Source organism: Ideonella aquatica, from assembly GCF_018069755.1.
GTDB classification, from domain to species: Bacteria; Pseudomonadota; Gammaproteobacteria; order Burkholderiales; family Burkholderiaceae_C; genus Ideonella; species Ideonella aquatica.
The window spans coordinates 1-115343 of sequence record NZ_JAGQDE010000004.1 but is presented as its reverse complement, the minus strand read 5'-3'; the positions used below and the strand labels follow the sequence as shown (position 1 = coordinate 115343).

The window sequence follows — 115343 nt, the reverse complement described above, 5'->3', positions numbered from 1 at the left end:
GCGATAGGGCTTGTTGGCACCGTCGCTGACCAGGTAGATGCCGAACTCGCCCTTCGGGTGCTCGACCGCGGCATAGGCCTCGCCCTCGGGGACGCGGAAACCTTCGGAGAAGAGCTTGAAATGGTGGATCAGCTCTTCCATGCTGGTCTTCATCGCCACGCGTGACGGCGGCGCCACCTTGTGGTTGTCGGTGATGACCGGGCCCGGGTTGGCGCGCAGCCAGGCCGCGCACTGCTGGATGATGCGGTTGGACTGGCGCAGCTCGGCCACGCGGACCAAGTAGCGGTCGTAGGTATCGCCGTTGACGCCCACTGGCACGTCGAAGTCCAGGTTGGCGTAAACGTCGTAGGGCTGCGTCTTGCGCAGGTCCCAGGCAATGCCGGAGCCGCGCAGCATCGGACCGGTCAGGCCCAGATTCAGCGCGCGCTCGGGGCTCATCACGCCGATGCCCACGGTGCGCTGCTTCCAGATGCGGTTCTCGGTCAGCAGGGTTTCGTAGTCGTCAACGTTCTTGGGGAAGCGGGCGCAGAAGTCATCGATGAAGTCCAGCAGAGAACCCTGACGGTTCTTGTTGAGCTGGTCGATGGCGCGCTGGTTCTTGATCTTGCTGACCTGGTACTGCGGCATGCTGTCAGGCAGGTCGCGGTAGACGCCGCCCGGGCGGAAGTAGGCCGCGTGCATGCGCGCACCCGACACCGCCTCGTACATGTCGAACAGGTCCTCACGCTCGCGGAAGCAGTAGATGAGGATGTTCATCGCCCCGCAGTCGATACCGTGCGCACCCAGCCACAGCAGGTGGTTCAGCAGCCGGGTGATCTCAGCGAACATCACACGGATGTACTGCGCGCGCAGCGGCACCTCGATGCCCAGCATCTTCTCGATGGCCAGGCAGTAGGCATGCTCGTTGGACATCATCGACACGTAGTCGAGGCGGTCCATGTAGGGCAGCGACTGGATGAAGGTCTTCTGCTCGGCGAGCTTCTCGGTGCCGCGGTGCAGCAGGCCGATGTGCGGGTCGGCGCGCTGGATGACCTCGCCATCGAGCTCAAGCACGAGGCGCAGCACGCCGTGCGCGGCCGGGTGCTGCGGGCCGAAGTTGAGGGTGTAGTTCTTGATTTCTGCCATGGCGTTCGTCCCGGGCTTACTGCAGGCCGCCGTAGTGGTCTTCGCGGATCACGCGCGGCGTGATCTCGCGCGGCTCGATCGTGACCGGCTGGTAGATCACGCGCTTGGTCTCGGCGTCGTAGCGCATCTCGACGTGGCCGCTGACCGGGAAGTCCTTGCGCATCGGGTGGCCGATGAAGCCGTAGTCGGTGAGGATGCGGCGCAGGTCCTGGTGACCTTCGTAGATGATCCCGTACATGTCGAAGGACTCGCGCTCGAACCAGCTGGCGGCGTTCCAGATCGGCGTGACCGAGGCCACCACCGGCAGCTCGTCATCGGGTGCAAAGACCTTGACGCGCAGGCGCCAGTTCTTGCCCACCGACAGCAGGTGCAGCACGGTCAGGTAGCGCGGGCCGTCCCAGGGCTGCTCCTTCCAGGTGGACATGTCCAGGCCGGCCAGATCGATCAGTTGCTCGAAGGCCAGTTCGGGGTGGTCGCGCAGCGTGGTGCAGACCGCGGCGTAGTCGGCTGCCTTGACGGTGATCGTGATCTCGCCGAGGGCGCGCTTGAAGTGGGCGATGCGATCGCCCAGCACGGATTCGAGCGCGGCCTGCAGGGTGTCGAGTTTCTGCGTCATGAGAGGTCCCGGCTCAGGCGCGGGCGATGGTGTTTTCGCGGCGGATCTTGGCCTGCAGCTGCAGGATGCCGTAGAGCAGCGCCTCGGCCGTGGGCGGGCAGCCCGGCACGTAGACGTCGACCGGCACGATGCGGTCGCAGCCGCGCACCACCGAGTAGCTGTAGTGGTAGTAGCCGCCGCCGTTGGCGCACGAGCCCATGCTCAGCACCCAGCGCGGCTCGGCCATCTGGTCGTAGACCTTGCGCAGGGCGGGTGCCATCTTGTTGCACAGCGTGCCGGCCACGATCATCAAATCGGACTGGCGCGGGCTGGGGCGAAACAGCATGCCGAAGCGGTCGATGTCGTAGCGTGCCGCGCCGGCGTGCATCATCTCGACGGCGCAGCAGGCCAGACCGAAGGTCATGGGCCACAGCGAGCCGGTCTTGGACCAGTTCATCAGCGAGTCCACCGAGGTGGTGATGAACCCTTCCTTGAAAACGCCTTCAATACCCATGTCTTGCCTCTAGATGTCTCGTGCAGTGAGGAACGTTGGCGGCCGGGATCACTCCCAATCCAGCGCGCCCTTCTTCCATTCGTAGGCGAAGCCCACCACGAGAATGGCCAGGAAAATCATCATCGCCCAGAAACCTGACGCCCCGATGTCTTTGAGCGCCACCGCCCAGGGGAACAAGAAGGCGATTTCCAGATCGAAGAGGATGAAGAGGATGGCGACCAGGTAGTAGCGCACATCGAACTTCATGCGCGCGTCTTCAAAGGCCTCGAAGCCGCACTCGTAGGGACTGTTCTTCTGGGCGTCGGGACGCTGGGGACCGATCAGGAAGCCGATCAGCTGGGGCGCCACGCCGACCGCGATGCCCACCAGGATGAACAGGATGACGGGGAGGTAGCCTTGAAGGTCCATGGTGCGCGCTCGTCGTTCTGGCTGACGACGCCCGTGCTCCGATCCGGCCACAAAAAAGGCGCGCTGTCCTTGGCCCATGTCTGGCCAGAACGGAGCGCGCCCCCTTTCGTTCCCTGGATCAGCTCAGGGCGCCCGGCCAGTCGCCTCTGGGCAGGCGCTGGCCGATGTGTTCATGGTGCCGACGGCGAGACTCGAACTCGCACAGCTTTCGCCACTACCCCCTCAAGATAGCGTGTCTACCAATTTCACCACGTCGGCTCGTCCGGCCCGCTTTGCGCCGGCCTTGTTGGCGCCGCGTGCCGGCGCTGCCCAAGGCCCGCGCGAAGCGGGCTTTTCAGCTGCTCGGCTCGCATGAGGATGGCTGGCCGAACAGCCTCGGATTCTAGCCCGAAATCAAGTGACTTCCTAGGGTTCCTGCTGATCTTTTCGGCGGTCCCCAGCGGCCCCCGAGGCGCTGCACATCAGCGGGTCCGCCCCGCTGTGCTCACTGGTTCGGGATGGCCGGGCCGGTGGGCGCGGCGGACGCGGCAACAGCAGCCGACGCCGGCGCAGCGCTGTCCAGCACACTGCCGCCGCTGCTGCGTGCGCCGCCCGGGTTGGCCCCGAAGGCCAGCGCCACGGTGGCGGCGAAGAAGATGGTGGCGCACACCGCGGTGGAGCGCGACAGGAAGTTGGCGCTGCCGGTGGCACCGAACAGGCTGCCCGAGGCACCGCTGCCGAACGAGGCGCCCATGTCGGCACCCTTGCCGTGCTGCACCAGCACCAGGCCGATCATCGCGATCGCGGCCAGCAGCTGCACCACGACGATGAGGTTCATGAAGACTTGCATGTAGAGAAGCTCCGCAAAGGATCAGGAGGCCGGCCGCGTCAACCCGCGGCTCGGCAGATGGCGACGAAATCAGCGGCCTTCAAGGCGGCGCCACCGATCAGGCCGCCGTCAATGTCGGGCTGGCTGAACAGCACCGCCGCGTTGTCCGGCTTGACACTGCCGCCATACAGCAGCGTCATCTGGTCAGCACGCGCGGTGGCGGCACGCAGCTGGGCGCGCAGCACTGCATGCACCGTCTGCGCCTGCTCGGGCGTGGCGACCTTGCCGGTGCCGATGGCCCAGACGGGCTCGTAGGCCACGACCATTTCGCCGGCACAGTGGCCCAGCGTATGGATCACGGCCGACAGCTGGCGCTTGACCACGGCTTCGGTCTCGCCGGCCTCGCGCTGGGCCAGCGTCTCGCCGACGCAGACGATGGGCGTGATGCCCTTGCCCAGCGCGGCCTTGGCCTTGTCGGCGACCAGTTGGTCGCTCTCGGCGTGGTACTGGCGGCGCTCGGAGTGGCCAACGATGACGTAGCGGCAGCCAAACTCGTGCAGCATGCCGGCCGACACCTCGCCGGTGTAGGCGCCCTGCTCGTGCATCGAGCAGTCCTGCGCCCCCCAGCGCACGTCGCTGCCCGCCAGCGCCACCGCCACCTCGGACAGGTAGGGGAACGGCACGCACACAGCCACATCGCAGCCGAAGGGGCGGGCACTGTGGATGCCGTCCAGCAACTCGGCGTTGGCCTTGTGGTTGCCGTGCATCTTCCAGTTGCCGGCCACGAGCTTGCGTCGCATGGTCTTGCTTCCTTCGAGTCTAAAAATCATGGGTCAGGTCAGGCCCAGCGCAGCGCGATCTTGCCGATGTGCTGGCTGGATTCCATCAGCGCATGGGCCAGGGCGGCCTTGTCGGCAGCGAAGATGCGCTCGATCACCGGACGCACCTGGCCCGAGGCCAGCAGCGGCCAGACGCGCTCGCGCAGGGCCGCGGCGATCGCCCCCTTGAAGGCCACCGGGCGCGGACGCAGTGTCGAGCCAGTGATCAGCAGGCGGCGGCGCAGCACCTCGCCCGCATTGAACTCGCTCTTCACGCCGCCCTGCACCGCGATGATCACGATGCGGCCGTCGTCGGCCAGGCAGCTCACTTCACGCGCCACGTAGTCGCCCGCCACCATGTCGAGCACGACATCAGCACCACGGCCGCCAGTCAGGCGTTTGACCTCGGCGGCGAAGTCGGCGCTGCGGTAGTTGATCGCGTGATCGGCGCCCAGACGCAGGCAGGCCGCGCACTTGTCGTCGCTACCAGCGGTGACGATGACGCTGGCGCCAAAGGCCTTGGCCAGCTGGATGGCGGTGACGCCAATGCCGCTGGCACCGCCTTGCACCAGCAGGGTCTCGCCCGGCTGCAGGCGGCCGCGGTCAAAGACGTTGGACCAGACGGTGAAGAAGGTCTCGGGCAGGCAGGCCGCCTCGACATCGGTGAGGCCGGCAGGCACCGGCAGCACCTGCGGGATCGGCGCCACGCACAGCTCGGCATAGCCGCCGCCAGCGACCAGCGCACAGACGCGGTCGCCCAGCGCCAGACCAGCCGCCGCCAGCTCGCCGGCGTCACCGCCCGCCACCACACCGGCCACCTCCAGACCGGGCAGGTCCGAGGCGCCCGGCGGTGGCGCATAGGCGCCCTTGCGCTGCAGCACGTCCGGACGGTTGACGCCCGAGGCGCTGACACGGATCAGCAGCTCGCCGGCACCGGGCACCGGGTCCGGTCGTTCGACCGGGACCAGCACCTCGGGGCCGCCGAATTCGCGGATCGCAATCGCTCGCATGGACGCCGACGCCGCCTTACTGCTGCTGTTGCTGCTGCTGCTCGGCCGCCTCGGCCGGGGCGTCAGCCGGAGCTTCGACCGGGCGCTGCTCGGCGCGCTCGCGGCGCGGGCCACGGTCACCGCGATCGCCACGGTCACCGCGATCACGGCCACCCCGGTCGTCACGGCGCGGGCGCTCGAAACGCGGCTCGTCTTCCATGCCCTCGGGGCGCTCCAGCAGGGCCTTCATCGACAGCTTGATGCGGCCCTTCTCGTCGGTCTCGAGCACCTTGACCTGCACGACCTGGCCTTCCTTGAGGAAGTCCTCGACGCGCTCGACGCGCTGGTGGGCGATCTGGCTGATGTGCAGCAGGCCGTCCTTGCCCGGCAGGATGTTGACCAGGGCACCGAAGTCCAGGATCTTGGTGACCGGGCCCTCGTAGACCTTGCCCACTTCGGCTTCGGCGGTGATCTCGGTGATGCGCTTCTTGGCGAACTCGGCCTTGTCGGCGTCGGTCGAGGCGATCGTGATAGTGCCGTCCTCGCCGATGTCGATCGTGCAGCCGGTTTCCTCGGTCAGCGCACGGATGGTGGCACCACCCTTGCCGATCACGTCGCGGATCTTCTCCGGATTGATCTTCATGGTGTAGAGGCGCGGTGCGAACTGCGAGACCTCGGTCTTGGCGCCGCCCATGGCCTCCACCATCTTGCCCAGGATGTGCATGCGGGCTTCCTTGGCCTGCGCCAGCGCGACCTGCATGATCTCCTTGGTGATGCCCTGGATCTTGATGTCCATCTGCAGCGCGGTGATGCCGCCGGTGGTGCCAGCCACCTTGAAGTCCATGTCACCCAGGTGATCTTCATCGCCCAGGATGTCGGTCAGCACGGCGAACTTGTTGCCGTCCTTGATCAGACCCATGGCGATGCCGGCCACGTGGGCCTTCATCGGCACGCCAGCGTCCATCAGCGCCAGGCAGCCGCCGCAGACCGAAGCCATCGACGAGGAGCCGTTCGACTCGGTGATCTCCGAGACGATGCGGATGGTGTACGGGAATTCGGTCACGTCCGGCAGGCAGGCCACCAGGGCGCGCTTGGCCAGACGGCCGTGGCCGATTTCGCGGCGCTTGGGGCTGCCCACGCGGCCGGTCTCGCCGGTGGCGAACGGGGGCATGTTGTAGTGCAGCATGAAGCGGTCGCTGTACTCGCCCGCCAGCGCGTCGATGGTCTGCGAGTCGCGCTCGGTGCCCAGCGTGGCGGCCACCAGGGCCTGGGTCTCACCCCGGGTGAACAGGGCCGAGCCGTGGGCGCGCGGCAGCACGCTGTTGCGGATCTCGATGGCGCGCACGGTGCGGGTGTCGCGGCCGTCGATGCGGGGCTCGCCAGCCAGGATCTGGCCGCGCACGATCTTGGCCTCGATCTCGAACAGCAGGCCATCGACCTCGACGCTGTCGAAGGCCAGGCCCTCAGCGGTCAGTGCGGCCTTGACGTTGGCGTAGGCGTCACGGCAAGCCTGCGTGCGGGCCTGCTTGGAGCGGATCTGGTAGGCAGCGCGCAGCGGCTCTTCGGCCAGCGCGGTGACCTTGGCGATGAAGGGCTCGTCCTTGGCCGGGGCCTTCCAGTCCCAGACCGGCTTGCCGGCGTCGCGCACCAGCTCATGGATGGCGTTGATGGCGATCTGGCTTTGCTCGTGGCCATAGACCACGGCGCCCAGCATGACCTCTTCGCTCAGCTGGTCAGCCTCGGACTCGACCATCAGCACGGCCGCTTCGGTGCCGGCAACGACCAGGTCCATCTTGGAGTCGGCCAGCTGGGTCTTGCCCGGGTTCAGCACGTACTCGCCGTTGACATAGCCCACGCGGGCGGCGCCGATCGGGCCGTTGAACGGGATGCCGGAAATGGACAGCGCGGCCGAGGTGGCGATCATCGCGGCGATATCGGCCTGGACCTCGGGGTTCAGGCTCAGCACGTGGACGACGACCTGGACCTCGTTGAAGAAGCCTTCAGGGAACAGCGGGCGGATCGGGCGGTCGATCAGGCGGCTGGTCAGGGTTTCCAGCTCGCTGGGGCGGCCTTCACGCTTGAAGAAGCTGCCGGGGATCTTGCCGGCGGCGTAGGTCTTCTCGATGTAGTCGACGGTCAGCGGAAAGAAGTCCTGGCCGGCCTTGGGGGCCGACTTGGCCACCACGGTGGCCAGCACCACGGTGTCTTCGATGTCGACGATGACGGCGCCGCTGGACTGGCGGGCGATCTCGCCGGTCTCCATGCGGACCTGGTGCGGGCCCCACTGGAAGCTCTTGGTGACCTTGTTGAACATGCTCATGGTTTGCTCCTTGCAGCAGTCAGGCGCCCGTTGCGGCGGCGCCGGATTCCGGGAGTTCACCTGGGCCGGGCGGTATGCCATTCCAGCGTGCGCGCCGCGCGCGAACGCTGGAATGACACGACAGTACCCCGGTGGCGGGTGGTCTCCTGCAGACGCGAGAAAGACAAAGAGCCTGTGCTGGCTTGGATTCCAGACAGGCTCCTGGTCATGGGCGTCTTGATTACTTGCGCAGGCCCAGCTTCTGGATCAGCGCGGTGTAGCGGTCGGCGTCCTTGGCCTTCAGGTAGGCCAGCAGGCGCTTGCGCGAGTTCACCATCTTCAGCAGGCCGCGGCGACCGTGGTGGTCCTTGGCGTGTTGCTTGAAGTGGGGGGTCAGCTCGTTGATGCGAGCGGTCAGCAGGGCCACCTGGACTTCGGGGGAGCCGGTATCGGCGGCACTGCGGGCGTTGGCCTTGACGATGTCGGCCTTGTTGATGTCAGCCACGGACATGGCGATTTCCTTGTGAATGGGAAGCCGCCCTCCCCCACCAGGCTGGCCGGGGCGCGGTTTCCGTTGTCGACTTGCGATCGCGGGTGAAACCGACCCGCGTCGTGCTGGTGCTGCGCCCCGCGTGGGGCACAAGCGCCGGATTATAGGGGCAAACAAGAGTTCGGGAAACTCCCAATGCCACCCCATCGCTTTGGGGATCGATTTACCCCGGCCGCTGCGGCCAGAATCCAGACTCCTGTACCCCCACGGAGAAGCGCCCATGCGCACCCTGACCCGCCTTGCCGCCGCCACCGCGGCCCTGCTCGTCCTGTCCGGCCCCACCCTGGCCGCCCGCGACGACCACCTGAGCCACCGCTGCTACACCGTCGCCCCCGAGCCGGAAGAGCGTGCTGCGATCGACCAGCGCCTGAACACCTTCCTGCTGGCCAAGCGGGCCAAGGGTGGCCAGACCCACCGCGCCCCGGGCTCGGTCACCATTCCCGTGTGGTTCCACGTGATCAACAAGGGCAGCGGCCTGGCCAACGGCGACCTCCCGCAGTCGCAGATCGACGACCAGATCGCCGTGCTGAACGCCGCTTACGCCAACACGCCGTTCCAGTTCCAGCTGGTTGGCGTGGACCGCACCACCAACAACAAGTGGTACACCATGGGCTACGGCAGCCGCCAGGAGAAGAAGGCCAAGGCGGCCCTGCGCAAAGGCGGCCCGGAAACCCTGAACCTGTACTCGGCCAACCTGGGTGGCGGCCTGCTGGGCTGGGCCACCTTCCCCTCCAGCTACGCCGCGCAGCCCAAGATGGACGGCGTGGTGATGCTGTATTCCAGCGTGCCTGGCGGCACCGCGGCACCCTACAACGAGGGCGACACCGGCACCCACGAGGTCGGCCACTGGCTGGGCCTGTACCACACCTTCCAGGGTGGTTGCACCGGGGCTGGCGACAGCGTGGACGACACCCCGGCCGAGGCCAGCGCGGCCTTTGGCTGCCCGGTGGGCCGCGACAGCTGCACCACCAAGGCCGGTCTGGACCCGATCACCAACTTCATGGACTACACCGACGACTCGTGCATGAACCAGTTCAGCGCGCTGCAAAGCACGCGCATGGACCAGATGCACCTGCAGTACCGCACGCCCTGAGGCGCGCCGATCCTGCCCACGAAAGCCGCCCCCGGGGCGGCTTTTTTCATGCGCAGATCAGGCGGCGGGCCGCGTCATTCGGCAGCTCAGGGCCGGCACCAGCTCGTCCACCTCGAAGCGCCGCACGGTGCGAAAGCCGAAACCCGAGCCCTCGACATCAAAGGCCAGGCCACCCGGCCCCGCGCGGTCCATCACGCTGACATACAGCGGCTGCAGGAACTGGTGGTCGGCGGCGCGCATCTCGCCACGGTGCGGCACGCCTAGGCCGCGGCCGTCGAACTTCAGGCCTTCCAGCGCCCGCGCCACCGCAGCGGCCTCGGTGCTGCGCGCCTTCTCGATGGCCTGCACCAGCATCTCGACCAGGACCTGCATGCGGGCGTGCAGGTAGTCTTCGCGCGGATCGGGAAAGCGCCGGCGGAAGGCCTGGACCATCGCCGCCGAGCCCGCGTCGCCCGCGTTCGGGTGCCATTCAGCCACCGCGACCACGGCACCCACGCCAGCCTCCGACAGCGTGGCCGGCACACCCAGCGCGTTGCCGTAGAACGTGTAGAAGCGCGGCGCCAGGCCCAGGTCGCGCACCGCCTTGACCAGCAGCGTCAAGTCATTGCCCCAGTTGCCAGTCAGCACCGCCTGGGCACCGCTGGCGCGGATCTTGGTGGCGTAGGGCAGGAAGTCCTTGACCCGGCCCATCGGATGCAGCTCCTCGCCGACGATCTCGATGTCGGGCCGCTTGCGCGCCAGCATCGCCCGGGCCTGCCGCACCACGTGCTGGCCAAAGCTGTAGTCCTGGCCGATCAGGTAGACCTTCTTCAGGCGCGCATCGGTGCGCATCACCTCGGTCAGCGCCTCCAGCCGCATGTCGGCATGGGCATCGAAGCGGAAGTGCCAGAAGCTGCACTTCTCCTGCGTCAGGGCCGGCTCAACCGCCGAGTAGTTCAGGAACAGCTGGCGCGCTGCCGGCTCGCGCTCGTTGCGCTTGTTGATGGCGTCGATCAGCGCTGCGGCCACCGCCGAGCTGTTGCCTTGCAGCACAAAGGCGATGCCCTGGTCGCTGGCCAGCTTCAGCTGCGACAGCGCCTCTTCGGTGTTGCCCTTGCTGTCCATGCGCAGCAGCTGCAGCGGCCGCGCGCCGCCGGGCAAGCGAGCCCCGCCGCGGGCATTGACCCGCTCCACCGCCCACAGCAGGTTGCGCCAGACCGCCTCGCCGGCATTGCCGAAGGCGCCGGAGAGCCCTTCAATCATGGCCAGGCGGATCGGCTCGCCCGCGCGCAGCGCCAGTACGGGCGCCGCCGCCAGCGCGAGGCCCGACCCCACCAGGGCGCGACGTCCACCGTCGACTTGATGCATCACATCCACCTCATCGGCCCGTGCAGGATGGGCCCTTGAAAACAAAAAAGCCGCTTCCAGATGAGCGGCATGGGCCGATGCACAGCGTCACCGCGATCGGTCCGTCACCCCAGATTGTAGGAGCTGCACCATGTTTCTCGTCCCCGTAGGCCGCCATTCCAGCGACTTCTCGCGGTCCATCGAACGCCTCTTCGATGAGCATTTCTTCGATCGCTTCACCACGCCCACCGCTGCCGACAGCAGCGCCCGCACGCCGGCACTGGACATCACCGAAACCGCCCAGGCCTACGTGGTCCAGGCCGACCTGCCGGGCGTCGCCCGTGAGGACGTGAAGGTGCAGATCGAGGGCCGCCGCATCAGCCTGTCGGCCGCGGTGCGCCAGGACAATGAGGCCCGGCCCAGTGAGCGCCGTCTGTACCGCGAGCGCGCCAGCGGCGCCTTTGCGCGCAGCTTCACGCTGCCGGTGGAGATCGACCAGTCGGCCTCGGAAGCCCGGCTGGACAACGGTGTGCTGACGCTCACGCTGGCCAAGCGCGGCGCTGCCACCGCCTCACAGCTTGAGGTGCACTGACCCCTCAGGCGCCGGCCAGCGCCCAGCGCGGCCGGACCTCGAAGCGGTAGTCGGCCGTGGCCTGCTCCAGACCGGCCTGCAGGCGCATGGCGGCGGCCAGCGCGATCATCGCGCCGTTGTCGGTGCACAGTGACAGCTCCGGGTAGTGCACCCGCCAGCCGCGGCGCGCCGCCTGCGCATCGAGCTGCGCACGCAGCGCCTGGTTGGCGCCGACTCCGCCGGCCACCACCAGGCGCCGCAGGCCGCTGGCCTGCACTGCCTTGATCGACTTGCGCACCAGCACCTCGACAATCGCCGCCTGGGTGCTGGCCGCCAGGTCGGCCTGCTGCTGCGCCGTGGGCTGCGGGCCCAGCTTGCGCAAGGCGGTGGCCACCGCCGTCTTAAGGCCGGCGAAGGAAAAGTCCAGGTTGGGCTGGTGCAACAGCGGGCGCGGCAGGTCGAAGGCCGCCGGATCGCCCTGCTCAGCCAGCCGGGACAGCGCCGGTCCGCCCGGATAGCCCAGGCCCAGCAGCTTGGCCGACTTGTCGAAGGCCTCGCCCGCCGCGTCGTCGATGGTCTCGCCCAGCAGCGCATAGCTGCCCACGCCGTCCACCCGCATCAGCTGCGTGTGGCCGCCCGACACCAGCAGGGCCACGAAGGGAAATTCGGGCGGGTCGGCCGACAGGAAGGGCGACAGCAGGTGCCCCTCCAGGTGGTGCACACCCAGCGTGGGCTTGCCCAGCGCCGCCGCCAGCGCGCAAGCGGTGCCCGCCCCCACCAGCAGGGCGCCGGCCAGGCCTGGGCCGCGCGTGTAGGCCAGCACGTCCACCTCGGCCAGCGACGCGGCGGCCTGCGCCAGCACCTGCCGGGTCAGCGGCAGCACCCGGCGGATGTGATCGCGCGAGGCGAGTTCAGGAACCACCCCGCCATAGGCCTGGTGCATGGACACCTGGCTGTGCAGTGCGTGGGCGCGCAGCCGCGGCACCGCACCGGGCTGGGCGTCCACCAGCGCCACGCCGGTCTCGTCGCACGAGGATTCGATGCCCAGCACCTGCCAGGTCGGGGTGTTCATGGGTTGATCGCTGTGGCGGCTTCCATACATGGTCTTCTCATTTTCATCAATTGGAAGTTGAACTGCGTCAACCTAGGGGGCGGGGACAGACAATATTCTTGTCCGTAACGGTGTAGTCGTTGCACCGCATGGTCCGCCACAACAGACACAGACAAGCGTTGGGAACATGAAGACCTACAAGCTCAAGGCCTGGCCAGACCTGCCACCGGCCTTCCGGCGGATGGGACATCGCCGCGTATTGAACCAGCTCTCCCAGCGTCATGTGGCCGAGCCCGAGTTGCTGCGCGAAAGCGGCCTGCCCGCCCAGGACCTGAAGCTCTTGCTGGGTCATCTGAGCGGTCACGGGCTGTTGGACGAGCGCGATGCCCCCGCTGAAGTGCGCCGCGGCCACGACAGCACCTGGGCCCGCTGGATCTGGCCGCTGCAGCAGTGGCGGACGCGCCGCGCCGGCTGAGCGCCCTGCTCCACACCCGCGCGGAACGGGTCACCTGAGCGCCGCAGCGCGGTCTCAGTGGTTCTCGCGGGCGTGATTGATCGTGTATTTCGGGATCTCGATCGTCAGGTCGGTCTGAGCCACGATCGCCTGGCAGGACAGACGCGACACCGGCGTCAGACCCCAGGCCTTGTCCAGCAGGTCTTCCTCAACCTCGTCCGGATCGCCCAGCGACGCATAGCCCTCGCGCACGACCACGTGGCAGGTGGTGCAGGCGCAGCTCATTTCGCAGGCGTGCTCGATCGCGATGCCGCTGTCCAGCAGCGCCTCGCAGACCGAGGTGCCGGCAGCCACCTCGATCACATCCCCCTCGGGACACAGCTCGGCGTGGGGCAGGACGGTGATGGTCGGCATGGTTCGGTTGTCGGGGTCAAAGGTTGTCGATGCGTTGACCGGTCAGCGCGGCCTGGATGCCGCGGTTCATGCGCGCGGCGGCAAAGGCTTCGGTGCCGGTGGCCAGGGCCTCGGTGGCGGCGGTCAGGGCCGCGGCGTCGCTGCCGCGGGCGGCCTCGGTCAGCTGTTGCAGCAGCCCGTTGATCGCGGTGCGTTCGTCGTCGCTCAGCAGTTCGCCGTCGGCGGCCAGCGCGGCGCGGGTGGCCAGCGTCATGCGCTCGGCCTCAACCTGGGCCTCGCGCAGGGTGCGGGCCTGCATGTCGGCCTCGGCGCTGGCAAAGCCGTCCTGCAGCATGCGGGCGATCTGCTCGTCGGCCAGGCCGTAGCTGGGCTTGACCTGCACCGCGGCCTCGACGCCACTGGTCTGCTCGCGCGCTGACACGCTGAGCAGCCCGTCGGCATCGACCTGGAAGGTCACGCGGATACGCGCCGCCCCCGCTGCCATCGGCGGAATGCCGCGCAGCTCGAAACGCGCCAGCGAGCGGCAATCGGCCACCAGCTCGCGCTCGCCCTGCACCACATGCACGGCCATCGCGGTCTGTCCGTCCTTGAAGGTGGTGAAATCCTGTGCCTTGGCCACCGGGATGGTGCTGTTGCGCTCGATCACGCGCTCGACCAGGCCGCCCATCATCTCCAGGCCCAGCGACAGCGGGATCACGTCCAGCAGCAGCAATTCGCCGTCCTGGGCATTGCCAGCCAGGGCGTTGGCCTGGATGGCGGCGCCCAGCGCCACCACCTCGTCGGGGTTCAGGTTGGTCAGCGGCTCGCGGGCGAAGAATTCGCCCACCGCGGTGCGCACCGCCGGCATGCGGGTGGAGCCACCCACCATCACCACGCCCTGCACCTCGTCGCGCTGCACCTTGGCATCGCGCAGCACCTTGCGCACCGCCGCCAGCGTGCGGTCGACCAGGGGCCGGGTCAGCGTGTCGAACTGCGTGCGGTTCAGCGGCAGGGCCAGGCGGCCGGTGGAGAGTTCAGCCACCAGCGCCGTCTGGTCCGCGGCCGTCAGGGCTTCCTTGGCGGCGCGCGCCGCCACCAGCAGCGCCCGCCGGTCGCCTGCCGTGCCAACGGCCAGGCCCGCCTGGTGCAGCGCCCAGTCGGCAATCGCCTGGTCGAAGTCGTCACCGCCCAGCGCGGCATCGCCGCCGGTGGCCACCACCTCAAAGACCCCGCGCGTCAGGCGCAGCAACGAGATGTCGAAGGTGCCGCCGCCCAGGTCGTAGACGGCGTACAGGCCCTCCAGCGCGTTGTCCAGGCCGTAGGCCACGGCCGCGGCGGTGGGCTCGTTGATCAGGCGCAGAACGTTCAAGCCGGCCAGTTGCGCCGCGTCCTTGGTGGCCTGGCGCTGGGCATCGTCAAAATAGGCCGGCACGGTGATCACCGCGCCGTACAGATCGTCGTTGAAGGTGTCCTCGGCGCGCTGGCGCAGCGTGGCCAGGATCTCGGCCGAGACCTCGACCGGCGACTTCACGCCCTCGCGGGTCTGCAGCGCCAGCATGCCGGGTTGGTCCATAAAGCGATACGGCAGCTTGGCCGCACCTGCGATGTCGGACAGGCCACGCCCCATGAAGCGCTTGACCGAGACGATGGTGTTCTCCGGGTCCTCGGCCTGGTGCGCCGCCGCCTCCCAGCCGAGCTGGCGCCGGCCCTCGCCCAGGTAGCGCACGATCGAGGGCAGCATCAGCCGGCCCTGGTCGTCGGGCAGGCATTCGGCCACGCCATGGCGCAGCGAGGCCACCAGCGAGTTGGTCGTGCCCAGGTCGATGCCCACCGCGATGCGGCGCTGGTGCGGGTCCGGCGCCTGGCCGGGTTCGGAGATCTGAAGCAGTGCCATCGGGAATCCGGGTCAGGGGTCCAGGGCCTCCAGCCGACGCGACAGGTCGGCCCGGAAACGCTGGACGAACATCAGGGCGCGCACCTGCTGCGCCGCGGCGGCGGCATCCCCCTGCTGATCGAGCAGGCGGGCCACCTCATCGAACAGGCTGCGCTCATGGCGGGCGACGTCGTCATCGAGAGCCTCGACCGCGGCCAGGTCGCCGGCCTCGTCCAGCGCCTCGCGCCACTGCATCTGCTGCATCAGGAAGGCCGTGGGCATGGCGGTGTTGCGCTCGGCGTCGATCGCCGCGCCGCGCAGCTCGCACAGGTACTGGGCGCGCGCCAGCGGATCCTTCAGGCGGGCATAGGCCTCATTCACCCGCACCGCCCACTGCATGGCCACGCGCTGGGCGGCGGCGCCTTCGGCGGCAAAGCGGTCCGGGTGAACCTGGGCCTGCAGCTGGCGCCAGCGCTCGTCGAGCTGGCTGCGCGTCTGCGCGAAGGTGGCGGGCACGCCGAAGAGGGTGAAATCGTCGTCCTGGAGTTTCATGACCGGCGTCGCGAATGGGGGTTCTCGAACAGGCCGGCGTCCTGCCACGGCGCACCAGCCCGGCTGCGCGGCAGGCGCGCAAGAAACGGGCCTTGGGGCGGCAACAGGGAGCAGGACAGGCGGGGACGCATCGGTGTCAGGCACGAAAAAGGGCGCGGCGACAGGCGCGGCGCCCCGGCGGACGGGCGGTGATTGTCGGTCAGACGCGGAACGATTCGCCGCAGCCGCAGCGGTCTTTCTCGCGCGGGTTGTGGAACTTGAAGCCCTCGTTCAGGCCCTCGCGGACAAAATCCAACTCGGTGCCATCGATGTAGGGCAGGCTCTTCGGGTCGACCAGCACCTTCACGCCATGGCCCTCGAAGATGATGTCCTCGGGGGCGATGTCGTCGGCGTACTCGAGCTTGTAGGCCAGGCCCGAGCAGCCGGTGGTCTTGACGCCCAGGCGCACGCCCACGCCCTTGCCCCGGCGGGCCAGGTAGCGGGTGACGTGGCGCGCAGCCGCCTCGGTCAGGGTGACGGCCATCGGCTCAGTCCGCCTTGGCGCCGTGGCGGGCGCGGTAGTCGTCCACCGCGGCCTTGATCGCGTCCTCGGCCAGGATCGAGCAATGGATCTTCACCGGCGGCAGCGCCAGTTCCTCGGCGATCTGGGTGTTCTTGATCGCCAGCGCCTGGTCGAGCGACTTGCCCTTGACCCACTCGGTGACCAGCGAGCTGCTGGCAATCGCCGAGCCGCAGCCATAGGTCTTGAACCGCGCGTCCTCGATCAGGCCGGTGTCGGCGTTGACCTTGATCTGCAGCTTCATCACGTCGCCGCAGGCCGGCGCGCCGACCATGCCGGTGCCGACATCCTCGTCGCCCTTGTCGAAGGCGCCGACGTTGCGGGGGTTTTCGTAGTGGTCAATGACCTTGTCGCTGTATGCCATTTGGTTTCTCCAGAGTGGTGGGCGCGTGTCAGTGCGCAGCCCACTGGATCGTGGACAGATCGATACCGTCCTTGTACATGTCCCACAGCGGCGAGAGCTCGCGCAGCTTGGCCACGCGGTCCTTCAGCACGGTCACCGCATAGTCGATCTCTTCCTCGGTGGTGAAGCGACCGATGGTCATGCGCAAGCTGCTGTGCGCCAGTTCGTCCGAGCGGCCCAGCGCGCGCAGCACATAGCTGGGTTCCAGGCTGGCCGAGGTGCAGGCCGAGCCCGAGGACACCGCCAGGCCCTTGACGCCCATGATCAGCGACTCGCCCTCGACGAAGTTGAAGGAGATGTTCAGGTTGTGCGGCACCCGCTGGGTGAGGTGGCCGTTGATGAAAGTCTGCTCGATGTCGGACAGGCCCTTGACCAGGCGTTCATGCAGCGCCTGGATGCGGGCGTGTTCGCCGGCCATTTCCTCGCGGGCGATGCGGAAGGCCTCGCCCATGCCGACGATCTGGTGCGTGGGCAGCGTGCCCGAGCGCAGGCCGCGCTCGTGGCCGCCGCCGTGCATCTGGGCTTCCAGGCGCACGCGCGGCTTGCGGCGCACGTACAGCGCGCCGATGCCCTTGGGACCGTAGGTCTTGTGCGAGGCCAGGCTCATCAGGTCGACCGGCAGCGACTTGACGTCAATCGCCACCTTGCCGGTGGCCTGGGCGGCGTCGACGTGCAGCAGCACACCGTGTTCGCGGCAGATGGCGCCGATCGCCGGGATGTCCTGGATCACGCCGATCTCGTTGTTGACCAGCATCACCGAGGCCAGCACGGTGTCGGGGCGGATGGCTGCCTTGAAGGCCTCCAGGTCCAGCAGACCGTCCGCCTGGACATCCAGGTAGGTGGCCTCGAAGCCCTGGCGCTCCAGCTCGCGCACCGTGTCCAGCACCGCCTTGTGCTCGGTCTTGACAGTGATGAGGTGCTTGCCCTTGGTGGCGCCATAGAAGTGCGCCGCGCCCTTGATCGCCAGGTTGTTCGACTCGGTGGCGCCACTGGTCCAGACGATCTCGCGCGGATCGGCGCCGATCAGGTCAGCGACCTGGGTGCGGGCCTTCTCAACGGCTTCCTCGGCCTCCCAGCCCCAGGCGTGCGAACGCGAGGCCGGGTTGCCGAAGTGCTCGCGCAGCCAGGGGATCATCGCGTCGACGACGCGCGGATCGACCGGCGTGGTCGCGCCGTAGTCCAGGTAGATCGGGAAGTGCGGGGTCATGTCCATGGCGAAGCGGCGGCTGGCCCGGCGGGCCGCAGCCGTCTCAAAGGGGAATCGGTTTACTTGGAGAAGGCGTTGCCGAGGGCGAACACCGAGTTCGGCGCCGTCACCTTGATCGGCTTGACCACCGGCGTGCTGCTGATCGCCCGCTTGATCGGTGCCTCTTCGATCGAGACGCCCTTGGCCAACTGGTCATCCACCAGCTTCTTCAGGCTGATCGAGTCGAGGTACTCGATCATCTTGGCGTTCAGGTTGGTCCACAACTCATGGGTCATGCAGCGACCGGAGTCGTCGCCCTGGCAGTTTTCCTTGCCGCCGCAGCCGGTGGCATCCAGGGCCTCGTCGACGGCGACGATGATGTCGGCCACGCTGATCTCGTCGGCCTTGCGACCCAGCGAGTAACCGCCGCCCGGGCCACGGGTGCTTTCCACCAGTTCGTGGCGGCGCAGCTTGCCAAACAGCTGCTCCAGATAGGACAGCGAGATCTGCTGTCGTTGGCTGATGGCCGCCAGGGCCACCGGCCCGTTGGTCGAGCGCAGCGCCAGGTCGATCATGGCGGTCACCGCAAAGCGGCCCTTGGTGGTCAGTCGCATGTCAATCTCCAGTCGGCCCGGGGTCACCGGGCGCCGCCCGATGAATCCGAGTGATTTGCTCAATTATAGAGGAACCCGAGTCTTTTTGTCGAGATTGACGCCAGAAAGTTCCGTGGCTGTCACGACATCAGCGCCGCCCCAGCTCGGCCAGGAAGCCGCGGCAGCCCTGCTCCACCAGATCCAGCACCTGCTCGAAGCCGGTGGCGCCGCCGTAGTACGGGTCGGGCACGTCGCGGCCGTCCAGCCCCGGCGCAAAGTCCAGCAGCAGGCGAATCCGGTCATGCACCAGCACCGGCGCGCGCTCGCGCAGTTCGCGCAGGTGGCCGCGGTCCATGGCCAGGATCCAGTCGAAGCGGCGGAAATCCTCGTCGGCCACCTGCCGCGCCCGCTGCGCCGACAGGTCGTAACCCCGGCGCAGCGCGTGCGCCTGGCTGCGCTCATCGGGCGGCTCACCCAGGTGGTAGCCGGTGGTGCCGGCCGAGTCCACCTCCAGGCGGCGGCCCCAACCGGCCTGCTGGGCCAGGTGGCGCAGCACCCCTTCGGCGGTGGGCGAGCGGCAGATGTTGCCCGTGCACACCATCAGCACACGCACCGGCGCGCTCATCGGCCGCCCCCCTTGGCCACCAGCGGCACGACATTGCTGTCATGCCCGCCGCCGCCACCCCAGGCCTGTTCACGCAACAAGGCCAGTTGGTCGCGGATGCGCGCGGCCTTCTCGAACTCCAGGTTGCGGGCGTGCTCCAGCATCTGCTTTTCCAGCGCCTTCATGCGCTTGCCCAAGTCCTTCTCGGACAGCGCCTCGACCTCGGCGGCCTGCTGGGCCAGGCGCAGGTCATCAGCGCCCGACTTGTCGGCCACCACGCCGTCGATCAGGTCGCGCACCTGCTTGCGGATGCCACGCGGGACGATGCCATTGGCCTCATTGAAGGCGATCTGCTTGGCGCGGCGACGCTCGGTCTCGTCGATCGCCCGGCGCATCGAGTCGGTGATGCGGTCTGCATAGAGGATCGCACGGCCGTTGACATTGCGGGCCGCCCGGCCGATGGTCTGGATCAGGCTGCGTTCGGCACGCAGAAAGCCTTCCTTGTCGGCGTCCAGGATGGCCACCAGCGAGACCTCGGGGATGTCCAGGCCTTCGCGCAGCAGGTTGATGCCCACCAGCACGTCGAAGTGGCCCAGGCGCAGGTCGCGCAGGATCTCGACCCGCTCCACGGTGTCCACATCCGAGTGCAGGTAGCGCACCTTGACGCCGTTCTCGGTCAGGTAGTCGGTCAGTTGCTCGGCCATGCGCTTGGTCAGCGTGGTCACCAGCACCCGCTCGCCGTTGTCGGTGGTCAGGCGGATCTCCTGCAGCAGGTCGTCGACCTGCGTGCCGGCCGGCCGCACCTCCACCAGCGGATCGACCAGGCCGGTGGGCCGCACCAGCTGCTCGACCACCTGGCCGGCGTGGGTCTTCTCGTAGTCGGCCGGCGTGGCCGAGACAAAGACGCACTGGCGCATGCGCTGCTCGAATTCGTCAAACTTCAGCGGCCGGTTGTCCATCGCGCTGGGCAGCCGGAAGCCGTACTCCACCAGCGTGCTCTTGCGCGCCCGGTCACCGTTGTACATGCCGCCGAACTGGCCGATCAGCACATGGCTCTCGTCCAGGAACATCAGCGCGTCCTTGGGCATGTAGTCGACCATGGTGGGCGGCGGATCGCCCGGCCGGGCGCCGCTGAGGTGGCGGGTGTAGTTCTCGATGCCCTTGCAATGGCCCACCTCCTGCAGCATCTCCAGGTCGAAGCGGGTGCGCTGCTCGATGCGCTGCGCCTCGACCAGCTTGCCCTCCTTGACGAAGAAGTCCACCCGCTCGCGCAGCTCGGCCTTGATGCCGTCGATCGCCGCCAGCACCTGCTCGCGCGGCGTCACGTAGTGGCTGGAGGGGTAGATCACGAAGCGCGGGATCTTCTGGCGCACGCGGCCGGTCAGCGGGTCCAGCAGGCTCAGCGACTCGATCTCGTCGTCGAACAGCTCCAGCCGCACCGCCAGCTCGGAGTGCTCGGCCGGGAACACGTCGATCGTGTCGCCGCGCACCCGGAAGCTGCCGCGCGAGAAGTCCACGTCATTGCGGGTGTACTGCATGCGCACCAGCTGGGCGATGGCGTCGCGCTGGCCGATCTTGTCGCCCACCCGCACGATGAAGCGCATCTGGGTGTAGTCCTCGGGCTTGCCGATGCCATAGATCGCGCTGACCGAGGCCACGACGATGGTGTCGCGCCGCTCCAGCACGCTCTTGGTGGCCGACAGGCGCATCTGTTCGATGTGCTCGTTGATCGCGCTGTCCTTCTCGATGAACAGGTCGCGCTGCGGCACATAGGCCTCGGGCTGGTAGTAGTCGTAGTAGCTGACGAAGTACTCCACCGCGTTCTTCGGGAAGAACTCGCGGAACTCGGCGTACAGCTGGGCCGCCAGCGTCTTGTTGGGCGCAAAGACGATGGCCGGGCGGCCCAGGCGGGCGATCACGTTGGCCATCGTGAAGGTCTTGCCGGAGCCGGTCACGCCCAGCAGCGTCTGCCAGGCCAGGCCGTCCTGCACCCCTTCCACCAGCTGGTCAATGGCCGTGGGCTGGTCGCCCGCCGGCGGGTAGGGCTGGAACAGCCGGAACGGCGAATCGGGGAAGCTGACGAACTGGCCTTCGGCCGTCGCTTCCACCTCGTGCACATCGGTCATGGGGGTATTCCCGGGGCTGCGGATAAAATGACGCCGCTCAAGGGCCTGCCGGCCCGCGAGCGAACCTGACAGCGTAGCGCATCCGGCCGCTCGATGCCGGGGCCGCTGTCGCCCGCCCGCTCCCGCACCTTCAGAGGCAACGCATGTCGCTCTTCGCCGCCGTCGAAATGGCCCCGCGTGACCCGATCCTGGGTCTGAACGAACAATTCAACGCCGATACCAACCCGGCCAAGGTCAACCTCGGCGTCGGGGTCTACACCGACGAGAACGGCAAACTGCCGCTGCTGGCCTGCGTCAAGGCCGCCGAGCAGCAGCTGATCGAGGCCGCCCGCGCCCGCGGCTACCTGCCGATCGATGGCATCGCCGCCTACGACAAGGCGGTGCAGGGCCTGGTCTTCGGCGAAGCCAGCCCGCTGCTGGCCGCCGGCCGCGTGGCCACGGTGCAGGCCCTGGGCGGCACCGGCGGCCTGAAGGTCGGCGCCGACTTCCTGAAGAAGGTCAACCCCGGTGCCAAGGTGCTGATCAGCGACCCGTCCTGGGAAAACCACCGCGCGCTGTTCACCAACGCCGGCTTCACGGTCGACACCTACCCGTACTACGACGCCGACAAGCGCGGCGTCAACTTCGACGGCATGCTGGCCTGCCTGAAGGGCTCGCCGGCCGGCACCATCGTCGTGCTGCATGCCTGCTGCCACAACCCCACCGGCTACGACATCACCCCGGCCCAGTGGGCCCAGGTGGTCGAGGTGGTCCAGGCCCAGGGCCTGGTCGCCTTCCTGGACATGGCCTACCAGGGCTTTGGCGACGGCATCGCCGAGGACGGCGCGGTGATCCAGCAGTTCGTCGACGCCGGCATCGACTTCTTCGTGTCCACCTCGTTCTCCAAGAGCTTCTCGCTCTACGGCGAGCGCGTCGGTGCGCTCAGCGTGGTCTGCGCCAACAAGGACGAGCAGGCCAAGGTGCTGAGCCAGTTGAAGATCGTCATCCGCACCAACTATTCCAACCCGCCCACCCACGGCGCCCAGGTGGTGGCCACGGTGCTGACCACGCCGGCGCTGCGCGCCCAGTGGGAGCAGGAACTGGCCGGCATGCGCAACCGCATCAAGGCGATGCGCGTGGCCCTGGTCGAGAAGCTCAAGGCGGCCGGCGTGCAGCAGGACATGTCCTTCATCGCCGGCCAGCGCGGCATGTTCAGCTACTCGGGCCTGAGCAAGCCGCAGATGGAGCGCCTGCGCGGCGAGTTCGGCGTCTATGGCGTCGATTCGGGCCGCATCTGCGTGGCGGCGCTGAACGACAAGAACATCGGCTACGTCGCTGAGTCGATCGCCAAGGTGCTCTGAGCACACTGGCCCTGATGGACGAAGGCCCCGCATGGCGGGGCCTTTGTCGTGGACGCCGGGATGCTCAGGACAGTCGGCTGCTGTCGAACCCCACCCGCACCGCGCCCCAGTGCCGGTCGGACAGGAAGATCGGCATCGACATGTCGTTGATCACCTCGCCGGTGTCGCGCAGGTAGGTCTGGAACAGGAAAGGCTTCTGGTTCGCCGCCAGCTTCTGGCCCACCGGATCATCGAAGATGCGCTTGTGGCGACTGCGCAGCAGATCCTGCGCGGGGTCGCCGGTAGGCGGGTTGGAGAACACCTTGTTGTGCGCAGGCGCATAGCCCTTGACATCCACGGCCAGCGCATAGACGCAACCGTTCAATGACCCCAGCACACTGTCGAACAGAGCCTGCAGCTCGGCCTCCACGGCCAGGTCGTAGCTGGTATGAAAGCGTGGCGGATTGGAGTTCTCGATGCGCTGATAGCCTTGGTCGAAGACGTTGTGGCCCTTCGATGCATGCCGGCGCAGCACATCGGCCACGTCGCGACGCAGTCGGGTGGTGGCCTGCACCAGTTCATCGAAGGTGGTGCCGCCGGTGCGGAACTCGGCCAGCACGCCCTGCATGTCCTCGGTGCCCAGGCGCAGCTCGTCCACGCGGTGGGCGGCGTCATCCATCAGGCGGTGCACCTGCTCGGCCGAGCCGGCCACCGCCTCGATGCGCTGGTTCATCTCGCGGTTCACCGCGCCCAGGTCCTGGATCGAGCCGGCGATCTGCTCGACGGTGCTGGTCATGGCCCGGAAGTCGCGCATGAAGTGACTGAAGCGGTCGGCGGTGCTGCCGACCTCACCCACCGAATGCTCCACGCCCTCGCGGATCTGCTGCGTGCCAACGGTGGTCGATTCGACCAGCTGGATCATGCGGGCGCTGCGCTCGCTGATCTCGCGGGTCTCGGCATTGACCCGCGCCGCCAGGCCGCGCACCTCCTGCGCCACGACCGAGAAGCCGCGGCCGGCCTCGCCGGCCCGGGCCGCTTCAATCGCCGCGTTCAGCGCCAGCAGATTGGTCTGCATGGCAATGCCCTGGATCACCCCACCGATGCTCTCGATCGCCTTGGCGCCTTCGGCCAGCTCGCGCACCGTGCCGGCGAAGGTGGCCACGGTGGCCTCGATCTCGCTCATGCGGGCGCGCACCCGCTCCAGCTCGTCCATCGACTGAATCGCCGCACTCAGGTTGCGGCCGGACATGTCGGCAATCTCCTGCGCACCGCATTCCACCAGCCCCGATAGCTCGGTGACGCGCTGCGCCGACGCCGACAGCGCCTGCGCGTCCTCGCGCTGCTGTCCGGCGCGCTGGGCGCTCAGGTCCACGTGCTTTTTCAGATGGGCGGCGTTGATCGCGGTGCGAATGCTGCCGCCGCGCGCGATCAGCACCAGTTCGCGGATCCGGGCCAGAAAGCGTCCCAGGGTGCGTCCCAGCGCGCTCAGTGGATTGACGGCGGTGTTCAAAGGCACCGCGCCCCGGATGATGGCGGCCATCTTGCCCCGGGAGGTGATCGGCCCCACGGGCCAGCGCCAAGAAATCTTCACGAACCGTCTCCTGCTGTGCCTTGATGCCACCTCGACGGGATCTGCGGGCAGCCTGGTTGCGTGCCGGATGGTGACCGATCAGGGCGCTTTGCAAACCTGGAAATGCGGCAACCCACCGGTCCAGTTCCGATCGGTCAGCGGCATCTGCACCATAACGAGACAGTTCAGGCGGTTTTTCTGCCAATCCTGGCCGCGATCGCGGCCGCAGGATGCGGGATGTCACTGTGCGGAGAGATACGTACACCACTGAATCATGTTGCAGTGCACAATAGCCCTTTGGATGTCAGCGTCCTCTCAGCGAGACGGGTGCATCATCCTGTCTGACGCTTGACGTCACTCAAGTCTTTCCAGGAGCCTGCGCGATGCTGTATCAACTCTACGAAACCCAGCGTGCCCTGATGGCGCCGTTCTCCGAGTTCGCCAGCGCCTCGGCCAAGCTGTACAGCCACCCGCTGTCGCCCTTCACCCACACGCCGATGGCCCAGCGCGTGGCCGCCAGCCTGGACCTGATGCACCGCCTGGCCAAGGAATACGAGAAGCCCGAGTTCGGCATCAAGACGGTCAAGGTCGACAACGTCGACGTGGCGGTGCAGGAGCAGGTGGTCATCGACAAGCCCTTCTGCCGCCTGATCCGCTTCAAGCGTTTCACCGACGACCCGACCGCCCTGGCCGACATGAAGCAGCACCCGCTGGTGCTGGTGGTGGCGCCATTGTCGGGTCACCACTCCACGCTGCTGCGCGACACCGTGCGCAGCCTGCTGCAGGACCACAAGGTGTTCATCACCGACTGGACCGACGCGCGCATGGTGCCGGCCGAGGTGGGGCCGTTCCACCTGAACGATTACGTGGCCTATGTGCAGGAATTCATCCGCCACATCGGCCCCGAGGTGAACGTGATCTCGGTCTGCCAGCCCACGGTGCCGGTGTTGGCCGCGGTGTCGCTGCTGGCCACCCATGGTGAGGCCACGCCGCGCACCATGACCATGATGGGCGGCCCGATCGACGCCCGCAAGTCGCCCACCGCGGTCAACAACCTGGCGATGAACAAGGCTCATTCCTGGTTCGAGAACAACGTCATCTACCGCGTGCCGCCGAACTTTCCTGGCGCCGGCCGCCGTGTCTATCCCGGCTTCCTGCAGCACACCGGCTTCGTGGCGATGAACCCCGATCGCCACCTGAACTCGCACTACGATTACTTCCTGGACCTGGTGCGTGGTGATGACGACTCGGTCGATTCCCACCGCCAGTTCTACGACGAGTACAACGCCGTGCTGGACATGCCGGCCGAGTACTACCTGGAAACCATCAAGACCGTGTTCCAGGACTTTGCCCTGGTCAACGGCACCTGGGTGGTCAAGGGCACAACGGTGCAGCCGGCCGACATCAGCACCACCGCGTTGATGACGGTGGAAGGCGAGCTCGATGACATCTCCGGCGCCGGCCAGACCAAGGCCGCACACGATCTGTGCACGGGCATTCCCAAGGAGCGCCAGTTCCACTACGACGTGGCCGGCGCAGGCCACTACGGCATCTTCTCGGGCCGCCGCTGGCGCGAGATGGTCTACCCGGAGATCCGCCAGTTCATCCGGCGCTTCAACCAGGACGCCAACAAGCTCGACCTGCCCGGGCGCAAGCCGGCCCAGGGGCTCGCGAAGGCCGCCCCGGCCGAGGCCCCCGCCCTACCCGCTGCCAAGGTGGCCCGTAAGCCGGCCAGCAAGGCGGTCAGCAAGGCCAGCGCGAAGGCCCCGACCAAGGCCGCACGCAAGACCGCACGCGCCTGAGTGGCGTCAAGCCCGGTATCCCGCCGCTCGCGGGATAATCCGGCGCGTGAACCTGCCAGACCCCCACGGGGCCGCGCCTGACGCGGCCCCGCCTGTTTCCGGCCTGCCTCCGGCCCCGATCGGCCGCGACCAGTTGCCCCCGCTCGATGACGCCGGCCAGGCCCTGGCCCAGCGCATCGACGCCGTCCTGCCGCAGACCCAGTGCACACGCTGCGGCTACCGCGACTGCGCCACCTACGGCCACGCGATCGCTGCTGGCGAGGCCGCGATCAACCAGTGCCCGCCCGGCGGCGCACAGGGCATTGCCCGGCTGTCCGAGGTGACCGGCCGGCCGGTGATCGCCCTGAACACCGAGCACGGCCCTGAGCGGCCGCGCGCGGTGGCCGTCATCGACGAGGCCTGGTGCATCGGCTGCACGCTGTGCATCAAGGCCTGCCCGGTGGACTGCATCGTCGGCGCGTCCAAGCGCATGCACACCATCGTCGAGCCCGACTGCACCGGCTGCGAGCTGTGCGTGCCAGCTTGCCCGGTCGACTGCATCGCCATGGAGCCGGTGACCACGCCGCGCACCGGCTGGGATGCCTGGAGCCCCGAACAGGCCCAGCAGGCACGCGAGCGCTATGCCTTCCGCCAGTTCCGCGTGGTGCGGGAGAAGCAGGAGAACGACGCCCGGCTGGCCGCCAAGGCGGCCCACAAGCTGGCCGACCTGGCCAACCAGTCGCTGCACACCGACCCCGAGGTGCTGGCCCGCAAACGCGCCGTCATCGAGGCCGCGATGGCCCGCGCCAAGGCCCGCCAGGAAGGCGCCGAGTGACCCGCTGGCAGGCCAACGGCCTCTTGCTGCTGGCCTCGGTGATCTGGGGCTCGGCCTTCGTCGCGCAGGTGCTGGGCATGGAAGGCGTCGGGCCGCTGGCCTTCACGGGCCTGCGCTTCCTGCTGGGCGCGGCCGTGGTGGCGCCGCTGGCCTGGCGCGAATGGGGCCATCTGCGCGCCAGCGACCGCGCCCCCGGCGCACGCGAATGGCGCCACGTGGGCCTGCTGGGCGGGCTGCTCACCGCCGGCGTGGTGATGCAGCAGATCGGCCTGACCGCCACCACCGTCACCAACGCCGGCTTTCTGACGGCGCTGTACGTGCCGCTGGTGCCCATCATCGCCTGGCTGCTGCACCGCGAGCGTCCCGACTGGACCGTCTGGCCCGCCGCGCTGGGCAGCCTGGTCGGGACCTGGCTGCTGGCCGGTGGCGCCTCGCTGGACATCGGCCGGGGCGATGCCTGGGTGATCGCCAGCAGCCTGCCCTGGGCCTGTCATGTGCTGTGGGTGGGCCGAGTGGCCAACCGCATGCGCGGCGCCTATGTGCTGGCCTGCGCGCAGTTCCTGGTCTGTGGCGGGGTGGCCACCGCTGTCGGCCTGGTGGTGGAGCCGCTCAGCTGGGACGGCATCCGCGTGGCCGCTGGCGCGATTGCGTACACCGGCGTGCTGTCAGTGGGCGTGGCCTTCACGCTGCAGGTGGTGGGCCAGCGCCATGCGCCGCCGGCCGATGCCGCCATCCTGCTGTCCTCTGAAACCCTGTTCGCTGCGATGTTCGGCGCCTGGCTGATGGGTGACCGCCTGGGTCCGGCCGGGCTGGCCGGCTGTGCCACCATCCTGGGCAGCATCCTGCTGGTCCAGCTCCACCCCCTGCTTGCCGCCCGCCGCCGATGATGACGCCCGCCCAGGTCGAGACCTTTTTTGCCACGCTGCAGCGGGCCAACCCGCACCCCGAAACCGAACTCGCCTTCACCAACGTGTTCGAGCTGCTGGCGGCGGTGCTGCTGTCGGCCCAGGCCACCGACGTCAGCGTCAACAAGGCCACACGTGCCCTCTTCGCCCGCGCGCCCACGCCGCAGAAGATGCTGGCACTGGGGGTGGAGCAGGTCGAGCAGCACATCAAGACGATCGGTCTGTTCCGCACCAAGGCCAAGAACCTGGTGGCCACCTGCCGCATCCTGGTCGAGCAACACGGCGGCTGCGTACCGCGCAGCCGCGAGGCCCTGGAGGCTCTGCCCGGCGTCGGCCGCAAGACCGCCAACGTGGTGCTCAATGTGGCCTTTGGCGAGCCCACCATGGCCGTGGACACGCACATCTTCCGGGTCTCCAACCGCACCGGCCTGGCACCGGGCAAGGACGTGCTGGCGGTCGAGCAGGCGCTGCTGTCCCGCGTGCCGGCAGCCTACCGGGTCGATGCCCACCACTGGCTGATCCTGCACGGCCGCTATGTCTGCACCGCCCGCTCGCCGCAGTGCGCGCGCTGCCAGGTCAGCGCCGTGTGCGAGCGCCGTGGTGTGTGACAGCCGCTTGAACTGACCGCCACCGGGCTGGCTTTTCGGGCCATCGCGGCGGCGATGGGCTGTCACGATGAGCCCATGTTCCGCCGTACCCCCTCCCCACCCGCGCCCGCAGGCCGTTGGCTGGCCCGCCTGATGGGCTGGCGCCAGGCCGCCGCGCCGTCCAGCACCCTGGCCCGGATGGAGGTGCGCCCGCCGGCCCGCTGGGGACAGGCCGACTCGGTGTGGCAATCGCTGTGGCAGTGGCTGCGCGAGGATGCCCAGACCGCGGAGCCGCATCCCGGACCCAAGCTGACGCTGGCCCGCCAGGACTTCTGCACCGCGCTCAACGGCCTGCTGACCCGCGACGCTCAGGACCTGCGCCAGCGCGCCGCCCATGCCCGCTCGCTGCGCGAGCTGTGGCATCTGCGTGCCGAACTCTACGGCCTGATCGCCCGCCACCTGGACCAGCGTGAGGCCGAGCGCCGCCTGGTCGCGGTGAACCGCCATTTCCCTGTCGACACCCGGGCCGTGGCCCACCGGAGCGCCCTTCCCCATGGACACGACCACGCTGCCTGACACCACCTCGGATGCGGCCATGGTTGCCGCAGCGCTGGCCGGCCTGCCCGGCGACCGCCTGGCCCGCCTGGCGGCCCGCCGCGCCTTTGTCGACCTGAAGACCATGTTCATGCGGGCCGTCGAGCCGCTGCAGGACCGCAAGGGCCAGTGGCTGCAGGAGAAGGTCCGCCTGGCCACCGACCCGATGGACCTGTGGCTGCTGCGCGGCCCGGTGCTGTCAGCCCAGTCCGGCAGCAGCGCCGAAGCACTGGCCCTGCGTGCCGAGCTCTACCGGGCCATTGACGGTGTCTTCCCGCAGGCCTTCGGCAGCTCGCACCTGGTGCCGGGCCTGCCCCCCGCTGGGCCGCCCATCCCCAGCCTGGACGCCGCGCGTAACACGCGTCAGATGCCGTTGCGCTGAGCGGCCCGTCCGCGTCCCCGGTGCACAATCGGGGACGTGAACATCATCATCCTCGACGACTACCAGGATGCGGTGCGCAAGCTGCGCTGCGCGACCAAGCTGAATGATCTGCAGGCCAAGGTGTTCACCAACACCGTCAAGGGCCTGGGCCAGCTGTCGGTGCGGCTGCGTGACGCCGAAGTCCTGGTCGCCATCCGCGAGCGCACCACCTTCAACCGCCAGCTGCTCGAGAAGCTGCCGCGCCTGCGCCTGATCGCCCAGACGGGACGCGTCGGGCCGCACATCGACGTCGACGCCTGCACTCGCCTGGGCATTGCCGTGGCCGAGGGCGTCGGCTCGCCGCACGCCCCCGCCGAGCTGACCTGGGCACTGATCATGGCCGCGATGCGCCGCTTGCCGCAGTACATCGGCAATCTCAAGCACGGCGCCTGGCAGCAGGCCGGGCTGAAGTCACAGTCGATGCCGCCCAATTTCGGTCTGGGCATGCTGCTGCGCGACAAGGTGCTGGGCATCTGGGGCTACGGCAAGATTGGCGCGCTGGTGGCGGGCTACGGCCGCGCCTTCGGCATGGAGGTGCGGGTCTGGGCCAGCGGCGACAGCCGCCAGCGCGCCCGGGACGATGGCTACGGTGTCTTTGAAACGCGCGAAGAGCTCTTCGAGCAGTCCGACGTGCTCAGCGTGCACCTGCGCCTGGCCGACACCACACGCCACCTGGTCACCTCGGCCGACCTGGCGCGCATGAAGCCCACCAGCCTGTTCGTCAACACCTCGCGCGCCGAGCTGGTGGAGGACAGCGCGCTGGTGGCGGCGCTGAACCGCGGCCGGCCCGGCATGGCCGCGGTCGATGTCTTCGAGACCGAGCCCATCCTGCAAGGCCATCCGCTGCTGCGTCTGGAAAACGCGATCTGCACGCCGCACATCGGCTATGTCGAGCAGGACAGCTACGAGCTGTACTTCGGCGCTGCGTTCGACAACGTCGTCAACTTCGTCAACGGCACGCCGACCAACATCGTCAACCCCGAGGCGCTGAAGGTCCTGCGGTGAGCGACACCGCGCTGCGGCGGGCCAGTTGGTCGCTGCTGGCCGGCAACTTCGCCATCGGCTGTGGCGTGATGGTGGTGGCCGGCTCGCTCAATGACCTGACGCGCTCGCTGCAGGTCAGTGTGGCGGCCGCCGGCCAGCTGATCACCGTGGCAGCGCTGGCGATGTCGCTGGGCGCGCCGCTGCTGGCCGCCCTGTGCGCCGGCTGGGATCGCCGCCGCCTGCTGGCGCTGGCGCTGATCTGGTACGGGCTGGGCCATGCCGCCAGCGCCCTGATGCCCGACTACGCCGCCCTGCTGCCCGTGCGCGCGCTGTCGGTGCTGGCCGCCGCCGTGTTCACGCCGCAGGCGGCTGCGGCCATTTCCTGGATGGCGCCACCCGAGCGCCGCGGCCGGGCGATCACCTTCGTGTTTCTGGGCTGGTCGGTGGCCTCGGTGCTGGGCATGCCGCTGCACAGCTTCATCGGCGAGACCTTTGGCTGGCGCTGGGCCTTCGGGCTGGTCACCCTGCTGTCGCTCCTGTCGGCCTGGGCCGTCTGGCGGGCCGTGCCCGACGGCGTGCGGCCACCCAGCCTGGGTCTGGACCAGTGGCGCGAGCTGCTGACCCATCCGGTGCTGATGGCCATGGTGGCGGTCACCGCGCTGTCCGGCTCGGGCCAGTTCACGCTGTTCGCCTACTTCGCGCCCTTCTACCGCCAGGTGCTGCAGGCTGACGCTGCACAGATCAGCTTCCTGTTCTTCTGGTTCGGCGGTTTCGGTCTGCTGGGCAATGTGCTGCTCAGCCGCCATGTTGACCGGGTCGGTGCCGGCCGAGCGGTGGCCTGGTCGCTGGCGGGCATGGCGCTGAGCATGGCACTGTGGCCGCTGGCCGGCCAGCTGTGGCTGATGCCGCTGGTGCTGCTGCCCTGGGCACTGACCGGCTTTGCCAGCAACTCGGCCCAGCAGGCCCGGCTGAGCCAGGCCGCGCCGGCCCTGGCACCGGCGCTGATGGCGCTGAACACCTCGGCCATCTACCTGGGCCAGGCCCTGGGCGCGGGTGGTGGTGGTGCGGTGGTGGCGGCCAACCTGTCCGCCGGCCAGCCCCCTTATGAGCGCCTGCACTGGATCGCGCTGGCCTGGATGCTGGCAGCGATGGCGCTGAGCCACTGGGTGTCACGCCGCATCGCGCGCGACCCGACCCATGTCTGAGGCCCGCGCCCAGCCGCGCGGCCTGCGCGACGTCTTCGTGGCCTTCACTCGGCTGTCGCTGATGGGCTTTGGTGGCGTGCTGCCGATCGCCCAGCGGGAACTGGTCGACCGCCTGGGCTGGCTCACGGCGGCCGAGTTCGCCGAGCTGCTGTCGGTGGGCCAGGTGCTGCCCGGGCCGAATGTGGTCAACCTGTCGCTGATGGTGGGCGACCGCTGGTTTGGCCTGCGCGGCGCACTGACCGCCGTGGCCGGCATGCTGGTGGTGCCCATGGCCCTGGTGCTGGCACTGGCCGCGCTCTACCAGGGCTTCGCAGACCAGCCCGCGGTGGTGGGCGCGGTGCGCGGCATGGGCGCGGTGTCGGCCGGTCTGATCGTTGCCATGGGCCTGAAGCTGCTGCCCACGCTGGCACGCAATCCGCTGGGCCGGGCGCTGTGGGTGCCGCTGGCGGCACTGACGCTGCTGCTGGTGGGCATGCTGCGCTGGCCGCTGGTGGCGGTGCTGCCGCTGGTGGGCGTGGTGGGCGTGGCGCTGGCCTGGTGGCGCCTGGGGCGGGGAGTTGGTCGGTGATCGACACCCTGCCCTGGCTGTTTCTGCACTGCCTGACGCTGTCGCTGCTGGCCATCGGCGGCGCGGTGGCCACGGTGCCCGAGCTGCACCGCCATGTGGTCATCGAGCACGGCTGGCTCAGCGATGCCGACTTCACCGGCTCGGTGGCCCTGGCCCAGGCCGCGCCCGGACCGAACCTGCTGTTCGTGGCCGTGGTGGGCTACAACGTGGCCGGGCTGGCCGGGGCGCTGGCCGCAATGAGCGGCATGCTGCTGCCCAGCACCGCGCTGACGCTGGTGGTGTCGCGCTGGGGCTCGCGCCGCCGCGACACCCGCGGCGTACGTGCCTTCGTGGCCGGCCTGGCGCCGGTGACGCTGGGCCTGGTGCTGGCCACCGGCTGGCTGCTGGCGCAGCCCACGCTGCAGCAACCCGCCGCCTGGGCGCTGGTGCTGGGCACGGTGCTGCTGGCCTGGCGCACCAGGCTCAACCCGCTGTGGCCGATTGCTGCGGGCGCGTTGGCGGGGGCGCTGGGCTGGGTCTGAGCCCGCAGCCCCGGCGCTCAGCGCGGGTTGTCGAAGAACACGTACTGGACGTAGTCACCCAGCTCGAAGTAGACGCGCTTCTCGCCCTCGTCGACCTGGCCGTTGAGGTTGGCGTCCAGCACGCCATAGCCGAAGCGGTAGTTGCGCGGCAGATTGTCGTCGGTGCCCAGCGCGGTGCTGAGCTTGTCGATCTTCAGGAAGCGCTTGACCACCTGGTTGCCGGCGTAGACCTCCAGCACGCCGTCGGTGCCGGTCCAGTTCTGGATCTCGCGCTTGATCTGGTTCTGCTTTTCCTGGGTGCAGCCGGCCAGCGCCAGCAGTGCAGCCAGGGCCAGCGGGGCGGCCTTGCTCATCGGGTGTCCTCGTCCTTGGTGCCAAAGATCTTGTCGCCGGCGTCGCCCAGGCCGGGGATGATGTAGCCGTGCTCATTGAGGTGGCTGTCGATCGACGCGGTCCAGCAGCGCACCTCCGGGTGAGCCTTCTCCAGGGCCGCCACGCCCTCGGGTGCTGCCACCAGCACCAGCGCGCGGATGTCCTGGCAGCCGCGGCGCTTGAGCAGGTCGATGGTGGCGATCATCGAGCCGGCGGTGGCCAGCATCGGGTCGATGATCAGCGCGGTGCGCTCGTCCAGATGGCCGACGAATTTCTCGAAGTAGTTGACCGGCTGCAGCGTCTCATGGTCGCGCGCCAGGCCCACCACGCTGACCTTGGCGTTGGGAATCATGTCCAGCACGCCGTCGAGCATGCCCAGGCCGGCACGCAGGATGGGCACCACGGTGACCTTGCGGCCGGCGATCTGGTCGACCTCGACCGGGCCGCTCCAGCAGTCGATGGTCACCTTGCCCAGCGGAAAGTCGGCCGTGGCCTCGTAGGCCAGCAGGCGCGCCAGCTCGCCGGTGAGCTCGCGGAACTTCTTGGTGGAGATGTCGGCTTCGCGCAGCAGTCCGACCTTGTGGCGGACCAGCGGGTGGGGAACGGCGATGACGGGCATGGCAGCGGGGATCGGAGGGCAGCGGCGGCCGGACCCGGCCACCTGCGTCCGATTGTGGCCCTAAAGTGCCCGCCGGATTGGCCGATGACCTCGATGAGCCGCACCAGATCGCGACCATGCCCCTGCCGACCGACGACCCCTCCCCGCCCGCCGCCAGCATCCTGCTGGTCGACGACGAGCCCTCGGTACTGAGCGCCTTGCGGCGCCTGCTGCGCCCGCATGGCTACCGCCTGCAGCAGGCCACCTCGGGGGCCGAGGCGCTGGCGCTGCTGCGCGAAGCCCCGGTCGATCTGATCATCTCGGACATGCGCATGCCCAGCATGGATGGCGCGCAGTTCCTCGAGGCCTCGCGCGAACCCGCGCCCGAGGCGGTGCGCATCCTGCTGACCGGCTACGCCGACATCTCATCCACCGTGCAGGCGATCAACCGCGGCGAGCTGCACCGCTACATCCAGAAGCCCTGGGATGACCAGGACATCCTGCTGATCGTGCGCCAGGCGCTGGAGCGCCAGGGCCTGGAGCGGCGCAACCGCCAGCTCTCGGCCGAAAACGCGCGCCGCAACGAGGAGCTGCGCCAGCTCAACGCCAGCCTCGAGGCCCGGGTCAAGGCCCGCACCGCCGAGATCGAGCAGATCAACGACATGCTCGAGAAGGCCTACGAGGAGCTCAACGAGAACTTCAAGCTCGCCGTCAACCTCTTCTCCGGCCTGATGGAAGCGCGCGAGGGCGGCATGGCCGGCCATGGTCGCCGGGTTGCGGACCTGTCGCGCCGCGTGGCCATCAAGCTGGGCCTGGCCGAGCGCGAGCGCGAGGACGTCTACCTGGCCGCGCTGTTGCACGACCTGGGCAAGATGGGCTTCCCGGATGGCATGCTGCGCCGCCCGGTGTCGGTCTACAGCCCCGAGGAGCTGGCGCGCTACCGCAAGCACCCGCTGGACGGTGAGGCCGCCCTGATGCCGCTGGCCAAGATGCACGGCGTGGCGCGCATCGTGCGCCAGCACCACGAACGCTTCGACGGCAAGGGTTTCCCGGACGGCGTGGTGGGCGACGAGATCGTTCTGGGCGCACGCATCGTCGCCGCAGCCAGCGACTACGACGGCCTGGTCACCGGCAGCCTGACCGAGAGCGCCTACAGTGCCGACACCGCGCTGCAGTCGCTGCGCGGCAGCGCCGGCAGCCGCTACGACCCGCGCGTGGTGGAAGCGCTGGAGCAGGCCCTGGCCGAACAGGCCCGCGAGATCAACACCGACCGCAAGGTCGATGTGCGGGAGCTGCAGCCCGGCATGGTGCTGGCGCGTGATCTGCTGTCGTCCAAGGGCGCGATCCTGTTGGCCGCCGGCTATGTGTTCGAGCCCCGGGTGATCCGCCAGGTCAACGAGTTCGCCCAGCGCGAGGGCCTGCGGCTGAGCCTGTTCATCCGCGCTGAATCGACCACCCCGCACTTCGTCCGACCGGCCCTGGCCGCTGCGGCCACCTCCTGATGAGCGACCTGCACCTGCCCTTTGCCGACGAACTGCTGGCGCGCAGCCTGATCGATGCGCTGCCGGTGCCGGCTGCGCTGCACCGCGGCGACACCCTGCTCGCGGCCAACACCGCGCTGCAGCGCCTGAGCGGCCTGGACGAGGACGCGCTGCGCGCCCTGCCGGCAGCGCGCCTGCTGGTCGAGTCCGACCGCGCCGCGCTGCAGGCCGCCGCCCAGGCCAGCCTGGCCGGCCAGGAGCCGCCGGTGCTGGCCAGCACCCTGCTGACCCGCGACGCCAGCGAACGCCAGGTCGAGATCACCCAGCGCCTGGTGGTGCTCGGCGGCCAGCCGACGGTGCTGATGACCTGCATCGACCATTCAGACATCCACCATGTGCAAAGCAGCCTGTTCGCCCTCAGCGACATGCTGCGCCAGATCGTCGACCACGCCCCGCTGGCCACTTTCGTGCTGGACATGAACCACCGGGTCACGCACTGGAACGCCGCCTGTGCCAGCCTGACGGGCCAGCCGGCTCACGAGATGATTGGCCGCACCGACACCTGGCGCGCCTTCTACCCCACCGAACGCGCGCTGATGGCCGATCTGGTGGTCGACGGCCTGAGTGGCGAGGCACTGATGGCGCGCTACGGCGAGGCTGCCCAACCCTCCAAGCTGGTGCCCGGATTCTGCGAGGTCGAGGCCTTCTTCGGCCACCTCGGCGAATTCGGACGCTGGATCTTCTTCACCGCCGCACCGCTGCGCAATGCCCAGGGCGAGATCATCGGTGCCGTGGGCTCGATGCAGGACATCACCACCCGCAAGCAGGCCGAGGAAGAGTTGATGTGCCACCGCAACCAGCTGGAGCTGCTGGTCGAGGCACGCTCGCAGGAGCTGGAAGCCAGCATGCAGGCGCTGGAGGCCTTCATCGACAACGCGCCCATCGGCGTGAGCTATGTGCGCGCCCACCGCATCGAGCGCTGCAACCGCGCCATGGAGCAGATGTTCGGCATGGCCGAAGGCAGCGCGGTCGGCCGCGACACGCCGTCGCTGTTCGACAGCCCGGCCGGGTTCAAGTCCTTCCTGGCCGTGGCCGGGCCCGAGCTGCTGGCCGGCCGGCCCACCCACCAGGAGCAGTGGTTGCGGCGGGTGGACGGCCAGCGCATCTGGGTGCAGATGAACGCCTTCATGCCCGACCCGAAGGACCCCCAATGGGGCTCCTGGTGGATGGTGCAGGACCGCACCGAGGTGCGCGCCGCCCAGGACGAGCTGCGCGAGCAGTTCGAGCACGTGCGCGACACCAACCGCAAGCTCGAGGAAGCGCAGAACCAGCTGCTGCAGTCCGAGAAGATGGCCTCGATCGGTCAACTGGCGGCGGGCGTGGCGCACGAGATCAACAACCCGATCGGCTTCGTCAGCTCCAACCTGAACACGCTGCGCCAGTACGTCAACGACATCCTGCGGCTGGTGGACACCGGCAAGACCGCGATCGACCAGCTGCCCAACGAGCCGCTGCTCGACCCGGTGCGCCAGATGCGCGAGGAGATCGAGATCGACTACCTGCGCGAGGACCTGCCACAGCTGCTGGACGAAAGCGCCGAGGGCCTGTCCAGGGTCAAGAAGATCGTCCAGGACCTGAAGGACTTCTCCCGCGTCGACCAGTCCGAATGGCAGGACGCCGACCTCAACGCCGGCCTGGAATCCACGCTGAACGTGGTGCGCAACGAGGTCAAGTACAAGGCTGACGTGGTCAAGGCCCTGGGCCCACTGCCGGCGGTGCGCTGCCTGGCCGGCCAGCTCAACCAGGTCTTCATGAACCTGATCGTCAACGCCTCGCACGCGATCAGCGGCCACGGCACGATCACGCTGTCCAGCGGCACCCAGGACGCCTGGGCCTGGATCCAGGTGGACGACACCGGCTGCGGCATGTCGGACGAGGTGCGCCGGCGCATTTTTGAACCCTTCTACACCACCAAGGAGGTCGGCAAGGGCACCGGCCTGGGACTGTCGCTGGCCTTCTCGATCGTGCAGCGCCATGGCGGAGCGATCCAGGTGCGCTCGACGCCGGGCGTGGGCAGCGCCTTCAGGGTCTGGGTGCCGATCGCCGGCCCGGAATCGCTGCCTGCGGGCAGCCAGCCACCCAGCTGGGGCTGACACCATGCTGCCCAACGCCCTTGCCCCCACCGAGCCGCTGGCCGAGATGCTGCGCCAGTGCGAGTCACTGTGCCAGGCGGGCAGCTTCGTCGTCAGCGGCCCCGACTGGCTGGTCCAGCCCTCGGCCGGTCTGCTGACCCTGCTGGGGCTGCCCGCCGATTCACCAGCCCAAGCGCTGGCGGCGCTGGCCTGGGTGCCCGAGCCCGAGCGCAAGCTGCTGGCGCACCTGTGGCGCCATGCCCAAGCCGGCACGGTCTTCGACCTGCGCCACACGGTCCTGACCGCCGACGGCCGGCGGCTGCAGGTGCTTCACCGCGGTTTGCTGCGCCATGCCGCCACCGAGCCGCAGGGGCCCTCGGGTTTCGCGGTGCTGCACGATGTCACGGCCCAGCGCGAGGCCGAAGAGCGCCTGCACGCGCTGTCCCACGCCAACGAGACCACTGGCCTGCCCAACCGCGCCTGGCTGCTGCAGAAGCTGGACATGGCGGTCAACGCCAGTGGCTGGGACCAGCGCGGCTTCAGCGTGCTGTCGGTCGAGGTGCCGCGCATCGCCGAGCTGGCCAGCTCGATGGGCTTTGGCGCTGCCGATGCATTGGCCGGCGCACTGGCTGCCCGCTTGCGCGCCTTTCGCTCACGCGACGAGTTCGTCGCCCAGATGGGCAGCAGCGAGTTCGCGCTGGTGATCCGCCACCCCAGCGGCCTGGTGCGCGCCGACATCGAGGCCCGCGCCCGCGCCCTGATCGATGCGCTGCAGCAGCCGGTCCGGCTGGGCCGCGTGGACGTGCATCCGCACTGCCGTGTCGGCGTGGCCGCCTACCCCGATGACGGCCCGGCCGGCCCGCGCGTGCTGGAAGCGGCCCAGGCCGCGCGCGCCGACGCCGGCACCGCCACACCCATCGCCTTCCACACCCTGGATGCGGACGAGCGCAACCTGCGTGCCCTGGCGCTGGAGAACGAGCTGCGCCAGGCCCTGGAGCACGGCGAATTCCGCCTGCACTACCAACCCCAGGTCAGCCTGCAAGGCGGCGAGATCTACGGTGTCGAGGCCCTGCTGCGCTGGTTCCGTGCCGATGGCAGCAGCGTGGCGCCGGGCGACTTCCTCCCGGTGGCCGAGCGCACCGGCCTGGTGGCGGCGATCGGTGACTGGGTGATCCGCGAGGCCAGCCAGCAGGCCGTGGCCTGGCGGCGCGCCGGCGTGCCGGCCACGCGCATCGCGATCAACCTCTCGCCGGTGCAGTTCCAGGTGGGCGATGTGGCGCGCAGCTTGCGCAGCGCGCTGGACGACAGCGGCGCCCAAGCCTCGGACCTGGGGCTGGAGCTGACCGAAAGCGCCCTGCTGCACGACGGCGACCGCGTGGCGGCCACGCTGGGCGCGCTGCAGGCCAGCGGGCTGGAGATTTCGCTGGACGACTTCGGTACGGGCTTCTCCAGCCTCAGCCGCCTGCGCCAGCTGCCGATCGATGTGCTCAAGATCGACCGCAGCTTCGTCCAGGACATCACCACCTCGGCGGAGGCGGCGTCGGTCGTGCGCTCGATCATCAACCTGGCGCACGGCCTGAAGGTTCGTGTGCTGGCCGAGGGCGTCGAGACCGAGGCGCAGCTGCGCCTGCTGGCCAGCGCCGGCTGCGACGCCATCCAGGGCTATTTCTTCAGCCCGCCAGTGGACGCCGACACGCTGGCCACGATGCTGCGCACGCGCCGCCAGCTGCCGGCCGAGCTGGCCGGCAGCCGCACGCGTTCGCGCACGCTGCTGCTGGTCGATGACGAGGAGAACATCCTGTCGTCGCTGCGCCGCCTGTTCCGCCGCGACGGCTACAAGCTGCTGACCGCCACCAGCGGCGAGCAAGCGCTGGCGCTGCTGGCCACCACCGAGGTCGACGTCATCGTCTCCGACCAGCGCATGCCCGGCATGGCGGGCGTGGACTTTCTGCGCCGCGCCAAGGAGCTCTGGCCCGACACGATCCGCATGACCCTCTCGGGCTTCACCGACCTGCAGACCATCATCGACGCGGTCAATGAAGGCGCCGTCTTCAAGTTCCTGACCAAGCCCTGGGACGACGACCGCCTGCGCGAGCACGTCGCCCAGGCCTTCCGCCAGAAGGAGCTGGCCGACGAGAACCGCCGGCTCACCCAGGCCCTGGCGCGTGCCAGCATCGAGCAGGCCAGCCTGAACCGCCGCATGTCCTCGCTGCTGGCCCAGCAGCGCGAGCAGGCCGAGCTGGTGGAGGCCGGTGCCGGCGGCGTGCGCGACCTGCTGGAGCTAATGCCCGCCGCGGTGCTGGGCATTGATCCGGAGGGCACGCTGGCCTATCTGAACGAGCGCGCCAGCGAGCTGTTCCCGCAGGCGCTGGGATCGCTGGGCCAACCGCCGGCCGCCGAGCTGGCGACCGTGTTGAACCAGTTGCGAACGGCCCAGGCCACCGGCCTGGTCACGCTGGGCGACCAGCAGTGGCGCGGCTGGCTGCGGCACATCGACGGCGCCGAGTTCAACCGCGGCGACCTGCTGGTGCTGCTGCCCTGCTGTAAGGATGCCGCATGAATGTCACCCTCGAGCTGCCGGACCTGAGCCGCCGCCTGGCCGACCTGCCACCGCTGCCGGCCGCGCTGGCCGAGGTGCTGCAGGCGCTGCGCCAGGGCGGGCTGACGATGGAGCGCTGCATCGCGCTGATCGAGCGTGATCCGTCGCTGGCGGCGCGCTGCCTGCGCCTGGCCAATTCGCCCTTCTATGGTCGGCCGGGCCGGATTGGGTCGGTCAGCGGCGCGGTCACGCTGCTGGGCCTGCGCACGGTGAACCACCTGCTGACCGCGGTCACGCTGCAGCAGGCGATCCGCCCCGAGCAATGCCCCGGCTTCGACCTCAACGGCTTCTGGCGCCACGCGATGAACGTGGCCATGGCAGCCTCGACGATCGGCCCGCGCCTGGACCTGGATCCGAGCGAGGCCTTCCTGGCCGGTCTGCTGCACGACCTGGGCGAGCTGATGCTGGTGCTGCTGGTGCCGGAGATCGTGGCCGAGGTCGAGCGCCGCACGGCCGCTGGCGAGCCGGTGCGGCAGGTCGAACGCGCGCTGCTGGGCACTGACCATGTCGAGGTCGGCTCGGCCGTGGCGCGGCGCTGGAACTTCCCGCCCGCGATCGTCGAGGCCATCGCCGACCACCACCGCGGCGGGCCCGCGCAGGCGCAGTCCCAGGCGCCCGGGCTGGCGATGCTGCTGTCGCAGATCCACCAGCTGACCGGTCCGCTCGAACGCGGCTGGACGCCCGAGCAGGCCATGGCCATGGTGCCCGAGAGCACCTGGCAGGCGCTGCGCTTCGTGCCTGAGGAGCGCAGCGACCTGCTGCTGCGCCTGTCAACCAGCCTGGCAGCGATCGGCCAGGCCTGAAACGCCCGGTCTCGTCATCGCCGCTGGCGCAGCACCTCGTACAGGCAGACACCGGCCGCCACCGAGACATTCAGGCTCTCGACCGCGCCCGCCATCGGGATGCTGACCAGTTCGTCGCAGGTCTTGCGGGTGATTTGCCGCAGGCCCTTGCCCTCGGCGCCCAGCACCAGCGCGACCGGGCCGCGCAGATCCAGGTCGTAGATCGTGCGCTCGGCATCGTCGCTGGTGCCGATGATGTGCAGGCCGCGCTCCTTCATCTCGGCCAGGCTGCGCGCCAGGTTGGTGACCATCAGGTAGGGCACGGTCTCAGCGGCACCGGACGCCACCTTGGCCACCGTCGCGTTCAGGCCCACCGCGTGGTCCTTGGGCGCGATCACCGCGTGCGCGCCGGCGCCATCGGCCACGCGCAGGCAGGCGCCCAGGTTGTGCGGGTCGGTCACGCCATCGAGCGCCAGCAGCAGCGGCGAGATGCCGGCGGCTTCGACCTCCTCCATCACCTCGTCCAGCGAATGGCGGGGCCTGAGCGGCTGCACCCGCGCCACCACGCCCTGGTGGCGCGGCGAGGCCGCCAGACGGCTGAGCTGTTCGTCGTTGCTCTCCACCACCCGCACGCCCGCCTCACGGGCGCGCTCGGCGAAGCTGCGCATGCGCGCGTCGCGCCGGGTGGCGTCAAGGTGGATCTCGTCGATCGATTCGGGTGCGGTCTTCAGGCGCACCGTCACGGCATGGAAGCCGTAGAGGGTCTTGCTGGACATGTCGGCGGCCAAGGCGGCAAAACCGACAGGTTAACAGGGTGGTCAGGGCTGGAATCCCGGCCAATTGCCCCCATCATCCCGCCATGAGCCGATCTGCCGCCCGCGCCACACCAGAGTCCCAGCCCGCCGACGCCCTGGGCAGCGCCGTGCTCGGCGTGATCGGCCAGGCGCCGCGCTCGCGCCTGCGCCGCCGCGCCGATCCGGCCGCCGCCTGCGACGATCTGATCCGCCGCGCTGCCGGCAAATCCGCCATGGCTGCCGGCGCGCTCGCCCTGCCGCTGGGCCCGATCGGCTGGCTGACGGTGCTGCCTGAGCTGGCCACGGTGTGGCGCCTGCAAAGCGCGCTGGTGGCCGACATCGCCGCCGTCCACGGCCACCCGCCGCCCTCGCCCGAGCAGTTGCTGTACTGCCTGTTCGACCACACCGGCGCGCGCATCGTGCGCCAGTTGCTGGTGCAGACCGGCGAGCGCGGCCTGGTCCAGGTGGCCTCGGCCCAGCTGCTGCGCATGGCCGCCGCCAAGGTGGGTGCGTCCATCGCCAAGCGCGTGGCCGGGCGCAGCCTGGCGCGCTGGCTGCCGCTGGCCGGCGCCGCTGGCATGGCCGCCTGGGCCGCCTGGGACACGCGCCAGGTCGGCCGCACCGCCCAGGCGTTGTACGCCCGGCCGTTGATCGCCGACTAGCATGGACAATGCCCTCCTCGACCAGGGAGGAGATGCGCCATGCACCCACGCAGTGCCGCAGCCGCGCTGTGCCAACTGATCACGCTGGGCCTGCTGGCTCTGCTGTCCTGGGCCGCCAGCGCCCAGCCTGCCGACGACGCCCAGGTGCGCGCACGCCAGACCTGGGAGGCTGCCCGGGCTGCGGCCCAGGCCGGTCCGTCCAGCGTGGCCCTGTCCGGCCAGGCCCACCTGGCCCTGCCTGCCGGCCGGCTGTTCATCCCCCAGCCGCACGCCACGCGGCTGCTGCAGGCCATGGGCAACCCGGGCGACGACCCGCGCCTGCAGGGCCTGGTCTTCCCGGACGATGGCAGCGACTGGTTCATGACGGTGCGCTTTGATCCCGCCGGTTACATCCGCGATGACGACGCCCGCGACTGGAATGCCGACGAGCTGCTCACCAGCTACCGTGAGGGCACCGAGGCCAGCAATGAGGAACGTGTCAAGCTGGGGGCGCCCGCGCTGGAGATCCTGGGCTGGGCCCAGGCGCCGGTCTACGACGCCAGCACCCACCGCCTGGTCTGGGCCATGAAGTCGCGCCAGAAGGGGCTCTCCGCCGAGGACGACCTGGGTGTCAACTACAACACCTACCTGCTGGGTCGCGAGGGCTACTTCAGCATGAACCTGGTGACCGGGCTGAAGGACCTGCCGCAGTACCAGGGCGCCGGCCAGACCCTGCTGGCGGCGCTGTCCTTTGACGAGGGCAAGCGCTACGCCGACTTCGACGCCAGTACCGACAAGGTCGCCGAGTACGGCCTGGCCGCACTGGTGCTGGGCGTGGGGGCGAAGAAGCTGGGCCTGCTGGCGCTGGCCGGCGCCTTTCTGGCCAAGTTCGCCAAGCTGGGCATCCTGGCGCTGGCCGGCCTGGGCGCGCTGGTGACCCGACGCCTCAAGCGCAAGCCCGCACCGGGCGCCGAACCGCCAGCCCGTTGAACCAGGCATGATCAAGCTGTTGTTGCTGCTGCTGTCCGGCGCCAAGCTGGGCAAACTGCTGGTGAGCGGCGGCTCGATGCTGCTGTCGCTGGCCGTGTATGCGCTGGTGTATGGCTGGCGCTATGCCGCCGGTTTCATCGCCCTGCTGTTCGTGCACGAGCTGGGTCATCTGCTGGCGGCGCGCCACCGCGGCCTGGACGTGGGCTGGCCGACCTTCATTCCCTTTGTGGGCGCCTGGGTGGAGCTGAAGGCGCGGCCGCACAACGCCGAGACCGAGGCCTTCGTCGGCCTGGGCGGGCCGCTGCTGGGCACCGTGGGCGCCGTGCTGTGCTACCTGCTGGCCCGCGGCGAGGGCGACCTGCCCTGGCTGCTGGCCGTGGCCTATGCCGGCTTCTTCCTGAACCTCTTCAACCTGATTCCGCTGTCGCCCTTCGATGGCGGCCGCATCACCGCGGTGCTGTCGCCGCGCATCTGGCTGCTGGGCGTGCCGGTGCTGGTGGCGCTGTTCTGGTGGCGGCCCAGCCCGATGCTGCTGATCGTGGCGGTGCTGGCGGCGCCGCAGGTGTGGCAGGCCCTGCGCTGGCGTCGTCAGCATGCCGACACCTACTACACCGTGCCGCTGGCCACCAAGATCGAGTACAGCCTGTACTACTTGGCGCTGCTGGGCTTTCTGGCCGTGATGACGCACGACGTGCACGAGATGCTGCAGTCGCTGCGGCAGGCCGCCCCGCGCTGAACCCCGCTCAGCGCAGCGCCTGCCAGGCCATCAGCGCCCCGAACAGGATCGGCTGGTGCAGCATGTAGATGCGCAAGGGCCGCGCGCCCAGCCAGGCCAGGCCGCCCAGGGCGCGGGGCAGCGGTCCGGTCAGCCAGTGGCGCCGCCGCGTCAGCACCCAGCCGCCGATCGCCAGTCCCCAGAGCAGCACCCCCAGCCAGGGCAGCACCGGCACATAGTCCTCGGTCGCCGGCAGGCGCGTCACCAGGCCGGTCCACCAGCCCCAGCGCTGATCGAACAGCGGGTGCTGCCACATGCGCGGTGCCAGCAGCGCGAACGCACCCCCTCCCCACAGCAGTCCCTGGGCTCGGGCCGAGGCCAGCTCGCCCCCCAGCCGCGGCGCCACGCCCAGGCGCACCAGCACCAGCATCACCGCGATGCCGTGCAGCACGCCAAAGCTGATCCAGCGCTGCGGAAACACCAGTGCCGAGCCCGCCGACACCAGCAGCGCGCAGCCGGCCACCTGTGCCCAACGGCGCCAGAAGCGGCTGGCCGACTGCCCCGCCTGCACCGCCACCGCCTGCCCCAGGCCGGCGCACAGCAGGAACAGGCTGACGATGGCGGTGCGCTGCAGCGTCCAGAACGGATCGACCAGAAAGCGCTGCGGCGGATCCAGCAGCCGGAAGTGGTTCAGGTCGTAGGCGAAATGGAAGGCCACCATCCAGACGATGGCCACGCCCCTGAGGGCATCGAGGCGGTCGAAGCGGTCGCCGGGCATGCGCCGACGATAGCGCAGCTTCAGGCCACAATCCGCGCATGACCCATGTCGCCACCACCCGCCGTTCGCCCGAGGAGCAGGGCCTGCTTGAGACCGCGCTGACCGAGCTGTTCGAGCACAAGGTCACCTTCAACCAGACCCTGGGCATGAAGATGGTGTCACTGTCGCTGCCGGCACCGTCGGCCCGCATCGACATGCGGCCCGACCTGATCGGTCACTACCTGTACGGCCGGCTGCATGGCGGCGTGATCTCGGCCGTGCTGGATGCCATGGGTGGCGTGGCCGTGATGGTGGCCCTGACCGAGAAATACTGCGACGAGGCCGCCGAGGTGGTGATGCACCGCTTCAGCCGTCTGGGCACGATCGACCTGCGGGTGGATTACCTGCGCCCCGGCATCGGCGAGCATTTCATCGCCTCGGCCGAGGTGGTGCGCCTGGGCGGCCGGGTGGCCAGCACGCAGATGCGCCTGGTCAACCAGGACGGCACCTTGATTGCCACCGGCGCGGCCGCCTACATCGTCAGCTGATCCGGGAAAGCCCGGCCCTGGCGCGTCGCCCGGGCGACATCGCCAGGCGGTGCGGCGCGCGACGATGCGGCCCTTGCCGACCAGGAGCCCGCATGAGCGCCACTGTCCACCGCCGCATCTGCCCCTTGTGCGAGGCCTGTTGCGGCCTCGAGATCGAGGTCGCCGATGGCCGGGTACAGCGCATCCGCGGCGCCGAGGACGACGTCTTCAGCCGCGGCTTCATCTGCCCCAAGGCGGTGGCGCTGAAGGACCTGCACGAGGACCCCGACCGCCTGCGCACGCCATTGATCCGCCGCGGCGCCACGCTGGAGCCGGCCACCTGGGACGACGCCTTCGCCGAGATCGAGCGCCGCCTGCGGCCCATCATCGCCGAACACGGCCGCGATGCAGTGGCGCTGGCGGTGGGCAACCCGGCGGCGCACAAGATGGGCCTGCTGCTGTACTTCGCGCGGCTGGCGCGCGCGCTGGGTTCGCGCAATGTGTTCTCGGCCTCCACGCTCGACCAGATGCCGCGCCAACTGCAGTGCGGCTGGATGTACGGCCACTGGCTCAGCGTGCCGGTGCCGGACATCGCCCGCACCCGGCTGCTGGTGATCCTGGGCGGCAACCCGATGGCCAGCAACGGCAGCATGTGGACGGTGCCCGATTTCCGCGGCAAGGCCAAAGCGCTGCGCGAGCGCGGCGGGCGGCTGGTGGTGATCGATCCGCGCCGCACCGAGACCGCGGCGATCGCCGACCAGCACCTGGCGATCCGTCCCGGCGCCGATGTCTTCCTGCTGGCGGCACTGCTGCAGGTGGTGTTCGCCGAGGGCCTGGCGCGGCCCGGCCGCGCGGGCGAGCTCAGCCGCGGCCTGGACGATCTGCAGGCCGCCGTGGCCGCGTTCACGCCCGAGACCGTGGCGGCCCGCTGCGGCCTGCCGGCCGAGACCCTGCGCCACCTGGCGCGCGACATCGCACGCAGCGAGGCCGCCTGCGTCTACGGCCGCCTGGGCGTGCACACCCAGCGCTGGGGCACCACCTGCGCCTGGCTGATCGACGCGCTCAACCTGGTCACCGGCCACCTGGACGAGCCCGGCGGCGCGATGTGGCCGCGCGCCGCCGCGTTTGCGGCCAACACCGAGGGCCGTCCGGGCCAGGGCCGCGGCATCGTCACCGGTCGCCACGCCAGCCGCGTCAGCGGTGCGCCCGAGGTGTTCGGCGAACTGCCGATGACCTGTCTGGCCGAGGAGATCACCACGCCCGGCCCGGGCCAGGTGCGGGCCCTGATCACCGCCGGGACCAACCCGGTGCTGTCGGCGCCAGGAGGCCAGCGCCTGGCCGACGCCCTGGACGGCCTGGACTTCATGCTCAGCCTGGACATCTACCTGAACGAGACCAGCCGCCACGCTGACGTCATCCTGCCCGGCCGCTCACCGCTGGAAGACGGCCACTACGACATCGCCTTCCCGCAGCTGTCCGACCGCAACCACGCCCGCTACAGCCCCGCCGTACTGCCCGCCGACGACGCCGCTCACCCGCCGGAGTGGCGCCTGCTGTTGCGGCTGGCGGCGCTGGTCAGCGGCCAGGGCGCCGACGCCGATCTGGACGCGCTGGACGACGCGCTGCTGGCCGAGGACCTGCGCCGCCGCGCGCCACAGCACGCCGATGCCCTGCTGGCCGCGCTGTCGCCGCGCCGCGGCCCCGAGCGCCTGCTGGACCTGGCGCTGCGCGCCGGACCGTATGGCGACGCCTTCGGCCAGCGCCCTGGCGGCCTGAGCCTGGACCGCTTGGCCGCCGCGCCCGCCGGCATCGACCTGGGCGAGCTGCAGCCCCGCCTGCCCGAGGTGCTGCGCACGCCCGACGGCCTGATCGACCTGGCCCCCGCCGCCTGCGTGGCCGACCTGGCGCAGGCCGCCGAGCGGCTGGCCGAGCCGGCGCCGCCGCTGGTCGTGATCGGCCGGCGCGACCTGCGCAGCAACAACAGCTGGATGCACAACCTGCCGGTGCTGGCCAAGGGCCCCGACCGCAGCACACTGTGGGTCCACCCCGACGACGCCGCCGCCCATGGCGTGGCCGAGGGGGGTGCAGCGCGCCTGGCCGGTCCCGGCGGCGAGGTGGGCGTGCGGGTGAACTGCAGCACCGACCTGCCCCGCGGTGTGGTCTGCTTGCCGCACGGCTGGGGCCACGACCGGCCCGGCGCGCAGCTGCGCGTGGCTGCCGAGCGGCCCGGCGCCAGCCTCAATGACCTGCTCGATGAGCGCCTGCGCGACCCGCTGTCGGGCAATGCCGTGCTGGCCGGTGTGCCGGTGACGCTGGCGCCCGCCTGAGCTGCCACTGACAGCCCCGCGCCAGGGGCGGCAGGTATCATGCGCGCCGTTTCGCGGCGGGCGCTGTCCCGCCCTGCCCCTCTTCCCGCGGAGTCATGTCATGCAAGTCGTCTGCCTGGACCTCGAAGGCGTCCTGGTGCCCGAGATCTGGATCGAGTTCTCCCAGCGCACCGGCATCCCCGAGTTCTCCCGCACCACCCGCGACGAGCCCGACTACGACAAGCTGATGCGCTTTCGCATCGACCTGCTGGCGAAGAACGGCCTGAAGCTCAAGGACATCCAGGACGTCATCGGCGGCATGCGGCCGCTGGACGGCGCCAAGGATTTCCTGGACACGCTGCGCGAGCAGTTCCAGGTCATCATCCTGTCGGACACCTTCTATGAGTTTGCCGACCCGCTGATGCGCCAGCTGGGCCGCCCCACACTGTTCTGCCACAAGCTGGTGATCGACGAGCAGGGCTTCGTGCGCGATTACCAGCTTCGCCAGCCCGACCAAAAGCGCCATGCGGTCAATGCGCTCAAGGGCCTGAACTTCCAGGTCATGGCCGCCGGCGACAGCTACAACGACACCGGCATGCTGGGCGCCGCCCACGCCGGCTTCTTCATCCATCCGCCGGCATCCATCGTCGCGCAGTTCCCGCAGTTCCCGGTCAACCACGACTACGCGCAGCTGCTGGCCAACTTCCGCGCTGCGTCGGCCCGCCTGCTGGCCGCGGCCTGACCCCACGGCGGCGCGGCACCGGCCACGCCGGTACCATCCGCGCCATGAACCGCCCCACCACGCTGGAACTGCTGGCCCCCGCCCGCGATGCCGAGATCGGCATCGAGGCGGTCAACCATGGCGCTGACGCGGTCTACATCGGCGGCCCGGGCTTTGGCGCACGCGCCTCGGCCGGCAACCCGGTGGCCGAGATCGAGCGCCTGGTGCGCCACGCCCACCGCTTTGGCGCGAAGATCTTTGTCACCCTCAACACCATCCTGCGCGACGACGAGCTGGCGCCCGCCGCGCGCATGGTGCGCGATGTCTACGAGGCCGGCGTCGATGCGCTGATCGTGCAGGACATGGGCCTGATGGAGCTGGATCTGCCGCCCATCGAGATCCATGCCTCCACCCAGTGCGACATCCGCACGCTGGACAAGGCCCGCTTCCTGGCCGCCAGCGGCTTTTCGCAGCTGGTGCTGGCGCGCGAGCTGACGCTGCCGCAGATCCAGGAGATCGCCCAGGCCCTGCCCGACACCGTCATCGAGTTCTTCATCCACGGTGCGCTGTGCGTGGCCTACAGCGGCCAGTGCTATGTCAGCCATGCGCAGACCGGCCGCAGCGCCAACCGCGGCGACTGCTCGCAGGCCTGCCGCCTGCCCTGGACCGTCACCGACACGCAGGGCCGCATCGTCGCGCACGAGAAGCATGTGCTGTCGATGAAGGACAACAACCAGTCGGCCAACCTGGGGGCGCTGATCGACGCCGGCGTGCGCAGCTTCAAGATCGAGGGCCGCTACAAGGACATGGGCTACGTGAAGAACATCACCGCCCATTACCGCCGCCTGCTCGATGAGGAACTGGCGCAGCGCCCAGCCCTGCGCGCCGCCTCGTCCGGCCGCACCACCTTCAGCTTCACGCCCGACCCGCAGCGCAACTTCAACCGCGGCGCCACCGATTACTTCGTCAACGGCCGCCAGATCGACATCGGCGCTTTCGACACGCCCAAGCATGCCGGCATGCCGCTGGGCCATGTGCTGAAGCTGGCGAAAGACCACCTGGAGGTGCAGCTTGACGACGGCGTGGGCGAGCCGAACAACGGCGACTCGATCACCTGGTTTGACCTGCAGGGTGAGCTCGCCGGCGTGCAGGTCAACACGGTGGAACCGATCGATGCTGCCGCCGGCCGCTGGAAGCTGGTGCCCAAGGAGCCGCTGGCCACGCTGAAGGATCTGCGCCGCGACACCCTCCTCAGCCGCAACCGCGACATGGCCTGGGACCGGGTGCTGCGCAAGAACAGCGCCGAGCGCCGCATCGCGCTGGACCTGCAGCTGTCCGAAACGCCCGAGGGCTTCGCGCTCGACCTGGTCGACGCCGACGGCCATGCGGCCCGCGCCACAGTGGCCCATGCGCACCAGCCGGCCGAGCACGCCGAGCGCGCCGAGACCGCGCTGCGCGACGGCCTCGCCAAGCTGGGCACGACGATCTTCGAGGCCCGCAGCGTGCGCCTGGCGCTGAGCCAGCCCTGGTTCCTGCCCGCCAGCACGCTCAACACCCTGCGCCGCGACGCCGTGGCCGCCCTCGAAGCCGTGCGCGAGCAAGCTCGCCAGGCGTCCCGCCCTCGCCGCCGCCCCGCGCAGCAACCGCCGGTGCCGTACCCCGAAGACACGCTGAGCTACCTGGCCAACGTCTACAACCACCAGGCCCACGACTTCTATGTGCGCCATGGCGTGCAGGTGGTGGGCGCGGCGTATGAAAGTCACCAGGAGCTGGGCGACGCCAGCCTGATGATCACCAAGCACTGCGTGCGCTTCTCGCTGAGCCTGTGCCCCAAACAGGCCAAGGGCGTGACGGGGGTCCAGGGGACGGTACGTGCCGAGCCGCTGACCATCCAGCACGGCGACGAGATCCTCACGCTGCAGTTCGACTGCAAGCCCTGCGAGATGCATGTGGTCGGCCGCATGCAGCGATCGGTCGTGAACAAGGCCCGTCAGATGCGGCAGGCCGACGGCGCGCCTGTGCGTTTCTACCGGCAGCGCCCCTGAGCGGCGCGGTGTTCGTGGGATGGCCGGCCGCGACGCCGGACCTGACAATGCGCTGACTGTTCCATTTGCTCTGCCCCTCGAGTTGACCCCGACCGATATCGACCTCGAACTCCGCCGGGGTGCTCTTCACTTTTCCGTCTCTGGCGCCCGGGCCAGCGTGCCGATGCTGTGGCTGGCTGTGGCCGTGCTGCTGGCGCCGGCCTGGACGCTTGCGCCTTTCTGGCCCGCCTTGCCGGTGGCCGCCGTCGCGCTGTTCAGTGGCCTGTGGCGGCTGTGGTTCATGCACCGCCTGAACCAGCAGCCGCCCGCCGATGCTGTCGCCCTGCGCAGCGCCGAGCGGCAGGTGCAGGCCAATGCGGTCCTCAGCGGCCTGATGTGGTCCGCCGCCACGGTCTGGCTGCTGCCGCAGCTGACGCCGCACCAGGCCACGCTGCACATGGGCATCCTGCTGGGTGCGACCTGCGTGGCCTCGTTCTACATGTCGCTGATCGGCCGCTCGTTCGAATGGATCGCCGTGCCCGCCGCGGCCTCACTGATCGGCGTGGCGCTGTGGACCCGGCCCGAGCAACTGTTCGAGGTGGTGGTGGGCACCGCGGTGCTGTTTGCGGCGCTGATGCGCGGCGCCATGCACTTTCGCCGTACCACGCTGCAGGCGCTGCGCCAGAGCCTGGAGACGGCGGCCGTCAATGAGCAGCTGCAGGCCGCCAACCGGCAACTTGAACGTGACGCCGCCGCCCGCGCCCGCTTTCTGGAGACCATGACGCACGAGATCCGCCGACCCATGAGCGGCACCATCGGCGCCCTGGACCTGCTGGCGCGCGAGCCGCTGACGCCCCGCCAGGCGCGCATCGTCGACGCCGCACGGCGCTCCAGCAGCGGGCTGATGCAGTCGCTGGCCGAGGTGCTGGAGTTCAATGCCCTGGACACCGCAGGAACCACGCTGTGGCCCAAGCCGCTGGCGCTGGGCGAGTGGGCCTCGTCCGTGCTGGCCGGGCACAACGACGCCGCCGCCGCCAAGGGCCTGCGGCTGACGCTGACCCTCGCCCCCACGCTGCCCGCTGCGGTGCTGGCCGACCGCGCCAGGCTCACCCAGTTGGTGGATGCGCTGCTGTCCAATGCCGTGCGCTTCACCGACCGCGGACAGGCCAGCCTGTCGCTGGACGGGTCGGCCGAGCAGGGTCTGGTCATCGAGGTGAGTGACAGCGGCCAGGGCCTGTCGACTGTGGATGCCGCCATGGTCTTCGAGCCCTTCTTCCAGGTGGACCATGGCCCGCAGCGCGCCGCCACCGGCGCCGGTCTGGGTTTGACGATCGCCCAGCGTCTGGCGCGCCAGATGGGGGGCGATATCCAGGTGGACAGCGTGCTGGGGCGGGGCAGCCGCTTCACGGTGCGCCTGCCCTTGCGCGCCACCCAGGCGCCGGCCGTCCGGCCCGAGCCGCTGGGCGTGGCCAGCGACCAGACCCTGCAGGGCACGGTGCTGGTGGTCGACGACGACGCCCAGAACCGCCTGGTGGCCGTGGAGATGCTGTCGCGCCGCGGCCTGGAGGTCCTGGAGGCCGTGGACGGCTTGCAGGCTCTGGACCTGCTGCACAAGGGCGGCATCGGTCTGGTCCTGATGGACGGCCAGATGCCGGCGCTGGACGGCTACGAAGCCACGCGCCGTTGGCGTGAACGCGAGGAGCGCCTGGGCACGCCGCGGGTGCCGATCATCGGCATCAGCGCCAACAACCCGGTCGAGCACGAGCTCCTGTCACGCCATGCCGGCATGGACGACCACCTCGAGAAGCCCTTCGGGATGGACGAGTTGCTGCGCCGCATCGCGCCCTGGCTGCCCGGCGGGCCGGCGCCAGCGATCTGACTCAGTAGTGCGGTGGCCGCTCGTCGAGCAGCCCGCTGCCCGGCGTGCCACTGTCGCCCCCCTGCCGGCGCAGCTGCAGCAGTTCGCGCGCCAGCCACTCGATCTGCGTCTGCTGGCGCGCCACCAGGCCGTTCAGCGTGTCGGTCAGGTCTTCCAGGTAGCTGATCTTGATCTCCAGCGCCGTCAGGCGCTGATCCGCATCAGGGGATTCGCTCATGGCTGGGGATTATCAGATTCCACGACGGCGTCAAGGATGGCCCAGCACTTAACATACGGGACTTCCCGCCGTTTCGGGGCGGGCTGCGACGCCAACACGAGTACCACATGAAGAGACTGGATGACTTCCGCCTGCGCCTGGGCCGCCATGAGCTGGTGCCCATCATGATCGGCGGCATGGGCGTGGACATCTCCACCTCCGACCTGGCCCTGGAAGCCGCGCGCCTGGGTGGCGTCGGCCACATCTCCGACGCGATGATCAAGACCGTGTCGGATCGGCGCTACCAGACCAAGTACGTCAAGGCCAAGATGGCCCAGTACAAGTACAACGCCGAGAACAGCGACAAGTCCGACGTCAAGTTCAACCTCGACCACCTGGCCGAGGCCACGCGCCTGCACGTGGAATCGACGATGTCCCGCAAGACCGGGCCGGGCATGGTGTTCATCAACTGCATGGAAAAGCTGACGATGAACGCCCCGAAGGAAACCCTGAAGGTGCGCATGAGCACCGCGCTGGACCACGGCATTGACGGCATCACGCTCGCGGCCGGCCTGCACCTGGGCTCCTTCGCGCTGATCGAGGACCACCCGCGCTTTCGCGACGCACAGCTGGGCATCATCGTCTCGTCGGTGCGCGCGCTGCAGCTGTTCCTCAAGAAGAACGCCCGCCTGAACCGCCTGCCCGACTACATCGTCGTCGAGGGCCCGCTGGCCGGTGGTCACCTGGGCTTCGGCATGGACTGGGCCGAGCACGACCTGGCCACCATCGTGGCCGAGGTGCTGCAGTACCTGAAGAACGAGCATCTGGACATTCCGGTGCTGCCCGCTGGCGGCATCTTCACCGGCTCCGATGCGGTGCGCTTCATGGAGATGGGCGGCGCCGGTGTGCAGGTCGCCACCCGCTTCACCGTCACCAAGGAGTGTGGCCTGCCCGACGAGGTCAAGCAGGAGTACTTCAAGGCCGGCGAGGACGACATCGAGGTCAACCAGATCTCGCCCACCGGCTACCCGATGCGCATGATCAAGAGCAGCCCGGGCATTGGCGACGGCATCCGCCCCAACTGCGAGGCCTACGGCTACCTGCTCGACGCCAGCGGCAAGTGCGCCTACATCGAAGCCTGGAACCGCGAGGTAGCTGCCCACCCCGACGCCAAGCGCGTGTCGGTGCAGGACAAGACCTGCCTGTGCACCCACATGCGCAACTTCGAGATCTGGACCTGCGGCCAGCTCACCTGGCGCCTGAAGGACACCACCCACCGCACGCCCGACGGCAGCTACCAGTTGCTGAACGCTGCCCACGTGTTCCGCGACTACCAGTTCAGCACCGACGACAGCATCGCGCTGCCCGAGCCCGCCTGAGGCCTTGAGCGCCTCGCCGGCCGCCCGCCCCTCCTGGCGCGACGACGCCGTCGCCGCCAGCATCATCACGCTGCTGCTGATTCCGCAGAGCCTGGCCTACGCGCTGCTGGCCGGCCTGCCGGCCGAGCTGGGCCTGGCGGCCAGCATCGTGCCGGCAATGGCCTACGCTGCGGTGGGCACCAGCCCCTTCAGCGTCATGGGCCCGGGGGCCGTGCTGTCGCTGATGACCGCCCAGGGCCTGCACCATGCGCTGGCGGTGGCACCGGCGGGCACGCCGGTGGTGGCGCTGGCCGGCGTGCTGGCGCTGGAGATCGGCGCCGTGCTGGCCCTGGGTGCGCTGTTGCGCCTGGATGCCCTGGTGGCGCTGCTGAGCGTGCCGGTGCTGCACGGCTTCATGACCGGCGCCTCGCTGACCATCGTCATCACGCAGCTGCCCGTGTTGCTGGGCAGCAGTTCGTCGGGCAACGGCCTGGCGACGGTGCTGCAGGGCTGGCTGGGCGCCAGCCAGGTGGTCAACCCGCCGACGCTGGCCGTGGGTGCCGGCACGCTGGGCCTGCTGTGGCTGTCGCGGCGCCCTGGCCTGCCGCGCCTGCTGGGCCGGCTGGCTCCCTTGCTGGCGATGGCGCTGGCCATTGGCGCGGCACTGCTGTGGCCGTTGGCCGACCAGGGCGTGCGCACCGTGGGCACCCTGCCGCCCTTGGCGATCCGTGCCAGCCTGCCGCTGCTGGACCTGCAGCTGTGGCGGCTGCTGCTGCCCACGGCGTCGATGATCGCGCTGCTGGCCTCGGTGGAGCACCTGGCGGTGGTCAGCAGCCTGGCCGCGCGCTGCCGCCAGCACATCGTGCCGCGACGCGAACTGGCCGGTCTGGGGGCCTCCAACATCGTGGCGGCGCTGACCGGCGGCATGCCGGTGGGTGGCGGACTGTCGCGCAGTGCCGTGGCCTACGACGCCGGCGCGCGCAGCAAGCGGGTGGGCGTGATGGTTGGCCTGATGATGGCGCTCAGCGCGGTGGTGCTGGCCGAGCCGCTGGCCCACCTGCCGCGCGCGGTGCTGGCCGCCACCATCCTGGTGGCCGCATCGTCGATGCTCGACCTGGGACCGTTCCGCCTGGCCTGGCGCTTTGCCCATGCCGAGTTCTGGGTCATGCTGGGCGTGGCCGCGCTGACCCTGCTGGCCAGCATGGAGGTCGCGCTCAGCGTGGGCGTGGCGCTGTCGGCCGCGCTGCTGCTGCAGCGCACCGCCGACCCGCATGTCGCGCGCATCGGCCGCGTGCCCGGCACCGAGCACTACCGCAACATCGAGCGCCACACCGCCGAAGAGCAGCCCGGCGTGGTGGCGCTGCGCATCGACGAGAGCCTGCTGTTCACCAACGCCCGCGAGCTGGGCAGCCTGGTGCAGGACCAGTTGGATGAGGACACCCGCCGCGTGGTGCTGCAGATGTCGCCGGTCAACACGATCGACTTCAGCGGGCTCACCGCGCTGCTGGCCCTGGACGAAGCCCTGCACGCGCGCGGTGTGCGCCTGGACCTGGCCGAGGTCAAGGGCCCGGTGATGGACCGCCTGGCCAGCGCCGATTGGAGCCACCGCGTGCATGGCAAGGTGTATCTCAGCCTGCACCAGGCCCTGCAGCCGACCGAGTCCCTGTCACCCAGGTGACGCGCTTTAGGGCGAAACCTCCAGTCGCCCGGTCGCTGCGGGCCACCACAATCGGCGCACCCCTGACACCGCGCCGACCATGAGCACCTACCCGCACCTGCTGCAACCGCTGGACCTGGGCTTCACCACGCTGAAGAACCGCGTGCTGATGGGCTCGATGCACACCGGCCTGGAGGAAGGCCGCGACCTCAGCAAGCTGGCGGCCTACTTCGCCGAGCGCGCCGAGGGCGAAGTCGGCCTGATCGTCACCGGCGGCTTCGCCCCCAACATCGAGGGCTGGGCCAAGCCCTTCGCCGGCACGCTGGCCACGCGCGGCGCGGTCAAGCGCCACCGAGTGGTGACCGACGCCGTGCACCAGCGCGACGGCCGGATCGCGCTGCAGATCCTGCACACCGGCCGCTACGCCTACCAGCCGCTGGCGGTGGCGCCCTCGGCCCTCAAGAGCCCGATCTCGCCCTTTCGCCCGCGCGCACTGTCCGAGCGCGGCATCGAGCGCCAGATCCGCGCCTTCGTGCGCTGCGCCACGCTGGCCCGCGAGGCGGGCTACGACGGCGTCGAGATCATGGGCAGCGAGGGCTACTTCATCAACCAGTTCATCGCCGCGGCCACCAACCACCGCGACGACCGCTGGGGCGGCTCCTACGAAAACCGCATGCGCCTGCCGGTGGAGATCGTGCGCCGCACCCGTGAGGCGGTAGGCCCGGACTTCATCCTGATCTACCGCCTGTCGATGATCGACCTGGTGCCCGGTGGCTCCAGCTGGGACGAGGTGGTGCTGCTGGCCAAGGCCATCGAGGCGGCCGGCGCCACCATCATCAACACCGGCATCGGCTGGCACGAGGCCCGCGTGCCCACCATCGCCACCAGCGTGCCGCGCGCCGCGTTCGCCTGGCTGACGAAGAAGATGAAGGCCGAGGTGGGCATTCCGCTGATCACCAGCAACCGCATCAACACGCCCGAGTTGGCCAATACCCTGCTGGCCGAAGGCTATGCCGACATGGTCTCGATGGCGCGGCCGCTGCTGGCCGACGCCCACTTCGTGAAGAAGGCGCGCGAGGGCCGCGCGCGCGAGATCAACACCTGCATCGCCTGCAACCAGGCCTGCCTGGACCATGTGTTCGACAACAAGCTCTCGAGCTGTCTGGTCAACCCGCGGGCCTGCAGGGAGACCGAGATCCTGATCACCCCGGCCGCCGCGCGCAAGACCGTGGCCGTGGTGGGTGCCGGCCCGGCCGGCCTGGCCGCCGCCACCACCCTGGCCGAGCGCGGCCACACCGTGCATCTGATCGACGCCGGCCCCGAGATCGGCGGCCAGCTCAACCTGGCCAAGCGCGTGCCCGGCAAGGAGGAGTTCCACGAGACGCTGCGCTACTGGGGTGAGCGCATCGCCCGCACCGGCGTGCATCTGCACCTGGGCACCCGCGCCACGCCTGAATCCATCCAGGCCCTGGGCGCCAGCGAGGTGGTGCTGGCCACCGGCGTGCTGCCGCGCACCCCGGCCATCCCCGGCTTGCCGCACGCCAAGGCGCTGAGCTACCTCGATGTGCTGCGCGGCGCCCCAGTGGGGCCGCGCGTGGCGGTGGTAGGCGCGGGCGGCATCGGTTTCGACGTGGCCGAGTTCCTCACCCATGCCGGCACCAGCACGGCGCTGGACCTGCCCGCCTGGTTGGCCGAATGGGGTGTGACCGACCCCGCCATCGCGCGCGGCGGTCTGGCGGAGCCGACCGAGCCGCATCCGCCGGCCCGCCAGGTCACGCTGCTGCAGCGCAAGGCCAGCAAGCCCGGCGCCGGTCTGGGCAAGACCACCGGCTGGATCCACCGCAGCGTGCTCAAGCGCGCCGGGGTGCGCATGCTGGGCGGCGTGAACTACGAGCAGATCAGTGACACCGGGCTGAAGATCAGCGAAGGCGAGCAGCGCGAGAACCCGCGCTGGTTGGAGGTCGACACGGTCGTGCTGTGCGCCGGCCAGGAGCCGCTGCGCGAGCTGGAGGCGCCGCTGCGGGCGGCCGGCCTGCCGGTGCATGTGATCGGCGGCGCCCTGGAGGCCGGCGAGCTCGATGCCAAGCGCGCCATCGACCAGGGCGTGCGCCTGGGCGCCCGGCTCTGAGCCTGGCTTAGCACATCGACGAATGTCCTGGGTCCGGCGGCCGTGCGCCGACCGGCCTAGACTCGCACGATCGTTCTATTTTCAGGATCTTCCATGCCCTTGCTCGACAAGCTGAACTGGCGCTACGCCACCAAGAAGATGGACCCGGCCAAGGCCGTGGCGCAGGACAAGGTGGAGCGCATCGTCGAGGCTGCCCGCCTGGCCCCCACCTCCAGCGGCCTGCAACCCTTCGAGGTGATCGTCGTCACCAACCCCGCACTGCGCGCCCGGATCCAGGCCGTGGCCTGGAACCAGGCCCAGATCACCGAGGGCTCGCACCTGCTGGTCTTCGCCGCCTGGGACAACTACACGGCCGAGCGCATCAACGCGATGTTCGACTACACCAACCAGGTGCGCGGCTTCACCAACGAAGGCTGGGAGGCCTACCGCCAGAAGCTGCTGGCCGCCTACCCCGGGCGTGATCCGCAGGTCAACTTCGAGCACGCGGCGCGTCAGGCCTACATCGGCTTCGGCGCCTCGGTGATCGCAGCGGCCTTCGAAGGCGTGGACGCCACGCCGATGGAAGGCTTCGACCCGGCCGCCGTCGACGAGATCCTGGGCCTGCAGGCCAGGGGCCTGAAGAGCGTCACCCTGCTGCCGCTGGGCTACCGCCAGGAGAGCGGCGACTGGCTGGCCAAGCTGCAGAAGGTGCGCCGGCCGCGCGAGCAGTTCGTCACCGAGATGAACTGACACTGCACCGGTGGCGCCGGGCGCTATGCTCGGCGCGATGCATGGCTTGACGATTTACCTGGCCGGGCCGGACGTGTTCCGACCCGATGCGCTGGCGCATGGCCAGGCCTTGAAGGCGCTGTGCGCCGAATTCGGCCACCGTGGCCTGTACCCGCTGGACCATGCCCTGCCGGCCGGACTGGCCGGTGCCGAGGCAGCTCGCTGGATCTGCGATGCCAACTGCGCGCTGATCCGCCGGGCCGATCTGGTGCTGGCCAATCTCAATGACTTTCGCGGCCAGGAACCCGACTCGGGCACCGCCTTTGAGCTGGGATTCGCCGCCGCGCTGGGCAAGCCGGTCTGGGCCTACCTGGCCGACACCCGCTCACTGCGCCAACAACTGGGTGGCGCGCAGGACGCACAGGGCTGGACGGTGGAGGATTTCGGGCTGCCCCGCAACCTGATGCTGGCCGCCTCGGCCACCCTGGTGCCGGGCGATGCGCGCGCGGCCTTGCTGGCGCTGCAGGCCGCCGCGCAGACCCGCCCCTTCCACCGCTGAGCACCCTCAGCGGCCCAGGGCCGCCATCACCTCGGCGCGCAGGTCCTTGCACGCCTGCAGCGACAAGCGCATCTCGGCGCTGACATGGCGCCGTCCATCGGCCGTGTGCAGGGCGAGGTGGCAAGGACCGTGCAGCGTCTTGCTGCGAAAGCCGTACTGCACCTGCAGCACCTCGGCGGCCGGCCACGCCAGGACCTCATGGCGATAGGCCAGCCGAACCCCGCTGGGCGAAGCCTCCAGCTGCCAGAAGCGGTCCAGGGTGCTGGTCTTGAAGATCCAGAGCCCCCCGGCCAGCACCAGAACACCCACCAAGGCGGCCTCGCCCACGCTCCAGCGCAGTTCGCTGCGTCGACCGGCCACCCACACCACAACGCTCAACAGCACGCAGCCCAGCAGCAGCACCTGGGCTCTCACAACGAATGCGGCCCACAAGGCCTCAGGCGTGCTGAAGGCCTGCAGCACGCGCCGTGCTCAGCGGTAGTAGGCCTCGACCTGCCCCTTCAACTTGACGCACAGCGGCCGGCCCTTGCGGTCGACCGTCTTGCCCGCCGGCACCTTGACCCAGCCTTCACTGAGGCAGTACTCCTCGACGTCAAAGCGCTCCTTGCCGTTGAAGCGGATGCCGATGTCGTGTTCGAACACCGCGGGCACGTGGTGGGGGCTCTTGGGGTCGACGCTCAGGCGGTCGGGCAGCGCAGGCTTGGTGGTCTCGGTCATGGTGGGGATTCTAGGCAGGTCGGCGCGGCGGCTGCAGCGGCCGGCGGCGGATCGGCGTCGAGAAGACCAGCGAGGTGCGCGTCTCGCCCCAACGGCTGATCGCCGACACCAGCGTCTCCAGGTGGGCCAGGTCCACCGCCACCACCTGCACCAGGTAGGAATCGGCCCCGGTCACGTGGTGACACTCCAGCACTTCGGGCATCTCCTGAAGACAGGCCAGCAGAGGCTGCTTGCCGGGCTGCGGCGCCTGGATGGCCACCACGGCCTGCACACCGTAGCCGGCCCGTACCGGGTCGAGTTCGGCGTGCACGCCGCGCACCACGCCGGCGTCCTGCAAACGACGCAGCCGCTCCGCGGTGGCGGCCACGCTCAGGCCGCAGGCTTCAGCCAGGACCTTCAGCGGCGCCCGGCCATCGCGCTGCAGCGCCTGCAGCAGGGCCCAGGAACGGGCATCGACATCGAAGCTCATGGTTTTCGGTACTGAGGGCTCCAGACCAGAAAATCATACGCCTATGCTGCAGTTTGACCATACGAATCAACTGGCCATGACCAATCGACCCACTTAACATCCTGATCATGATGACGGATGCACTGACTGATCCCCGATTCCTGCAGGCCATGCTGGTCGGCCTGGGCATTGCCGCCCCGGTCGGCCCGATCGGCCTGCTGACGATTCGCCGCACGCTGGATGGCGGCATGACCGCCGGCCTGGCCACTGGCCTGGGCGCCGCCTGCGCCGACGCGGCCTACGGCGCGTTGGGCGCCTGGGGCGTGCAGGCCGCCATCACCTGGCTGGTGGGTGCCCGGGTGCCGCTGGCGCTGGGCGGCGGCGCGCTGCTGCTGTGGCTGGCCTGGCAGACCTGGCGCGCGCCGCTGGCGACCAGCGCCGCGCCACTGCCCTCCGGCGGCGACCTGCTGCGCCACTTCGGCGGCACCTTCGCACTGACCTTGTCGAACCCGGCCACCATCCTGTCCTTCATCGCCGTCTTCGGCGCGCTGGCCGGCGCCGGCGGGCCGGCGCTGTCGCCGTCCCTGATGGTGCTGGGCGTGTGGCTGGGCTCTGCGCTGTGGTGGCTGGGTCTGAGCTGGGGGGTGAGCCGCCTGCGCCACGCGCTGGACGTGGCCTGGCGCCGCCGCATCAACGCCGCGTCAGCGCTGCTGCTGGCGGGCTTTGCACTGTGGCAATGGGCGCAACTGGCGGCCTGAGGCCGGGCCCCCCCCTACTTTGCCGGATGCCGCCCCCCGAGCGGTCCGTGGAGACTGCCCGCCAGATCCCACGGGAGGTCCATGTTCAATTCGGAAACCCTGGAAGTCGCCATTGGCATGGCCTTCCTGTTCCTCACCATGTCGCTGATCTGCACCGCGATCCAGGAATGGATCGAGGGGATCATGAAATGGCGCGCCATGGACCTGGAGCGCGGCCTGCGCGTGCTGCTCGACGACGACCAGGGCAAGCTGACCCAGCAGCTCTACGAGCACCCGCTGATCTACTCGCTGTTCCAGGGCAAGTACAACCCGGACAAGCTGTGGCGCAGCCCGCTCACGCCCGGTCTGGGGGCCCGGCACATGCGCCTGCATGCGCGTCGCCAGTTGCCCTCGTACATCCCCCCGGAGCGCTTCGTCGATGCCCTGCTGGACCTGGTGGCCCACGGCGACGGCCAGCGCCCCGCAGCCGCCGCCCTGACACCGGCCGAGCTGCGCGCGCGGGCGGCCCAGCACGACTCGCCGCACCTGCGGCGCGTGCTGCAGTGGGCCCTGGACCGCGGCGGCGATGACCCGGCCGCCGTGCGCCAGCACCTGGCACAGTGGTTCGACGGCACCATGCAGCGGGCCAGCGGCTGGTACAAGCGCCGCACGCAGGCGGTGCTGTTTTCGGTGGGCCTGGGCGCCGCGGTGGTGCTGAACATCGACGCACTGCACGTGATGAACCGCCTGCTGGCCGACCGGGCGCTGCGCGAAGCCGCCGTGCAGCAGGCCAGCCAGGTGCAGGACGCCCAGGCCGGCCTGGCCGGTCAGGCACCCGACCAGCGACTGAACGCATTGCGGCAGCAGCTGGGCACGGTCGGCCTGCCGATCGGTTGGCAGCCCGGCGCCTGCCTGCCTCAGCTGAAGCCGCACGGCGGATGGCGGCAGGCCGATCCGCTGGCGCTGCTGATGCTGGGTCTGGGATGGCTGGTCAGCGCCTTCGCGGTGATGCTGGGCGCGCCGTTCTGGTTTGATCTGTTGGGGCGCTTCATGACCTTGCGGTCCTCGCTGAAGCCCACCCCGGCGGCGGCAACCGCCCCCGCCCAGGCCCCGCCGCCGCCGCCCTGAACCCGACTCAGTGGGCCTGCGGGACAGACGCCGGCAGGCCCGCCACCTCGCCAGCCCAGTCGCGCAGCTCCTCCAGCGTGACCAGTTCGGCCTGGGCCTCGGCAGCACGACGCTGGCGCGCCGGGATGGCTGTCAGCACCTGGACGGCCACGGCATCGACCAGCTCCTGGACGACGGGCGCGCACAGCATGCCCAGGCGTTCACGCTGGCGTTCGGCATAGCGGCTGGCCGCCAGGGCACGCACCGGCTGGTTGGCGGCCATCAGCACGCCGGACAGCACATGGGCGTTGTCGGCCAGCAGCCGCGCAAAGCCCTGACGCAGCGCGATGTCGATGCCTTCAGCGACGCACACTGCAGCCTGCTCGCGCTCGCCCAGACGCAGGTACACGTGGCCCAGCAGCGCCAGCGTGCGTGCCAGCCGGAAGTGGTTGGGCGCGCGGCGCGCCAGCAGCGCCGCACGCTCCAGGTGTTCGGCAGCCAGCGAGATGTGGCCGGCCCCCAGCTCCAGCTCGCCCAGCTGCTCGTGGATCTGCATCATGCCCCAGTCGTCCTCGCCGTGGCTGCGTTCGCGCGCGGCGCGGCAGAGCATCAATGCCTCCTGCAAGGCGGCCCGGGCTTCCTCGCTGCGGCCTGCCAGCAGCAGCGCCCCACCTTGCTGCTGCAGGGCCTGGCTCAGGCCGCGCTCATCACCGGTCTCGCGCCACAGTGGCACGGCCTCGGCCAGACCCTCGCAGGCCAGGGCCAGATGGCCGTCAAGCGCCCAGGCCTGGGCGCGCCACCCCAGGGCCTGGGCGCGTTGCCAGGCGTCGGGGTGGCCCGCCAGCAAGGCCAGTGCGTCGGTGGCATCGGCAAGCACCGCGGGAGCGTCTTCCAGCTCGGCGTCCACCGCGCACAGCGCCAGCAGCAGCTCGATGCGGGCCGAGACCTGCGCCGGCTCCACCGGCTGGGACAGCAGCGGCCGCGCCAGCTGCCGCGCCAGCGCATGCAGACCCATGCGTCGCCAGGGCGTGGCACACAGCGCGCACAGCCGCAGGGCCAGCAGGGGATCGGCGGCGCTGGCCCAGGCGATGACGCGCTGCACGCTGGCATGCTGGCGACGCACGGCCTCGGGCCGGCCCGGGCCCGGCCGGTCGGCCGCCCGGTCCTTGAGTTGGGCCAGCAACTGGTGACCATGGGCGCGCAGCACATCGTCCAGGCGCCCCGAGCGCTGCAGCAGGTCGCGGGCGAACAAGCGCACCGACTCATGCAGGGTGTAGCGCGCCCGCGCCGAGTCGGCGCCCAGCAGACTGTCGCCGTCGACCTCGACCAGGCCGTGCTCGACCAGCGTGGCCATTGCGTCCACCAGCGACACGCGGTCCAGCGCCGGGTCGGCATGGGCCACGGCGCGCGCATCGTCCAGACCGAAGGCGCCGTCAAACACACTGACGACCCACAGCAGGCGTTGCTCGGCGGCCCGCAGCAAGGCGTGGCTGGAGTCCAGCGCGGCATGCAGGCTCTGGTGCCGCTCGTCATCATCGACGGCGGGGCGCACCCAGGTCAGGCGCTGGTCCAGCGAATCGCGCAGGTCGAGCAGCCCGACCGAAGGCACCCGGCTGGCCGCCAGCACCAGCGCCAGTGGGTTGCCATCGAGCCGGCGGCAGATCTCGGCCACGACCGGGGCATTCACCGGGGTCAGGCGAAAGCGCGGATCGGCCGAGCGCACGCGCATTTCGAACAGCTGGCAGGCACTGCTGGCGCGCACCAGGGGCAGCGGGGTCTGGGGCAAGTCGTCCGGCAGCTCCAGCGTCGGCACGAGCAGCACCTGTTCGCCCGCACTGCGCAGGCTCTTGCGGGTGGTGGCCAGCACGCGCACATGGGGCGCCACCCGCAGCAGGCGGTCGCAAAAAGCCGTGACCAGCGACAGCAGGTGCTCGCAGGCATCCAGCACCAGCAGACCTTCGCGCTCACCCAGCGCGGCACTGACCCGATCCAGCGACAGCGGGCCGCTGATATCGAGCTGCAGCGCCGAGCGCAGGGCGCTGGCCAGCTGCAGGCCGTCGCGCAGCGGCGCCAGGTGGATCCACCACACCGGCGCACCGCCCGCGCCCACCACGGCCCGCGCCGCCGCCAGCGCCAGGCCGCTCTTGCCCACGCCCGCGGGCCCCAGCAGCGTGACACGCTGATGCTGGGCCAGCCGCAGCGCGATCTCGTCCAGGCAGCGCTCGCGCCCCACCAGCGGCCAGGGCGATTCGGGCAGATCATCGACCTGCGCGACCGGCAGGGCCGGAGCCGGTGAACCGTCGGCGCTGTCCTGCTCCTGGATCGGCAGGGCCAGTTGGTAGCCGCGGCCGCGGTGGTGGACGATGGCCTCGGCACCCAGCACCCGCCGCAGCAGCGTCAGCTGCACGCGCAGGTTGTTGTCGCCAACGGACTTGTCCTCCCACACCTGGCGGCGCAGCTCATCAGCACTCAGCACCCGTCCCTCGGCACCGACCAGGGCCGCCAGCAACTCGAAGGCGCGCACGCCCACGGCCAGCGGCTGTCCGTGGCGGTAGACGCGCCGGGTGTGCCGGTCGATCACCAGCTCGCCGCCGGCCGACGCGCGTGGCGTGGCCAACGGGTGCGAGGCGGCGGAAGCAGATGGTTTCATGGTGTGGAGCGTGGCCCAGGACAGGCCACCCCCGATGGGCAGCCCCGTTGCATGAACAGACGACATGCGCCGCAGGCCTGCGACACTATCAAGGGAAAACCCTAGATCAACGCCCCGAACAAGGACGCCCGTCCGGCCCCGCTCCGCCCGTCCAGCGCACCCTGTGCCCGCAGGATGGCGGCCTGGGCAGCGCGCCCGGCGACCGGGTCCTGGGTCTGCAGGCGGCTGGCCAGGTAGGCCTGCACCTGGTCCAGCGGATGGCCGGGTGGCACGGCCGGCGGCCGACGCTGCTGCGCCTCGGCCAACGCCTGGGCTGCCGCCGGGTCACTCTGCTGCTGCAGCAGCCAGGCGTGGTCCAGTGCCGTCGACCACGCGTCCAGCGTCGGCCTGGCGGCAGCCGGCCCCGACCCCAACAACCCCTGGAGCAACCGGCGTGCCTCGGGCAGGTCGCCCCGCCAGCGGGCCAGTTGGGCCGCCAGCCGATCCACCCGGGCGCGCACGGGTCGGTCCCAGCCGTCGCGCACACCGGGTTCCTGGCGCAGGGCCTCGATCAGCTCGGTGGCCAGATCACCCAGGTCCAGCGCCAGCGCGCCACGGGCCAGCGCGAGGCGGATCTCCACGCGCTGCAGGCCCAGCCACTCCTGCTCACGCTGCAATTGCTGCATCAGGGCCCGGGCCTGCGCGGCGTAGTCGACGGCAGGCAGCGCATGGGTCAGGCCCTGCAACTGAAGACGCTGTGCCCGCATCGCCATCTGGGTGATCGGGTGGACCACGCCGGCGGCCTGGGCATAGGCCAGATCGTCCTCACGCTGGCGCAGGGCCTCGGGCCAGCGGCCGGTTTCCAGCAGAAAGCGTCCCAGCTCATGGCGCAGCGACAGGTTCAGGCCGCTGCCCGGCTTCATCAGGGCATCGATGCGCGGCAGCAGGCTGCGCAGGCGCGGCTCGATGTCGCCGTAGTCGCCGGCCCGGATCTGCAGGGCCAGCAGATTGCGCTGGTAAGTCAGCACCTCGCGCTGCCAGTTCGGCTCGGTGCGGCCCCAGTACACCTGGGTGCGCTGCAGGGTCGCGATGGCCTCGCGCAGATGGCCCTGGGCGCTCTGCACGATGCTCAGGTGGTTCAGGTAGCTGGCACGCAGGCGCTCGGCCTCGGGGCCCTGCATCGTCTGGATGATCTCCCAGGCCTGGGCCAGTGCCTGCGCAGCCTCGTCGGTGCGGCCCAGTCGGGCGTAGGCGGCGTCGAGCAGCATCAGGCCGTTGAGCAGTTCGTCGCTGTCGGCGCCAAACACGCGCCGCAGGCGCGGGATGGCCGGGGCGATGCTCTCGACGATCAGGTCCGGCTGGCCCTGCAGGATCCAGCTGCGGGACTGGTCCAGGCGCGCCTTCAGGGTGGGGGCGGACTCCTCGCCGTGGATCTGCACGCTCAGCGCCACCAGCTCGCGCGCCAGCGGCTGCGCGATGTCATGGCGGTTGAGCTGCTGGTTGGTGGCCACCAGCACCTGCAGCACGCGCAAGCGGGTTCCCGGCGAGTCGCCGAAGCGCTGCATCACATCCTCGCGCGCCTTGCGCAGCAGTTGCAGCACCGTCGGCCATTCGCCGCCGTGGCGGTCCGGGCTGGCCGAGGCCAGCAGCTCTTGCAGGTAGGCGGTGACCTCGTCGGACTGGCGAGCTGCCTCGGTCGCGCGCTGCCATTGCCACAGGCTGCTGCCCAGGCCGATCGCCAGCGAGCAGGTGACGATCGCCGTGCTGGCGGCCAGCAGCGCATGGCGGCGCAACCACAGCAGGCTGTCATGCCGCCAGTCGCGGCGCTGGGCGCGCACCGGCCGCCGGGCTGACCAGTGGTCCAGGTCCTCGATCAGCGCGCTGACGTTGCGGTAGCGCTGCGCCGGATCCTTGTGCAGCGCCTTGGCGATCACCGCTTCCAGGTCACCGCGGGCGCGCCCGGCATCGGTGGCCGGCCCGGGCCCGCCAGGCGCCGGGGCGGCGTCGAGCAGGCGGTGCGGCGGGGTCTCCATGACCGCGCGCTCCAGCGTCGCCCGGTTGTCGCCGGCGGCGCCGAAGGGCAGCGCGCCGCTGACCAGCTCAAAAAGCATCACGCCCAGCGAGAAGACATCGGCGGCGGTGCCCACCGGCTGGCCGGCCAGTTGCTCCGGCGCAGCATAGCCGACCGTCAGGCCGCGGCCGGTCAGGCGTGTCAGGTCGTCGGCCGCGGCGTCGTCATCCAGCAGGCCGGCGACGCCGAAGTCCAGCAGCTTGGGCTGGCCGGCGTCGGTGACCAGCACATTGGACGGCTTGAGGTCGCGGTGGATCACCAGTTGCGCATGCGCCGCCTCCACCGCCTGGGCAATGCTGCGCAACAGCGCCACGCGCTGGGCCAGCAGCGGTGCGTGCAGACGCACATGCTCGGACAGTGGACGGCCGCGCACCAGCTCCAGCACCAGGTAGGCCTGTCCCTGGGCGATACCGGCATCCAGCAGGTGGGCAATGGCCGGGTGGTTGAGCCGCGCCAGCACCGCCCGCTCGCGCGCGAAGCGGGCCGAGAAGCGCTCGGCAGGCAGGTCGGCGCGCAACAGCTTGATGGCTGCCTCGCCCTGGAACAGACCGTCGGCCCGGTTGGCGCGCCAGACCTGACCCATGCCGCCCTCGCCGATCTTCTCGGCCAGCACCCAGGCTCCCAGGTGCAGGCCGCGCAGATCGCTGGCGGCGCCCGCATCATCGTCAAGCACCAGCGCCGGACCCAGCCATTGGTCGAAGGCAGTGACCAGCGCCTGGGCCGCTTCCGGCTGCGCTTCAGCCCGTTCGGCCTGTGCCAGCATCCGCCGCAGCGCCGGGGCCAGCGCCGGTTGCTCGGTGCATACCTGCTCCAGCCAGGTGGCGCGCGCCGACGGCGCCAGGTCCAGGGCCTCGTCCAGCAGCGCCGACAGCTGCTCCCACTGCGTGCGGTCCATCATGACGGCAACGACCTGCGCTGTCTCAGCCCAGCAGCTCGCGCAACAGGGCGCGCGCCTTGATCAAGTCGCGGTTGACGGTGCGGGTGGCGACGCCGCGCAACTCGGCCACGTCGGCGATCGACAGGCCCGCGAAAACGTGAATCTCAAGGAGCTCGTACAGCGCGGGGTCGATCTCGCGCATGCGGCTGAGCGCGCGGTCGCAGGCGATCAGGTCTTCGGCCGAGCTGAGGTTGGCCGGGATGCCGGCGGCCTCGGACAAGGTGACCATGATCTGATCGCCACCCCGCTTGTCGCGACCCAGGCTGCGCAGGTGATCGATGACGACCGAGCGCAGCACCTGGCCCACATAGGCGAAGAACTGACCGCGCGTGCGGCCATGCAGGCGCGAGGCCTCGGCCAGGCGCAGGAAACCCTCGTGCACCAGCGCGGTGGTGTTCAGACCGGGCGCGCCATGCACATGGGCCAGGCGTGCGCGGGCCACCCGCTTGATCTCGGGGTACAGCACCACGAAGAGCTGCTGCAAGGCCTGGGCGTCGCCGCTCGAGGAGCGCTCCAGCAGCTCCCCGACGGCCGGCAGGGTGTCAGAGGTATCGCTCATGGCAGGCCAGCGCACCATCCCGCCGGGCCTTTCGGGGCCTGCGATCTGGCACTTGTCGTTCTCCCAACTTCAACGGCGGCTGACGCCTGTGACAGCCCCTGTTGCGGCGAAATGTAACTCCTGTCGGCCACGGAAGTGTGTCTGCGCCCAACGGATCGCACGGCGGCGCGTCACCCGGGTGGCTCGCGCCGCTGCAGGGCCGGCCGCCAGCCTGTGACGCTGCGGGCGCACCCGCCTCTCCTCCGGCATTCCTTGTGGCATGTCAAGCCCCACACCGATGCTCGCGCGGGCTTGCGCCACTGGCATACTGGACCGACGTTCCCACGGCCTCTGCAGGAGTACCGCCATGCGCTCGCCTCCGGCTGCCCCCGCCTCGCCGGCCGCCGAGTCCGCTTCCCCGATGCCCGTGGCGGATGCCCATTTCACCGGTCTTTACCAGGACCTGCGCCGCCTGGCCCGCGCGCGGCTGCGCCGCAGCGAGGGCGTGACGCTGCTGGACACCACCTCGCTGGTCCACGAATCCTGGCTGCGCCTGCGTGGCCTGGACGCCGCCGAGCTGCCCGGTGGCGAGGGCCAGTTCCTGGCCTACGCGTCGCGGGTGATGCGCCTGGTGGTCATCGATTTCGTGCGCCAGCGGCGGACCGAGCGCCGCGGTGGCGATCAACTGCACGTCACGCTCAGTACCGAGGTGGCCGACGCCGTGGCGATGTCCGACGACCAGGTGCTGGGCATCCATGAGGCCCTGGAGGCGCTGGCCCAGGTCGATCAGCGGCTGGTGCGCATCGTCGAGATGCGCTGCTTTGGCGGCCTGGACGAGCAGACCATCGCCCAGGCGCTGGGTATCACCGATCGCACGGTGCGGCGCGACTGGCAAAAGGCGCGTCTGCTGCTGAAGGCGCAGCTCCTGTCCTGATGCGGCCGCCATGGCCCTGAGTGCCGACGACCTGCAGCGCCTGTCGGGCTGGCTCGACGAGTTGCTGGAGCTGCCCGAGGGCGAGCCACGCCAGACGCGGCTGCGCCAGATCGGCGAGGCCGACCCGCGGCTGCGCGACCGCCTGGCCGGGCTGCTGGCCCAGGCTGACGATGGCTTGGCCGATGGCCTGGACGCCCTGCCCGACCTGGTCCACGCGCTGGGCGACGACGGCGCCCCCGGCAGCGGCCAGCGCATTGGTCCTTACGCGCTCCTGCGCTGCCTGGGCGAGGGCGGCATGGGCAGCGTCTGGCTGGCCCGGCGCGTAGAGGGCGAGCCACGCCGCGAGGTGGCGCTGAAGCTGCCGCGCCTGGCGGGCGCGCCAGGCGCCTTTGCGTGGCGCTTCGAGCGCGAGCGCGACATCCTGGCGCAGCTGGAACACCCGCTGATCGCCCGCCTCTACGAGGCCGGCACGGCCACCTTGCCCGACGGCGGTGAGCAGCCCTGGCTGGCGATGGAGCCGGTGGACGGCCAGCCGCTGGGCAGCTACTGCGACGCCGCGCGCATGGACCTGCGCGGGCGCGTCCAGCTGTTTCTTCAGGTCCTGCAGGCGGTGCAGTTCGCCCACGGCCGCCTGGTGGTGCACCGCGACCTCAAGCCCGGCAACATCCTGGTCACGGCCGACGGACAGGTCCGGCTGCTCGATTTCGGCGTCGCCAAGCTGCTGGAAGGCCCGAGCGGCAGCGGCCAGGTGACCGAGGTGGCAGCAGCACCGATGACGCCGATGTACGCCTCGCCGGAGCAGGTGGCGGGACGGCCGGTGGGCATCGCTTCGGACATCTATTCACTGGGCGTGGTGCTCTATGAGCTGCTCACCGGCTGTCGGCCCTACCGGCTGTCGCGCGACACCCGCGGTGCGCTGGAACAGGCCATCCTGGACGCCAACCTGACGCGGCCCAGCCGCACCGCACCGGACAGGCAGGCTGCCGAGCGCCGCGCCAGCCAGCCCGACAGCCTGCGCCGCCAGCTGCGTGGCGACCTGGACACCATCGTGCTGCAGGCCCTGCGCCCCCTGCCCGAGCAGCGCTACGCCACCGCCCAGGCGATGGAAGACGACCTGCGCCGCTGGCTGGCCCACGAGCCGGTGCGCGCCCATCCGGACAGCTGGCACTACCGGCTGGGCAAGTTCTGCCGCCGGCACGCCCTGCCGCTGGGTGCGGCCAGTGTGGCCACGCTGGGCCTGGTGGTCGGCCTTGCGCTGGCGCTGGACCAGGCCCGCCGGGCTGAACGCGAGGCCCGGCGGACCCAGGCGGTCCAGGACTTCCTGATCGGCCTGGTGCGTGACGTCGGTCCGGGACGCGCCCGGGGCGGGCCGTTGACCGTGGCCGAGCTGCTGGAGCGCGGCGAGCGGCGGCTGGAGGGCGAACTGGGTGGCGAGCCCGGCCTGCGTGGCGCGATCACCGATGCCTTGATCGAGCTGCACCTTGAGAGCAGTGACGGCAAGCGCAGCGTCGCGCTGGCCGAGAAGCGTCTGGCGCTGGCGCTGGCGCAGGATGGCGAGGACAGCCTGGGGCACGGCGACGCCCTGCTGTTGCTGGGCCGGGCCCAGGTGGTGCAGGGCCGCTACGAGCCCGCGCTGCTCACGCTGGCCCGCGCCCGCCAGATCTTCCTGGCCCACCCGGGTCAGCGCGCCGATGCCTTGCTCAATGCAGACATCCGCACGGCCGGCGCATTGAACTCGCTGCAGCGGCATGGCGAGGCCATCGCCTTGCTGCGCGCGCTCATTCCCCGCCTGCAGGCCCGCTGGAAGACCCCGCACTGGGACGAGGTCAATGTGCGCTTCATGCTGGCCACCGCGCTGGCCTCCGTCGGCCAGCGCGACGAGGCGCTGCGCCTGGTGGCTGAGCTCGAGCCGGTGCTGGCCCGAGGCTGGCCCGAGCAGGGCTACGGCGTGGCCGCCATGCAGGCCAACCTGGGCTATGTGCTGTGGCGCCAGCGGGCCTTTGAGCCGGCCAGCACCGCGCTGCAAGGGGCCATCGCCGAGATGGACCGTCTGCTGGGCCGCGCGAACAGCCCGGCGGTCGATGCGGGTCGCACGCTGGGCATGGTCCAGCTCGACGCCGGGCGCTACGCGCAAGCCGACCAGGTGCTGCAGGCCAACCTGGCCCGCTCGCGCGAGGTGCATGGGCCCGCGGACGCCGAGTACGCGCTCAACCTCAGCTTCACGGTGCTGTCGCGCCTGCGCCTGCAGCGGCTGGACGACGCCGAAGCCGCCGCCCGCGAATCACTGCGCATCGCGTTGGCCCACCCCGGCCTGTCGGCCTCTGAACTGCGCGGGCTGCAACGGCGCCTGGCCCAGGTGCTGGTCCAGCGCGGACAGGCGGCCGAGGCACTCACGCTGCTGGACACGCTGATCAGCCAGGAACGGCAACTCAAGCAGGACCAGGATCCCCGACACGCCACCAGCCTGCTGTGGCGGGCCGGCGCGCTGGCCCAATTGGGTCGGCTGGGCGAGGCGGCGGCCGCGGCACGGTCGGCCGCCGCGATCCATGCGGCGCAACCCGACTCGCCCACCGCCCGGGTGGCCCAGGCCAAGGCCCGCCTGACCGAGGTGCTGTGCCTGCTGCCGTCGCGCCTGCCGGCCGACCGGGCGTCGGCCAGCGCATTGCTGCAGGCCGCCGAGGCGGCCCTGGCAGCCGACTGGCCCGAGGGCCATCCCGACCGGGCGCTGGCGGGTGCCGTGCGGGCCCGCTGGCTGCAGGCCGAAGGCCAGGAGCGCGCGGCGGCCGCGGCACTGGCCCGGCACCGGGCCGATTACCAGGCACGCAGCGGCGCCCCGCTCCCCGAACCCCTGGTGGTCGTTTTCTGACCGGCCCGGCAGGGCCACGGCGACGACGACGCGCAGCGCCCCCCTATGCATGGGGGGATAGGCCCTGTCCGGTTGCGCCTGTCATCCACGAATTGATGGATAGGCCGGTCCACACCGCACCGGTCACCGACACCCACCCTCTTCCGGAGTCTGCATCCATGAACCGCACCCTGCCGCCCACCCTTGTCCGCCGCCCCGGCACCTCGCTGATCCTGTGCGCCATGCTGGCCGCGCTGGCCGGCGCCGCCGACGCCCGCCGCCCCTCGGCCCAGCCGAGTCTGCAAGGCGAGATTGAGACCGAAGGCCAGGCCGACGACCTTGACGCGCTGGGCGACGTCGGCGCCGAGGCGATGGATCCCAATTCAAACACCGACGACCACTCGGTCAACGTGCCCACCAGTTGGTGGACCTACACCAACCAGACCGCCGCCCAGGTCAGCAGCCTGCTGTCGTCCAAGGGCGCTCGCCTGGTGGGTCTGGACATCTACGGCATCGTCAGCGGCGCACCGCGCTTCACGGTACGCATGGTGCGCAACAGCGGCGCCTACGCGGTGCCGGGCTGGTGGTGGTATTACGGCCTGACCGCCGCCGACATCGCCACCCAGCTCAGCACCAACAACGCCCGCCTGATCGAGCTCAAGCCCTACGACGCCGGTGGCGGCGTGATCCGCTACGCGGCGATCATGGTCTCCAATACCTCCACAGCGGCGCGCGCCTGGAGCTACCTGGTCGGCGTCAGCTCGTCGCAGATCAGCACCCACCTGACCAACACCGGCCACCGCCTGATCGACCTCGACACCTACACCGTGGGCGGCGTCAAGAAGTACACCGCCGTGATGGTGGCCAACACCGGCGCCGATGCCAAGTCCTGGCAGTGGTGGCTCAACCAGAGCCCGGCCAGCGTGGCGACCCGGGTGGCCTCGTTCAGCGGCCGCATCGTCAAGCTGGTGCGCAATGACGACGGCACCTACAACTTCATCCAGGTGAAGAACACCGGGTCCAACAACAGTGCCTGGTGGTACCAGTACGGCTTCACCAGCCTGACCGACCTGAACAACTATGCGCTGCAGGTGGCGTCGCGGCCGGTGGACCTGCGCACCTATGTCGACAGCAACGGCGTGCGCCGCTACGACGCTGCCTTCATCGACAACGCCAACAGCAGCACCCGCCGCATGCGCAGCGTGTTCGGCGCCACCTTCCTGGACGGCAACGGCAACCCGACGCGCGGCATCTTCGAGGGCTACCTGAAGCTGGCGGGCGGCGCGGTCAAGGTGGACCTCAACAGCGCCCGCCGCGCCGAGACCGCCAGCTCGCTGAAGGCACTGCACCTGCTGACCGGCATGCAGCGCGTGCAGGCCGGCACCGACACCCTGGCGTCCGCGTTCAACTACTACCAGTACGACCCGGTCAAGGGCAAGGACGCCTGTCCCGACCCCGCCAAGGAAACCGTGGCCAATCTGCGCACCGACTACAACTTCGAGACCGGGCTGGACGAGATGATGCGCATCTCCGACAACCGCACCACCCGCGGCACGGTGCTGCGCTACGGCGGCTTCAGCCCATTCAACACGGTGGCCACCAACGCCGGCCTGAGCAGCACCACCTTGCGCCACAACATCGGCTGCGCCTACCGTAATCCGGCCACGGGCAAGTACTCGACCGCGCTGCGCAATGACACCTCGGCCGCCGACCTGGCCCGCATCTACGAGGGCGTGTGGAACAGCACCCTGCTGAACAACACCAACAGTGCCCGCAGCGAGTTCCTGGAATCGGCCAACCCCGGCATGGGTGCCAGCTCGCGGATCCAGACCATCATCAACGAGGAAGCCGCGGCGCTGGGCAAGTCAGCGGTTGCCGCCTCGTTCGGCAGCGCGGTGCGCAGCTGGAGCAAGGGTGGCAGCTACGGCACCTGCCTGCCGGACGGCAACGGCAACTGCGGCCAGCAGGTCATCATCCGCTCGGGCGCCGGTCTGATGCGTCTGCCGATCAAGGTCAGCGGCGTGCTGGACTACCGCACCTACAGCTACGGCCACCTGATTTCGGACACGCCGGTGCCCTGCTGGGAAGACTACGACGCCCCAGGCACCAACTGCCAGGCCGACGTGGACTACACCAATGCCCACGGCAATGCTTCGGCCGAGTTGTTCCGCGACGAGATCCGATCGGCGCTGCAGACCTGGTGATCTGAGGCCCCCGCCTGCACCCCAGGGGCCGGGAGAGTCATCTCCCGGCCCTTTGTGGCGGGACCGTAGACTGCCCGCATGCGCGACCTCTTCCTGCTTGACCCCGACATCACCTTTCTGAACCATGGCTCGTTCGGCGCCTGCCCGCGGCCGGTGCTGGAGGCGCTGGGCCGCTGGCAGCGCGAGCAGGAGCGCAATCCGGTGGCCTTCCTGGGGCGCCGCTCGGCCGGGCTGCTGGCCGCAGCGCGCGAGGCGCTGGGTCAGGCCATCGGCGCACGCGGCGAAGACCTGGTCTTCATGCCCAACGCCACCACCGGCGTTAATGTCGTGGCCCGCTCCTTTCCCCTGCAGCCGGGCGACGAGGTCCTGGGCACCGACCTGGAGTACGGCGCGTGCGATGCCACCTGGCGCCGCGTCTGCGCGCAGCAAGGTGCGCACTATCGGCGGGTCGAAATCCCCCTGCCCTTGCGGCCGGCACAGGTGGTGCAGGGCCTGCGGGCCGCGGTCACACCGCGCACCCGGCTGATCTACCTGAGCCACATCACCTCGACCACCGCGCTGACCTTGCCGGTGACCGAGGTCTGCACGGCCGCTCGCGCGCTGGGCATCCCGGTGCTGGTCGATGGCGCCCATGCGCCGGGCCAGATCCCGCTGGACCTGGCCGCCATAGGCGCCGACTTCTACGTGGGCAACTGCCACAAGTGGCAGTGCGCGCCCAAGGGCTCGGCCTTCCTGCACGCCCGGCCCGAGCAGCAGGCCATGCTGCACGCGCCGGTCACCAGCTGGGGCTATACCGAAGACAGCGGTGGCCACAGCGGCTTTGACGCCTACCTGGGTCGCACGACCTTCGAGCGGCGCATGCAGTGGCAGGGCACGCGCGACATCACACCCTGGCTGACCGTGCCCGATGCGCTGCGCTTTCAGGCCGCGCACGACTGGCCGGCAGTGCGCCAGCGCAGCCATGCGCTGGTGGCCCAGGCGATGCAGGCGCTGTGCCGACGTCACGGCCTGTCGCCGATCGCCAACGAGCAGGACTGGGCCCAGATGGCCGCGATCCCGGTGCCCGCACAGGACCCCGACGCGCTGCGCCAGCGCCTGTCCGAGGAGAGCCGCATCGAGGTGCCGGTCACCACCCACGCCGGCCGCGTGTTCGTCCGCGTCTCGGCCCAGGCCTACACCACCGAGCAGGACATCCAGCGCCTGCTGGACGCGCCCGCGCTGCGCTGACGGCGCCGTCGGCCGCTCAGTCCCCGGACGCGACGTGACAGGGGAAGCGCGCCTCGATCCAGCGCGTCAGATCGGTGGCCGGATCGTGGAACTCCTCGCCGGCGAAGATGTCGATCGTGACGCGCTGAGGCTGCAGGTCCACCACCATCACCACTGGGTAGCTGAAGTGGTCTGGGGTGGAGGGCGCACGGTCGGCCAGGAATTCGGCGCGTTCGTCGTCGTCGCCGAACACCAGCACGGCCTGGGGGCGCTGCGGGTCGCGCCAGGCCCCGGGCAGCTCGCTCAGGGCAAAGGCCGCAATGGCCTCCACGTCGAAGTGGCCGTGGTCAGGCACGAGGGCGAAGTCGTCGCGCTGGAGCAGCGCGTGCAGATCGAGTGGCATGGCGCGAGTCTACCGGCGCCAGGCCTGCATCGACCCCGGCTGCTCAAGCCCACACGAGCAGCAGATTGTTGGCGGGCATCTCGATGCGTTCAACGCGGCGCAGCCCCACACGCGCTGCCAACGCGTCCACCTGGTCCAGGTGACGCAATCCCTGGTGCGGTACCTGGGCTCGCAACTGGGCATCGAAGCGCAGATTGCTCTGCACCGTCGGCCGGTCGGCCTCGATGAAGGGGCCGTAGACCAGCAGCCGGCCGCCCGGCGCCAGCACCTGGGGCAGCGCGGTGAACCAGGCCTGCACCGTGGTCCAGGGCATGATGTGCAGCGTGTTGGCGCTGAATACCGCGTCATGCACGGCACCACCGGCCATCGAAGGCCAGCCTGGATCGTCCATGTCCAGCGCCAGCGGCGGTGGGGTGTTGGGGCAAGCGGCGTCGTCCAGCCAGGCCAGCAAGCCGGCCAGCTGGCTCGGCCGCTCGCTGGTCTGCCAGACCAGATGCGGCAGCGCCGGGGCGAAGTGCACCGCATGCTGGCCGGTGCCGCTGCCGATCTCCAGCACCCGCCGCGCGCCGGCCAGACGCGGCCGCAGCGCCGCCAGCAGCGGCTCGCGGTTGCGCTCGGCCGAGGGCGCGAAGGGCTTGTCGGCCACGGCGATCAGCCGACCCAGCGGCGCGCGTTGCGGAACAGGCGCATCCAGGGGCTCAGCGCGGTGATATCGCCGCCCTGCCAGCTCATCACCGCGTTGCGGAAGACCCGCTCCGGGTGCGGCATCAGCACGGTGAAGCGGCCATCGGGCGTGGTCACGCTGGTCAGGCCGCCGGGGCTGCCGTTGGGGTTGAGCGGGTAGGTCTCGGTGGGCTGACCGCTGCCGTCGACAAAGCGCATTGCGCGCACCACCTGGGTGGCGTCGCCGCGCTGGCTGAAGTCGGCAAAGCCCTCGCCATGCGCCACGGCGATCGGCAGACGGCTGCCGGCCATGCCCTGGAAGAAGATGCTGGGGCTGTCCAGCACCTCGACCATCGCCAGCCGGGCCTCGAACTGCTCGCTGCGGTTGCGGGTGAACTTGGGCCAGTGCTGAGCGCCGGGAATGATCGGGCTGAGCGCCGCCATCATCTGGCAGCCGTTGCAGATGCCCAGCGCAAAGGTGTCCGTGCGCCCAAAGAAGGCGCTGAACTGATCGGCCAGCCGCGGGTTGAACATCACCGAGCGGGCCCAGCCCTCGCCGGCACCCAGGGTGTCGCCATAGCTGAAGCCGCCGCAGGCGACAAAGCCCTTGAACTGCGCCAGCTGCGCGCCACCCGACTGCAGGTCGCTCATGTGCACATCGTGCGCATCGAAGCCGGCCAGCGCGAAGGCGTGGCTGGTCTCGACATGGCTGTTGACCCCCTGCTCGCGCAGGATGGCCACCTTGGGGCGCGCGCCCAGGTTCAGGAACGGGGCCGCCACGTCCTCGGCGGGATCAAAGGACGGCGCCCAGTGCAGGCCGGCGTCGTCGCCGCCCGCCAGCGCGTGCTCCTGGTCGGCGCAGGCGGGGTTGTCGCGCAGGCGGGCGATGCGCCAGCTGACCTCGTCCCAGGCCTGCTGCAGCTCACGCAGGGGCGCGCTGAACTGCGGCTTGGCGTCGCGCCAGACCTCGACCATCCGCTTGTCGTTGGTCTTGCCCACCACGTGGCTCTGCTTGCTCAGGCCGTGCGCGCGCAGCGTGGCCAGTACCGCATCGCGCTCGGCGCTGCGCACCTGCAGCAGCACGCCCAGCTCCTCGTTGAACAAGGCCTTGAGGGTGAGTTCCTCGCGGCGGCCGCTGGTCTGGGTGGCCCAGTTCTTGGCGTCGCCGGTGTCGGCGCGGCTGTCGCTGATGCCATCGCCTTCGGTGACCAGCAGGTCGACGTTCAGGCTGAGGCCGCGCTGGCCGGCAAAGGCCATCTCGCAGGCCGCTGCCCACAGGCCACCGTCGGAGCGGTCATGGTAGGCCAGCAGCCGGCCCTCGGCGCGCAGCTGGTTGACGGCGGCCACCAGGGCCTTGAGCTGGGCCGGATCATCCAGGTCAGGCACCTGGTCGCCGAACTGCTGCAGCGTCTGCGCCAGGATCGAGCCGGCCATGCGAGAGCGGCCGTTGCCCAGGTCGACCAGGATCAGCGTGGTGTCGCCGTCCTGCAGCTGCGGCGTCAGCGTGCCACGGATGTCGTCCAGCGTGACGAAGGCCGAGACGATCAGTGACACCGGCGCCACCACCTGCTTGGCAGACCCGGCGTCGCTCCACTTGGTGCGCATCGACAGGCTGTCCTTGCCCACCGGGATGCCCACGCCCAGCGCCGGGCACAGGTCCATGCCCACCGCCTTGACGGTGTCGTACAGCGCGGCGTCCTCGCCGGGCTCGCCACATGCCGCCATCCAGTTGGCGCTGAGCTTGACGCGGCTGAGCTCGATCGGCGCGGCCAGCAGGTTGGTGATGGCCTCGGCCACCGCCATGCGGCCCGAGGCCGGCGCGTCCAGGCTGGCCAGCGGCGTGCGCTCGCCCATGCTCATCGCCTCGCCACGCAGGCCGCTGAAATCGGCCAGCGTGACCGCGCAATCGGCCACCGGCACCTGCCAGGGGCCGACCATCTGGTCGCGGTGGTTCAGGCCGCCCACGGTGCGGTCACCGATGCTCACCAGGAAGCGCTTGCTGGCCACGGTGGGATGGCGCAGCACGTTGAAGGCCGCCTGGTCCAGCGCCACGCCCGTCAGGTTCAGCGGCGCCACCGGCCGGGGCAGGCGCTGCACGTCGCGCTGCATCTTGGGCGGCTTGCCCAGCAGCACCTCCATCGGCATGTCGATCACGCGCTCGCCGCCGGGGCCGTCCTCCAGGATCAGCGCCGGCTCGTCCGTGGCCACACCCACCACCGCAAAGGGGCAGCGCTCGCGCGCGCACATGGCGCTGAAGGCGTCTAGCTTGCTCGGGTCAACCGCCAGGGTGTAGCGCTCCTGGCTCTCGTTGCACCAGATTTCCTTGGGCGCCAGGCCGGTTTCCTCCAGCGGCACCTGACGCAGGTCGAAGCGCGCGCCCTTGCCGGCGCCGTCCACCAGCTCGGGGAAGGCATTCGAGATGCCCCCGGCGCCGACGTCGTGGATCGCGACGATCGGGTTGTCAGCACCCAGCGTCCAGCAGTGGTTGATGACTTCCTGCGCGCGGCGCTGGATCTCGGGGTTGCCGCGCTGCACGCTGTCGAAGTCCAGCGACGCCGCATTGGTGCCCGCCGCCATCGAGCTGGCGGCGCCGCCGCCCATGCCGATGCGCATGCCCGGGCCACCCAGCTGCACCAGCAGCGTGCCGGCGCCGAAGGGCAGCTTCTTCGTCTGGCTGTCGCTGATGGTGCCGATGCCCCCGGCGATCATGATGGGCTTGTGGTAGCCGCGACGGATGGCCTGCGCGCCCTCGCCCACGGTCTGCTCGAAGACGCGGAAGTAGCCGCCCAGGTTGGGTCGGCCGAACTCGTTGTTGAAGGCCGCGCCGCCGATCGGGCCCTCGATCATGATCTGCAGCGCGCTGGCGATGTGCTCGGGCTTGCCGTAGGGCTGGGCCTCCCAGGGCTCGTCGGTGTCCGGCAGGTGCAGGTTCGAGACGCTGAAGCCGGTCAGGCCCGCCTTGGGCTTGGCGCCGCGACCGGTGGCGCCTTCGTCGCGGATCTCGCCGCCGGCACCGGTGGCTGCGCCCGGGAACGGCGAGATCGCGGTCGGGTGGTTGTGGGTTTCCACCTTCATCAGCACATGCGCCACCTCGTCGCGCGGGCCATAGACCGGCGCGTCGGTGTAGCCCTGCGGCAGCCAGCGGGTGACCGGGCCGCCTTCCATGACCGCCGCGTTGTCGTTGTAGGCGATGACGGTGCGCTGCGGGTTGAGCTTCTCGGTGTTGCGGATCATGCCGAACATCGACAGCGGCTGCGGCTGGCCGTCGATGATGAAGTCGGCGTTGAAGATCTTGTGGCGGCAGTGCTCGGAGTTGGCCTGCGCGAACATCATCAGCTCGACATCGCTGGGGTTGCGACCCAGGCCCTGGAAGGCGTTCACCAGGTAGTCGATCTCGTCGTCGGACAGCGCCAGGCCGAAGGTGGTGTTGGCGGCGACCAGCGCCGCACGGCCCTGGCCCAGCACGTCGACATGGGCCAGCGGCTCGGCCGGCTGCTCGTCGAACAGATGGCGGGCGGCATTGCGCTCGAAGGCCACGCTCTCGGTCATGCGGTCGTGCAGCAGCGCGGCGCAGGCCTGCAGTTCATCGGCGCTGAGCGCCTTGCTGGCCCCGGTCAGGCCGGCGATCAGGCCGTCCTTCAGGTGCAGGCGATATTCCGTGACGCGTTCCACGCGGTGGATGCCCAGACCGCAGTTGTGGGCGATGTCGGTGGCCTTGGACGCCCAGGGCGATACGGTGCCCAGGCGCGGCATCACCAGCACCAGCGTGCCCTCGTCACCGGCGGTGCAGGGATCACCGTAGTCGAGCAGGCGGGCCAGCTTGTCGGTGTCCTCAGCCGCCAGCGGCTGGTCGCTCAGCACCCAGTGCACATGGCGGGCGCTGACGCCGGTGATGCGCGGGCAGGCGGCCTGCAGGCGCGGCAGCAGCGCGGCGGCGCGGAACGCGGACAGGGCATTGCCGCCCTCGAAGTGCATCAGGTGATGGGTGTGGGCCATGGACGGGGCGCTTGCGGGGGCGTCAGGGACGGTGGCGCACGATGACCCGCCCTGAGGCGGGGGCGACCGTCGGTGGAAACCCGGGATTCTACGGCGAGGTGAAATAATCACCCCTTATGGCAATCACCTTCAAGACCCCGGCCGACATCGAGATGATGCGCGTCGCCGGACGCCTCACCGCCGAAGTGCTGGACATGCTGGCCGAGCACGTCAAGCCCGGCGTGACCACCGAACAGCTCGACAAGCTCGCCCACGACATGATCGTGCACGAGCAAAAGGCCATTCCCGCGCCGCTGAACTACGCGCCCAACGGCTACAAGCCCTATCCCAAGTCGATCTGCGCGTCGATCAACCACCAGGTGTGCCACGGCATCCCCAACGACCGGCCGCTGAAGAATGGCGACATCGTCAACCTCGATGTCACCGTCATCAAGGACGGCTGGCACGGCGACTCCAGCCGCATGTACGTGGTGGGCGAAGGCAGCATCGCCGCCAAGCGCCTGTGCCAGATCACCTTCGATGCCATGTGGAAGGGCATTGCCAAGGTGCGCCCCGGCGCCCGGCTGGGCGACATCGGCCACGCGATCCAGACCTTTGCCGAGTCGCAGGGCTACTCGATCGTGCGCGAGTTCTGCGGCCACGGCATCGGTCGCAAGTTCCACGAGGAGCCGCAGGTGCTGCATTACGGCCGTCCGGGGACGCTGGAAGAGCTGGTGCCGGGCATGGTCTTCACGATCGAGCCGATGGTCAATGCCGGCCGCCGCGAGATCAAGGAAATGGGCGACGGCTGGACCATCGTCACCAAGGACCGCTCGCTGTCGGCCCAGTGGGAGCACACGGTGGTGGTCACCGAGACCGGCTATGAGGTGCTGACGGTGTCCGACCGCACGCCGCCGCCGCCGGCCTTCATCACCGCACCCGGCGCCTGATGTCGTCCACCGCGTCCAGCGCCGCGCTGTCGGTGGCGGAGCTGCGCACGCGCTTCCGCCAGGGCAAGGAGGCCCTGCTCACCCGCTTCAAGGAGGCCCGCCCCAGCGCCACCAGTGCCCGCCTCCTGCTGCATGGTCTGGCGCGGCATGTGGACGCGACGCTGGTGCAGCTGTGGCAGGGCAGCGGTCTGCCCGCCGGAGCCGCTCTGCTGGCGGTGGGCGGCTACGGCCGCGGTGAGCTGTACCCCTATTCCGACGTCGACGTGCTGGTGCTGCTGCCCGAGCCCGAGACCGACGCGGTGCGTGAGGCCGTCAGCGCCTTCATCACCGCCTGCTGGGACATCGGCCTGGAGATCGGCTCCTCGGTGCGCACCGTGGACGACTGCGTGCGCGAAGCCCAGGCCGACGTGACCGTGCAGACCTCGCTGCTGGAAAGCCGCCTGCTGACCGGTCCGCGCCGGCTGTACCAGGCCTTCGCCAAGGCCACCTCCGAGGCCTTGGATGCCGCCGCCTTTCTGCGTGCCAAGACGCTGGAGATGCGCCAGCGCCATGTCAAGTACGAAGACACGCCCTACTCGCTGGAGCCCAACTGCAAGGAAAGCCCCGGCGGCCTGCGCGACCTGCAGGTGGTGATCTGGGTGGCGCGCGCCGCCGGCCTGGGCCGCACCTGGAGCGAGCTGGCGGCCAAGGGCCTGCTGAGCGCCTTCGAGGTCAAGCAGTTGCAGCGCCATGAAGGCACGCTGCGCCTGATCCGCTGCCGCCTGCACGTGATCGCCGGCCGGCGCGAGGACCGCCTGGTCTTCGATCTGCAGACCTCGGTGGCCGAGAGCTTCGGCTACCAGTCCACGAAGGGCGCGCGCGCCAGCGAGCAGCTGATGCACCGCTACTACTGGGCGGCCAAGGCGGTGACCCAGCTCAACCAGATCCTGATGCTGGGCATTGACGAGCGCGTCAGCAGCAGCGAGCAGGCCCCGATGCGGCCGATCAACGCCCGCTTCCTGGATCGCGGCGGCATGCTCGAGGTGGCGCGCGACGATCTCTACACCGACAACCCGCACGCCATCCTCGAGACCTTTCTGATCTACCAGCAGACCACCGGCATCAAGGGCCTATCGGCGCGCACGCTGCGCGCGCTGTACAACGCGCGCAGCGTGATGGACAGCCGCTTCCGCAAGGACCCGCTGAACCGCGAGCTGTTCATGGACATCCTGCGCCAGCCCGAGGGGCAGACGCACGCCTTCCGCCTGATGAACCAGACCTCGGTGCTGGGGCGCTACCTGTGGGTGTTCCGGCGCATCGTCGGGCGCATGCAGCACGACCTGTTCCACGTCTACACCGTGGACCAGCACATCCTGATGGTGCTGCGCAATGTGCGGCGCTTCTTCATCCCCGAGCACGCCCACGAGTACCCGTTCTGCGCCCAGCTGGCCAGCCAGTGGGACAAGCCCTGGCTGCTCTACATCGCCGCCCTCTTCCACGACGTGGCCAAGGGCCGAGGTGGCGATCACTCCGAGCTGGGCGCCACCGAGGTGCGCCGTTTCTGCCGCGACCACGGCCTGGAGCCGGATGAAACCGAGCTGGTCGAGTTCCTCGTGCGCCACCACCTGACGATGAGCACCGTGGCGCAGAAGGAGGACCTGCACGACCCCGAGGTCATCCAGCGCTTCGCCCGCCGCATGGGCGATGCCCGCCACCTGACCGGCCTGTACCTGCTGACGGTGGCCGACATCCGCGGCACCAGCCCCAAGGTCTGGAACGCCTGGAAGGGCAAGCTGCTCGAAGACCTGTTCCGCTACACGCTGCGCGCACTGGGCGGCGCCCCGCACAGTGCCGATGCCGAGATCGAAGCACGCAAGCAGGAGGCGATGCAGATCCTGGCCCTGCACGCCGCGCTGCCCGGCACCGAGCAGCCGCTGTGGAAGACGCTGGACATCAGCTATTTCGCGCGCCACGATGCCGCCGAGATCGCCTGGCATGCCCGCTCGCTGTGGCGCCACCTCGACACCCAGGTGCCGCTGGTCAGCGCCCGCCCGTCGCCGATCGGCGAGGGCCTGCAGGTGCTGGTGTTTTCGCCCGACCGCGCCGACCTGTTCGCCCGCATCTGCGGCTATTTCGATGGCGCCGGCTTCTCGATCCAGGATGCCAAGGTGCACACCACCCGCAGCGGCTACGCGCTCGACACCTTCCAGGTGGTCAATCCCAACGCCGAGGACCAGAGTCCGGGCGCCTACCGCGACATGATCAAGCTGGTCGAGACCCAAGCCAGCGCTGCGCTGGCCAGCGACGGGCCGCTGCCGCCGCCCTCGCGCGGGCGGGTGTCGCGCCGGGTGCGCTCCTTTCCGGTCAAGCCGCGCGTGGCGCTGCGGCCCGACGAGAAGGCGCAGCGCTGGCTGCTCAGCGTCAGTGCCAGCGACCGCTCGGGCCTGCTCTATGCCATCGCCCGCGTGCTGGCCGCCCACCATATCAACCTGCAGCTGGCCAAGGTCAGCACGCTGGGCGAACGCGTCGAGGACACCTTCCTGGTCAGCGGCGCCGAGCTGCAGCAGCCCCGGCTGCAGTTGCAGATGGAGAGCGAGCTGCTGGATGTGCTGGCCGATGTGCGCTGACCGCCGCGGCTTGCCTCATCTCAACCTCCGCCGCGATCACTCTGCCACGATGGGAGCCCCCTGATGTCCAACAAGATGACCCAGCAGGCCGTCGCCGAATCGCGCAGCTACGCCGTGCGCCGCATCCCGATGCTGCGGCCGCTGGGCTGGCTGGCGCGCGGCTGGGCCGACCTGATGGCCTGCCCGGTCCCGGGTCTGCTGCATGGCCTGGCCGCGGCCCTGTGGGGCGCGCTGATCGTGGTGCTGGCCGCCGACCGATTCTGGTTGCTGGCCGGCGCCTTCACCGGCTTCCTGCTGGTGGCGCCGGTGGTGGCGACGGGCCTGTATGCCATCAGCCGCGCGCTCGAGCGCGGCGAACAGCCCGGCCTGGGCACGGCGCTGCGGGCCTGGAAGCCCGATGACCACCGGCTGGTGGTGTTCGGCCTGCTGCTGGCGCTGGCCGGCACCGGCTGGGTGCTGACCTCGGCAGCGCTGATCTGGACCCAGACCGGCGCCGCGGTGCGCACGCCCGTCGACTTCCTGCGCCTGGTGGTGCTGGCGCCCAGCGGCGCGCTGTTCGAGACCTGGATGGCCCTGGGCGCCGTGCTGGCCGCGCCGGTCTTCGCCTCCAGCGTGGTGACGCTGCCGCTCTTGCTGGATCGGCAGATCGGCGTGCTGGCGGCCGTCTTCGTGAGCTGGAAGACCGTGCTGACCCACCCCGCGCCGATGGCGCTGTGGGCCTTCCTGCTGCTGGCCCTCAGTGGCCTGGGCATGCTCAGCGTGATGGTCGGCCTGGTGGTGGTGGTGCCCTGGCTGGCCCACGCCAGCTGGCATGCCTACCGCGACCTGGTGGACACCTCCGGCCTGGCGGAGCGGAACTGACATGACACCCCCACGCTCACTTCGTTCGCTGCCCCCCAAGGGGGCGCTCAGTCCCTTCGGAACGGCCGGGCGGTCCTGATATGTTCGGCTACACAGAAGAACAGATCGCCTGGTTCGGCCTGACCTTCGGGGTCTCGGCCTTCATGCTGTACATGGTGTTCATCATCCTGCAGCTGGCGCGTGAATCCAAGGCCGGCCGCTTTGGCACCTTCGTGCTGTTGCTGGGCCTGGGCGTGGGCCTGCTGGGCTTTGTGCTCAAGGGCATCATCAAGTACTTCATGGCCGGCATCACCGAATGAACGCGCCCGAGGGCGCCGAGCCGCAGCGCCATACGCTGTTCGACGATGCGCAGGCGCTGCTGATCGGCACGCTGTTCGTCAGCATCGGCCTGACGATGTTCCGCCACCTGGGCCTGATGACCGGCGGCACCGTGGGCCTGGCCTTCCTGGCCCACTACGGCAGCGGCCTGCCCTTCGGCCCGCTGCTGTTCGTCATCAACCTGCCCTTCTACTGGCTGGCCTGGCAGCGCCTGGGACCGCAGTTCACGGTCAAGACACTGTCGGCGGTGACGCTGCTGTCGGGCTTGTCGGAACTGATGCCCCACTGGCTGGGCTACAGCGCCTTGAACCCGCTGTTTGCCGCATTGGCCGGCGGCGCGCTGATCGGCACCGGCTTCATCATCCTGTTTCGCCACCGCGCCAGCCTGGGCGGCCTGAACACCGTGGTGCTGTGGCTGCAGGAGCGTTACGGCTGGCGCGCCGGCATCGTGCAACTGAGCATCGACGCCGCCATCCTGCTGGCCAGCTGGCCCTTCACCGACGCCCGCCGCCTGGGCCTGAGCGTGCTGGGCGCCATCGCGATGAACTTCGCGCTGGCAGTGAACCACAAGCCCGGCCGCTACGTGGCCTACTGAAACGACACGGGCCGGCAATGCCGGCCCGAGATCGACTGTCTGACTGGAACCCCCTCCCGGAGGGGGCAGGGGGAGCCCAACGGTCGGCCGAAGGCGGTCTGCACATGGGCTGACCGCCCTTGGGCGGTCAGCCCATGTGCAGACCGCCGTTGCAGGAGAAGTCGGCACCGGTGGTGAAACCCGAGTCTTCGCCGGCCAGCCAGGCGACCACCGAGCCGATCTCTTCGGGCGTGCCCAGGCGCTTGACCGGGATGGTGGCGATGATCTTTTCCAGCACCTCCGGCTTGATCGCGCGGACCATGTCGGTGCCGATGTAGCCCGGGCTGACGGTGTTGACCGTCACGCCCTTGGACGCCATTTCCTGGGCCAGGGCCATCGTGAAGCCGTGCATGCCGGCCTTGGCGGCCGAGTAGTTGGTCTGGCCGGCCTGGCCCTTCTCGCCGTTGACCGACGAGATCTGGATGATGCGGCCGAAGCCCCGCTCCACCATGTCCGCCACGACCTGCTTGGTCACGTTGAACATCGAGGTCAGGTTGGTGCTGATCACCGCGTCCCAGTCTTCCTTGGTCATCTTCAGGAACATGCGGTCCTTGGTGATGCCGGCGTTGTTGACCAGGACATCGATCGGGCCGTGCTCGGCCTTGGCCTTGGCAAAGGCCTCCACCGTGCTGTCCCAGTCGGCGACGTTGCCCACCGAGGCGTAGAAGGTGTAGCCCAGGGCCTTCTGCTCGCCCAGCCACTTCTCGAAATCACGGCTCGGGCCGCAGCCAGCGATGACCTTGAAGCCATCCTTGGCCAGCCGCTGGCAGATCGCGGTTCCGATGCCGCCCATGCCACCCGTCACATACGCCACTTTCTGTGCCATTGCTTTGCTCCTCTTGACATTCCATTGGGGTCCGGTGGGGCCATGATCAGCCCCGACCGGGAAGTCGCGGGTCCGTACTCACCCGCTCACGCAATTCCACGTACGGGTCAACCCGCGCGTGGTGACCAGGGATCAGCGCTCGACGGTCAGCGCCACACCCATGCCACCGCCGATGCACAGCGAGGCGATGCCCTTCTTGGCGTCACGGCGCTGCATCTCGTGCAGCAGCGTGACCAGGATGCGGCAACCGGAGGCGCCGATCGGGTGACCAATGGCGATCGCGCCGCCATTGACGTTGACCTTGTCGAGGTCCCAGCCCATTTCCTTGTGCACCGCGCAGGCCTGGGCCGCGAAGGCTTCGTTGATTTCCAGCAGGTCCAGGTCGGCGGCCTTCCAGCCGGCGCGCTCCAGCGCCTTGCGGGCGGCCGGCACCGGGCCCATGCCCATGATGGCCGGGTCCAGGCCGGCGCTGGCGTAGCTGGCGATGCGGGCCAGCGGCTTGAGGCCCAGCGCGGCGGCCTTGGCAGCGCTCATCACCATCACCGCGGCAGCACCGTCGTTGATGCCCGAGGCGTTGCCCGCGGTCACCGTGCCCGCCTTGTCAAAGGCGGGCCGCAGACCGGCCAGGCCTTCCAGGCTGGACTTGCGGTTGAGGAACTCGTCGGTGTCGAACACCACCGGGTCACCCTTGCGCTGGGGGATGCTGATGCCGACGATCTCGTCCTTGAACTTGCCGGCGTCCTGGGCAGCCGCGGCCTTGCGCTGGCTGGCCAGGGCCAGTTCGTCCTGGGCCTCGCGGCTGATGCCGTACTGCTTGGCCACGTTCTCGGCGGTGATGCCCATGTGGTACTTGTTGTACACGTCGAACAGGCCGTCGTTGATCATGGTGTCGACCAGCTTGGTGTCGCCCATGCGGGCGCCATTGCGGCTGTTCATCAGCACGTGCGGCGAGGCGCTCATGTTCTCCTGGCCGCCAGCGATGACGATCTCGCTGTCGCCGTCGCGGATGGCCTGGGCGGCCAGCATCACAGCCTTCAGGCCCGAGCCGCAGACCTTGTTGATGGTCATCGCCGGCACCGCGTTGGGCAGGCCCGACTTGATCACCGACTGGCGCGCCGGGTTCTGGCCCGAGCCGGCGGTCAGCACCTGGCCCAGGATGACCTCGCCGATCTGCTCGCCGGCCAGGCCGGTGCGGGCCAGCAGGCCCTGGATCACCGCAGCACCCAGCTCGGGCGCGGCCACGCCGGCCAGGGAACCGCCGAACTTGCCCACGGCGGTGCGGGCGGCGGCAACGATGACGATGTCGGTCATGAAAGTCTCCTCAGAAAATGGCCACTGTCAGGCCATGAAGTATGAATGCGTTGAGGCGCTTGCCCGCTCAGGCCTTTTGCTTGACGTAGCGGCCGGGGGCCGGCTCGATGGCCTTGAACTTGGCGCTGCCGTAGGACTTGGGCGCCGTGATCTGCTTGCCGGCATGGCTGCCCAGCCACTGGGCCCAGTCGGTCCACCAGCTGCCAGGCACTTCCTTGGCGCCGGCCAGCCAGGCGTCGGCGGTGTCGGGCAGCTTGTCATTGACCCAGTGGCTGCGCTTGCCGGCGGCCGGCGGGTTGATCACGCCGGCAATGTGGCCCGAGGCGCCCAGCATGAAGCGCTTCTTGCCCTTGAACACCTTGGTGGATGCGTAGGCACCGGTCCAGGGCACGATGTGGTCCTCGCGCGAGGCGTACAGGTAGACCGGCGCCTTGATCGCGCCCAGGTCGACCTTCTCGCCGCAGGTGCTCAGCGCACCCGGCACCTTGAGCTTGTTCTCGAGGTAGGTGTTGCGCAGGTACCAGCAGTACATCGGGCCCGGCAGGTTGGTGGAATCGCTGTTCCAGTACAGCAGGTCGAAGGGCGGTGGGGTCTCGCCCTTCAGGTAGTTGCCCACCACGTAGTTCCAGACCAGGTCGTTCGGGCGCAGGAAGCTGAAGGTGGTGGCCAGCTCCTGGCCCTTGAGCAGGCCGGGGCCCTGCGGTGCGCGCTCGCCGATGGTCATCTCGCGCATCTGGCACATCGGCTCGTCGACGAACAGGTCGAGGATGCCGGTGTCGGCGAAGTCGACAAAGGTCGTCAGCAGCGTGACCGATTCGGCCGGTTGCTCGCCGCGCGCAGCCAGCACCGCCAGCGCGGTGGACAGGATGGTGCCGCCGACGCAGAAGCCCAGCGTGTCAATCGTCTTGGCGCCGGTGATCGCCTGCACCGTGTGGATGGCGGTGATCGGGCCGTGCTCGATGTAGTCGTCCCAGGTCTTGGACGCCATCGACTCATCCGGGTTGCGCCAGCTGACCACGAACACCCGGTGACCCTGCTGCACGGTGTAGCGGATCAGCGAGTTCTCGGGCTGCAGGTCCAGGATGTAGTACTTGTTGATGCACGGTGGCACGAACAGCATCGGCCGCTCGAAGACCTTGGCGGTCAGCGGCTTGTACTCGATCAGCTGGAAGAACTCGTTCTCGAAGACGACCGCGCCCTCGGTGGTGGCCACGTTGCGGCCGACCTCGAAGAGGCTCTCGTCGGTTTGCGAGACATGGCCCTGCTGCAGGTCATGGACCAGCTGCTGTACGCCCTTGGAGATGCTCTCGCCACGGCTTTCCAGCGCCTTGCGCTGGGCCTCGGGGTTGAGCGCCAGGAAGTTGCTGGGGCTCATCGCGTCCACCCACTGCTGCACCGCGAAGCGGATGCGGCCCTTGGTCTTGGCGTCGCCCTGCACGTTCTCGGCCATCTGCATCAGGGTGCGGGCATTGAGCAGGTACATCTGCGCGCTGAAGGCGCTGGCCGGCGTGGCGCTCCAGTCCTTGGCCGAGAAGCGGCGGTCCTTGATCGGCGCGCAGCTGGCGGCTTCGCCACCCTGCATCGACTGCAGCGTGCCGTTCCAGATCAGTGTGGCTTCCTTGAGGTAATCGGCCTGCAGCTGGGCGATCGCGTCGCTGGGCAGGTTCAGCGCGCCCATCGACTTCATCAGGCCGCCGACGGCAGCGCCGAAGGCATCGGCCGTCTTCTGGGCTTGCGGACCGAAGGCGTCCAAGGTGGGCATGGCCGGCATCTTCACGCGCGTGTCTCCTCGATCATGTGGCCTGATGGGCCTGTGGTGTGTGGCAGCATTCTTCGGGCACAAGCTTACCCCATGATGACTGATTTTTCCACCATTTGGATTTACTTTTCATAATTTGAAATGCACATCGTCGCCATCGCCTGGGGCTTCGTCATCGTGATGATGGCCGCTGCGGAAGTCACCTCCCCCAGCGGCAGCCTGCTCGGCGCGCTGTTCATCCTGCTGGGCTACGGCGTGCTGCCGCTGTGGATCCTGCTGTACATCCTGGGCACGCCCCTGCGGCGCCGCGCGCGGCAGGCCGCCGAAGCACCGGCTGACCCCGCGCGTTCAGACGAGCCAGACCGAGGCCGCGTGGCGTCCGGTGACACGGTCCCGTCGGAACGAGAAGAACCGTGAGGCATTGCTGGCCGTGCACCAGCGGCCGCCGCTGACCAGGGTCACCCCGGCCGCCGCCAGCCGCTGGCGCGCCAGTGATGGCAGGTCGGCCCACCACTTCCCGGCCTGGCCGGTGGGACGGAAATGGGCCTGCGCCGCAGGCCCGAAGGCGTCGCGCACGTCTGCGCCCACCTCGAAGGCGTTCGGGCCGATGCAGGCGCCCAGCCAGGCCTGCAGCCCGGCCGGGGTGCCCTCGGCCGCGTCGCACAGTTCAGCCACGGTGGCTTCCAGCACGCCACCGGCCAGTCCGCGCCAGCCTGCGTGCGCAGCGCCCACGGCACGGCCGCGGCGGTCGGCCAGCAGCACCGGCAGGCAATCGGCCACCAGCACCGTGCAGGCCACGCCGCGCTCGGTGGTGACCGCCGCATCAGCCTGGTGGAAGGGTCCGCTGGCGTCATTCAGGTCCGCCAAGCCCAGGCGCACCACGCGTGCGCCATGCACTTGGTCCAGCCAGACCGGCCGCGCGGGTGCCATGACGGCCGCCCAGCGGCGCTGGTTCTCGGCGATGGCCGAGGGGTCGTCCACGGCATCGGCGCGCAGGCCCGAGGGCCGCAGGTTCAGGCTGTCAAAAGGCGGCGCGCTGACACCGCCGGCACGGGTGGACATGCCACCGGCCACGTTGGCCGGCAGCCCGTCGGCCGGCAGCCAGTCCTCAGGCCGCATCCGGGCACTTCTCGGGGCGGGTGGATTCAAAGGCGTCGAGCGCCATGCAGGCCTCGAAGACCCGCATCACCTGGGGCACGTGGTCCAGGCGGCAATCAAAGCGCTGGGCGTTGAAGATCTGCGGCACCAGCAGGCAGTCGGCCAGCGTGGGCGTGTCACCATGGCAGAAGCGGCCCGGGCGGGCCACCAGCTGGCGTTCCACCGTCTCCAGGCCGGTTTCAACCCAGTGGCGGTACCAGCGGTTCTTGTCGTCCTCGCTCACCCCCATCGACTGCACCAGGTAGCGCAGTACGCGCAGGTTGTTCAGCGGGTGGATCTCGCAGGCGATGTCCTGCGCCAGCGCACGCACACGCGCGCGCTGCAGCGGATCGGCCGGCAGCAGCGGCGGCTCAGGATGGGTCTCGTCCAGGTACTCGATGATCGCCATCGACTGATGCACCCAGGCGTCCCCGTCGTGCAGCAGCGGCACCAGGCGCGCCGCCGACACCGCAGCATAGGACTCGGCGGTCTGCTCGTTTTTCTGCAGGTGCACCGCGCGATAGTCGAAGGGCAGGCCCTTGAGCGCCAGCGCAATGCGCACGCGGTAGGAGGCCGACGAGCGGAAGTAGTTGAAGAGCTCGATCGCCATCGCCCGCCCCGTCAGTCCACCACCACCGACAGCCCGCCCAGGCCGTCGATCTGCATGTCCATGCGGTCGCCCGAGAGCACCGCGCCCACGCCGGCCGGCGTGCCGGTGTAGATCAGGTCGCCGGGCTGCAGCACCCAGGCCTGGCTCAGCACCGAGATGGTTTCGGCCACGCTCCAGATCAGCTGCGACACATCGGCCTGCTGGCGCACCTGGCCGTTGACGCTCAGGCTGATTGCGCCCTTGAGCAGCTCGCCGGTGGCGCTGATCGGGTGGATCGGGCCGATCGGCGCCGACTGGTCGTAGGACTTGCCGATGTCCCAGGGCCGGCCCTGCTTCTTCATCTCGTTCTGCAGATCGCGGCGCGTCATGTCCAGACCGCAGGCATAGCCGAAGATGTGGCGCGCGGCCTGTTCCACCGGGATGTTGGCGCCGCCGGTGCGGATCGCCACCACCAGCTCGGCCTCGTGGTGCAGGTTCCTTGTCTGCGTGGGATACGGGATGTGACCCACGCTGCCCGCGGCCACCGGCACCACCGCATCGGCCGGCTTCATGAAGAAGAACGGCGGTTCGCGGCCGGTGGCGCCCATCTCGATCGCATGGTCCACATAGTTGCGGCCGACGCAGTAGATGCGATGCACCGGAAAACCCCGGCCGTCGCTGGTGGGCACGATGACCGGTGCGGCCGGCGGAAAAATGACGTCCATGGGCGGGTTCTCTCGCTCGTGAGGGCTGCAGATCCGTCGATGATGCCATGCGGGCCGCTACACTCGGTGACATGTGGGCCGCCCGAATCATCCAGCACTGCCGCGCCTGCGGCGCGCCCACCCAGTACCAGGTACCGGCCGACGACAACCGGCCCCGGGCCGTCTGCAGCGCCTGCGCCCTGATCCACTACGAGAACCCGCTGAATGTCGTGGGCACCGTGCCGGTCTGGGGCGAGCAGGTGCTGCTGTGCCGCCGCGCAATTGAGCCGCGCCACGGCCTGTGGACCTTGCCGGCCGGCTTCATGGAACTGGGCGAAAGCACCGCCGAGGGCGCGCTGCGTGAAACGGTCGAGGAGGCCGGCGCGCGCGTCGAGCTCGACGGCCTGTTCACCGTGCTCAACGTGGTGCGCGTCGGTCAGGTTCACCTGTTCTACCGCGCCCGCATGCTCGACACCCACCTCGATCCCGGCCCCGAGACCCTGGAGGCCCGCCTGTTCCGCGAGGACGAGGTGCCCTGGGACGAACTGGCCTTCCGCACCGTGCGGGAAACCTTGACCCGATTCTTCGACGACCGCCGTCGGGGTCAATTCGGCGTCCATTGCTCCGATATCGCCTGATGACGACCTCTTCGCCGCCCGAGCCCACCATGCCCGACCCCGCGACTCCCGCGCCCACCCCGACGCCAGCCGCCGCGGCCCCTGCCCCGGTGGCCGCAGCGCCCCGCGCGGTCAGCGGCCGCCTGCCGCCGCCTGGTCAGCGCGAGGATCTGCTCACGCCCGACCCGCTGCTCGACTGCCTGATCGAGATCTGCCGCCTGCACGGTCACAGTGCCACCCGCGCCTCGCTCAGCGCCGGCCTGCCGCTGGGCGGCCAGGGCCGCCTGACGCTGGATCTGGCCGAGCGGGCCGCGGCACGGGCCGGCATGTACACCCGGCTGGAGCGCCAGCAGGTGCAGGCCATCGACGCCGCCGCGCTGCCCGCCATCCTGCTGCTGAACGAGGACAAGTGCTGTGTGCTGCTGGGCTGGACCGAGGCCGGCGACGCCCGTGTGCTGCTGCCCGAGACCGGCCAGGGGGCGGTGCAGCTCAGTGCCGAGCAGCTCAACGAGCGCCACCGCGGCCTGGTGCTGTACGTGCGCCCGCATTTCCGCTTTGACGAGCGCGCGCCCGAGGTGCACGACCGCGGCAAGGGCCACTGGTTCTGGTCGGCGCTGCTGGGCCAGCGCCATGTCTACCGCGACATCCTGCTGGCCGCCAGCCTGGTCAATGTGCTGGCACTGGCGCTGCCCATGTTCACCATGAACGTCTACGACCGGGTGGTGCCCAATGCCGCCTACGAGACGCTCTGGTCGCTGGCCGTCGGCGTGGTCATCGTCCTGCTGGCCGACCTGCTGCTGCGCAAGCTGCGCAGCCACTTCGTCGACGAGGCCAGCGCCCGCATCGACGTCGAGCTCAGCGCCCGCCTGATGGAGCAGGTTCTGGGCATGCGACTGGAAAAGCGGCCGCAGTCGGTGGGCTCCTTTGCGTCCAACCTGCGCGGATTCGAGACGGTGCGCGATGTCATCGCCTCGTCCACCGTGACGGCGCTGATCGACCTGCCCTTTGCGGCCCTGTTCCTGCTGGTGATCATCGTCATTTCACCCTGGCTGGCGATCCCGGTGCTGTTGGGCTTCCTGGCGGTGCTGGCCGCCGGCTGGGCGCTGCAGGACAAGCTGCAACGCCTGTCGGAGTCCACCTACCGGGCCTCGGCGATGCGCAACGCCACGCTGGTGGAGGCGCTCACCGGCATCGAGACCATCAAGGCGCAGGGCGCCGAGGGCGTGATCCAGTCGCGCTGGGAGAAGACCAATGTCTTCCTGGCCAGCACCTCGGTGCGCATGCGCGGCCTGTCGCAGGGCGCCGGCTACCTGACCAACTTCGTGCTGCAGCTGGTCACGGTGTGCATCGTGGTCATTGGCGTCTACCTGATCGGCAACCGGATGCTGACCATGGGCGGTCTGATCGCCTCGTCGATGCTGGCCAGCCGGGCGCTGATGCCTGCCGGCCAGATCGTCGCGCTGCTGATGCAGTACCAGGGCGCCCGCACCGCGCTGGCCGGCCTGGACGAGATCATGAAGAACCCGGTCGAGCGCCCCGCCGGCAAGGCTTACATCCACCGCGCCAAGCTGCGGGGCGAGATCGAGTTCCGCGGCGTGTCCTTCGCCTACCCGGGCCGTGACGACAAGGCCCTGGACAAGATCAGCTTCAAGGTCCAGCCCGGCGAGCGGGTGGCGGTGATCGGCAAGGTGGGCTCCGGCAAGTCCACGCTGCAGCGCCTGCTGATGGGCCTGTACCAGCCCACCGAGGGCGCGGTGCTGATCGACGGCATCGACCTGCGCCAGCTCGACCCCGCCGACCTGCGCCGCAATGTGGGCTGCGTGTCGCAGGACGTGATGCTGTTCTTCGGCTCGCTGCGCGACAACATCACTTTCGGCCTGCCCTACGCCGATGACGGCTCGATCGTTGCCGCCGCCGAGCTGGCCGGCCTGGGCGAGTTCATCAATCGGCATCCGCACGGCTTTGACCTGAACGTGGGCGAGCGCGGCGAATACCTCTCGGGCGGTCAGCGCCAGAGCGTGGGCCTGGCCCGCGCCGCGCTGCACAACTCACCGGTGCTGCTGTTGGACGAACCCACCAGCGCCATGGATTTTTCCACCGAGGCCCAGATCACCCAGCGCCTGGGCGAATTCACCCGCGAGAAGACCGTGGTGCTGGTCACCCACCGCACCTCGCTGCTGTCGCTGGTCAGCCGGGTCATCGTGGTCGACGGCGGCCGTGTCGTGGCCGATGGCCCGCGCGACCGCATCATGGAAGCGCTGCAGAGCGGCCGCATCGCGAGGGCGGCATGAGCATGAGCGAGCAAGACACCTCTCCCCCGTCCCCCGGCGCCCCGACGCCGGCAGGCGCCGCCGCAACCCCTGCAGCGCCCTCGGTCACCGTGACGCCACCCGCCAAGCCGGCATCCGCCCGGCGCAAGCAGGGGCAGGTCTGGAACGCGCTGAAGCAGATCGTCCTGCCGCCGCCGGCCGGCACGGCCGTGATGCCCGGCATGGACGCCTTCGAGCGCACCGTCGAGAGCGTCATGTCACGCCAGTCGACGGCGCGCGCGCAGCACCTGGTGCGGGTCACCGCGATCACGCTGGCAGTGCTGCTGACCTGGGCCGCCATTGCCCAGGTCGACGAGGTCACCCGCGGTGACGGCAAGGTCGTGCCCTCCAGCCAGTTGCAGGTGCTGCAGGCCCTGGACGGCGGCGTGGTCTCCGAGATCAAGGTGCGCGAAGGCGATGTGGTCGACGCCGGCCAGTTGCTGCTGCGCATCGACGAGACCCGCGCCACCTCGGGCGTGCGCGAGGCCAATGCCCAGGGCTTTGCCTTGCAGGTGCGGGTGGCGCGGCTGCGCGCCCAGGCCGAGGGATCCAGCTTCAAGCCACCCAGCGGCAAGGATGCCGAGGACGAGCACATCATCGAGGAAGAGCGCCGCCTGTACGAGTCACGCATGAGCGAGCTGTCGACACTGGTGTCGATCAACCGCCAGCAGGTGATGCAGCGCCAGCAGGAGCTGTCCGAAGCCCAGGCACGCCGCTCGGCCGCGCTCCGCGGGCTGGAACTGGCGCAGCAGGAACTCAACCAGACCCGGCCGCTGCTGGCCACCGGCGCGGTCTCGCAGGTCGATGTTCTGCGCCTGGAGCGCGACGTCACCCGCAACCGCGGCGATGCCGAAGGCGCCGCCGCCCAGATCGCCCGCGCCCAGGCCGCGATCGGCGAGGCCAGCCGCAAGGTCCAGGAGACTGAGCTGCAGTTCCGCAACGAGGCCCGCAAAGAACTCTCCGAGGCCCTGGGCAAGCTCAATGCGCTCAATGAAGGCAAGGTGGCACTGGACGACAAGGTCGACAAGACCCAGGTCAAGTCGCCGGTGCGCGGCCGTGTGCAGCGCCTGCTGGCCAACACCGTGGGCGGCGTGGTGCAGCCCGGCAAGGACATCGTCGAGATCGTCCCGCTGGACGACACCCTGGTGCTGGAGGCGCGGGTGATGCCGCGTGACATCGCCTTCCTGGTGCCGGGCCAGAGCGCGAACGTCAAGTTCACCGCCTACGACTTCTCGATCTACGGCAGTCTTGAAGCCAAGGTCGAGAACATCAGCCCCGACACCGAAGTCGACGAGAAGGGCAATGCCTTCTACGTCGTGCGCGTGCGTACCCAGCAAGCCAGCTTCGGTGACCAGTTGCCGGTGCTGCCGGGCATGACGGCCGAGGTCGACATCCTGACCGGTCGCAAGACTGTGCTGTCTTACCTGCTCAAGCCGATCATCAAGGCTAAAGCTTACGCACTGCGCGAACGATAAGACGGACACCAGGCAAGCCGCTCACCGTGGGCGGCGGGTGTCCAGCGTCTGACGACGCACCCCCAGGCGACCTGTCCGGCCGGCGCATTGGCGTCGGCGGCTGCGCCGCCCTGCTCCACGGTCTCGGATCGGCCTGGTCGGTCAGATCGCTTCGGCGATCTGCCTGGATCACGCCACGCGCGTCCGGTGCGCCGATCACGGTCGGCCGCTGGCGTCCACCGACCCTGGAGCCCCGCTCATGTCCGATCACGCCAAGCCTGCTTCCCCCACCCCTGCCCACACCCTGAAGTCGTCCGCGGTCGTCCACAAGGCGATCCAGGTGGTGCTGGGAGCCCCGCTGCCGGCCAAGCTGGCCGCCCCTGCGTCGACAGGCGCGGTTCAGGCGCCGACTGGTGACGCCACGCTCAAGTCCTCCGATGCCGTGGCGCGCAGCGCCAAGCCGGTGGATCTGCTGGCCAAGGTCGATCTGCCGGGGACGCGCAGCACGGCGCACGCCAACCCGGCCAAACCCGGCCCAGCCACGGCCGACAAGGCGATCAAGGCACTGGACGCCGGTGATGCTGACAGCGCCCCGGCGGCGGGCGACGGCGACGCCTTGCAGGCCGGCCTGCGGGTCGACCGCGTGGTGGAATCGGTGACGCCGGCCAGCCTGGCGCTGAGCCCGCTGAACGGCGCCCCGATCGCAGTGCGTGACGAGGAACAGGGACCTGACCTGGCGACGGCCTCGGCGGCACCGGACACGGTCAGCGTGGCCGAGGACGGCTCGGTCAGCTTCGATCCCCGCACCAATGACAGCGGCACGCTGGGCGGCACGCTCACCGTGACCACCGTGGGTGGCCAGCCGATCAGCGCGGGCAGCCCGCTGGTGCTGCCCCAGGGCACGCTGTCGCTGAACCCGGACGGCACGCTGAGCTTCAAGCCCGCGCCTGACTTCCATGGACAGATCACCCTGCCCTATACCGTGGTCGACGACCAGGGCCAGACCGTCGGCTCGACGATCACGATCACCGTCACGCCGGTCAACGACCCGCCGGTGCCCGGCACCGAGCCCGGCGACGACGGCACGCCGGTCGCCGACCCCAATGTCGACCCCGACACCGGCCACTACACGGCCCGCACGCCCGAGGACACCGCTGTCGCAGGCCAGGTCAAGGCCACCGATGTCGATGGCGACACGCTCAGCTTCCGACTCGATGACGGCCCCACCCACGGCAGCGTGGTCGTGAACGAGGACGGCACCTGGACGTACACCCCAGGGGCGGACTACAACGGCGAGGACAGCTTCACCGTGATCGTTGATGACGGCCACGGTGGCACCGCGATCGCCACGGTCGACATCACGGTCGATCCGGTGAACGACCCGCCCCAGGTGGGCCCGGACCCCGATCCCAGCTACGACCCCGCCACCGGCCACTATGCCGAGCGCACGCCCGAAGACACGCCCGTCAGCGGCCAGGTCAAGGGCTCCGACAAGGATGGCGATGCGCTGACGTTCCGCCTCGACGACGCCCCCACCCACGGCAGCGTGGTGGTGAATGCGGACGGCACCTGGACCTACACCCCCAGCACCGACTACAACGGCCCCGACGCCTTCACCGTGATCGTCGATGACGGCCACGGCGGCACCGCCATTGCCACGGTCGACATCACCGTCGACCCGGTCAACGACCCGCCCCAGGTGGGCCCGGACCCCGACCCCAGCTACGACCCGTCCACCGGCCACTATGCCGAGCGCACGCCCGAAGACACGCCCGTCAGCGGCCAGGTCAAGGGCTCCGACAAGGACGGCGATGCGCTGAGCTTCCGCCTCGATGACGCCCCCACCCATGGCAGCGTGGTGGTGAACACGGACGGCACCTGGACCTACACGCCCAGCGCCGACTACAACGGCTCGGACGCCTTCACCGTGATCGTCGATGACGGCCACGGCGGCACCGCCATTGCCACGGTCGACATCACCGTCGATCCGGTCAACGACCCGCCCCAGGTGGGCCCGGACCCCGACCCCAGCTACGACCCGTCCACCGGCCACTATGCCGAGCGCACGCCCGAGGACACGCCCGTCAGCGGCCAGGTCAAGGGCTCCGACAAGGATGGCGATGCGCTGAGCTTCCGCCTGGACGACGCCCCCACCCATGGCAGCGTGGTGGTGAATGCGGACGGCACCTGGACCTACACGCCCAGCGCCGACTACAACGGCTCGGACGCCTTCACCGTGATCGTCGATGACGGCCACGGCGGCACCGCCATCGCCACGGTCGACATCACCGTCGATCCGGTCAACGACAACCCGCTGGCCACCGACAACAGCTACGCGGTGATCGAGGACACCCCCATCACCGGCAACGTGCTGACCGACGGCACCCCCGACAGCGACCGCGACGGCGACGCGCTCAGCGTCACCGGCTTCCGTGTCGACGTCAACGGCGATGGCGTGGCCGAGTCCTTCGCCTCCGGCCAGACCGCCACCCTGATGGACGCCTCCGGCCAGGCGATCGGCACGCTGCTGATCCGCGCCGATGGCAGCTTTGACTTCAATCCGGCCACCAACTACAACGGACCGGTCCCCACCATCACCTACACGATCAGCGACGGCCACGGCGGCAGCGACAGCGCCAGCGTCGTGCTGGGCCCGGTGCGGCCGGTCGACGACTCGCCGCGCGCGGTGGACGACACGGCCAGCACGCCCGAAGACCTGCCGATCACGATCAACGTGCTGGGCAACGACGCCGACCCCGATGCGGGCGACACACTGACCATCACCCGCGTGGAGGGTCAGGCCATCGGCGAGGGCCAGAGCGTGGCGGTGGCGCACGGCAGCGTGATGCTCAGCGGCGGCCAGCTCATCTTCACCCCGGCCAAGGACTACGTCGGCCCAGTGGACTTCAGCTACAGCGTCAGCGATGGCCGCACCGAGGTGCCGGCCCAGGTGCATGTGGAGGTCACGCCCGTCAATGACGCCCCGGTGGCGGTGGACGACGCACTGACGGTGGCGCCCAACGGCGTCGGTCAGATCGACGTGCTGGCCAATGACAGCGACCCCGACAACAGCCTGTCCGAGCTGAAGGTCACGCAGATCAACGGCCAGGACGTGGTGGCGGGCGACCGCCTCACGCTGACCGACGGCGCCGGTACCGTGGTTGGCACCGTCGGCCTGACCGCCGACGGCAAGCTGGAGTTCCGTCCCGCTCAGGACTACAACGGCCCGGTGCCAGCGGTGACCTACACCGTCCAGGATCCGGATGGACTGCAGGACGTGGGCACAGTGCAGTTCAGCATCGGCGAGAACCGGGGCCCCAGCGCCGTGGATGACAGCGGCAGCACCAGCGAGGACAGCCCGCTGGTGGTGGACGCCGTGCGTGGCGTGATTCAGGGCGTCGGCGCCGACAGCGACCCCGACCACGACACCCTGACCGTGCAGGGCTTTGGCGTGGGCAGCAGCACCACCGCGCCCGGTGGCAGCGTGGCCGGTGACTGGGGCACGCTGACACTGCGCGCCGACGGCTCCTACACCTTCACCCCCAACGCCGCCGCCCAGGCCCTGGGCACCGGCGATGCCGCGCAGGACACCTTCACCTACACCATCGTCGACGCCGCTGGCAACACCGACACCGCAACGCTGACCATCACGGTCAACGGCGTCAACGACAGCCCGGTGGCCGGCGATGTCAGCGGCGTCACGCCGTTTGACCAGCCCATCACCGTGGACCCGATCGCCAACTCGAGCGACCCCGAGGGCGATCCGCTGCACATCACCAGCGTCGATGGCCACCCGGTCACGGTGGGTGTGCCCATCACCCTGAGCGACAGCCTGGGCCACCCGATCGCCACGGTCACGCTGGGCGCCGACGGCCGCCTGACGGTGGACCCGGTGCCGGGCTTCACCGGCCCGCTGGACTTTGACTACCTCGTGGCCGACCCGCAAGGGGCCAGCGACACCGGCCACGCCCACATCACGGTGGGCCCGAACACGCCGCCGGATGCGCGCGACGACGTGGTCTCGATGAACGAGGACACCACCGTCACCTTCGACCCCCGGTCCAACGATCCCGACGTGGAAGGCGACGCGCTGACGATCACCCAGATCAACGGCCGCGACGTCCAGCCGGGCGACAGCGTTGTCATCACCGAGGGCACGATCAGCGTCAACGCCGACGGCACCCTTAGCTTCACACCCAACGCCAACTACCACGGCGGCCCGATCAGCGTGGGCTACACCGTCAGCGACGAGTTCGGCGGCTCGGACAGCGCCACCATCCGCATCACCGTGGCACCGGTCAATGACCCGCCGGTGGCGCGGGACGACGCCAACGACCAGGTCTGGGAGGACCGCCAGGCCAGCGGCAACGTGCTGGACAACGACAGCGACCTGGACGGCGACGCGCTCAGCGTCACCGGCTTCAGCGTCGACACCAATGGCGATGGCGTGGCCGAGGCCTTCACGCCCGGCCAGACTGCCACCATCGCTGGCGTCGGCAGCCTGCGCCTGGACGCCGACGGCGCCTATGTCTTCACCCCGGCCGCCGACTACAGCGGCCCGGTGCCCCTGGTCGGCTACACGATCAGCGACGGCCACGGCGGCCAGGACAGCGCCACGCTGAGCCTGGGACCGGTGCGCCCGGTCGATGACTCGCCGCGCGCCGTCAACGACAGCGCCACCACGCCCGAGGACACGCCGATCACGATCAACGTGCTGGCCAACGACCGCGACCCCGACGGCGATGCCATGAGCATCACCCACGTCAACGGCCTGGCGATCAGCGAAGGCACCTCGGTCAGCGTGGCCCATGGCCAGGTGACGCTGGTGGGTGGCGAGTTGCGCTTCACACCCGAGGCCAACTACCACGGCCCGGCCAGCTTCACCTACACGGTGACCGACGGCCATACACCGGTGGATGCGCGTGTCGACGTCAACGTCACACCGGTCAACGACGCCCCGGTGGCGGTAGACGACGCCCTGACCGTGGCCCCCAATGGCCGCGGCGCGATCGACCTGATCGCCAACGACAGCGATGTCGATGGCGATGCCCTCACCCTCACCCATCTCAACGGCCAGCCGGTCGCCGTGGGCAGCGTGATCAGCCTGGTCGATCCCGGCACCGGCCAGGTCGTCGGCACGGTCACCGTGCTGAGTCTGGACGGCCGCGTCGAGTTCGCCCCGGCGCGGGACTACAACGGCCCGGTGCCGGCGATGAGCTACACCGTCAGCGATCCGTCGGGCACCGCCGATGTGGGCCAGGTCGATTTCCGCATCGGCCCGAACAGCGCGCCCACCGCGCTGGCCGACGCCCAGTCGACCAGCGAGGACACGTCCGTCAGCGGCAACGTGCTGGGCAACGACAGCGACCCCGAGGGCGATACCCTGCAGGTCAGCGGCGTGGCCTTTGGCGGCAGCAGCGGCACGGTGGGCCAGGCACTGGCCGGCCAATGGGGCAGCCTGACCTTGCGCGCCGATGGCAGCTACAGCTTCCAGCCCAATGCTGCAGCACAGGCTCTGGACGACGGCGAGAGCCGCCTGGACCCGTTCAGCTACACCATCGTCGACGCCGCCGGCAACACCGCCACCGCCACGCTGACGATCACGATCAACGGCGTCAACGACGGCCCGGCCACGATCGACGTCAGCGACACCACGCCCTTCGACACCCCGGTCACCGTCAACCCGCTGGCCGGCTCGACCGACCCTGACGGCGACCCGCTGTCGATCACCCAGATCGATGGCCGCGCGGTGCAGGTGGGCGTGCCGCTGACGCTGAGCGACGGCACCACCGGCGCCACGATCGGCACCGTCACACTGAACACCAACGGCACGCTGACCTTCGACCCGGTGCCCGGCTTCGCCGGCCCGGTGGACTTCACCTACACCGTCAGTGACGGCAGCACCGGCGTGCAGGGCACCGCCCACATCACGGTGGGCCCGAACGCGGCGCCTGATGCGCAGAACGACGTCGTGCGCATGGCCGAGGACACCACGGTCACCTTCGACCCGCGCTCCAACGACACCGACCGCGAAAGCGATGCGCTGACGATTACCCAGATCAACGGCCACGACGTGGCCCCTGGCGACGTGGTCGTGCTGAGCGAGGGCCGCCTGACGGTCAACGCCGACGGCACGCTGAGCTTCACGCCCAACGCCAACTACCACGGCGGCCCGGTCACGGTGCAGTACACCGTCAGCGACACCTACGGCGGCTCCGACACCGCCACGGTGGCCATCACCGTCGACCCGGTCAATGACGCCCCGGTGGCCACCGACAACAGCTACGCCGTCACCGAGGACACGCCGCGCAGCGGCAATGTCCTGACCGACGGCGTGCCTGACAGCGATGTGGACGGCGACAGCCTCACCGTCACCTCGTTCGCCATCGACACCAACGGCGACGGTGTGGCCGAAAGCTATGCCGCCGGCACCACGGTGACGATCAGCGGCGTCGGCTCATTGGTCGTCAACGCCAACGGCCACTTCACCTTCACCCCGCTGCCCAACTACAACGGCAGCATCCCGGGCGCCACCTACACGATCAGCGACGCTCACGGCGGCAGCGCCACCGCCCAACTGACCCTGGGCCCGGACATCATCGACGTCAACGACGCCCCGGTGGCCACCGACAACAGCGGCACCACGCCCGAGGACCAGTCCCTGGCCGGCAACCTGCTGACCGACGGCACAGCAGACAGCGACCTCGACGGCGATACGCTGTTGGTGGCCAGCTTCCGCGTCGACACCAACGGTGACGGCGTGGGCGAGAGCTTCGCGGCCGGCAGCACCGCCACGATCGATGGCGTGGGTACGCTGCGCATCGACGCCAATGGCGACTACAGCTTCAGCCCGGCCGCCGACTACAGCGGTCCGGTGCCGGTGGCCACCTACACCGTCAGCGACAGCCATGGCGGCTCGGACACCGGCACGCTGACGCTCAATGTCACCCCGGTGGCCGACACGCCCCTGGTGAGCCTGACCGTGGGCGAACCCTTGCTGACCTCGACGCTGATCGACGTCAACAACGCCACCAGCACTGGCCAGGGCTTCAGCGTCCAGGCCTTTGCGGTGGACGGCAGTGCCAGCACGGTCAGCCACTTCGGCAATCGCAATGGCGTCCTCGGCTTCGGCGTCAGCGGCGGCGACAACGAGGAAATCGACAACGTCGGCGGCGCCTCGGAAAAGCTGGTGGTCAGCTTCGACCAGGCCATCTCCGATGCGTCGGTCACGCTGGCCTTCCTGCACAACACTGAAAAGGCGCGCTATACCCTGTACGACGCGGCGGGCCGGGTGGTGGGGACCGGCCTGATCAGCGGCCTGACGGATATCGTCGATCCGACCTTCAAGATCAGCGCCGACGGCGGCCAGCCGTTCAGCCGCATCGAGTTCACCGCCCCGGGCGCCTCGGACGGCGGCAGCGCGGTCGACGACTTCCTGGTTCACTCGATCAGCTACACCACGGCCGGCAGCTACCCGGTCAGCCTGAGCGTCACGCCCACCGATGTCGACCACTCCGAGAGCGTCAGCTCGGTGCTGCTGCGCGTGCCCACCGGTGTGACCCTCTCGGCCGGCACGGACAACGGCGACGGCACCTGGACGCTGCCGCTCGACAGCCATGGCAGCTACCAGGTGGCGATCGACCCGGTGACCCATGGCGTGTCGATCACCGGCCTGACGATGACCGTGCCCACCTCGGTGCCGGCGCCGGTCAGCGTGACCGTGGTCGGCACCGTGCTGGACGGCGCCAGCAGCGCCCAGGGCAGTGCCAGCGCCACGGCCCCGGGGCTGGATTCGGTGGTGCAGTTGCGCGACGACAGCGGCGCCACGGTGGAGGACGCCAGCCGCCTGTCCGGCAACACCCTGGCCAACGACACCCAGGGCGCCGACCTCACGGTGACCAGCTTCACGGTGGCCGGCCTGGGCAGCTTCCAGGCCGGGCAGACGGCCACCATCGCGGGCGTGGGCACGCTGACGATCGACGGCGAGGGTCTTTACACCTTCGTGCCGGTGTGGAACTGGAGCGGCGCGGTGCCCGACATCACCTATGTGGCGACCAACCCGACCGGTGACAGCGCCGTGGCCCACCTGAGCCTGAGCGTCCAGGCGGTAGCCGACACGCCGGTCTTGACCGTGACCTCGCCTGCGGACGCGCCCGCCGTGGTCTTCACCAACAGCTGGGAAGCCAACGTCAACAGCGACAACACCAGCACGGCCAACCAGGTGACCCCTTTCGAGGGCTGGACCCGCCTGGACAGCCCCGATGCCACCACCGGCGGCACCAACGCCTTTGAGGTGTGGAGCAACCAGGACAGCCAGCAGCGCCAGGACAGCAACTACAACACCGTGGTGGCCGCAGCCGGCAATGGCGATGACTTCCTAGAGCTGAACAACGCCACCTCGCTGGTCCAGACGCTGGGCATCACGCGCACCGTCAGCACCACCGCTGGCGCGGTGTACGAGTTGTCGTTCGACTATGCAGGCCGGCCGGGCTTCGATGGCGCCTACACCACCTTCGGCGTCTACCTGGACGGCAAGCTGGTGGCTCAGTACAGCGCGACCAGTCCGATGGGCTACATCGACTGGAAGAACCTGAAGTTCCGCTTCGAAGGCGACGGCAGCGACCACACGCTGACCATCCGCACCGACGCCACGGCCTTCAATGACGCCGGTCGCGGGGCCTTCATCGACGACGTGTCGCTCACCAGCCTGGGCAGCGGCGTGGTCAAGGGCAATTCGGGCAGCTACACCGCGGTCGACCTGTCCAGCCACGTTCAAGGCCAGCTGGTGGACACCGACGGCTCCGAGTCCCTCAGCTACACCTTCTCGGGCCTGGCCGCCGGCTCGGTGATCGTCAGCAGCACCGGCACGCACACCGTGGGCACCGACGGCAAGATCACCATCGCGGCCTCGGAGCTGGACAGCGCCGAGCTGCGCCTGCCCACCTCGGTCAGCGGACACGTGGATATCGGTGTGGTGGCCACGGCCACCGAGGCAGCCAACGGCTCGGCCGCCAGCTCGGCCTCGCAGACCCTGTCGATCAACGTGGTCAACACGCTGAACGACGTGGACATCGGCGGCGAGAACCTGAACAACCTGTTCGGCACCACCGCGGCCAACAACCAGGCGGGCACCACCGGCGCCGACCGGTTTGTGGGCAGCGATGGCAACGACACCCAATCGGGCGGCGCCGGCAACGATGTGCTGGATGGCGGCACCGGCAACGACTCGCTGCTGGGTGGTGAGGGCGCCGACACCTTGTGGGGCGGCAGCGGCAATGACGTCATGGACGGCGGCAACGGCTCGGACACCTTTGCCTGGACCCTGGCCGACCGCGGCGCCACCGAGTCGGACACGATCGTCGGCTTCAACGCGGCTGCAGCCGGTGCCGGTGGCGACATCCTCGACCTGCGCGACCTGCTGGTGGGCGAGTGGGTGTCGGGCACCAGCAACAACCTGCAGAACTACCTGGACATCGACACCACCAGCACCCCGGGCACCACGGTCATCCACATCAGCTCGACCGGCGGCTTCGCCGGCGGTGTCTATGACCCGGCCGCAACCGACCAGACCATCACGCTCAGCAGCATGAACCTGCGCACCGACTTGGGGCTGGGTGCCAACGCCACCGACGCCCAGGTGATTCAGGAGATGCTCAGCCGCAGCAAGCTGATCGTCGACACCGGCGGCTGATCGCCACCATCCGGCCATCGGCCCAAGGGGCCTCCCACGCGGGAGGCCCCTTTTTTCTGGGCCCGAGGCGCCGCCCGCAGACAGCGCGAAGAGGGCCGTGAGGCGCCTTCACCCTTCTTGAAGGACGAATGCTAAGGCGATTTCACTGCACACAGTATCCGTAATGGAAAATATCACCCGATCATTTGTTACCTCAGAACTGATCTGCAAACTAGGGATAAGCCGGGAACAGCCGGGGGGAAGCGTCGCTTATCAGCGGTTACATTGGTCGGAACGGTGACTTCGGTCACGTCGGAGACGGTCTGCGCCGGCTCCAAGACGCGTCGCGCCACTATGCTCGCCGCACCGCGAAATCTGTATCTGGAGCCTCGACATGCCCCACAACGCCAAGCCCGCCGCCCATCCGACCCCCGCTTTCAAGCTGACCCAGGTCAGCTTCGGGGCGCCTGCAGCCGCCAAGCTGGGGCGTGACGCCGCCACGCAGGCCGCCATCGAGAAGGGCTATGTGGCCAACCGCAAGCTGGCGGGCAAGGTCATCGCCGTGTGGGGCGACGCCCTGCTGCGCACCGAGGACGGCACCGTTCGGCCGCTGAAGGCGGGCGACGTGATCAAGAAGGGCGACGTGGTCCTGACCTCGCAGAAGGGCATCATCCAGATTGAGGGCGCACGTGGCGGCTCCGAAGCCGAACGGGTGATCGGCAAGATCGAGGACGGCAAGGACGACACGGCGCCGGCCGCCATCGACGCCACCCCGCTGGGCGAAGGCCTGCGCGTGGAGCGCATCAGCGAATCGGTCAATCCGGCCAGCCTGTCGGTGGGCAGCATCCAGGGCGGCACCATCGTCCGCCAGGACGAAGAGCAACTGCCCGAGGACGCCGCCGCCGAGGCGGTTCCCGACGTGGTCAGCGTGTCCGAGGACGGCTCGGTCTCCTTCGACCCGCGCGGCAACGACAGCGGCGCGGGTGGCTCGGCACTCACCATCACCACGGTCGCCGGCCAGCCCATCAGCGTGGGCACGCCGGTCCAGATCCCCCAGGGCACCATCACCCTGAACCCGGACGGCACGCTCACCTTCACGCCGCGGCCCAACTTCAACGGCTCGGTCGACATTCCCTACACGGTGGTCGACGATCAGGGCAACACCGCCAGCTCGACCATCTCCATCGACGTGATCCCGGTGAACGACCTGCCGGTGCCCGGCACGGTCATCGATCCCAACGGCGACGTCGTGCCCGACGTCGACGGCGGCTTCGACCCCACCACCGGCCACTACGAAGCCAGCACCCCCGAAGACACCCCCGTCAGCGGCACCATCAAGGGCACCGACGTCGATGGCGACGAACTGACCTTCCTGCTGGACGACCCGCCCGCCCACGGCACCGTGACCGTCAACGAAGACGGCACCTGGACCTACACGCCGGACCCCGACTACAACGGTGACGACAGCTTCACCGTGATCGTCGACGATGGCAACGGCGGCACCGCGATCGCCGTGGTCGACATCATCGTCGACCCGGTCAACGACAACCCGACCGCGGTGGACGACAGCTTCCCGGTCACCGAGGACACCCCTGTCAGCGGCAACGTCCTGACCAACGACTCCGACACCGACGGTGACCCCATCGTGGTCAAGGAGTTCTCGGTCGACACCGATGGCGACGGCACCCCCGAGGTCTTCCAACCGGGCGAGACCGCCACCATCCCCGGCGTCGGCACGCTGATCATCAATGAGGATGGCAGCTTCACCTTCACGCCGGTCAAGGACTTTGACGGCACCATTCCGCCCATCACCTACACGATCGACGACGGCCAGGGCGGCACCGACACCGCCTCGCTGATCCTGGGTCCGGACATCATCGACGTCAACGACAACCCGGACGCGGTCGACGATCTCTTCCCGGTCACCGAGGACACCCCGGTCAGCGGCAATGTCCTGACCAATGACACCGACGTCGACGGCGACCCGCTGGTCGTCAAGTCCTTCGCCGTCGACACCAACGGCGACGGCACGCCCGAGGTCTTCCAGCCCGGCCAGACCGCCACCATCCCCGGCATCGGCACGCTGATCATCAACGCCGACGGCAGCTTCACCTTCACGCCGGCCCAGGACTACGTCGGCGAAATTCCGCCTGTCACCTACACCATCGATGACGGCAACGGCGGCACCGACACCGCCTCGCTGATCCTGGGTCCGCAGATCACGCCCGTCAACGACGCGCCGGATGCGCGCGACGACATCGTCCCCGTGACGGAGGACACCCCGGTCAGTGGCAATGTGCTGACCAATGACACCGACGTCGACGGCGACCCGCTGGTCGTCAAGTCCTTCGCGGTCGATACCAATGGCGACGGCACGCCCGAGGTCTTCGAACCCGGTCAGACCGCCACCATCCCCGGCATCGGCACGCTGATCATCAACGCCGACGGCAGCTTCACCTTCACGCCGGCCAAGGACTACGACGGCGTCATTCCGCCCGTCACCTACACCATCGACGACGGCAACGGCGGCACCGACACCGCCTCGCTGATCCTGGGTCCGGACATCATCGACGTCAACGATGCGCCGGTTGCCACCGACAACACCTACCCGGTCCTCGAGGACATTCCTGTCAGCGGCAACGTCCTGACCGACGGCACGCCCGACAGCGATGTCGACGGCGACCCGCTCACGGTCAGTGGCTTCACCGTTGACACCAATGGCGACGGCGTCCCCGAGACCTTCGCTGCCGGTGAAACGGCCGTCATCCGCAATGCCGCTGGCGACGCCATCGGCTCGCTGCTCATCAACGCCGACGGCAGCTTCACCTTCACACCGGCCCTGAACTACAACGGCCCGGTGCCGCAGGTCAGCTACTCGATCAGCGACGGCAAGGGGGGCACCGACAGCGCCAACGTGCTGTTCGGCCCGGTCGCGCCGGTGGACGATTCGCCGCGCGCCGTCAATGACACGGCCACCACGCCGGAAGACACCGCCATCGTCATCGACGTGCTGGCCAATGACCGCGACCCCGATTCGGGCGACGCGCTGACCATCACCCACGTCAACGGCCAGGCCATCACCGAAGGCCAGAGCGTGGCCGTGACCAACGGCAGCGTGATGCTGCAGGGCGGCAAGCTCCTGTTCACGCCGGCCAAGGATTACACCGGCCCGGTTGATTTTTCCTACACCGTCAGCGACGGCAACACGCCCGTCAGTGCCCAGGTCCATGTGGACGTCACGCCCGTCAATGACGCCCCGGTCGCCGCCGACGACGCGCTGACCGTGCCGCCCAACGGCGTCGGCGTGATCGATGTGCTGGCCAATGACACCGATCCGGACAACCCGCCCAGTGACCTGACGATCACCCAGATCAACGGTCAGGACGTGGTGCCTGGCGACAGCATCGACCTCGTCGATCCTGTCAGCGGCGCCGTGGTGGGCACCGTCACCTTGACCCCGGAAGGCACGCTCGAATTCCGTCCCGCCCAGGACTACAACGGCCCGGTGCCGCCGATCACCTACACGGTGGCCGACCCGTCTGGCCTGACCGACGAAGGCACGGTGGTCTTCACCATCGGCGACAACCGCGGCCCGACCGCCGCCGATGACACCGGCTCGACCGACGAGGACACCCCGCTGGTGGTGGACGCCGCCCATGGCGTGATCAAGGGCGCAGGCACCGATACCGATCCGGACAACGACACCCTGCTCGTCAAGGAGTTCAGCTTCGGCGGTTCCACCGTCACGGCCGGCCAGAGTGTGGCTGGTGCCTGGGGCACCCTGACCCTCAACGCCGACGGTTCCTACACCTTCACGCCCAGTGCCGCCGCTGACGCCCTCGGTCAGGGCGACTCCGCCCAGGACGTGTTCAGCTACGTCGTCGTCGATGCGGCCGGCAACACCGCCACCGCCACGCTGACGATCACGATCAATGGCGTCAATGACGGTCCGACGGCCGGCGACGTGTCCGGCAACACGCCGTTCGACACCCCGATCGTGCTGGACCCGCTGGCGGGTTCCACCGACCCCGAAGGCGACCCGCTGACGATCACCGAGATCAACGGCCAGCCCATCACCGTGGGCGTGCCTGTCACGCTGACTGACGGCCTGGGCAACCCGATCGGCACCGTCACGCTGGGCGCTGACGGCACCCTCACCTTCGACCCGGTCGAAGGCTTCAAGGGCCCGGTCGACTTCGACTACACGGTCAGCGATGGCCAGGGCGGCACCGACACCGGCCACGCCACCATCACCGTCGGCCCGAACGCGCCGCCGGTGGCCCAGGACGACAACGTCGTCATGGACGAAGACACCACCGTCACGTTTGATCCGCGCTCCAACGACCCGGACATCGAAGGCGATGCGCTGACGATCACGCAGATCAACGGCGTGAACGTCGCCCCTGGCGACAAGATCACCATCGCCCAGGGCGTGATCACCGTCAACGCCGACGGCACGCTCAGCTTCACGCCGAACAAGGACTTCAACGGCGGCCCGATCGACGTCAACTACACCGTCAGCGACCAGTTCGGCGGTTCGGACACAGCGGTCATCCACATCACCGTCAACCCGCTCAATGACAACCCGGTGGCCACCGACGATGTGGCGACGGTGCTGGAAGACATTCCCGCCAGCGGCAACGTCCTGACCGACGGCACGCCCGACAGCGATGTCGATGGCGACACGCTCAGCGTCACCGGCTTCACCATCGACACCAACGGTGATGGCATCCCGGAGAGCTTCGCTGCCGGCGCCAGCGCCACGATCGCGGGCATCGGTACGCTGACGATCAACGCCGATGGCTCCTACACCTTCGCGCCGGCCCGCGACTACAACGGCCCGGTGCCGGTGGCCACCTACACCATCAGCGACGGCCAGGGCGGCTCCGACAGCGCCACGCTGACGCTGACGGTCGAGCCGCGCAGCGACACGCCCTCGGCGGTCAACGACACGGCGTTGACCGCCGAGGACACCCCGGTGGTCATCCGCGTGCTGGACAACGACAGCGACGCCGACGGCGACACGCTGACCATCACCCAGATCAACGGCCAGGCCATCACGGTCGGCGCCAGCGTGGCCGTCGCCAACGGCACGGTCACGCTCAATGCCGACGGCACCCTGACCTTCACGCCCGCTGCCGACTACGTCGGCCCGGTCGACTTCACCTACACCGTCTCCGACGGCCAGACCCCGGTCCAGGCCAGCGTGCACGTGGATGTCACGTCGCGCAACGATGCGCCGGTGGCCGTCGACGACGTCGCCAGCACCGAGGAAGACGCGCCCATCACGCTGAACCTGCTGGGCAACGACGATGACATCGACGGTGACGCGCTGCACATCACGCAGATCGACGGCGTCGACATCCTGCCGGGTCAGACGGTCAACGTGACCAACGGCACCGTCACGCTCAACGCCGACGGCACCGTCACCTTCACGCCCGCTGCGGACTACAACGGTCCGGTCAGCTTCACCTACACCGTCGCCGACCCCTTTGGTGCCACCGACACCGCCTCGGTGACGATCAACGTCAGCCCGATGCCCGACGCCCCGGTGGCGGCACCCGACACCGGCAGCACCGACGAGGACACCAGCCTGGTGGTCACGGCCGCCGATGGCGTGATCCTGGGCGCCGGCCGCGACACCGATGTCGACGGCGACACCCTCAGTGTGTCCGCCGTGGCCTTTGGCGGCACCAGCGGCACCGTGGGCCAGGCCCTGGCCGGCCTGTGGGGCACGCTGACCCTCAATGCCGATGGTTCCTACACCTACGTGCCCAATGCGGCCGCACAGGGGCTGGACGACAACGAAAGCCAGTTCGACGTCTTCACCTACACGGTGACCGACCCGAGCGGCCTGACCTCGGTCTCCACCCTGACCATCACCGTCACCGGCCGCAACGACGCCCCGGTGGCCGTGGACGACTCGGCCAGCACGCCCTTCGACACCACGATCACGCTGAATGTGCTGGCCAACGACAAGGACGTCGACGGCGAGCCGCTGTCGATCACCCAGATCAACGGCCAGCCGGTCAGCGTCGGTTCGCCCGTCACGCTGACCGACGGCAGCGGCACGACGATCGGCACCGTCACGCTCAATGCCGACGGCACGCTGAGCTTCGACCCGGTGCGCGGCTTCACCGGCCCGGTCAGCTTCGAGTACACCCTGTCCGACGGCACCGCCTCCGATATCGGCAAGGTCACGATCAACGTCGGCACCCTGGGTGCGCCGGACGCGCTGAACGACAGCTACGTCACCGACGAGGACCAGTCCCTCACCAGCTTCAACCCGCTGGCCAATGACACCACGCCCGAGGGCGACCCGCTGACGATCATCGCGATCAACGGCCAGGCGATCGTCCCCGGCGGCTCGGTGACGCTGCCCCAAGGCACGGTCTCGATGAACGCCGACGGCACGCTGAACTTCGTGCCCAACCCGGACTTCAACGGTCCGGTCGACTTCAGCTACACCGTGTCCGACCCGTTCGGCGGCACCGACACGGCCTCGGTCCACATTGACGTCAACCCGCTGAACGACCCGCCGGTGGCCAACGACGACACGGCCACCGTCGAGCCCAACCAGACCGTCAACATCGACGTGCTGCGCAACGACACTGACGTCGATGGCGACACGCTGACCATCACCGAGATCAACGGCCAGCCCGTCACCGTGGGCGTGCCGGTCGATCTGACGGACGGCACCGGCAAGGTGGTCGGCACCGTGGTGCTCAACGCCGACGGCACGCTGGCCTTCACGCCGGCGCCGGGCCAGACCGATCCGGTCACCCTCACCTACACGGTGCAGGACCCGTCGGGGACCACCGACACCGCCAACGTCACCATCAACATCGGCCCCAACCTGCCGCCGGTGGCGGTCGACGATGTCGGCACCACGGATGAGGACACCACGCTGGCGGTCAACGCCGCGAACGGCGTGATCCTGGGTGCCGGCACCGACTCCGACCCCAACAACGACAGCCTGAGCGTCTCGGGCATCGCCTTTGGCGCCGTCGTCGGCACCGTCGGTCAGCCGCTGGTCGGCGACTGGGGCACCCTGACGCTGCTGGCCGATGGCTCGTACACCTACGTCCCGAACGCCGCCGCGCAAGGTCTGGACGACAACGAGAGCCAGGCCGACGTCTTCACCTACACGATCATCGACCCGGCCGGCAATACGGCCACCGCGACGCTCACGCTGACCGTCACCGGCAAGAACGACGGCCCGGTGGCCGTCGATGACGCGGCGTCCACCCCCTTCGACACCCCGGTCGACCTGAACCTGGTCGCCAACGACACCGATCCGGACGGTGAGCCGCTCAGCATCACGCAGATCAACGGACAGGCGGTCCGCCCCGGCGACGTCATCACACTGAGCCAGGGCACGCTGACGATCAACGCCGACGGCACCGTCACCTTTGATCCGGTGCGCGGCTTCACTGGCCTGGTCTCGTTCGACTACACCGTGTCGGACGGCGATGCCAGCGACACCGGCCGTGTCTCGATCACGGTGGGCGGCATCGAGCCCCCCACCGCGGGTGATGACGTGTTCACCGTCAACGAGGACCAGCCCCTCAACGCCTTCGATCCGCTCGCCAACGACAGCTCGCCCGAGGGCGATCCGCTGCACATCACGCAGATCAACGGCGTGGACATCGTCCCGGGTGGCTCGATCACGCTGCCGCAGGGCACGATCACCATGAACCCGGACGGCACGCTGAACTTCGTGCCCAACGCCGACTTCAACGGCCCGGTCACCTTCACCTACACCGTCGCCGACCCCTTCGGCGGCACCGCCCAGGCACAAGTCACGATCAACGTCGTGCCGGTCAACGACGCCCCCGATGCTGTCAATGACGCCGGCAGCGTGGCCGAAGACCAGTCGCTCATCCTCAACCTGCTGGGCAACGACACCGACAAGGACGGCGACACGCTGCGCATCACGCAGATCGCCGGTGTCGACATCCTGCCGGGCCAGACCGTTGCGGTCACCAACGGCACGGTGACGCTCAATGCCGACGGCACGATCACCTTCACCCCGGCCGCGAACTACAACGGCCCGATCAGCTTCGCCTACACCATTGCCGATCCCTCCGGGGCCACCGACACCGCCACGGTGAACATCACCGTGACGCCTCGCCCGGATGCGCCGCAGGCCGTGGCCGACACCGGCACGACCAGCGAGGACACCGTCCTCGACGTATCGGCTGCCGATGGCGTGATCCTGGGTGTCGGTCGCGATACCGACCCCGATGGTGACAGCCTGAGCGTGTCCGCCGTCAGCTTCGGCGGCACCAATGGCACGGTTGGCCAGCCGCTGGCCGGTGCCTGGGGCACCCTGGTGCTGCGCAGCGATGGCTCCTACACCTTCACGCCGAACGCAGCGGCGCAGGCGCTGGACGACAACGAGAGCCGCGCCGATGTGTTCACCTACACGGTCACCGACCCCTCGGGTCGCACCGCGGTCACCACACTGACCATCACCGTCACCGGCCAGAACGACGCGCCGGTGGCCGTGGACGATTCGGCATCAACCCCGTTCGACCAACCCGTCGTCATCAACCTGCTGGCCAACGACAGCGACGTCGATGGCGAGCCCCTGACCATCACCCAGATCGATGGCCAGGACATCGTGGTGGGCGGCTCGGTGCAGCTGTTCGACGCCACCGGTGCGGCCATCGGTACCGTCACGCTGAATGCCAACGGCACGGTCACCTTCGATCCGGTGCCGGGTTTTGACGGACCGGTCGACTTCAGCTACACGGTCTCCGACGGCACGGCCACCGACACCGGCAACGTGCACGTCACGGTGGGCACCAACGCACCCCCGGTCGCCCAGGACGATGTCGTGGTCGGCAGTGAAGATGCCAAGGTCACCTTCGACCCGCGCAGCAACGACGGCGACCCCGAGAACGACACCCTGCGGATCACCCAGATCAACGGTCAGGACATCGTGCCGGGCGGCTCGATCACGTTGCCCGAGGGCACGCTGATCATGAATGCCGATGGCACGCTCAGCTTCACGCCGAACAGCAACTTCAACGGCCCGGTGTCCTTCGACTACACCGTCTCCGACGAGTTCGGTGGCTCCAGCACGGCCACGGTCAACATCGATGTCCGCCCGGACAACGACGCGCCCGACGCCGTCAACGACGAGAACGACCAGGTCTTCGAGGACCAGCCGGCCACGGGCAACGTGCTGATCAACGACACCGATGTGGACGGCGATGTGCTGACGGTCACGGGCTTCAGCGTCGACACCGATGGTGACGGCGTGGCCGAGGACTTCCAGCCTGGGCAGTCGGCGACGATTGCCGGCGTGGGCACGCTGGTGATCAACGCCGACGGCAGCTACACCTTCACGCCGGTCAAGGACTACGCCGGCCCGGTGCCGCTGGTGAGCTACAGCATCACCGATGGCAACGGTGGCACCGACAGTGCCACGCTGAGCCTGGGCCCGGTGCGTCCGGTCGACGACTCGCCGCGTGCGGTCAACGACTCGGCCGTGACCAACGAGGACACCTCGGTGGTGATCCGCGTGCTGGACAACGACCGTGACCCGGATGCGGGCGACACGCTGACCATCACCCACATCAATGGCCAGGCCATCAGCGTGGGTGGCTCGGTGGCCGTCACCAACGGCACCGTCACGCTCAACGCCGACGGCACCCTGACCTTCAACCCCACGGCCAACTACCACGGCCCGGTCGAGTTCAGCTACACCGTCACCGACGGCAAGACCCCGGTCAACGCGCAGGTCCATGTGGACGTGCTGCCGGTCAATGACGCGCCGCAGGCCAGCGACGATGCGCTGACCGTGGCGCCCAATGGCTCGGGCTCGATCGATGTGCTGGGCAATGACAGCGACATCGACGGCGACACCCTGAGCGTCACCGAGTTCCAGGTCGATGCCGATGGCGACGGCGTGCCCGAGACCTTCGCTGCGGGCAGCGTTGTGGCGCTGACCAATGCCGCCGGTGACCCGATCGGCACGGTGGAGCTGCGCGCCGATGGCACGCTGATCTTCACCCCGGCGCAGGACTACAACGGCCCGGTGCCCGAGCTCACCTACACGGTCACCGACCC

Annotated in this window: 89 protein-coding genes and 1 tRNA gene (1 of these 90 running past the window's edge); 48 read left to right on the top strand and 42 right to left on the bottom strand. The window is 69.5% G+C overall.

What is annotated here, in order from left to right; genetic code table 11:
• The 10 genes from KAK06_RS06855 to rpsO form a co-directional block, all read right to left on the bottom strand.
• On the bottom strand, nucleotides 1-1125 hold the 5' portion of the coding sequence (locus tag KAK06_RS06855) for an NADH-quinone oxidoreductase subunit D (RefSeq protein ID WP_210801188.1). Its footprint begins 129 nt before the window's first position; 1125 of the gene's 1254 nt are visible here — the first part of the coding sequence; it begins with the start codon at nucleotides 1123-1125; its stop codon lies off the left edge, out of view.
• Nucleotides 1126-1141: 16 nt separating this feature from the next.
• Nucleotides 1142-1741, bottom strand: coding sequence for an NADH-quinone oxidoreductase subunit C (locus KAK06_RS06850; RefSeq protein WP_210801187.1), 600 nt, complete (start codon nucleotides 1739-1741; stop codon nucleotides 1142-1144).
• A gap of 13 nt (nucleotides 1742-1754) precedes the next feature.
• A complete protein-coding gene (locus KAK06_RS06845) occupies nucleotides 1755-2234 on the bottom strand; it encodes a NuoB/complex I 20 kDa subunit family protein (protein ID WP_210801186.1) in 480 nt (159 codons plus the stop codon).
• A 48-nt stretch (nucleotides 2235-2282) separates the two neighbouring features.
• Complete coding sequence (locus KAK06_RS06840) at nucleotides 2283-2642, bottom strand: NADH-quinone oxidoreductase subunit A (RefSeq protein ID WP_210801185.1); 360 nt, start codon at nucleotides 2640-2642, stop codon at nucleotides 2283-2285.
• Between the two features lie 173 nt (nucleotides 2643-2815).
• A tRNA-Leu gene (locus KAK06_RS06835) sits at nucleotides 2816-2900 on the bottom strand.
• Between the two features lie 226 nt (nucleotides 2901-3126).
• Nucleotides 3127-3471, bottom strand: coding sequence for a preprotein translocase subunit SecG (secG, locus tag KAK06_RS06830; RefSeq protein ID WP_210801184.1), 345 nt, complete (start codon nucleotides 3469-3471; stop codon nucleotides 3127-3129).
• A 38-nt stretch (nucleotides 3472-3509) separates the two neighbouring features.
• Nucleotides 3510-4250, bottom strand: a complete 741-nt coding sequence (tpiA, locus tag KAK06_RS06825; RefSeq protein ID WP_210801183.1) for a triose-phosphate isomerase — start codon at nucleotides 4248-4250, stop codon at nucleotides 3510-3512.
• Nucleotides 4251-4288: 38 nt separating this feature from the next.
• Complete coding sequence (locus KAK06_RS06820) at nucleotides 4289-5278, bottom strand: NAD(P)H-quinone oxidoreductase (protein ID WP_210801182.1); 990 nt, start codon at nucleotides 5276-5278, stop codon at nucleotides 4289-4291.
• A gap of 16 nt (nucleotides 5279-5294) precedes the next feature.
• Nucleotides 5295-7577: a polyribonucleotide nucleotidyltransferase gene (gene pnp, locus KAK06_RS06815; protein WP_210801181.1), complete on the bottom strand. Its 2283-nt coding sequence runs from the start codon at nucleotides 7575-7577 to the stop codon at nucleotides 5295-5297.
• A 220-nt stretch (nucleotides 7578-7797) separates the two neighbouring features.
• The gene (gene rpsO / locus KAK06_RS06810; RefSeq protein ID WP_210801180.1) at nucleotides 7798-8067 is read right to left on the bottom strand and encodes a 30S ribosomal protein S15; all 270 of its coding nucleotides are present in this window, start codon (nucleotides 8065-8067) and stop codon (nucleotides 7798-7800) included.
• Nucleotides 8068-8326: 259 nt separating this feature from the next.
• On the opposite strand from rpsO, the gene KAK06_RS06805 reads away from it, so the two are divergent.
• A complete protein-coding gene (locus tag KAK06_RS06805) occupies nucleotides 8327-9199 on the top strand; it encodes a zinc metalloprotease (protein WP_210801179.1) in 873 nt (290 codons plus the stop codon).
• Nucleotides 9200-9256: 57 nt separating this feature from the next.
• Here KAK06_RS06805 and KAK06_RS06800 read toward each other — a convergent pair whose 3' ends face one another.
• Nucleotides 9257-10546, bottom strand: a complete 1290-nt coding sequence (locus KAK06_RS06800) for a branched-chain amino acid ABC transporter substrate-binding protein (protein ID WP_210801178.1) — start codon at nucleotides 10544-10546, stop codon at nucleotides 9257-9259.
• Nucleotides 10547-10676: 130 nt separating this feature from the next.
• Between KAK06_RS06800 and KAK06_RS06795 the strand changes: the two genes are divergently transcribed.
• The gene (locus KAK06_RS06795; protein WP_210801177.1) at nucleotides 10677-11117 is read left to right on the top strand and encodes an Hsp20/alpha crystallin family protein; all 441 of its coding nucleotides are present in this window, start codon (nucleotides 10677-10679) and stop codon (nucleotides 11115-11117) included.
• Between the two features lie 4 nt (nucleotides 11118-11121).
• Here the strand turns inward: KAK06_RS06795 and tsaD are convergent, their stop codons facing one another.
• On the bottom strand, nucleotides 11122-12168 hold the full coding sequence (gene tsaD, locus KAK06_RS06790) for a tRNA (adenosine(37)-N6)-threonylcarbamoyltransferase complex transferase subunit TsaD (protein ID WP_210801176.1): 1047 nt from the start codon (nucleotides 12166-12168) through the stop codon (nucleotides 11122-11124).
• A gap of 166 nt (nucleotides 12169-12334) precedes the next feature.
• On the opposite strand from tsaD, the gene KAK06_RS06785 reads away from it, so the two are divergent.
• Nucleotides 12335-12622, top strand: a complete 288-nt coding sequence (locus KAK06_RS06785; RefSeq protein ID WP_210801175.1) for a hypothetical protein — start codon at nucleotides 12335-12337, stop codon at nucleotides 12620-12622.
• 54 nt (nucleotides 12623-12676) lie between these two features.
• Here the strand turns inward: KAK06_RS06785 and fdx are convergent, their stop codons facing one another.
• The 9 genes from fdx to uvrB all read right to left on the bottom strand — a co-directional run bounded on the left by fdx (nucleotide 12677) and on the right by uvrB (nucleotide 20890).
• On the bottom strand, nucleotides 12677-13015 hold the full coding sequence (fdx, locus tag KAK06_RS06780; RefSeq protein WP_210801174.1) for an ISC system 2Fe-2S type ferredoxin: 339 nt from the start codon (nucleotides 13013-13015) through the stop codon (nucleotides 12677-12679).
• 16 nt (nucleotides 13016-13031) lie between these two features.
• A complete protein-coding gene (gene hscA / locus KAK06_RS06775) occupies nucleotides 13032-14888 on the bottom strand; it encodes a Fe-S protein assembly chaperone HscA (RefSeq protein WP_210801173.1) in 1857 nt (618 codons plus the stop codon).
• 12 nt (nucleotides 14889-14900) lie between these two features.
• Nucleotides 14901-15419, bottom strand: a complete 519-nt coding sequence (gene hscB, locus KAK06_RS06770; RefSeq protein ID WP_210801172.1) for a Fe-S protein assembly co-chaperone HscB — start codon at nucleotides 15417-15419, stop codon at nucleotides 14901-14903.
• Nucleotides 15420-15618: 199 nt separating this feature from the next.
• Nucleotides 15619-15942, bottom strand: coding sequence for an iron-sulfur cluster assembly protein IscA (iscA, locus tag KAK06_RS06765; protein ID WP_210801171.1), 324 nt, complete (start codon nucleotides 15940-15942; stop codon nucleotides 15619-15621).
• A gap of 4 nt (nucleotides 15943-15946) precedes the next feature.
• Nucleotides 15947-16342, bottom strand: a complete 396-nt coding sequence (gene iscU / locus KAK06_RS06760; RefSeq protein ID WP_210801170.1) for a Fe-S cluster assembly scaffold IscU — start codon at nucleotides 16340-16342, stop codon at nucleotides 15947-15949.
• 28 nt (nucleotides 16343-16370) lie between these two features.
• Nucleotides 16371-17594 carry an IscS subfamily cysteine desulfurase gene (locus tag KAK06_RS06755; RefSeq protein ID WP_210801169.1) on the bottom strand — a complete coding sequence of 408 codons (1224 nt, stop codon included), beginning with the start codon at nucleotides 17592-17594 and terminating at the stop codon, nucleotides 16371-16373.
• Between the two features lie 53 nt (nucleotides 17595-17647).
• Entirely contained in the window at nucleotides 17648-18181 is a 534-nt protein-coding gene (gene iscR, locus KAK06_RS06750) for a Fe-S cluster assembly transcriptional regulator IscR (RefSeq protein WP_210801168.1), read from the bottom strand.
• A gap of 127 nt (nucleotides 18182-18308) precedes the next feature.
• Entirely contained in the window at nucleotides 18309-18785 is a 477-nt protein-coding gene (locus tag KAK06_RS06745) for a low molecular weight protein-tyrosine-phosphatase (RefSeq protein WP_210801167.1), read from the bottom strand.
• Nucleotides 18782-20890: an excinuclease ABC subunit UvrB gene (uvrB, locus tag KAK06_RS06740; RefSeq protein ID WP_210801166.1), complete on the bottom strand. Its 2109-nt coding sequence runs from the start codon at nucleotides 20888-20890 to the stop codon at nucleotides 18782-18784. Before uvrB ends, KAK06_RS06745 begins: the two co-directional genes overlap by 4 nt.
• A gap of 143 nt (nucleotides 20891-21033) precedes the next feature.
• Here uvrB and KAK06_RS06735 point away from each other — a divergent pair, with 143 nt between their 5' ends.
• Complete coding sequence (locus tag KAK06_RS06735; protein WP_210801165.1) at nucleotides 21034-22230, top strand: amino acid aminotransferase; 1197 nt, start codon at nucleotides 21034-21036, stop codon at nucleotides 22228-22230.
• Between the two features lie 64 nt (nucleotides 22231-22294).
• Here KAK06_RS06735 and KAK06_RS06730 read toward each other — a convergent pair whose 3' ends face one another.
• A complete protein-coding gene (locus KAK06_RS06730) occupies nucleotides 22295-23800 on the bottom strand; it encodes a methyl-accepting chemotaxis protein (RefSeq protein ID WP_310741053.1) in 1506 nt (501 codons plus the stop codon).
• 362 nt (nucleotides 23801-24162) lie between these two features.
• Here KAK06_RS06730 and KAK06_RS06725 point away from each other — a divergent pair, with 362 nt between their 5' ends.
• The 10 genes from KAK06_RS06725 (at nucleotide 24163) to KAK06_RS06680 (ending at nucleotide 32180) form a co-directional block, all read left to right on the top strand.
• On the top strand, nucleotides 24163-25581 hold the full coding sequence (locus KAK06_RS06725) for a polyhydroxyalkanoate depolymerase (RefSeq protein WP_210801164.1): 1419 nt from the start codon (nucleotides 24163-24165) through the stop codon (nucleotides 25579-25581).
• 133 nt (nucleotides 25582-25714) lie between these two features.
• Nucleotides 25715-26395 carry an electron transport complex subunit RsxB gene (gene rsxB, locus KAK06_RS06720; RefSeq protein WP_210801307.1) on the top strand — a complete coding sequence of 227 codons (681 nt, stop codon included), beginning with the start codon at nucleotides 25715-25717 and terminating at the stop codon, nucleotides 26393-26395.
• Nucleotides 26392-27282 carry a DMT family transporter gene (locus KAK06_RS06715; RefSeq protein WP_210801163.1) on the top strand — a complete coding sequence of 297 codons (891 nt, stop codon included), beginning with the start codon at nucleotides 26392-26394 and terminating at the stop codon, nucleotides 27280-27282. Before rsxB ends, KAK06_RS06715 begins: the two co-directional genes overlap by 4 nt.
• Nucleotides 27282-27908, top strand: a complete 627-nt coding sequence (gene nth, locus KAK06_RS06710; RefSeq protein WP_210801306.1) for an endonuclease III — start codon at nucleotides 27282-27284, stop codon at nucleotides 27906-27908. Before KAK06_RS06715 ends, nth begins: the two co-directional genes overlap by 1 nt.
• A 75-nt stretch (nucleotides 27909-27983) precedes the next feature.
• The gene (locus KAK06_RS06705) at nucleotides 27984-28463 is read left to right on the top strand and encodes a hypothetical protein (RefSeq protein ID WP_210801162.1); all 480 of its coding nucleotides are present in this window, start codon (nucleotides 27984-27986) and stop codon (nucleotides 28461-28463) included.
• Entirely contained in the window at nucleotides 28441-28863 is a 423-nt protein-coding gene (locus KAK06_RS06700; protein ID WP_210801161.1) for a hypothetical protein, read from the top strand. The genes KAK06_RS06705 and KAK06_RS06700 overlap by 23 nt, the downstream gene beginning before the upstream one ends.
• Before the next feature lie 36 nt (nucleotides 28864-28899).
• Complete coding sequence (locus KAK06_RS06695; RefSeq protein WP_210801160.1) at nucleotides 28900-29907, top strand: D-2-hydroxyacid dehydrogenase family protein; 1008 nt, start codon at nucleotides 28900-28902, stop codon at nucleotides 29905-29907.
• Entirely contained in the window at nucleotides 29904-31091 is a 1188-nt protein-coding gene (locus tag KAK06_RS06690; RefSeq protein WP_210801159.1) for an MFS transporter, read from the top strand. Before KAK06_RS06695 ends, KAK06_RS06690 begins: the two co-directional genes overlap by 4 nt.
• Nucleotides 31084-31659, top strand: a complete 576-nt coding sequence (locus tag KAK06_RS06685; RefSeq protein WP_210801158.1) for a chromate transporter — start codon at nucleotides 31084-31086, stop codon at nucleotides 31657-31659. The genes KAK06_RS06690 and KAK06_RS06685 overlap by 8 nt, the downstream gene beginning before the upstream one ends.
• Nucleotides 31656-32180: a chromate transporter gene (locus KAK06_RS06680; protein WP_310741052.1), complete on the top strand. Its 525-nt coding sequence runs from the start codon at nucleotides 31656-31658 to the stop codon at nucleotides 32178-32180. Before KAK06_RS06685 ends, KAK06_RS06680 begins: the two co-directional genes overlap by 4 nt.
• 17 nt (nucleotides 32181-32197) lie before the next feature.
• Here KAK06_RS06680 and KAK06_RS06675 read toward each other — a convergent pair whose 3' ends face one another.
• Complete coding sequence (locus KAK06_RS06675) at nucleotides 32198-32533, bottom strand: hypothetical protein (protein ID WP_210801156.1); 336 nt, start codon at nucleotides 32531-32533, stop codon at nucleotides 32198-32200.
• The gene (gene upp / locus KAK06_RS06670) at nucleotides 32530-33171 is read right to left on the bottom strand and encodes a uracil phosphoribosyltransferase (RefSeq protein WP_210801155.1); all 642 of its coding nucleotides are present in this window, start codon (nucleotides 33169-33171) and stop codon (nucleotides 32530-32532) included. The genes KAK06_RS06675 and upp overlap by 4 nt, the downstream gene beginning before the upstream one ends.
• 116 nt (nucleotides 33172-33287) lie before the next feature.
• Between upp and nosR the strand changes: the two genes are divergently transcribed.
• From nosR to KAK06_RS06650, 4 genes are read left to right on the top strand one after another with little or no spacing between them, the layout of a single operon-like run.
• Complete coding sequence (nosR, locus tag KAK06_RS06665; protein WP_210801154.1) at nucleotides 33288-34652, top strand: response regulator c-di-GMP phosphodiesterase, NosR family; 1365 nt, start codon at nucleotides 33288-33290, stop codon at nucleotides 34650-34652.
• A complete protein-coding gene (locus tag KAK06_RS06660) occupies nucleotides 34652-36784 on the top strand; it encodes a PAS domain-containing sensor histidine kinase (RefSeq protein ID WP_210801153.1) in 2133 nt (710 codons plus the stop codon). Before nosR ends, KAK06_RS06660 begins: the two co-directional genes overlap by 1 nt.
• A gap of 4 nt (nucleotides 36785-36788) precedes the next feature.
• Complete coding sequence (locus KAK06_RS06655; RefSeq protein WP_210801152.1) at nucleotides 36789-39323, top strand: EAL domain-containing protein; 2535 nt, start codon at nucleotides 36789-36791, stop codon at nucleotides 39321-39323.
• Complete coding sequence (locus KAK06_RS06650) at nucleotides 39320-40165, top strand: HDOD domain-containing protein (RefSeq protein ID WP_210801151.1); 846 nt, start codon at nucleotides 39320-39322, stop codon at nucleotides 40163-40165. Before KAK06_RS06655 ends, KAK06_RS06650 begins: the two co-directional genes overlap by 4 nt.
• Nucleotides 40166-40179: 14 nt before the next feature.
• Here KAK06_RS06650 and rlmB read toward each other — a convergent pair whose 3' ends face one another.
• Complete coding sequence (rlmB, locus tag KAK06_RS06645; RefSeq protein ID WP_210801150.1) at nucleotides 40180-40920, bottom strand: 23S rRNA (guanosine(2251)-2'-O)-methyltransferase RlmB; 741 nt, start codon at nucleotides 40918-40920, stop codon at nucleotides 40180-40182.
• An 83-nt stretch (nucleotides 40921-41003) separates the two neighbouring features.
• Between rlmB and KAK06_RS06640 the strand changes: the two genes are divergently transcribed.
• From KAK06_RS06640 to KAK06_RS06630, 3 genes are read left to right on the top strand one after another with little or no spacing between them, the layout of a single operon-like run.
• Complete coding sequence (locus KAK06_RS06640; RefSeq protein ID WP_210801149.1) at nucleotides 41004-41600, top strand: EcsC family protein; 597 nt, start codon at nucleotides 41004-41006, stop codon at nucleotides 41598-41600.
• Between the two features lie 39 nt (nucleotides 41601-41639).
• Nucleotides 41640-42569 carry a DUF2167 domain-containing protein gene (locus KAK06_RS06635; RefSeq protein ID WP_210801148.1) on the top strand — a complete coding sequence of 310 codons (930 nt, stop codon included), beginning with the start codon at nucleotides 41640-41642 and terminating at the stop codon, nucleotides 42567-42569.
• 7 nt (nucleotides 42570-42576) lie between these two features.
• Nucleotides 42577-43305, top strand: coding sequence for a site-2 protease family protein (locus tag KAK06_RS06630; protein ID WP_210801147.1), 729 nt, complete (start codon nucleotides 42577-42579; stop codon nucleotides 43303-43305).
• Nucleotides 43306-43312: 7 nt separating this feature from the next.
• On the opposite strand, the gene KAK06_RS06625 is transcribed toward KAK06_RS06630, so the two are convergent.
• A complete protein-coding gene (locus KAK06_RS06625) occupies nucleotides 43313-44062 on the bottom strand; it encodes an acetyltransferase domain-containing protein (protein ID WP_210801146.1) in 750 nt (249 codons plus the stop codon).
• A 38-nt stretch (nucleotides 44063-44100) separates the two neighbouring features.
• On the opposite strand from KAK06_RS06625, the gene KAK06_RS06620 reads away from it, so the two are divergent.
• The 5 genes from KAK06_RS06620 to KAK06_RS06600 all read left to right on the top strand — a co-directional run bounded on the left by KAK06_RS06620 (nucleotide 44101) and on the right by KAK06_RS06600 (nucleotide 51498).
• Nucleotides 44101-44589 carry a thioesterase family protein gene (locus tag KAK06_RS06620; protein WP_210801145.1) on the top strand — a complete coding sequence of 163 codons (489 nt, stop codon included), beginning with the start codon at nucleotides 44101-44103 and terminating at the stop codon, nucleotides 44587-44589.
• Between the two features lie 92 nt (nucleotides 44590-44681).
• Nucleotides 44682-46895 carry a molybdopterin-dependent oxidoreductase gene (locus tag KAK06_RS06615; RefSeq protein WP_210801144.1) on the top strand — a complete coding sequence of 738 codons (2214 nt, stop codon included), beginning with the start codon at nucleotides 44682-44684 and terminating at the stop codon, nucleotides 46893-46895.
• A 100-nt stretch (nucleotides 46896-46995) separates the two neighbouring features.
• Complete coding sequence (thrH, locus tag KAK06_RS06610) at nucleotides 46996-47616, top strand: bifunctional phosphoserine phosphatase/homoserine phosphotransferase ThrH (protein ID WP_210801143.1); 621 nt, start codon at nucleotides 46996-46998, stop codon at nucleotides 47614-47616.
• Nucleotides 47617-47660: 44 nt separating this feature from the next.
• Nucleotides 47661-49640, top strand: a complete 1980-nt coding sequence (locus KAK06_RS06605; protein WP_210801142.1) for a peptidase U32 family protein — start codon at nucleotides 47661-47663, stop codon at nucleotides 49638-49640.
• 163 nt (nucleotides 49641-49803) lie between these two features.
• Nucleotides 49804-51498 carry an ATP-binding protein gene (locus tag KAK06_RS06600; RefSeq protein WP_210801141.1) on the top strand — a complete coding sequence of 565 codons (1695 nt, stop codon included), beginning with the start codon at nucleotides 49804-49806 and terminating at the stop codon, nucleotides 51496-51498.
• Between the two features lies 1 nt (nucleotide 51499).
• Here the strand turns inward: KAK06_RS06600 and KAK06_RS06595 are convergent, their stop codons facing one another.
• A complete protein-coding gene (locus KAK06_RS06595) occupies nucleotides 51500-51715 on the bottom strand; it encodes a SlyX family protein (protein WP_210801140.1) in 216 nt (71 codons plus the stop codon).
• Between the two features lie 107 nt (nucleotides 51716-51822).
• On the opposite strand from KAK06_RS06595, the gene KAK06_RS06590 reads away from it, so the two are divergent.
• The 5 genes from KAK06_RS06590 to KAK06_RS06570 all read left to right on the top strand — a co-directional run bounded on the left by KAK06_RS06590 (nucleotide 51823) and on the right by KAK06_RS06570 (nucleotide 58104).
• Nucleotides 51823-53073 carry a nitronate monooxygenase gene (locus tag KAK06_RS06590; RefSeq protein WP_210801139.1) on the top strand — a complete coding sequence of 417 codons (1251 nt, stop codon included), beginning with the start codon at nucleotides 51823-51825 and terminating at the stop codon, nucleotides 53071-53073.
• 4 nt (nucleotides 53074-53077) lie between these two features.
• The gene (locus tag KAK06_RS06585; protein ID WP_210801138.1) at nucleotides 53078-54730 is read left to right on the top strand and encodes a SulP family inorganic anion transporter; all 1653 of its coding nucleotides are present in this window, start codon (nucleotides 53078-53080) and stop codon (nucleotides 54728-54730) included.
• A gap of 79 nt (nucleotides 54731-54809) precedes the next feature.
• Nucleotides 54810-56837, top strand: a complete 2028-nt coding sequence (locus KAK06_RS06580; protein ID WP_210801137.1) for an NADPH-dependent 2,4-dienoyl-CoA reductase — start codon at nucleotides 54810-54812, stop codon at nucleotides 56835-56837.
• Nucleotides 56838-56930: 93 nt separating this feature from the next.
• The gene (locus KAK06_RS06575) at nucleotides 56931-57566 is read left to right on the top strand and encodes an NAD(P)H-dependent oxidoreductase (RefSeq protein WP_210801136.1); all 636 of its coding nucleotides are present in this window, start codon (nucleotides 56931-56933) and stop codon (nucleotides 57564-57566) included.
• A 37-nt stretch (nucleotides 57567-57603) separates the two neighbouring features.
• Nucleotides 57604-58104, top strand: a complete 501-nt coding sequence (locus tag KAK06_RS06570; protein ID WP_210801135.1) for a nucleoside 2-deoxyribosyltransferase — start codon at nucleotides 57604-57606, stop codon at nucleotides 58102-58104.
• Between the two features lie 6 nt (nucleotides 58105-58110).
• Here the strand turns inward: KAK06_RS06570 and KAK06_RS06565 are convergent, their stop codons facing one another.
• From KAK06_RS06565 to KAK06_RS06555, 3 genes are read right to left on the bottom strand one after another with little or no spacing between them, the layout of a single operon-like run.
• Complete coding sequence (locus KAK06_RS06565) at nucleotides 58111-58566, bottom strand: hypothetical protein (RefSeq protein ID WP_210801134.1); 456 nt, start codon at nucleotides 58564-58566, stop codon at nucleotides 58111-58113.
• 9 nt (nucleotides 58567-58575) lie between these two features.
• Complete coding sequence (locus KAK06_RS06560; protein WP_210801133.1) at nucleotides 58576-58821, bottom strand: DUF3297 family protein; 246 nt, start codon at nucleotides 58819-58821, stop codon at nucleotides 58576-58578.
• A 10-nt stretch (nucleotides 58822-58831) separates the two neighbouring features.
• Complete coding sequence (locus KAK06_RS06555) at nucleotides 58832-59290, bottom strand: Lrp/AsnC family transcriptional regulator (RefSeq protein WP_210801132.1); 459 nt, start codon at nucleotides 59288-59290, stop codon at nucleotides 58832-58834.
• 107 nt (nucleotides 59291-59397) lie between these two features.
• Here KAK06_RS06555 and KAK06_RS06550 point away from each other — a divergent pair, with 107 nt between their 5' ends.
• A complete protein-coding gene (locus KAK06_RS06550; RefSeq protein ID WP_247652704.1) occupies nucleotides 59398-60027 on the top strand; it encodes a LysE family translocator in 630 nt (209 codons plus the stop codon).
• A gap of 81 nt (nucleotides 60028-60108) precedes the next feature.
• Nucleotides 60109-61134: a hypothetical protein gene (locus KAK06_RS06545; RefSeq protein WP_210801131.1), complete on the top strand. Its 1026-nt coding sequence runs from the start codon at nucleotides 60109-60111 to the stop codon at nucleotides 61132-61134.
• A 7-nt stretch (nucleotides 61135-61141) separates the two neighbouring features.
• On the opposite strand, the gene KAK06_RS06540 is transcribed toward KAK06_RS06545, so the two are convergent.
• The 3 genes from KAK06_RS06540 to KAK06_RS06530 all read right to left on the bottom strand — a co-directional run bounded on the left by KAK06_RS06540 (nucleotide 61142) and on the right by KAK06_RS06530 (nucleotide 67309).
• Nucleotides 61142-63763: an ATP-binding protein gene (locus tag KAK06_RS06540; RefSeq protein ID WP_210801130.1), complete on the bottom strand. Its 2622-nt coding sequence runs from the start codon at nucleotides 63761-63763 to the stop codon at nucleotides 61142-61144.
• Nucleotides 63764-63864: 101 nt separating this feature from the next.
• Entirely contained in the window at nucleotides 63865-66711 is a 2847-nt protein-coding gene (locus tag KAK06_RS06535; protein WP_210801129.1) for a serine/threonine-protein kinase, read from the bottom strand.
• Between the two features lie 22 nt (nucleotides 66712-66733).
• Nucleotides 66734-67309: an ECF-type sigma factor gene (locus KAK06_RS06530; protein ID WP_210801128.1), complete on the bottom strand. Its 576-nt coding sequence runs from the start codon at nucleotides 67307-67309 to the stop codon at nucleotides 66734-66736.
• 346 nt (nucleotides 67310-67655) lie between these two features.
• On the opposite strand from KAK06_RS06530, the gene KAK06_RS06525 reads away from it, so the two are divergent.
• From KAK06_RS06525 to KAK06_RS06510, 4 genes are all read left to right on the top strand, one after another.
• Nucleotides 67656-68222, top strand: coding sequence for an ECF-type sigma factor (locus KAK06_RS06525; protein WP_210801127.1), 567 nt, complete (start codon nucleotides 67656-67658; stop codon nucleotides 68220-68222).
• Between the two features lie 10 nt (nucleotides 68223-68232).
• Complete coding sequence (locus tag KAK06_RS06520) at nucleotides 68233-71088, top strand: serine/threonine-protein kinase (RefSeq protein ID WP_210801126.1); 2856 nt, start codon at nucleotides 68233-68235, stop codon at nucleotides 71086-71088.
• A 158-nt stretch (nucleotides 71089-71246) separates the two neighbouring features.
• Nucleotides 71247-73271, top strand: a complete 2025-nt coding sequence (locus KAK06_RS06515) for a serine hydrolase (RefSeq protein ID WP_210801125.1) — start codon at nucleotides 71247-71249, stop codon at nucleotides 73269-73271.
• A 78-nt stretch (nucleotides 73272-73349) separates the two neighbouring features.
• Nucleotides 73350-74498 (top strand): aminotransferase class V-fold PLP-dependent enzyme, encoded by a 1149-nt coding sequence (locus tag KAK06_RS06510; RefSeq protein WP_210801124.1) that lies wholly within the window; start codon nucleotides 73350-73352, stop codon nucleotides 74496-74498.
• 16 nt (nucleotides 74499-74514) lie between these two features.
• On the opposite strand, the gene KAK06_RS06505 is transcribed toward KAK06_RS06510, so the two are convergent.
• From KAK06_RS06505 to purL, 3 genes are read right to left on the bottom strand one after another with little or no spacing between them, the layout of a single operon-like run.
• Nucleotides 74515-74880 (bottom strand): hypothetical protein, encoded by a 366-nt coding sequence (locus KAK06_RS06505; protein ID WP_210801123.1) that lies wholly within the window; start codon nucleotides 74878-74880, stop codon nucleotides 74515-74517.
• A gap of 43 nt (nucleotides 74881-74923) precedes the next feature.
• Entirely contained in the window at nucleotides 74924-75526 is a 603-nt protein-coding gene (locus tag KAK06_RS06500; protein ID WP_210801122.1) for a DUF938 domain-containing protein, read from the bottom strand.
• Between the two features lie 5 nt (nucleotides 75527-75531).
• Complete coding sequence (gene purL, locus KAK06_RS06495; RefSeq protein ID WP_210801121.1) at nucleotides 75532-79539, bottom strand: phosphoribosylformylglycinamidine synthase; 4008 nt, start codon at nucleotides 79537-79539, stop codon at nucleotides 75532-75534.
• A gap of 116 nt (nucleotides 79540-79655) precedes the next feature.
• Here purL and map point away from each other — a divergent pair, with 116 nt between their 5' ends.
• The 5 genes from map (at nucleotide 79656) to KAK06_RS06470 (ending at nucleotide 84848) form a co-directional block, all read left to right on the top strand.
• Nucleotides 79656-80468, top strand: a complete 813-nt coding sequence (gene map, locus KAK06_RS06490; RefSeq protein WP_210801120.1) for a type I methionyl aminopeptidase — start codon at nucleotides 79656-79658, stop codon at nucleotides 80466-80468.
• On the top strand, nucleotides 80468-83074 hold the full coding sequence (locus KAK06_RS06485) for a [protein-PII] uridylyltransferase (protein ID WP_210801119.1): 2607 nt from the start codon (nucleotides 80468-80470) through the stop codon (nucleotides 83072-83074). The genes map and KAK06_RS06485 overlap by 1 nt, the downstream gene beginning before the upstream one ends.
• Nucleotides 83075-83137: 63 nt before the next feature.
• Entirely contained in the window at nucleotides 83138-83935 is a 798-nt protein-coding gene (locus KAK06_RS06480; RefSeq protein WP_247652703.1) for a DUF2189 domain-containing protein, read from the top strand.
• Between the two features lie 80 nt (nucleotides 83936-84015).
• Entirely contained in the window at nucleotides 84016-84234 is a 219-nt protein-coding gene (locus KAK06_RS06475; protein WP_210801118.1) for a DUF2788 domain-containing protein, read from the top strand.
• A complete protein-coding gene (locus KAK06_RS06470) occupies nucleotides 84231-84848 on the top strand; it encodes a YitT family protein (RefSeq protein WP_210801117.1) in 618 nt (205 codons plus the stop codon). Before KAK06_RS06475 ends, KAK06_RS06470 begins: the two co-directional genes overlap by 4 nt.
• Before the next feature lie 127 nt (nucleotides 84849-84975).
• Here the strand turns inward: KAK06_RS06470 and phbB are convergent, their stop codons facing one another.
• The 3 genes from phbB to phaC form a co-directional block, all read right to left on the bottom strand.
• On the bottom strand, nucleotides 84976-85713 hold the full coding sequence (phbB, locus tag KAK06_RS06465) for an acetoacetyl-CoA reductase (protein ID WP_210801116.1): 738 nt from the start codon (nucleotides 85711-85713) through the stop codon (nucleotides 84976-84978).
• A 132-nt stretch (nucleotides 85714-85845) separates the two neighbouring features.
• Entirely contained in the window at nucleotides 85846-87024 is a 1179-nt protein-coding gene (locus KAK06_RS06460; protein ID WP_210801115.1) for an acetyl-CoA C-acetyltransferase, read from the bottom strand.
• 67 nt (nucleotides 87025-87091) lie between these two features.
• A complete protein-coding gene (gene phaC, locus KAK06_RS06455; RefSeq protein ID WP_210801303.1) occupies nucleotides 87092-88795 on the bottom strand; it encodes a class I poly(R)-hydroxyalkanoic acid synthase in 1704 nt (567 codons plus the stop codon).
• 129 nt (nucleotides 88796-88924) lie between these two features.
• Between phaC and KAK06_RS06450 the strand changes: the two genes are divergently transcribed.
• Nucleotides 88925-89200 (top strand): hypothetical protein, encoded by a 276-nt coding sequence (locus KAK06_RS06450; protein WP_210801114.1) that lies wholly within the window; start codon nucleotides 88925-88927, stop codon nucleotides 89198-89200.
• On the opposite strand, the gene pgeF is transcribed toward KAK06_RS06450, so the two are convergent.
• The 3 genes from pgeF to KAK06_RS06435 are packed head-to-tail and all read right to left on the bottom strand — an operon-like array spanning nucleotide 89132 to nucleotide 91234.
• Nucleotides 89132-89902, bottom strand: a complete 771-nt coding sequence (gene pgeF, locus KAK06_RS06445) for a peptidoglycan editing factor PgeF (protein ID WP_247652702.1) — start codon at nucleotides 89900-89902, stop codon at nucleotides 89132-89134. The two genes, KAK06_RS06450 and pgeF, sit on opposite strands and share 69 nt — an antisense overlap.
• Complete coding sequence (gene maiA / locus KAK06_RS06440) at nucleotides 89892-90524, bottom strand: maleylacetoacetate isomerase (protein WP_210801301.1); 633 nt, start codon at nucleotides 90522-90524, stop codon at nucleotides 89892-89894. Before maiA ends, pgeF begins: the two co-directional genes overlap by 11 nt.
• 17 nt (nucleotides 90525-90541) lie before the next feature.
• Entirely contained in the window at nucleotides 90542-91234 is a 693-nt protein-coding gene (locus KAK06_RS06435; RefSeq protein ID WP_210801113.1) for a fumarylacetoacetate hydrolase family protein, read from the bottom strand.
• 71 nt (nucleotides 91235-91305) lie between these two features.
• On the opposite strand from KAK06_RS06435, the gene KAK06_RS06430 reads away from it, so the two are divergent.
• The 5 genes from KAK06_RS06430 to KAK06_RS06410 all read left to right on the top strand — a co-directional run.
• Complete coding sequence (locus KAK06_RS06430; protein WP_210801112.1) at nucleotides 91306-91851, top strand: NUDIX hydrolase; 546 nt, start codon at nucleotides 91306-91308, stop codon at nucleotides 91849-91851.
• Nucleotides 91851-94121: a type I secretion system permease/ATPase gene (locus KAK06_RS06425; protein WP_247652700.1), complete on the top strand. Its 2271-nt coding sequence runs from the start codon at nucleotides 91851-91853 to the stop codon at nucleotides 94119-94121. The genes KAK06_RS06430 and KAK06_RS06425 overlap by 1 nt, the downstream gene beginning before the upstream one ends.
• 2 nt (nucleotides 94122-94123) lie before the next feature.
• Nucleotides 94124-95614, top strand: a complete 1491-nt coding sequence (locus KAK06_RS06420; protein WP_247652699.1) for an HlyD family type I secretion periplasmic adaptor subunit — start codon at nucleotides 94124-94126, stop codon at nucleotides 95612-95614.
• Between the two features lie 238 nt (nucleotides 95615-95852).
• On the top strand, nucleotides 95853-105284 hold the full coding sequence (locus KAK06_RS06415) for a cadherin-like domain-containing protein (protein ID WP_210801111.1): 9432 nt from the start codon (nucleotides 95853-95855) through the stop codon (nucleotides 105282-105284).
• 373 nt (nucleotides 105285-105657) lie between these two features.
• Nucleotides 105658-115343, top strand: a 9686-nt coding sequence (locus KAK06_RS06410; RefSeq protein ID WP_210801110.1) for a cadherin-like domain-containing protein, incomplete at its 3' end; no start/stop codon positions are given.

Bases quoted from the DNA above. Each gene is read 5' to 3' on its own strand.
- KAK06_RS06850 (WP_210801187.1), bottom strand. From the start codon at position 1,741: ATGACGCAGAAACTCGACACCCTGCAGGCCGCGCTCGAATCCGTGCTG.
- KAK06_RS06845 (WP_210801186.1), bottom strand. From the start codon at position 2,234: ATGGGTATTGAAGGCGTTTTCAAGGAAGGGTTCATCACCACCTCGGTG.
- KAK06_RS06840 (WP_210801185.1), bottom strand. From the start codon at position 2,642: ATGGACCTTCAAGGCTACCTCCCCGTCATCCTGTTCATCCTGGTGGGC.
- secG (WP_210801184.1), bottom strand. From the start codon at position 3,471: ATGCAAGTCTTCATGAACCTCATCGTCGTGGTGCAGCTGCTGGCCGCG.
- tpiA (WP_210801183.1), bottom strand. From the start codon at position 4,250: ATGCGACGCAAGCTCGTGGCCGGCAACTGGAAGATGCACGGCAACCAC.
- KAK06_RS06820 (WP_210801182.1), bottom strand. From the start codon at position 5,278: ATGCGAGCGATTGCGATCCGCGAATTCGGCGGCCCCGAGGTGCTGGTC.
- pnp (WP_210801181.1), bottom strand. From the start codon at position 7,577: ATGAGCATGTTCAACAAGGTCACCAAGAGCTTCCAGTGGGGCCCGCAC.
- rpsO (WP_210801180.1), bottom strand. From the start codon at position 8,067: ATGTCCGTGGCTGACATCAACAAGGCCGACATCGTCAAGGCCAACGCC.
- KAK06_RS06805 (WP_210801179.1), top strand. From the start codon at position 8,327: ATGCGCACCCTGACCCGCCTTGCCGCCGCCACCGCGGCCCTGCTCGTC.
- KAK06_RS06800 (WP_210801178.1), bottom strand. From the start codon at position 10,546: ATGCATCAAGTCGACGGTGGACGTCGCGCCCTGGTGGGGTCGGGCCTC.
- KAK06_RS06795 (WP_210801177.1), top strand. From the start codon at position 10,677: ATGTTTCTCGTCCCCGTAGGCCGCCATTCCAGCGACTTCTCGCGGTCC.
- tsaD (WP_210801176.1), bottom strand. From the start codon at position 12,168: ATGAACACCCCGACCTGGCAGGTGCTGGGCATCGAATCCTCGTGCGAC.
- KAK06_RS06785 (WP_210801175.1), top strand. From the start codon at position 12,335: ATGAAGACCTACAAGCTCAAGGCCTGGCCAGACCTGCCACCGGCCTTC.
- fdx (WP_210801174.1), bottom strand. From the start codon at position 13,015: ATGCCGACCATCACCGTCCTGCCCCACGCCGAGCTGTGTCCCGAGGGG.
- hscA (WP_210801173.1), bottom strand. From the start codon at position 14,888: ATGGCACTGCTTCAGATCTCCGAACCCGGCCAGGCGCCGGACCCGCAC.
- hscB (WP_210801172.1), bottom strand. From the start codon at position 15,419: ATGAAACTCCAGGACGACGATTTCACCCTCTTCGGCGTGCCCGCCACC.
- iscA (WP_210801171.1), bottom strand. From the start codon at position 15,942: ATGGCCGTCACCCTGACCGAGGCGGCTGCGCGCCACGTCACCCGCTAC.
- iscU (WP_210801170.1), bottom strand. From the start codon at position 16,342: ATGGCATACAGCGACAAGGTCATTGACCACTACGAAAACCCCCGCAAC.
- KAK06_RS06755 (WP_210801169.1), bottom strand. From the start codon at position 17,594: ATGGACATGACCCCGCACTTCCCGATCTACCTGGACTACGGCGCGACC.
- iscR (WP_210801168.1), bottom strand. From the start codon at position 18,181: ATGCGACTGACCACCAAGGGCCGCTTTGCGGTGACCGCCATGATCGAC.
- KAK06_RS06745 (WP_210801167.1), bottom strand. From the start codon at position 18,785: ATGAGCGCGCCGGTGCGTGTGCTGATGGTGTGCACGGGCAACATCTGC.
- uvrB (WP_210801166.1), bottom strand. From the start codon at position 20,890: ATGACCGATGTGCACGAGGTGGAAGCGACGGCCGAAGGCCAGTTCGTC.
- KAK06_RS06735 (WP_210801165.1), top strand. From the start codon at position 21,034: ATGTCGCTCTTCGCCGCCGTCGAAATGGCCCCGCGTGACCCGATCCTG.
- KAK06_RS06725 (WP_210801164.1), top strand. From the start codon at position 24,163: ATGCTGTATCAACTCTACGAAACCCAGCGTGCCCTGATGGCGCCGTTC.
- nth (WP_210801306.1), top strand. From the start codon at position 27,282: ATGACGCCCGCCCAGGTCGAGACCTTTTTTGCCACGCTGCAGCGGGCC.
- KAK06_RS06705 (WP_210801162.1), top strand. From the start codon at position 27,984: ATGTTCCGCCGTACCCCCTCCCCACCCGCGCCCGCAGGCCGTTGGCTG.
- KAK06_RS06700 (WP_210801161.1), top strand. From the start codon at position 28,441: ATGGACACGACCACGCTGCCTGACACCACCTCGGATGCGGCCATGGTT.
- KAK06_RS06685 (WP_210801158.1), top strand. From the start codon at position 31,084: ATGTCTGAGGCCCGCGCCCAGCCGCGCGGCCTGCGCGACGTCTTCGTG.
- KAK06_RS06675 (WP_210801156.1), bottom strand. From the start codon at position 32,533: ATGAGCAAGGCCGCCCCGCTGGCCCTGGCTGCACTGCTGGCGCTGGCC.
- upp (WP_210801155.1), bottom strand. From the start codon at position 33,171: ATGCCCGTCATCGCCGTTCCCCACCCGCTGGTCCGCCACAAGGTCGGA.
- nosR (WP_210801154.1), top strand. From the start codon at position 33,288: ATGCCCCTGCCGACCGACGACCCCTCCCCGCCCGCCGCCAGCATCCTG.
- KAK06_RS06660 (WP_210801153.1), top strand. From the start codon at position 34,652: ATGAGCGACCTGCACCTGCCCTTTGCCGACGAACTGCTGGCGCGCAGC.
- KAK06_RS06655 (WP_210801152.1), top strand. From the start codon at position 36,789: ATGCTGCCCAACGCCCTTGCCCCCACCGAGCCGCTGGCCGAGATGCTG.
- KAK06_RS06650 (WP_210801151.1), top strand. From the start codon at position 39,320: ATGAATGTCACCCTCGAGCTGCCGGACCTGAGCCGCCGCCTGGCCGAC.
- rlmB (WP_210801150.1), bottom strand. From the start codon at position 40,920: ATGTCCAGCAAGACCCTCTACGGCTTCCATGCCGTGACGGTGCGCCTG.
- KAK06_RS06640 (WP_210801149.1), top strand. From the start codon at position 41,004: ATGAGCCGATCTGCCGCCCGCGCCACACCAGAGTCCCAGCCCGCCGAC.
- KAK06_RS06635 (WP_210801148.1), top strand. From the start codon at position 41,640: ATGCACCCACGCAGTGCCGCAGCCGCGCTGTGCCAACTGATCACGCTG.
- KAK06_RS06630 (WP_210801147.1), top strand. From the start codon at position 42,577: ATGATCAAGCTGTTGTTGCTGCTGCTGTCCGGCGCCAAGCTGGGCAAA.
- KAK06_RS06625 (WP_210801146.1), bottom strand. From the start codon at position 44,062: ATGCCCGGCGACCGCTTCGACCGCCTCGATGCCCTCAGGGGCGTGGCC.
- KAK06_RS06620 (WP_210801145.1), top strand. From the start codon at position 44,101: ATGACCCATGTCGCCACCACCCGCCGTTCGCCCGAGGAGCAGGGCCTG.
- KAK06_RS06615 (WP_210801144.1), top strand. From the start codon at position 44,682: ATGAGCGCCACTGTCCACCGCCGCATCTGCCCCTTGTGCGAGGCCTGT.
- thrH (WP_210801143.1), top strand. From the start codon at position 46,996: ATGCAAGTCGTCTGCCTGGACCTCGAAGGCGTCCTGGTGCCCGAGATC.
- KAK06_RS06605 (WP_210801142.1), top strand. From the start codon at position 47,661: ATGAACCGCCCCACCACGCTGGAACTGCTGGCCCCCGCCCGCGATGCC.
- KAK06_RS06600 (WP_210801141.1), top strand. From the start codon at position 49,804: ATGCTGTGGCTGGCTGTGGCCGTGCTGCTGGCGCCGGCCTGGACGCTT.
- KAK06_RS06595 (WP_210801140.1), bottom strand. From the start codon at position 51,715: ATGAGCGAATCCCCTGATGCGGATCAGCGCCTGACGGCGCTGGAGATC.
- KAK06_RS06590 (WP_210801139.1), top strand. From the start codon at position 51,823: ATGAAGAGACTGGATGACTTCCGCCTGCGCCTGGGCCGCCATGAGCTG.
- KAK06_RS06580 (WP_210801137.1), top strand. From the start codon at position 54,810: ATGAGCACCTACCCGCACCTGCTGCAACCGCTGGACCTGGGCTTCACC.
- KAK06_RS06575 (WP_210801136.1), top strand. From the start codon at position 56,931: ATGCCCTTGCTCGACAAGCTGAACTGGCGCTACGCCACCAAGAAGATG.
- KAK06_RS06570 (WP_210801135.1), top strand. From the start codon at position 57,604: ATGCATGGCTTGACGATTTACCTGGCCGGGCCGGACGTGTTCCGACCC.
- KAK06_RS06560 (WP_210801133.1), bottom strand. From the start codon at position 58,821: ATGACCGAGACCACCAAGCCTGCGCTGCCCGACCGCCTGAGCGTCGAC.
- KAK06_RS06555 (WP_210801132.1), bottom strand. From the start codon at position 59,290: ATGAGCTTCGATGTCGATGCCCGTTCCTGGGCCCTGCTGCAGGCGCTG.
- KAK06_RS06550 (WP_247652704.1), top strand. From the start codon at position 59,398: ATGATGACGGATGCACTGACTGATCCCCGATTCCTGCAGGCCATGCTG.
- KAK06_RS06545 (WP_210801131.1), top strand. From the start codon at position 60,109: ATGTTCAATTCGGAAACCCTGGAAGTCGCCATTGGCATGGCCTTCCTG.
- KAK06_RS06540 (WP_210801130.1), bottom strand. From the start codon at position 63,763: ATGAAACCATCTGCTTCCGCCGCCTCGCACCCGTTGGCCACGCCACGC.
- KAK06_RS06535 (WP_210801129.1), bottom strand. From the start codon at position 66,711: ATGATGGACCGCACGCAGTGGGAGCAGCTGTCGGCGCTGCTGGACGAG.
- KAK06_RS06530 (WP_210801128.1), bottom strand. From the start codon at position 67,309: ATGAGCGATACCTCTGACACCCTGCCGGCCGTCGGGGAGCTGCTGGAG.
- KAK06_RS06525 (WP_210801127.1), top strand. From the start codon at position 67,656: ATGCGCTCGCCTCCGGCTGCCCCCGCCTCGCCGGCCGCCGAGTCCGCT.
- KAK06_RS06520 (WP_210801126.1), top strand. From the start codon at position 68,233: ATGGCCCTGAGTGCCGACGACCTGCAGCGCCTGTCGGGCTGGCTCGAC.
- KAK06_RS06515 (WP_210801125.1), top strand. From the start codon at position 71,247: ATGAACCGCACCCTGCCGCCCACCCTTGTCCGCCGCCCCGGCACCTCG.
- KAK06_RS06510 (WP_210801124.1), top strand. From the start codon at position 73,350: ATGCGCGACCTCTTCCTGCTTGACCCCGACATCACCTTTCTGAACCAT.
- KAK06_RS06505 (WP_210801123.1), bottom strand. From the start codon at position 74,880: ATGCCACTCGATCTGCACGCGCTGCTCCAGCGCGACGACTTCGCCCTC.
- purL (WP_210801121.1), bottom strand. From the start codon at position 79,539: ATGGCCCACACCCATCACCTGATGCACTTCGAGGGCGGCAATGCCCTG.
- map (WP_210801120.1), top strand. From the start codon at position 79,656: ATGGCAATCACCTTCAAGACCCCGGCCGACATCGAGATGATGCGCGTC.
- KAK06_RS06485 (WP_210801119.1), top strand. From the start codon at position 80,468: ATGTCGTCCACCGCGTCCAGCGCCGCGCTGTCGGTGGCGGAGCTGCGC.
- KAK06_RS06480 (WP_247652703.1), top strand. From the start codon at position 83,138: ATGTCCAACAAGATGACCCAGCAGGCCGTCGCCGAATCGCGCAGCTAC.
- KAK06_RS06475 (WP_210801118.1), top strand. From the start codon at position 84,016: ATGTTCGGCTACACAGAAGAACAGATCGCCTGGTTCGGCCTGACCTTC.
- KAK06_RS06470 (WP_210801117.1), top strand. From the start codon at position 84,231: ATGAACGCGCCCGAGGGCGCCGAGCCGCAGCGCCATACGCTGTTCGAC.
- phbB (WP_210801116.1), bottom strand. From the start codon at position 85,713: ATGGCACAGAAAGTGGCGTATGTGACGGGTGGCATGGGCGGCATCGGA.
- KAK06_RS06460 (WP_210801115.1), bottom strand. From the start codon at position 87,024: ATGACCGACATCGTCATCGTTGCCGCCGCCCGCACCGCCGTGGGCAAG.
- phaC (WP_210801303.1), bottom strand. From the start codon at position 88,795: ATGCCGGCCATGCCCACCTTGGACGCCTTCGGTCCGCAAGCCCAGAAG.
- KAK06_RS06450 (WP_210801114.1), top strand. From the start codon at position 88,925: ATGCACATCGTCGCCATCGCCTGGGGCTTCGTCATCGTGATGATGGCC.
- pgeF (WP_247652702.1), bottom strand. From the start codon at position 89,902: ATGCGGCCTGAGGACTGGCTGCCGGCCGACGGGCTGCCGGCCAACGTG.
- KAK06_RS06435 (WP_210801113.1), bottom strand. From the start codon at position 91,234: ATGGACGTCATTTTTCCGCCGGCCGCACCGGTCATCGTGCCCACCAGC.
- KAK06_RS06430 (WP_210801112.1), top strand. From the start codon at position 91,306: ATGTGGGCCGCCCGAATCATCCAGCACTGCCGCGCCTGCGGCGCGCCC.
- KAK06_RS06425 (WP_247652700.1), top strand. From the start codon at position 91,851: ATGACGACCTCTTCGCCGCCCGAGCCCACCATGCCCGACCCCGCGACT.
- KAK06_RS06420 (WP_247652699.1), top strand. From the start codon at position 94,124: ATGAGCGAGCAAGACACCTCTCCCCCGTCCCCCGGCGCCCCGACGCCG.
- KAK06_RS06415 (WP_210801111.1), top strand. From the start codon at position 95,853: ATGTCCGATCACGCCAAGCCTGCTTCCCCCACCCCTGCCCACACCCTG.